The sequence below is a fragment of the Ottowia sp. SB7-C50 genome, from assembly GCF_033110285.1.
Classification (GTDB): Bacteria; Pseudomonadota; Gammaproteobacteria; order Burkholderiales; family Burkholderiaceae_C; genus Ottowia.
Map to the genome: position 1 here is coordinate 283,211 of NZ_CP136995.1, position 110,126 is coordinate 393,336.

Sequence of the window (110,126 nt, forward strand, 5' to 3'; positions counted from 1 at the left end):
ACCGACTGGCCGAGGGCCGGCCCCAGCGCCTGCGCCAGCATGCGCGCCGACAGGTCCGTCGTGCCGCCCGCCGAGGCGGGCACCACGAAGGTGATGGGCTTGGTGGGATAGCCCTGCGCCCACGCGCCGCCCGCGAACAGCGCGGCAGCCAGGGCGATGAAGTGTTTGCGGTGCATGTGCATGGTGTGTCTCCTTGTGCTTTGAATTTAATAGCGTCTGGCGCTTGTCTGGCAAGCGCTAGACGCCCGTTTGTTGTGTGAGCCGTGTGTTCAGTCCACCTTGGCGCCCGTATCGGCCACCACCTGCTTCCACAGGGCCAGGTCGGACTTGACCAGCGCACCCAGCTCGGCGGGCGACCCTTTGAACGGCTCGGCGCCCACGCCGGCCAGCTTGTCGATCACGTCCTTGTCGTCCAGTGCCTTCAGCACCTCGGCCTGCAGGCGCTCGACCACCGCCTTGGGTGTGCCGGCCGGCGCGAACATGCCGTACCACGGCGTCTTGCCAAAGCCCTTGAGGGTTTCGCCAATGGCCGGCGCATCGGGCAGCGCCTTCACGCGCTTTTCATTCACCACGCCCAGCACCTTCAGCTTGCCGCTCTTGATGAACGAAATTGACGACGGCAGCGACTGCACCGACAGCGGCACCTGCCCGCCCACCACGTCGGTGGCGGCAGCGGCCGAGCCCTTGTAGGGGATGTGCGTCAGGTCAATGCCGGCGGCCTTTTCCAGCATGGCGCCGATCAGGTGGTTGAGCGTGCCATTGCCGGCCGAGGCAATGCTGTACTTACCCGGCGCCGCCTTGGCCAGCGCGATCAGTTCCTTCACGTTGTTGGCGGGAAAGCTCGGGTGCGCCACCAGCGCGTAACCCGCATGCGCCAGCGGCGCCACGGGCTCGAAATCCTTCACGGGGTCGAAGCCCGTGTTCTTGTACAGCCACGGGTTGATGACCTGCGCGCTGTCGGCCTGTACCAGCAGCGTGTAGCCATCGGGCTTGGCCTTGCCGACGAAGGCGGTGCCGATGTTGCCGCCCGCGCCGGGGCGGTTGTCGATGATGACGGACTGGCCCAGTTGCTGCGACAGCTTCTGGCCGATGACGCGTGCGATGGCGTCGTTGGCGCCGCCGGCCGCCTGCGGCACCACCAGGGTGATCGGCTTGGACGGAAAGCGCTCCTCGGCTTGCAGCGGCAGCGCGAGGCAGCACGCCGCGAGCAGCAGCGATAGGGTCATGACCCGGCGGTGGGGGTGAAGCTTCAAGATGGGTCTCCTTGGCAATGCGTGACAGTTTTTCAAGCTGTGCGGGCCAGCGCCCGCTCGCGAATGGTGTCGAAATCGGCCGGCACCGGGTGCAGGTCGAGCCGCTGTCCGGCCTTGACGATCTGGCTCGGCACATCGTGGCCGATCAAGTCCGGCAGGCGCTGCGACGCGGCGATGAGCGCGGGCAGATCGACACCGGTGTCGTAACCCATCAGGTCCAACGCGTGCACGATCTCTTCGGTGCACACGTTGCCCGTGGCGCCGGGCGCGTAGGGGCAGCCACCCAGGCCGCCGAGGGAGGTGTCGAAGCGGTCCGCACCCGCGTCGATGCCGGCCAGCACGTTGGCCAGCCCCATGCCGCGCGTGTTGTGGAAGTGCAGCGTCAGTTCCATGCCCGGCCAGCGCTCGCGCGCCGCGCGCGTGATGGCCGCCACCTGCGTCGGGTACGCCATGCCGGTGGTGTCGCACAGCGTCAACCCCTGCACGCCCAGGTCGACAAAGCGCTGCGCCCAGCCGAACACGCCGTCCACCGGCACGTCGCCCTCCATCGGGCAGCCGAACACGCAGGACAGCGACACGTTCACCGGCACGCGCGCTGCCTGCGCCGCGCGCACCACCTGCACCAACCCCGCGAACGACTGCTCGCGCGTCATGCGCAGGTTGGCGAGGTTGTGCGTCTCGCTGGTGGACATCACCAGGTTCAGCTCGTCCGTGCGCGACTCGATGGCGCGCTCGGCGCCGCGCACGTTGGGCACCAGCGCGGTGTAGACCACGCCCGGCGCGCGCTGAATCTCGCGCATCACGATCTCGGCATCGCGCAGCGCGGGAATGGCGGTGGGCGAGGTGAACGAAGTCACCTCGATCTTCGCCAGGCCCGTGGCCGACAGCGCGTCGATGAGCGCAATCTTGTCCTCGGTCGGCACGAACTGCGCCTCCATCTGCAAGCCGTCGCGCGTGCCCACTTCCTGGATGTGGATGCGGCGCGCGGCGCCGTGCCAGAGGCCCGTCATTTCACCAACCCCCCGGTCGGCCAGCCATTGCTGGATGAGCGCGGCCACCTGATCGGAGTTGCGGTCCATCATCATCATGTGGCTGTTGCCCTGGATGCCGCGCTGCGGCAGCACGATCACGTCGCCGCGCCCGCCCGCGTTCACGATGCCTTGCCGGAACGCCTCCTGGCGCTTGAAGATGGCTTGCCAGAACGGGTACTGATCCAGATAGTCGCCCCACACCCACAGCATGGGCACGTTCTTCAGGCGCGCGAAGTCGGCCGTGGCCGGGTCGGGCGAGCCGCTGGTTTCCACCGCCACCAGCGCTTTCACCTTGTCGGGGTATTTCAGCGCCGAGTTGAAGGCGAAGTTGCCGCCCTGGCTGTGCACCACGATCACGCACGGGCAGGCCTGGTTCACGTAGGCGTCGTAAGCGGCCTGCGTGGCGGCGTCGTTGGTGGCCCAGCGCGGAATGCTCTGCTTGGTGAACTGCGCAAAGCTCGCCACCGGAAACTGCGTGCCTTCAAGAGCGACGCGCTTGGCGGGATCGGTGTCGTAGGTCTTGCCAAAGCGGAACAGCTCCCAGGCTTCCTTGCCGGTGCGGAACACCGGTTCGCCCTTGAAGATCTCCGGGTAGCGCGCCCACGAGGCGCGACCGCGCTCCACAGCGTCGCTCACGTACACGTCCCAACCCTGGCGCAGGAAAAACATTTCCCAGCCCGGGCCGCCATCGGGCTTGGTCTCGAAGGTCATGCCGGCCAGGCCGCCGCCGTGCCACAGCTGCAGAGGCACCTTGCCGCGCGGAGCGAGCAGGCGCGTATAGCGCGTGTACATCTGCTCCACCGCGAAGTCGCCATTCGGGTTGAGCCTGACCGGCGGCGAGCCGGGGCTGTAGACGATTTCCTTCTCCGGCAGGCCGCTCAGCGTGACGGCGCGGCCGCCCACGTGGTAGCTGCCCACCTCCTTCACACGCAGGCCGTCGGCGCTGCCGCAGGCGGCCAGCAGGGCGCTGCAGGCGGTGGCGGCCAGCAGCAGGGTGCGGCGAATCGCTGGGATGCGCATGGCTTGTCTCCTTGTGTGGTTGCTCATTGTCAGGCTGCAGCGCCGGCGACGATGCCGCGCTGGCGCAAGGTGGCAATCTGCTCGGCGCTCAAGCCCATCTGGCGCAGCACCGCGTCGGTGTCGTCGCCCACGTGCGGCGCGCTGCTGCGCACGGTGCCGGGCGTGGCCGAGAGCTTGGGCACGATGCCCGGCACTTCCACTGTGTCGCCGTCGCGCGTGGTTTGCTTGAGGATCATGTCGCGCGCGCGGTAGTGCGGGTCTTCGGCGATGTCCTTGGCGGTGTAGACCTTGCCCGCGGGCACGCGCGCGGCGGCCAATGCGTCCATCACCTGTTGCACCGTCTGGCCTTGCGTCCAGGCGCCAATGGCGGCGTCGATCTCGGCCACGCGCGCCACGCGGCCGGCGTTGTCGGCGAGATCCGGCGCTTGCCCCAGATCGTCGCGGCCGATGGTGCTCATCAGCCGCTTGAAGATGCTGTCGCCGTTGCCGGCCACCAGCACCCAGCCGTCCAGGCACGGGTAGGCGTTGCTGGGCGCAATTCCGGGCAGCGCGCTGCCGGCGGCCTCGCGCACGGCGCCGAAGGCGCTGTATTCGGGCAGCAGGCTTTCCATCACGTTGAACACCGCCTCGTGCAGCGCCACGTCGATCACCTGGCCCGCGCCGCCATTCACCTTGCGGTGGTACAGCGCCATCATCACGCCGATGACGCCGTGCAGCGCCGCCAGCGTGTCGCCAATCGACACGCCCACGCGCACCGGCACGCGGCCCGGCTCGGCCGTCAGGTGGCGCAGGCCGCCCATCGCCTCGCCAATCACGCCAAAGCCCGGCAGGTCGCGGTACGGCCCGGTCTGGCCGTAGCCGGAGATGCGCAGGATGACCAGGCCGGGGTTCAGACGGTGCAGTTCATCGGGCGACATGCCCCAGCCTTCCAGCGTGCCGGGGCGGAAGTTCTCGATCAGCACGTCGGCCTCGGCGATCAGGTCGCGTGCCAGTTGCTGCCCTTCGGGCTGGCGCAGGTCAATCGCCACCGATCGCTTGTTGCGCGACTGCACCTGCCACCAGACCGAGGTGCCGTGCTGGATCAGGCGCCAGTTGCGCAGCGGGTCGCCCGCGCCGGGTGGCTCGATCTTCACCACGTCGGCGCCAAACTCGCCCAGCGTCTTGCCGGCAAACGGCCCGGCAATGAGCTGGCCCATCTCGACCACGCGCACGCCGGCCAGGGCCATGGGGGTGGGGGGATTCATGCGGTCTCCTGCGGTGTTGTGGTGGCGGCGCGTGCTGCTGCCCATTGCGCAATCTTGCGTTGGCATGGCAGCTGCTGCAAAGTGGCATTTGGCGAGCTTGCCATCGCATTTGGGCATGGCTGGCGTACCATGCGGCGCATGCGGCTCGACCCCGTCTCCCTGCGCCTGTTCGTTGCCGTGATGGAAACGGGCGCCATTGCCCGCGCCGCCGCGCGCGGGCACATCGTCGCCTCGGCCGCCAGCCGCCGCCTGGCCGAGCTGGAGTCGCAATTGGGCGTGGCCTTGTTCACGCGCGGCAACCGCGGCATGCAGCCCACGCCCGCCGCCTTTGAGCTGCTGCACCTGGCGCGCGGCGTGCTGAACGAGCTGGACGGCATCGCCCAGCAGATGCGTGAGCACGGCGCCGGCCTGCGCGGCCACGTGCGGCTGGCGGCCAATATCTCGGCCATCACGCAATTTCTGCCGGCCGATCTGGCGCGCTTCATGGCGCTGCACCCGCAGGTGGATGTGCGGCTGCAGGAGCTGATCAGCAGCGCGGTGGCGCGCGCCGTGGCCGAGAACGCGGCCGACATCGGCATCCTGAGCGACAGCCACTACGGCGAGCAGCCCACGCCGCTGACGCTGCTGCCGTATCGGCAGGACGAGCTGGTGCTGGTGGTGCCCGCCGGCCACACGCTGGCGCGGCGCCGGCGCGTGCAGCTGCGGGATGCCATGGCGTTCGACCTGATCGGCATGCACCCCGGCAGCGCGATTCACCAACTGCTGCAGCGCGGCGCGGCCGAAGCCGGCCGCCCTCTGCGCCTGCGCATGCACGTGACGGGCTACGACGCACTGTGCCTGATGGTGGCCGCCGGCCTGGGCGTGGGCGTGATGCCGCGCGGCAGCGCCGCGCTGTACGCCCACCTGGCGATCCGCGTGCTGACGCTGGATGAGCCCTGGGCGCAGCGCCGGCTGGCGCTGTGCGTGCGCTCGATGCAGGCGCTGACGCCCGTGGCGCGCCAACTGGTGGCGCACCTGACGAATACCGAGAATCCGAGTCTTTTGGGCCGCCAGCGCTGATCAGACAAGCGCTGGAAGCTATCAAAAGTGAAGTAGAAAGGCGCGGCCGCGCGACCCGCGACAATCGCCGCCATGCGTTTTTTCAGCGATCTGAGTGCCTCGTCCGCCACCGCCGGCGTGGTGGCGGTGCTGGTGGCCTACAGCAGTTCGGTGGCCATCGTGTTCCAGGCGGCGCAGGCCTTTGGCGCCACGCCGGCGCAGGTGGCGTCGTGGATGTGGGCGCTGGGCCTGGGCATGGGGCTGTGCACCGCGCTGCCTTCGCTGGTGCTGCGCCAGCCCGTGATGGTGGCCTGGTCCACGCCCGGCGCGGCGGTGCTGGCCACGGCGGGGGTGGCTGGCGGCTTCTCGATGGGCGAGGCGGTGGGCGCTTTCATGGTGTGCGCCGCGCTGATCATCGTGGCCGGCGCCACCGGCTGGTTCGAGCGCGTGATGAACCGCATCCCCATGGCCATCGCTGCCGCGCTGCTGGCGGGCGTGCTGGCGCGCTTCGGCCTGCAGGCCTTTGGCGCGGCGCAGACGGCGCTGCCGCTGGTGCTGACCATGCTGGGCGTGTACCTGCTCGGCCGGCGGCTGGCGCCGCGCTACGCGGTCATGGCCACGCTGCTGGCCGGCATCGCGGTGGCGGCGCTGGGCGGGCAGATCCAGTCGCCCGGGCTGCACGGCGTGGGCGACGCGTTGGCGCGGCCGGTGTTCATGGCGCCGGTGTTCCACTGGCAGGCGGTGGTCAGCCTGGCGCTGCCGCTGTTCGTGGTGACCATGGCCTCGCAAAACCTGCCTGGCGTGGCCGTGATGCGCGCCACGGGCTACGCGCTGCCGGTGTCGCGGCTGATCACGCTGACCGGCGTGGTCACGCTGCTGCTGGCGCCGTTTGGCGCCTTTGCGCTCAACTTCAGCGCCATCACCGCCGCCATCTGCATGGGCGACGAGGCGCACCCCGACAAGGCGCGCCGCTACACCGCGGCCACGGTGTGCGGGCTGCTGTACCTGCTGCTGGGCGTGTTCGGGGCCGCGATCGCGGCGCTGCTGGCGGCCTTTCCGGCGGCGCTGGTGCTGGCCATCGCCGGGCTGGCGCTGCTGGGCAGCATCGGCAACGGCCTGACGCAGGCGGTGGCCGATGAGGGCACGCGAGAGGCGGCGCTGATCACCTTCCTGGTCACGCTCAGCGGCGTGGTCATCGCCGGCATCGGCTCGGCCTTCTGGGGCGTGGTGGCCGGCAGCGTGGCGCTGTTTGTGCAACAGTACGGGCGCAACAAAAAACCTGCACCATGAAACTGCTGATCGTCGCCGACCCCATCGAGTCCTTCAAGACCTACAAGGACACCACCTACACCATGATGCGCGAGGCCCAGCGACGCGGTCACCGCATCACCGTGTGCGAGCCGCGCCACCTGCGCTGGCAAAGCGGGCAGCAGGTGATGGCGCAGGTGCGCGACATCGCGCTGACCGGCGACGAGAAAGCCTGGTTCACCGAATCCGCCCGGCGCGAGGCCGCGCTGGCCGGTTTCGACGCCGTGCTGATGCGCAAGGACCCGCCCTTCGACGCCGAATTCATCTACGCCACCCACCTGCTGGAGCAGGCCGAGCGCGAAGGCGCGCGCGTCATCAACAAGCCGGCGGCCCTGCGTAACCATCCTGAGAAGCTGGCGGTGATGGAGTTTCCGCAGTTTGTCGGTCCCACCCTGGTCACGCGCTCGCCCGACGACGTCAAGCGCTTTCATGCCGAGCATGGCGATATCGTCTGCAAGCCGCTCGACGGCATGGGCGGCATGGGCATCTTCCGCGTCGGGCCCGATGGGCTCAACCTGGGCAGCATCATCGAGACGCTGAACCACCACGGCGCCACCACCTTCATGGTGCAGAAGTTTCTGCCCGAGATCGTGGCGGGCGACAAGCGCATCATCATCATCGACGGCGAACCCGCGCCCTTCGTGCTGGCGCGCATTCCGCAAGGCACCGAAGTGCGCGGCAACCTGGCCGCGGGCGGCAAGGGTGTGGCGCAGCCCATCACCGACACCGACCGTGCCACCGCCCGCGCCATCGGCCAGGTGTTGGCGCCGCGCGGGCTGCTGCTGATCGGCCTGGACATCATCGGCACCAAGGTGACCGAGATCAACGTCACCAGCCCGACGGGTTTCCGTGAAATCCTCGACCAGACCGGCTGCGATGTGCCCGCCCTGTACGTCGACGCGGTGGAGCGTGCCGTCGGTTCGCCCAAGGGTAAGCATTGATCGGTCGGCCCGGGGGCGGCCGCCGCCCTTCGGTGCGCGCCACCCCAGGCTGCTATATATTTGTTTGCGTTACACATCACTCACGAGGACCGCATGTCGATCAAATCCATCCTGAAAACCGCCGTGGTGACCCTGGCGGTCGCCACCGGTGCATCGGCCTTCGCCCAGGGCACGCCCATCAATGCGGCGGCGTTTGACGCGCTGGTCGCAGCGGGCCCGGTCGCCAGCCCGGCCACCATTGCCTCCAGCACCTGGGCCAGCAAGATCAAGCAGGCCGGCACGCTGCGCCTGGGCGGCACGCAGACCTCGAACCTGTTCTCGCTGCTGAACGAGAAGGACGGCCGTATGCGCGGCTTCGACGCCGGACTGGCCCAGATGCTGGCGCGCTACATCCTGGGCGATGGGGCCAAGATCCAGTTCACGCAGGTGACCTCGTCCACGCGCGAGCAGGTGCTCATCAACGACCAGGCGGACATGGTGCTGGCCACCTATTCCATCACCCCCGCGCGCGCCGAGAAGATCGCGTTCGCCGGCCCTTACTACACGTCGCAGGCCGGGGTGCTGGTCAAGGGCACCAACAAGGCGATCCAGTCGTACAACGACCTGGCGGGCAAGAAGGTCGCCACGCAGGCCGGCTCCACCGGCCCGGCCATCCTGGCGCAGTTCGCGCCCAAGGCCGTCGTGCAGGAATTCCAGACGCACCAGGAAGCCCTTGACGGGCTGCGCCAGGGCCGCGTCGACGCCTACGTGACCGACTACACGCTGCTGCTGAACGCGCTGAGCCTGGGTTCGGGCGACGCCAGGCTGGCCGGCGCACCCTTTGGCGCGCAAGACCCGTACGGCATTGGCCTGCCCAAGGGCTCGGACGGCGTCGCCTTCGTCAACGCCTTCCTGAAGAAGGTGCAGGCCGACGGCACCTGGGCCAAGCTGTGGACCATCTCCATCGGCGAGCGCACCGGCAGCACCGCCGTGCCGACGCCGCCCGCGCTGCCCTGATCCGGCGCGCCGCGGTTTCTTTTCGCTTCGCGGGTCGGGCCCATGGGTGACGTTTCCAGGCTGCTGGCCGACTACGGGCCTGCCTTCGGGCAGGCCCTTTTGCTGACCTGGAAGCTCACCCTGTTTTCGTTCGTGCCCGGCTTCGCGCTGGGCGTTGTGGTGACGGTGCTGCGGCTGCTGCCGCTGCCGCCGCTGCGCTTCGTGCTGACCGGCTACGTCGAGATCTTCCGCAACATCCCCAGCGTGGCGCTGCTGATCTTCATCGTGTTTGCGCTGCCCGACCTGCAGGTGGTGATCGACTATGAGCCCGCCGTGATCCTGACGCTGGCGCTGGTCTGCTCGGCGTTCACGGCCGACTACCTGCGCGCCGGCATCAATACCATCGCCGGCGGCCAGATCGAGGCCGCGCTCAGCCTGGGCCTGCGGCCGCTGCAGGTCATCACCACGGTGGTGCTGCCGCAGGCGCTGCGCTCGGTGGTGCAGCCCATGACCTCGCTGCTGATTGCGCTCATGCTGTCGACCTCGCTGGCCTCGCAGGTGCCGTTTCCGGGGCGCGAACTCACCGCGCTCGTGTCCAAGATCGCGAACGACTCCGCCGCCGGCATTCCCGCCTTCGTGGTGGCCGCGGCGATGTATGTGGCGACCGGCCTGCTCATCGGCTGGGCCGGCGCCCGGCTGGAGAAGAAGCTGAGGATCCTGCGATGAGCCGGCCGCTGGACGACATCCTGTTTGGCGCGCCCAGCCCGCGCACCCAGGCCACCCTGCGGGCGATGAACTGGCTGTCGGCCGCCGCGCTGGCGGTGCTGGCCGCGGGCGTCGTGTACCAGTTCCACACCGCGGGGCAGCTTGAGGCGAAGTTCTGGGAATTCTTTGCCTGGCCGACGACCTGGGCCTTCCTCGCCAAGGGCCTGCTCGGCACCCTGGCGTCGGCGGCGATGGCCGCCGTCATCGCGCTGGCGCTTGGGCTGGTGCTGCTGCTCGGGCGGCTGGCGCCGTCGCGGCTGCTGCGCTGGCCCGCCGTCGCGGCCATCGAATTCTTGCGCGGCACGCCAACGCTGCTGCTCATCTACGTGTGCTTCCTGGTGCTGCCGCAGGTCGGCATCAAGCTCAGCACCTACTGGATGCTGACCCTGCCCGTGGCCCTGAGCACCTCCGCCGTGGTGGCCGAGGTCTACCGTGCCGGCGTGCTGGCCGTGCCGCGCGGCCAGACCGATGCGGCGCGCAGCCTGGGGCTGACCGAAATGCAGGTGTTCTTTTCCATCGTCTTTCCGCAGGCACTGCGCTACATCGTCCCGGCCCTGATCGCGCAGCTGGTCATCGTGGTCAAGGACACCACCTTCGGCTACGTCGTGACCTACGGCGAACTGATGCAGAACGCCAAGGTGCTGATCGCCAACTACCACTCGCTGGTGCCGGTGTACCTCGTCGTCGCGTTGCTGTATTGCCTGGTCAACTACGCCCTGTCGCAGGCCAGCAAGCGGCTCGGCCGGCCGATGCATTGACCATTGCCACGCGCGTCGGGCGTCGATGGTTCAACGCCCGGCCGCCCCGCGCGCCATGGCGGTCTGCTGCATGCCATTCGCGCCATCGGCTGACACGGTGGGCGGCTGCTCCGGTGCACACTGCACACGATGAGTGACACCACCCCCGCGCGCAAGAAGCCTTTTTCCATGATCCGCGAGTTCCACCTCGCGGACTGGTTCACGCTGGGCAACGCCGTGTGCGGGGTGGGGGCGATGTTCGCCATCATCACCTTCATCCAGACCGGCGACGTGCACCACGTGTACTACGCCTGCGCGCTGGTGCTGGCGGCGCTGGTGTTCGACATCTTCGACGGGCGCGTGGCGCGCTGGCGGCAGAAGTCGTCGCTGCTGGGACGCGAACTGGATTCGCTGGCGGACGTCATCTCGTTCGGCGTGGCGCCGGCGCTCATCGCCTACGGCGTGGGCATGCAGGGCCTGTGGGACCGCGTGGTGCTGGCTTTCTTCGTGGCGTGCGGCGTGTCGCGCCTGGCGCGCTTCAACGTCACGGCCGAGGCGATGTCGGCCGGCGGCGACAAGGTCAAGTACTTCGAGGGCACGCCGATCCCCACGTCGATGCTGCTGGTGGCGCTGCTGTGGGCCGCCGCCGCCACGGGCGCCATCGGCGCCCATCTGTGGGGCGGCGCGGTCACGATCGCCGGCTTCACGCTGCACCCGCTGGTGCTGCTGTACCTGCTGTCCGGCTCGCTGATGATCAGCCGGATTCGCATCCCCAAGCTTTGATTTTCAGTTAAAAAATGCCTCCAGCGCTTGACTGGCAAGCGCTGATAGCTATTAATTTAATAGTATATTGCGATCCCCGCGGGGCGCCTATCTGAAGCGCGGCGCGATATTTGAGCGTTGATCGGTGAGATATTTCAAGCTCCAAAGCGTTGCGCTGGCGGTAATGGAATTGCCATCGTAGCAACTCCTTCCCCCTGCGATGCGCTGTCAGGGGGTGAAATTGCAGATGATCAGCTCGCCGGCCCTGACGTTCTTTCGGCCGGCGCCACCGACTGAATAGGCCAGTTCGACGCGCTGCATCGGCAGGCCGTGGAAGGCCTGGCGCATCTCGGGGATGTCGTTGACCGAGACGATCATCTTGCCCTTGATGGTGCGCGCCAGCTCGGCCAGGCGGTCGTATTCAGACAGCGCGAAGGGGACGCCGTAGCCCTCGGTGCCCCAGTACGGCGGGTCGCAGTAGAACAGGGTGTGCGGGCGGTCGTAGCGGGTGATGCAGGCGGCCCACTCCAGGTGCTCGATCACCGTTCCGGCGAGGCGCAGGTGGGCGGCAGACAGGTCTTCTTCCATGCGCAGCAGGTTCAGCCGGGGCGCTGCGGTGGTGGACGTGCCGAAGCTCTGGCCCTCGACTTTGCCGCCGAAGGTGTTGCGCTGCAGGTAATAGAACCGCGCGGCGCGCTGGATATCGGTCAGCGGCTCGGCGGGCGTGATCTGCAGCCACTTGAAGATTTGCCGGCTGCTGAGCGCCCACTTGAACTGGCGTACGAACTCCTCCAGGTGGTGCTTGACGACACGGTAGAGGTTGACCAGCTCGCCGTTGATGTCGTTCAGCACCTCGGCCTTGGCGGCCGGCTTGAGGAAGTACAGCGCTGCCGCGCCGCAGAACGGCTCGACGTAGCAGCCGTGCTCAGGGAATAGGGGTAGCAGATGCTTGGCCAGGCGGCGTTTGCCGCCGATCCAGGGAATGATGGGGGATGCGGTATTGCTCATGCTGCAAGTCAGTTTCTGTGCAAGAAACACTGATAGGCTCGGGCCGCTCTCGCGAGAGTGGCGGTCCCTGGCCGGGCTTGCAGGCTCGATCTGCAGGTTCGGGGCTGGCGGTGGTGCTCGTAACACCCCGCCAGTCGCCCGTCTTTTTTCTCGGCTACAGGCCCAGCCGATAGGCGACGTTGACGCGCCAGATCACCCCGGTCCACACAGGGCAAACGAAGGTGGTGGCGACGCCCGGCGATGTGGCGGCGCCGCCGGCACCGCCAAAGTCAAGCACGCGCTCGACGTCCACGCCGATGCCGCCTGCGTCAGAGCCGAACGTGAGCGCTGGTGTTCCTGGCAGGTTGGTGGTCGTCACGACGACCGGCGTGGCGGAGGCCGTGAGCGCTGCCGTGGCGCTGCGGATCACCGACACACGGTCGATGTAGTGGCGCAGACCCGTCACGGCCGGGATGGTGGCCGTGACGGCCGCGCTGGCAGCACCAGTGGCGGTGACCTGCAGCGTCGCGGCCTTTTGGCTGCGAACATACGGGCTCAGCGACTCACAGGTGTCTGCATTGATCGTGACCAGGGCATTGCCACCGGTGTACGCCGACAACCGCACGCGGATCGAGCGCAGGCCGCCGACAGCGGCGCAAAGCATGCGATCCACCGCGGCCGCGTTCACCGTCTCGGTGTAGATCGGCTGGCCAGGCTGCGGCAGCGTACCGCCGACGCTCGCAGGGGCGTACGGGAAGCAGATGATCGGATACCAGTTCGCGTCATCGGCACGCCCTTCGACGATGTAAGTGCAGTTCAGCGTGCCGGTGCCGTCGATCATGATCGTGGCGCTGTTGTCGCCGTCCAGCGGCAGCTCGACGGAGGCGTTGACGGCGCTCAGGTTGGCTGCGATGCGACGGCTCTCGAAGTGGGGCATGAAGTTGCCCAGTAGGTTGCGAAGCAGGCTCATGGTGGTCAGGCTTTCAGGTAGTGGTAATTGAAGGTGCCACCAATCGGGCCGTTGCGGGCCAGATGCAGGTGGATGGTGCCCGCGCCGGCCTCGGCCACGGTGGTGAACTCGGTCAGTTCTTCGGCGTCCCAGTCGGCGGAGGCCACCAACGCGCCCAGGATGTGGGTGGAAGGCGTGACGGTTGCGTCGGCGATCACCACGTCGGCATAGGCTTGCCGCGCAACCGTGATCGTGAACGTTGCGCCGCTGGCGCCTGGCTCTCCCGGCAGCCCTTGCGGCCCTTGCGGGCCAATCGCGCCGGTATCGCCCTTGACGCCTTGCGGCCCCTGCGGCCCAGCTGGACCAGCTACGCCTTGTGGCCCCTGCGGGCCGGCCGCCCCGGCATCACCTCTCAGGCCTTGGGCACCCTGTGGACCGGCGTCGCCCGTGTCGCCTTTGAGCCCTTGCGGGCCTTGCGCGCCGGTTGCGCCGGTGTCGCCCTTGACGCCTTGCAGCCCCTGCGGTCCGGCCGGGCCGACGTCGCCTTGCGGCCCAGGCGCGCCCTGCGGTCCCTGCGCGCCGTCCGCGCCGGCATCGCCTTTGATGCCCTGCGGCCCTTGCGGGCCGGTGGCTCCCGGGTCGCCTTTGAGGCCTTGCGGACCCGCAGGCCCCGGCTCGCCTTGCAGTCCTTGCGGTCCCTGCGCGCCGTCCGCGCCGGCGGCACCCTGGATGCCCTGCGGCCCTTGCGGGCCGGTCGCACCTGGGTCGCCTTTGATGCCTTGCGGACCCGCAGGCCCCGGCTCGCCTTGCAGTCCTTGCGGTCCCTGCGGCCCGACGACTGGCGTACCATCGCCGCCGCCGGGTGGCCCCGGCGGGCCTGCCGGTCCTGGATCGCCCTTGGCCCACGCCGGGCCCAGCACGCGTACCTCGCTGGTGCCGGCAACGCCGATGCGGGTCGAGCCGATCAGTGGAGTGCTCATGCGGCCTCCCTGGGCGTGATGGCAGCGCCCACGGCCACCATGAAGGTGTCCGTGGCCACGCTGGCGCCGCCTGCCGAATAGCGGATATCGGAAATCAGCTCGCCCACTGGCCAGGTGCGGGTGTCGCCAGAGTCCAGCTCGTACAGGCCGCCCGCTTCGTCGATGCGGTGAACGGTGAATTCGCCCACTGGCTGGCCAGAACGCGTCTTGATCAGCGCGCGAATGGTCAGTGGCGCGATGGATGCGGGCGCGCCGCCGGGTGTGTAGGCGCAGGGCAGCACAAACGTGTCTCCCTGCTTGATCTTGGCCACGATCTCCATGTCGGTCAGACCTCTCCGTTGTTCGCCGGCAGGTTGGGCGCCGGCCCCTCGATCACGCCGTCGCGGACGAATACGCGCTGGCCCACGGCAGCTTCGCCGCGAGCGCGCAGTTCGCCGCCTCCCGGCAGCTCCACGGTGGCCACGCCAACGTCGTAACTGGTGACGGTGCCGGCCAGCAGCGGACCGCCGGCAAACAGCTCGCGCCAGGCCGCAAACAGGTTATTCATGCGCCTGCACCTCCAGCACCTGCTCGATGCGGGCGGGGCCGGCGTTGACCGCCACGCCGCGCACCACGCCTGTGCGCAGCACGTCGGCGTCGTCGGTGTAGCGCAGCAGCTGGCCGGGGCGAATCACGCCGGTCTGCGGCAGCACCGGCAGCGTCAGCTTCTGCGTCACCTGCCGCCCGGTGTCCGACAGATCGGCGATGGCGCGCTGCGCGGCCGCGTCGGCATGGACCAGTAGCGCGTGCACGGCCATTGATGCGAGCTTTTCGCCCGCGGTGCCGGCGCGCTTGCGGTAGTACAGGGCATTGCCCGGCTCACCCTGCATGTACAAGGCGTCGTACACCGGCTTATTGACCCACTCGACCTCTTCCACGGTGGCGATGCCGGGCGGCAGTTCGATGTCAGGCGTGGCGCTGGCCAGCTCCCAAGACCGCACCGGATAGCCCGGCAGCACCCGCAGCACGGCGTCGGTGTCGTGCGGCTGCAAGTAGCCTCCCACGCTGGCGGCAATGTCGGCCAGCGCGCTGATCCACGTGCCGCGGTGTGCCCAGGTGCCTGCGGGCACCGGCCAGTCGGCCAGGCCCCAGTCCACCGCCCAGCCGTTGGAGACACCGTTCACCGTCAGCACATCCAGCGCGATCTGCTGCGCCGTGCGCTCCGTGGGCTGGGTGAAAGTGCGTACGTCGGCGAATGGCGCGTCCAGCAACGCCGCCTTGCCGCGCCCGCCCACCCGCAGCACCGAACGCGGGTGCTGCACCGAGCGCGCGCGCGATTCGGCCAGCATGCGAAACGGCTGACCGTTGACACGCACTTCCAGCTCGCGCGGCAGGCCGTCGGCGTCGGGCTGCAGCAGCGGCAACGCGGCGGCGTGCACGTTGAGGCTGAAACCCCATGTCCACGAACCACGATCCAGCCGCATGCTGAAGCCGTCCACCAGCACCGGCAAGGGCTGGGCCGTGTCGGCGCGCACCACTTCCAGACTGGTCAGCACGATGTAGCTCCTGCGGCGCAGCACCGTGACGGTGGCACGCGGGTGGCCATCATCTGCGTGGTTGCACCAGAACGCCAGCACGCCCGGCGCCGATGTGTCCAGCCCGAATTGCAGTTTGCCGAGGTCGGCGGGGTCGTAGCAAAGGTGCTTGGGCGGCGGCGGAATGACGCGCCAACTGCGGCCGGGGGGCGGCTTGCGCGCGTCCTGCCACCGCGTACTGGCCTGGCGCCGCACGGGCGTGCCGTCACGGCCATCCTCGCGGCGCAGATGGCGGACAGCGGCGCCTTCCTGCCAGCGCTCTGCCAGCGTGCGCCGCAAGCGCTCCATTTCCTGCCACTGGTGCAAGGCAGCGCGCCGAACGGGCGAGCCGTCTTGCCACCGGGGTGCCTGCGCCGCGCGGCGCTGAATGCCGTCCTGCCACGCGCTGCTGGCACGCGCCCGAATCCGGGCGGCGTCTTGCCATGCGGCTGCTGCGTGACCGCGTTCAGGCCGGCTGTCCTGCCAAGCCGCTGCGGCGGCGCTCGGCGACGGGGCGCCGTTTTGCCAGCGGCTGGCCCGCACGACCGCGACGGCTTTCGAATCCTGAAAGTGGGCCTCGGCTGCGTAGACCGCCTCGGTGCCGTCCTGCCACCCGAATCGCGCGCGGTGGGTGAAGCCGCGCGATACCCCGGCATCCCAAAACACCCCGAGTGCGGCGTCCAGCGCGCCGATGTCGCTGTCGATGCTGAACGCACGGCCCCCTCCAAGGGAGAGCAAAGATTCCAGCGCGCCGATGTCGGCGTCAAGGGATACGTCAACCGGGGCGGGGCCGACCGGGCCTGCGCCCTCACCGAACGCGAGCCGGCCACCTGGAAGCGCGCCGAAGTCAAGGGACGTGAGCGACACATTGCTATCCCAGTACAGCCGGTTCGGACAGCCGCAAAATTCCGCCCTGGATCAGCAAGGTGCCGCCTGCGATGCGGAATACCCCCGCCCCTGTGGCATCGGTCACATCGCCGAAGCCAAGCACCGTTCCATCGCCGGACACCCACTCTGCGTAGGTCGCCGACCCGCCTGCAACCACCAAGTCGTCAGCGTCAGCCTGTCGCAGTTCGATGCGGCCCTGCGCGTTGAGCACACCGCAGGGCCGCTTCAAGTTGCGCACCGCCAGCAGCGTGCCGCCGTACTCGGTGAAAAGTTTGATCGCAGGCGCACCGCTGCCGGCATTCGCCAGATCAATGCTCGCCTGATTGCGGGCTGTGCGGTGGACGGTGGTTGGGATCAACGCGCTCATGGCATTGGCACCAAGGGGCCGGCTGCAACGGGCTTGTGCGTGCCGGTGTGGTCGAGCGCGACCGCGATGTACCGCTCGGATGTATCAAGATCAGTGAACGTGTACGCGCCTGTGCCCGCAGCGCTCCATGTTTCCGCGACCAGCCCGCCATCCGACTCGCGCATAGCGCGCACCCGGTAGCTCAGGGCGGGCGGCTGTCCGTTCACCGTCACTACATCGGCGACCGTTCCAACAGCAGAGAATCCCCGCCGCGCGTCGTTAGGTAGGACGATGCCGCCGATGAGTTCGACCACCACGTTAGGCAGATGGGTCATCGCCACGGCCCTGTGATGTCATAAAAGGCCGCTCCGCTGCGGGAAGAAGATCCAAACCAAAGCAGCATTAGTCTGCGGCCTGCAAGCGGGCCTGTGCCGGGTACGGTGCAGCGGGACTGAAACGTGGAATACGACAAAACACTGTTGGTGTGCGGCACGGTGTACACCCCCGGCATGACTGCGCGAGGCGTGCGGTCGGTTGTATTCACACGCAGCAGTGACCTGCTCAAGCGTAGACGCCCATCTATGGCATTAGGGAACACGCCCATCGCATTGTTGTCGGCCCCCGAAATGTTGTTAATGTCCTGCCCTTCCCCTCCCGCGGCGGCCGTCGATGACATGGTTGCCCCGTCGAAGGAGCGCTCAACGTATAGGCCGCCATACGGCCCGCCGATGAAAGTGCCTGCGGGGTTGTTGAATCCGGCCGAGGCGTTGCCTGTGCCTAGCACCGTACACCAGGGGTCGCTGGCGGCCAAGGGCACCGGGGCGCCAAACGGCTTCGCGTAAGACCCTGACACGGCATCGGTACTGCCGTTGGATTTGTAGAAGTGCGCCAAGGCTACGTAAAAAATTCCGCCGTCCCCGATGAGGTCATAGCGCTGTGCCGTGGTGCCCGCCGCCACTACCTTGCTCCAGTACCCCCCGCCATTGATTTGCGCGGCTGTTGGGAAGGGGTTTGCACCAGTGTTGGCGTCCGTCATGGTGTTGTACCCGACGACCCTGGCGTCTGTAGCCGATGAGTCGTCCACGCGCAGGTATCGGCGGCTAGTCCTGATGTCCTGGCTGCGATACACCGCCACGTTGGTGCCCGAGAAAACCTTAATCCACCCACACGGCGCGTACTTGACGGTAATGGCGCCTGTGGCCGGGCCATCCGGCGTGGAGGTCGGGAAAGTCAGCGTCGTGCCGTTGGTGGTGGTGATGCGCTGCTCGCCGTTGAGCGATGCGGGCGTAGCCCCCGACACCACCACAACGCAGTGATCTTCAAAGTCGCTGCCAGCCGGCATAGTGATGGTGGCGACACCGCCCGACACCGTGAGCGAGTTGGCGGTTGCCAAACCCCATCCGTCGACGAGGAAGGTGTCCAGCAACGTGATCAGGGAGCCGGCGACCCCGTTGAACACGGGTGAGCCGCGCATGGAATCGTTGATGCGTTTTACAGAGGTGTCCATGACTTACTGAAAGGGGCTGGAAGGAGGGGTGTCTACGTCGCCTCGCTGCTCCAGCAGGAAGCTGTAGTTGCCGCCGCCGGGGCTGCTCGGCTGAACGCTGCGGATCACGTCAACGGGAAAACTCGCGCCCACCGTGTCGATGAACAGGGTGTTGCCGGCGACCCATCCGTTACCCCAACCCGCCGCGCGCACGGTGAAGTACGGTGCGCCGCTGGCGGGGTTGATGGGGCTGAAATCCGCGTTCTTGGTGCCCGATGCGACTTGGCCGAGATGCTGGCCGATCAGATCGAACGTGGTGGCGTCGGAGCGGAAGCGAAGCGCCCACCGCTCGGTGATGCCGCCGAGGTTGTTGATTTCGATGGGGTTGGCCGCGGTGTTGTAGGTGCCCACGGCCGCGTCGCCGCTCAAGCCATTGGCCCACGTCGTACCGTTCCACGTCTGCTGGTCGTAGACGCGGCTGATGCGGGAGAAAAGGTCGCCTTGGCGCAGGGCGCTGCTGACCACATCGGCGACGCCCAACTCGATCCCGAGCGGCTGCGTCAACCGCACGGTGCCGTCGATACGAACTTCCGCGATGCGTCGGTAGACCTCTTGCCGCGCGTACACCGTCACTTGCGCCGGCCAGCCGGTGATGTTGTCGAACGTCACCGTGCCTGCGTTCAAGTTCACCGAGTAACCGTCCTCGACCGCTACGCCGTCCGGCCCGAGCACGCGCACCAGCGACAGGCGCGTGGTGCCGACGTTGTAGGTTTGCCCCGCGCTGGGCGCGAACGCCGGCCCGCTGATCGTTTTTGCGGCGACCAGCAACTCGCCTGGACGGAACACCACCACCCGGCCATCGGGAGGCAGAGCGGTAGGGTCGATGCCGAGCAACTCGGCGTCGATGGGCAGGTAGACGAACGACACGATGCTGTATCGCAGCGTGGTCGGGTCAACGGGCCACGGACGCCAGATTTTGTTGGCCTGCACCGCGCCCACGTCGGCGGCGCGATACCACCATTCCGTCTTTTCGGCCGCAGTCAGGCTGCTATCCAGCACGAAGTCGCCAAACTGGAGTTCGACACTGCCGGTGGCGAAATGCACAGCCCCTGTCATGTGATCACCGCTGATGGCGCCCTGCGAATTGACGGACGCCGTAAGCACGTTGCCGGCCGCATCAACCACGCTCAACGCGAAGCCGCCAGGGCCGGGGCGCAGTGGGGCAGCGATGGTGTTGAAAAACAGCGACGCGGTTTTCCACTGGCCCTTGCGGGTGTACAGACTTTGCAACGTGAAGTCGGACGGGCCGCTGCCGCCAACCACCCAATCGGTCATGATGGCCTGACCGTTCGCGTAGTCCAACTGGCCGGATACAGTGCCAGGGTTCGTGGCTGTACGACCCCGATAGATCACGCCCTCGAAGTCCTGGTACACCTGCCCCATCCATGCGAACTGCACGCTGCCCGGCACGATTGCGTCTGCGGTGTAGGGGCACAGGTCGATGACCACGCGGTCGGGGGTGTACGTCATGGTTTTGTTGGTGGGCACCGACACCCCGACGCGATAGCGTGCCACCAGCGACGCGGCAGCAAGCAGCTCCTCACTGACGCTTGCGGTGCCGTACTCGCCGCCCCGGCGCTTATCACCGCCGGTTGACCCCGAGCTATCGGTCACCGTGTGGATGAACTCGGCCGCATCCTCATGGTCGGCGCGGTATGCCTCGGTGGTGCGGTCGAGCGCGACCACCCGCAAGGATGCTGTCTTGCTGGCGTAGGAAACGGTGCCGAGGCCGGCGCCCAGATTGCCGGCGCCGTCGTCCGTCACGGTCTTTACCGTGACGATCTTGTTGTCGGATGTGGTGCCGGTTTCCTCGGTCAGCGTGGCGCTGCTGCCGGCCGTCTTGGACACCGTAAACAGCTTGTCAACGAATCGGGTAGCCATTCAAATGCTCCTGTCAGCCAGCGCGCGGCCAGTTGACGCCGGCCCCCGCCGTCGCCGTGGGTTCGTACACTTCCGGCACGCCGCGGACGCTGTAAGTCACGTCGGTGTTCTTGCTGGCGTTGATCGTGGTCAGCGTGCCGCCACTTGTCTTGCTTACGCTGCGCACGACGGCCCATTGCAGTTGCAGCGTGCCGGCTGCGGGCTGTTGGGCAAGGGTGATAGGGATGTAGCCGCCCGCGTCCGGGGATGTGGCCGTCAGGATTTCAGTGACCACGCTATCCAGTTGATAGGCGATGTCGAACTGCGCGCTGGAGTCGGGCATGTACTGCGGCCTCACCAGCACGGTGCGGCTCGGATAGTCGATCACGCCAGTTCCGGCACCCTGCAACTGCCCGGTCGAGTTGTCGGTGATCGTGCGAAGGATGCCGCCGCTGGTGTAGGTCAGGCTCACGCTGCCCGGCACCACGCGCTCCGTGCCGGTGCCGTCGTTGGCCGCGCCGTCCAGCAAGAACGCAAATTCAGGCGCCCGCACCTTGGCGCCCTGTGAGCGGCGGTCGGTGAAGGCGAGGGCTTCACCCCAGGAAATCGAGACAGTGGTTCCGATGTCCGGCATCGCCTTCAACGTGGCCGGCACGATGCCCGTCAGGTAGCTCATCAACCCCGAGCCAGAGCCGGTGAGTTGCCCCGCGCCGTCATCGACCACGGTGTAGCGCTGTCCCATCGACCAGTAGGTGATCACCACCGTGCCGGGCGACGGCAGCGGGCGCAACTGGAACACATACGACTGGCCGACGTTGGCGACGCCGATCTTCACCCGCTGGGTGTGCGGCGTCACACCCACTTCCACGCGCCGCGGCGCATCGGTCAGCAGTACGGTGCGTTGCGACGCGGGCCGCTGGTCAACGCTGATGGCCTCGGTGCGGCTGTTCGGGGACAGGCGCGAATGGATCGTCGCCAGTTGCAGGGTGCTGTCGGTCGCACTGGCCGGCGCCGCCAGCCGCGATGCCCCGTAGAACATGCCGCTGTCCGAATACACCGTTTCGCGGAACACGGTCTTGAGCGGGTCGCGGGCAAAGTAGCGGCTGGCCGACGACCCTGGAAAGGCGAAGCGCAGCGGCTCGAACAACTCAACGGTCGTGAACTGCCCCATGAAATCAATCAGCGCGCCGTTGGTGTTCGCGGACACCATGCGTTGCTGCGTGTCGATGGATTTCACCCGCACGCGCTGGCGTCGCTCGTCAGGCTTGTCCTCGTTGTAGATCAGCAGGTACACCTTGCCGATGCCGGGCGGCTCGGCGCCGGGACGCTGAAAAATTTGCAGGCTGCGTTGGCCGACGCCGTGGTTCTCCAGCAGGTAGCCAGCGAACTCGACGCTGGCGGTCATGCTCCCTTCGATGCGCTCAACGATGTCGGCGCGCGTGGCGAAGGGGTTTTTGGTGGACAGCAGTGTGATGTCCACGTTAGGGTCGTTGGGCAAGTCCGCGAGGATGACGTTGGCGCCGAGCAGCGCCGCCGTATCGGTGTTGCGCAACACCGTATGCACCTGTTTGATTTCGACGCGGCCGGTGGCGCGATCTTCTTCCCGCACGTCAGGGAAGATGGTGTTGCTGGCGCCATCGGGCAGTAGCTGCGCGGACGGCGGCCCGCCGCCTTCCGGCACGTCTGCCATGTTCACGGCACGTGCGAAACGCATGTCGGCTTGTTGCAAGGGCATGGGTCAGACCTCGATGAACTTGAAGGTGGGCCGCATCGGCATGTCGGGCGTCTGCTCGCCGTCGGCCAGGTCCCACAGCGGGCGCGCCTGCACGGCGGCGCCCTGGGTGTGATCGAACAGCACGTCGTAGTCGGTGCCACGGATGTGAAGGGTGAACTGCGCGGCAGGCAAAGCGGCCCAGGCCTTCACGGCTTCAACCTCGGCCAGCGTCATCCACGCCTCGCTGCGCTCACCTTCGAGCGTGATCGGGCGGCCGGCCTGGCGCGCACGTGCCCACACGATCAGGTCTCCGCGCGTGCCGGTGGCGGTCTCCATGGCCACCGGGTGCCAGGTGTGTTCGTCGGCCCAGACCAAGCGGTCGCTGAGCGCCAGCGTGGTGCCGTTGTGGCTGAGGGTGATGGCCATCAGGCGGCCCTCCGCTTGTCGCGGCCAATGTCGCGCAGCAGGTTCTCCAGCGCCGTTTGGCCGCTGGACGTGGTGGTGTCGACGTCGTAGTTTCGGCCGCCGAACTCGATGCGCACCACCTTGGACGGAGCGGTGCTGGATGACGACGTGCCGCTGCCCATGCCACCCTTGCCGCCTTCTCGAATGAGCTTCTCGGCAGCGCGGCGCGCGGCCTCGGTGACGTCAACGGATTCCTTGCCGACAGCGGAGTTTTCGTTCTGCAGCTGCGCCGAGTATTTGCCGTTCGGGTAGGCCTTGTCGGCAATGCCGCGGGCCTGCTCGTCGGTCAGGCCCATGCCCTTGACCTGGTTGTAGATCGAGAGCCAGGACTGCTTGGTCTGGCCGATGGCGTTGCCCTTGGCATCGCTGGCCCAGCCGTCCTTGTTGCGGTAGCCATCCGTGCCCACGCGCTCGACACCATCGCCGAGAGTCTCTTTGTATCGGCGCGCGGAAGCGGTGGCGCCATCCGCGGCTTCCGCCACGTCGTTCCAGCCTTCGCTCGCCTTGTCTGTAGCCGCCTTGCTCTTGTCACCGGCCGCGCCCGCTTCGTTGCCAAAGTTGCGCATGTTGCTGATGGCCATCTCTGTCGACCGCGCGGAATCGCGAATCGCGGCCGACTCCCTGATCTTGGCCTCGGCCACCTTGATGCTGGCCTCGAGCTCGGCGCGCTTGACCGTGTTCAACGGGTCCTTGACACGCAGCTCTTCCATGGCGGCACGCGCCACGGCGATGGACCCTTCGGCTTCGGCGCGCTGAGCGTCTGCCTTGGCCATGGTGATCCTGATCTCGATCTGCAGCTGCTCGATCTTGTAGCGACGGGCCGCTTCCTCGTTGCCCATCAGCCGCGCGACCTGCTCACTGGTCGCCGCCATTTGCTTTTGAGATTCGAGCAGTGTGATGGACGATTCAGCTTGTGCCTTGGCGGCGACGGCATCGGCCCGCTTGGCCGCTACCGTATCGGCGAGTGCGTCGTTGAGATGCGCCTGCGCCAGCGTGAGCTGATCTTTGGCCGCCAGCAGCTTTTCGGCATTGGCTTTATCGTTCTGGTCGAGTTGTGCTGCGGCCAGCATCGCCTTCTGTGCCTGCTGCAGTTCCTTCGTGAATTGGGCGACTTTGCCGGTGTGGTCCTGCTTGGCCTCGGCTGCCGCCAGCGCGGCGACGGACGCGGCCCGCGCCGCGAGCGCAGCTTGATCGGAGGCACCGGCTTCTTCCTTGAGCTTGGCGACCTTGTCGGACAGCGTCTTGATGTCCTCAGCCCGTGCCTTTTGTTCGTCGGCACTGCCGGCAATCAGGTTCTTCTTGGCGGTGAGTTCGGCCTCCGCGATCTCCAGTGCGGTGCTTCTGGCGGTTGCCACGACCCGTAGCGCCTCGGCATTGGCTTGAGCGGCAGCGGCTTCGGCGCCTGCGATTTCGAGATCGTTGCCGCGCACCCGAGCCAGCACCACCATGGCGTCGCTCTCTGCTTTGATGGCCTGCGCTCGCTTTTCCGAGTTCGTCACCTGCTTCGCAGCATCTTCGGCCGCCTTCGCCATCACCATGCCCGTGGCCGTCCAGGTCGCGGCCAGGTTGGACGCCGCTTGCGAAGTCGCGTCGGCCGAGCCCTTCGCGCGGCCCAGGCTGTTGGCCGCGCCGTCGGCACCGGTGGCGACAGCGACGAAGGCGTCCTGCGATGCGCGGATTCGCCCACCCGCGGCCTCGAAGCTCCCGGAGAGATCGTCATTGATCTCGCGCAGCGCGGCGGCCTTCTGGCCCCACGTGGTGCCTTTATCCGTCAGGATCGCGATGGCAGCGGCCGCCGCACCCACGCTGCGCCCCAGGCCGAACAGCACTTCGGCAAAGGCCTGCAGGGGCACCAGCACCAGGCCCAGCAGGCCCGCCAGCACGCGAATGGTGCCGATCAGCACGGTCATGCCACCGCCATCGCCCACGGCAACAAACATCTGGTTGATGGCGTTCTTCAGGCGCTCCCAGCCGGCGGATGCGGTCTGGTTCTCGCCGGCCATGCTCTTGAGTGATTGCGCCAGCGCCGGGAACAGGTCGCGCGCGGCCAGGCCACCGCTTTCGACCAGCTTGATCAGCTCGGTCTCGGTCAGGCCCAGGCCTTTGGCCGCGAGAGACAGCGCGCCGGGCAGCGATTCGCCCAGTTGCCCGCGCAGCTCTTCCATGGAGACCGTGCCCTTGCTGGCCATCTGGCTCAGCGCCAGCAGCGCGCGACCGTTGGCTTCGCTGCTCAGGCCCAGCGCCGAGCCGGCGCGCGTCACCGAGGCGAACAGTTCGTTCTGCACCGACAGCGGGATGTTGGCTGCCGTGGCCGCCGCCGTGAAGCTCGTGTAGTGGCCCGTCAGACCCGAGAACTCGATGCCGGCTTCGTTGGACAACTTGCGCAGCATGTCGATCTGCTGCTGCGCAAGCGCGCCGTCCTTGTAGATCACGGTCAGCGCGCGGCGCGTGGACTCGATCTCGTTGTTGGCCTGGATGAACGAACGGGCGATGTCGGCGGCCCGCCCGACGATGCTGCCCACTGCATTGCCCAGCGCGGTGCCAAGGGCCACCGTGGCGGGCGTGAAGCCGCTGAAGACGTCCTTGACGCGCTGCCAGGCGCCGCCGACGCGGCCTGCAGCGGCGGCCTGCTGTTGCGCCGCGCCACCAACCCGCACGCCTGCTTCCTGGGCGGCATGCCCGACGTCGGCCTGCTTGCCCGCGACAGCATCGAGCGCGCCCTTGACCTCGCCCAGACCTTGCTTGGCCTGGGCGTTGTTGACGCTGATCTTGAGGTCGACGCTCTTATCCGCCATGATCCATGGCCATGAACCGCGCAAGCTCTTCCCCGCCTACGCTGCCTGGCCTTGCCTTCTGGTTGATGGTTTTCGGGGTCTGCGGCGGGCTGTATCGGGGCAGTCCGCTGCTGTTGGCTGCGGGGGTGGTTGTTCCCCCGCTGTTGCTGGCCCTGTGGGTGCTGCGGCGCGTGTAGCGCCGCGCCGTTACGCCACCGTTTGGCGGTAGAACCGGCTGATGCCCACGCCGGTCTTGGTCGGGTCTTTCAGCACCGTGCCGGCAACGTCGAGTTGGCCGAACTTGTCGTTGATCAGCGCCAGCTGCTTCGACACCGACTGGCTGACACGGTAGACGTCGACGACGCACGGGCGGCCACCATCGGCTTCGTTCAGGCCGCCGAAGCTCAGCTCCAGTTCGGCCGCCTTGGTGGTCAGCGCCTCGATCACGGCCTGCTCGCCATAGCTGTAGCTGATCCACCACTTCTCGCCGGCGGCGAGGGTGGCGCCAGGCAGCACGTACACGCCTTCGGCGCGTGCCTCATAGGTGTTGGACGATGCCACCACGGTGGCGCTGGCCGCGTCGGCGCCTTTCTTGACGACGACCGCCGTGGGCGCGATGTGCGCCAGGCGCAGCAGGCCGCCGGCCACGGGCGTGTGCGGCTCGTCGGTCACGGTGCCGGAGTCGATGCCCTGCACGGTGCCCAGCGTGGCGCGCGCCAGGTTGGTGATGTTGAGGTCGGCCAGCTTCATGCTGATCGACACGTCTTCGACGCGGCGCACCTCGGCGTGCGTGCCGCCGCCCAGCACGGTCATGTCGGCCTGCTTGATGACGTTTTCCTTGTGCTCGAGCGTCAGCTCCAGCACGTTGCCGATCTCGGTCAGCGGCGCCGTGCTGCCGTACGGACGCGCGTACACCTGGCCCACGGTCATGCTGGGGCGGTAGGTTTTCTTGATCAGGTCGGCGGCGGTGGTCATGCGGTGCTCCAGTTAGATTTGCTTGCGGAAAACGGTCTCGACCGTCCAGGCCGAGGGCAGATAGAAATAGCCGGCGCTGAAGGTGCCGCGGGGCGCGCGCGCGGCCGTCATCGGCTTGGCGGCGCCGGGCAGCTTTTCTGCCAGCAGCGCCGACATGGCGCGCGCCAGCAGCGGGCCAGCGGCACGGCGCGCGGCGGCGCCCGTGCGCTGGTCAGCCACGTTGCGCACGGCCGCCACCACGTACCAGCGGTGCACCAGGCGCAGCAGTCGCGGGTCGGGTTCAGGCTGCGGGTCGAAGCCATCGGTGATGACGTGGATGGCCGGCACGCGCTGGCCCGCCTCCTTCACGTCGGCCAGCTCGGCCGCCGTCAGCACATGCACCGCGGGCGTCTGCCCGGCAAAGGCGCGCTGCAGCAGCTCGACGATGTGGCCTTCGATGCGGCTGAAGTCGTTGACCTCTTCGATGCTCAGGTCGGCGGCGCTCATCGGTAGCCCCCGTCCACGTCAGCGCCGATCTGGCGCGCTGCAAAGGTGTGCCAGGTCTCGCCCGACGCCGGGCCTTGGTCGGCCAGAGCGCCCGGATCGCCGCCCCAGGGGCACACCAGGCGGGCCTTGCCGTCGGCAATGGCCTGCAGTTCGGTGGTGGCCTGCTTGAAGCGGCGGTAGACCTCGCTTTCGGGCGCCAGGTCGTCGTACAGGTAGTAGCGCGCCACATCGCACACGATGCGCGTGAGCTGGGGCGGCGCGACATAGTCCCAGCCGCCCACGCGCGGCTTGGCGCACCCATCGAGCGGCAGCACATACACCCGGCCCAGGTGGCCGTCGGCCAGGGCGTGCGCATCGTCCAGCTTGAGCTGGATGCGCGCAGCCTTGACTTCGACCTGGTCGGCCGCGTCGGTGAGCTGGATCATCTCCGGCTCGCCAAAGCGGTCGATCATGTCCTGGACCGTGGCGTAGATCATGGCGATCAGGCGTGGCGGTGCGGCAGTATTTGCACTTCGACCAACTGGCCGGCGGCCGTGGCTACGCCCAGGGCGCGGCCGCAGTGGTCGGCCAGCGCGCCGACGGCGGCCTTGCCGGAGCCGTCGGCGGCGGGCTTCACGTAGTCGCCCAGCGCGATGGCGGCGCTGGCTTCGACCAGGTAGGAAAAGTCGGTGACCACGCTGACGGCTTCGCCGACGGCGGCGTTTTCTTCGGCCACACCCAGCGCGTCCTTCAGGCCGGTGCTGGGCAACGTGGGCGTCAGGGTGCCGTCATAGCTGACAAAGCGGTACTTGGTGATGGCGGCCGTCGCCGTCAAGGTGATGGCGTGGCGCTTGTCGAACTGGCGGCCGTAGCCGGGTTGTGCGGGGGGCATGGTTTTCTCCTGTTGAAAGTCGATTGCTGGCTCGGGAACGCCTGGCTTTCACCCAAAAGGCCCACCGGCCGAAGGGCGGGTGGGCGAATGGCACGCCCGAAGGCGGCCAGGAGACAAAGGGGGGGCTCTCAGGTCTTGCGCTTACCCGGCGGTGGCGCGGGTTCCGGCGCCGCGGCACCTGCATCGGCTGCCGCGGTCGCGGTAGCCGCTGGGGCGTCTGCGCTCGGCGCAGCAGCTGCCGTGTCGCGCTCTTCCTCGATTCGGATGGCCTTGGCCTCCAGCAGCGCGGCCTTGTCCGCATCGCTCAGTGGCGGCGCGGGTTTGCCAGGATCGATAACGATGCGCTCACCCTCGCTGTTGATGAAGGCGATGGCCACGAGGGCCGTGATGACGATGCGGGTCTTGCTCATGTCGGTTCTTTCGAGTTGGGGCCTCGAGGCCCCGCCGGACAACGCCGCCGGGGACTGGTCGGCTACTACACGCTCTCAGGGCTTTGCAGTTACGCCGGGTTCTGGAACAGGAAGCCGGCGCTGCCACGCACCAGCGTGGGCTTGCGCTCGAAGGTGGCGCCGTAAATCCAGGACTTGCTTTCGCGCTGGTAGTACGGCGTCTCGACGAATGGGTGACCTTCCATCCAGCTGGTGAAGCCGAAGGCCGGCTCGCCCAGGCTCAGGCCGTTGCCGTCGGCGCCGATGTTGCCGGGCGCAGCTACTACGGCATGGACTTCGCGCGCAACGTCGACCTGTCGGTCATCCTGCCGCTGATCGAAGACCAGCATCTGCACAAGCGCGCGCCGTTCGTGATCGAGATGCGCAACGTGCCGTTCAAGCAGCAAGAACAGGTGCTGTTCTACGTGGTGGATGGGCTGCCCAATTTTTCCTGCGGCGCCAACGATACGCGTGGCAACGGACAGTACCTGGGCGAGGTGGCAGCGCAGCGCTATGGCAGCACGCGCATCCATCGGGTGATGCTGAGTCAGCAGTGGTACATCGACCAGATGCCTCGCTACAAGGCAGCGTTTGAAGACGGCAACATCACGATTCCGCGCGACGATGGGCTGCTGACCGACCACCGGGCGGTGCAGATGATCAAGGGCGTGCCCAAGGTGCCGGACGGCGCCAAGGCCAAGGATGCGGACGGCGGCGAGCGGCACGGCGACAGCGCCGTCGCCGGCGCGCTGGCGTGGTTTGCCACGCAGAACGGCGCCCCTCCCATTGAGTTCATGAGCGACGGGCCAGTGTCCGGCGCCGACGATTACCGGGGCTTTTTATGAGCGACACCCAAGACAGGAAGCCCGAGCTGCCGCCGCTGGACAGCGAGGTGGCGACGCAGGCGAGCGACCCGTTCAGCAGCGTGTTCATGGGGCTGATGCGGACCAACGATCCGCTGCTGGTCGAGCGCGGGCTGCATGGCAGCGAGGCGCATGATCTGTACCGAGACCTTCGTCGCGACGGCAAGGTGTTCAGCGGCCTGCAGAAGCGCAAGCTGGCGGTGGTGGGGCGCGACTGGACGGTGGAGCCGGTGACCGAGAGCAACCAGGGCACGCGCGATGCGGCGCTGCTGGATGACATTCTGGGCGGCTTCAACTTTGACCAGCTGTGCAGCGGGCTGATGGATGCGCTGCTGGTGGGCTGGCAGCCCGCCGAGGTGGTGTGGACGCTGAAGGACATCACACACGACGGCACATCGCGCCAGATGGTGGTGCCGGCGCGCGTGGTGCGCCGGTCGCACCGTCGATTCGTCTTCACGCAGGAGGAAGATCAGGCGCCCGAGCTGCGGCTGCTGACCAAAAGCGACATGCAGCGAGGCGTGCCGGTGCCGGCGCGCAAGTTTATCGTGCACCGTGTGAATGCCGAAGACGACAACCCCTATGGCACGGGACTGGGGCTGCAGCTGTATTGGCCGGTGTTCTTCAAGCGCAAGGGCGTGCTGGCGTGGACGAAGTTTCTTGACCGGTTTGGGCTGCCGATTCCTTGGGGCAAATACCCGACAAGCGCGACGCCCCGCGAGAAGGGCACGCTGTTCGAGGCGCTGCGGGCGGTGAGCAACGACGGCATGATCATGACGCCCGAGGGCACGATGATCGAGCTGCTGGAAAGCAAGATCAACGGATCGGCCACGCCGCACCAGGCGCATGTGGAGTTCATGGACGACTGGATCATGGAGGTGATCCTGGGCCAGTCGCCGCGTGGCCAGAACGGCGGCGCGCTGGCCGCAGCAGCGAAAGAGCGCGAGGACGTTCGGCTGGAGCTGAGCCAGGCCGACAGCGACCTGCTGAGCGAGACGCTCAACGACACGCTGATCAAGTGGATTTGCGAGTACAACGGGCTGCAGCCGTGCCTGGTGTATCGCCGCGTGGAGAAGGAAGAAGACCTGAAGGCGGAGTCGGAGACCGACAAGAACGTGGCTTCGCTGGGCTTCCAGATGACCGAGGAAGGCGCGCAGTCGAAGTATGGGCAGCACTGGGTGCTGAAGTCGGCCCCGAGCCTGCCGCCCACCACCGGCCAAGGCAACCAGCAGCCGGCAGACCCGGCGAGCTTTGCCGAGGGTGGCGCGGCGGCGCCCGATGCCATTGACCACCTGGTGGCGACCGAGCTGGGCCAGTGGCGCCAGGTGGTCGAGCCGATGGCTGCACCGCTGCGCGCGCTGCTGGAGCAGGCGGCTGCCAAGAATTTGACGGCCGGCCAGCTGCTCGAGCAGCTGCCGCAGCTGATGGCGTCGATGGATGACGCGGCGCTGGTGGACGCGCTGACCAACCTGGCGTACACGGGCCGACTGGCGGGCAACGCGGGCGGCGAGCAGGTCTGATGGCGCCCGATGGCCTGACCGCGGCCGAGTTTGCCGAGCTGCGCCGCCTGAAGCCAGCCGATGCGATGCGCTGGATGCAGGAGCGCGAACGCGGTGCGCTGACTTTCAGCTGGCAGGACATGTGGCAGGCTGAGCACAGCCACCATTTCACGGTGTCGCGCCTGGCGCGGCTGGACCTGCTGCAGGCAATTCAGGACAGCCTGAGCCGCAGTGTGTCGGGCGATCTGCAGCGTCGGGACTGGATGCGCGATACCGAGCAGCTGCTGCGTGATGCCGGCTGGTGGGGCGACAAGCAGGTGCTGGACCCTGCCACGGGCAAGATGGTGACGACGCGGTTTGACCCCGCGCGGCTGAAGCTGATCTTCGACACCAACACACGGCAAGCCGCGGCGGCGGGCCAGTGGGAGCGCATTGAGCGCACCAAGCGGTCGCACCCCTACCTGCGGTACATCACCAAGCGCGACGACCGCGTACGCCCGCTGCATGCGGCCTGGGACAACGTGACGCTGCCGGTGGGCGATGCTTTTTGGCAGACGCACTATCCGCCGAACGGCTGGCGCTGCCGATGCCGGGTGGTTTCGGTCAACGAGCGTGAGTACCAGGACGGCAAGACGCCGGGCGGCGGCACGATGATCAAGCAGCCGCCGGACGTGGTGACGACCGAGTTTGTGAATGCGCGAACGGGCGAGGTGTCGCGCGTGCCGGTGGGTGTTGATCCAGGGTTCGGCTACAACCCCGGCGCGGCGCGGCGGCACGAGCTGGACGCGCTGGTGACCGCCAAGATGCGCCAGGCCACGCCCGCGCTGGCCCAGGCGGCGCAGCTGGAGGGGTTGACGCTGGAGGCCGCGGCGGCGACCTATGCTGAAACGGCGAGATTGCAAAAGCAGACCAAGCGGCCGGCGCTTGCCATGGCGCCACTGGCGGACAAGGTCATCAGTCAAATGAACGAGTTGGGGCTGGAGCCGGGTGGGAGGTTGCTTGGGCTGGACCACGACGGTGTGCTGCACACGTTCAAGAATCACGGCGGAAACGCCGAGTTCAAACGCGGCCAAGTGCCGATCACATCAGCGGATGTGGCGGCGTTTCCGGCGATCTTCAATGCCGCTGTGCTGGAGAGAGGTGATCCGGCCTATGCCGGGGATGGCACGCCGCTGGTAGCGGGTGAGGCTGTGTTTGGAGAGTTTCGCTACGGCTTCATCGCCAAGGTTCGGCGAGGGCTGATCACGATCTATTCGCTGTGGAAGCGCAAAGCCAAATGAGAGCCCCGCCAGCCATCATGCTGCCTTGCGGCCCGTGCGGCTTACGTCCAAAACGGTGGCGGGGAAGTCACATGATACAGGGGGCGGAGCGTGCTGACAATTGAGGTTGATGACCGAGCGTTTAGCGCCTATTGGGCGCAGCTGCAGGCGCGCGTGGGCGACCTGAGCCCGGTCTTGGCAGCGATTGGTCAAGAGATGGAAAACCGTATCAGCGGGCGCTTCGAGACCGAAAGCGACCCCAGTGGCGCATCCTGGGCGCCGTGGGCGCCGGCGACTTTGGAAAGCTACCCCAAGGACGGCAATCGGCGACTTCTAGATCGGTACGGGGATTTGATGGGCAGTTTGAACTGGCACGCGGACTCTTCCAGCGTGACGGTGGGTTTTGGACAGCCCTACGCGGCCTATCACGAGTGGGGGACCAAGCGCATGCCTCGACGCGGGCTGATGTTCCAGAACCCCGACGCCGGCACCTTGGCGCCAGCGGACGAACGTGCAGTCATCGACGTGCTGACTGAGTGGCTTGACCTGGCCTGAAATCACGCAAAATTCATCGGCGCCAATTTTTTCCACAGTGGCAACGCCGTTGCAGTGATCGTCCCCCTAAAGCCCCGTACATCCCGGAGAATCCCGGAAATATCGCAGCGCCCGCCCTGTGAATATCTCAGTTCCTTTCACCTATCATCGGTCGCTGATGCCCGATTCAGACCAAGCCCCTTCCACCCCAGCGCCTGACGACGCCGACCTGGGCGCGCTGGCGCCGTTCCAGCATGGCGTGTTCACCATGCTGTGGAGCACGTGGCTGATCGCCAACCTGTGCATGTGGATGAATGACGTGGCGGCGGCGTGGCTGATGACCACGCTCACGTCGACGCCGATCTGGGTGGCGCTGGTGCAGACGGCGGCCACGTTGCCGGTGTTCCTGCTGGGGCTGCCGTCGGGCGCGCTGGCCGACATCCTGAACCGCAAGCGCTTCCTGTTTTTCACGCAGGTGTGGGTGGCGGTGGTGGGCGCGCTGCTGGCGCTGGCGGTGTTCATGGGGGTGGTGACGCCGCCGCTGCTGCTGGTGCTGCTGTTCCTCAATGGCGTGGGGCTGGCGCTGCGCTGGCCGGTGTTTGCCGCCATCGTGCCCGAGCTGGTGCCGCGCGCCAAGCTGCCGGCGGCGCTGGCGCTCAACGGCGTGTCGATGAACGCGTCGCGCATCATGGGGCCGCTGATCGCCGGCGCGGTGATCGCCAGCCTGGGCAGCGCCTGGGTGTTCCTGCTCAACGCCGTGCTGTCGGTGGCGGCGGCGGTGGTCATCACGCGCTGGCAGCGCGTGCACAAGCCGCATCCGCTGGGCCGCGAAAGCCTGCGCGGCGCCATGCGCGTGGGCCTGCAGTACGTGGCGCAGTCGTACCACCTGAAGGGCGTGCTGCTGCGCATCGCCATCTTCTTCTTCCATTCCACCGCGCTGATGGCGTTGCTGCCGTTGGTGGCGCGCCAGATCAAGGGCGGCGACGCGGGCACCTTCACCGTGCTGCTGGCGGCCATGGGTGCGGGCGCCATTGCGTCCACCTTTGCGCTGCCGCGCCTGCGCCAGCTGTATTCGCGCGACCGGCTGGTGCTGCTGGGGGCGGGCGTGCAGACGGCGACGATGGCACTGATGGCCGTCACCACCCACATCTGGCTGGGCGTGTTGGCCATGGCGCTGGGCGGCGCGGCGTGGCTGACCACGGCCAACACGCTCAGCGTGTCGGCACAGATCAGCCTGCCCGACTGGGTGCGCGCGCGCGGCATGTCGATGTACCAGATGGCGATCATGGGCGCGGCCGCGTTGGGCGCGGCCGTGTGGGGCCAGGTGGCCACCTGGAGCAGCGTGCCGCTGGCGCTGGGCCTGGGCGCGGCCAGCGGCATTGCGGCCATGGCCTTTGCCAACTGGCGCTGGCCCGACCGCGGCGTGATCGAAGACCCCACGCCCGCCAGCGCACTGCCGCGCCCCAGCGTGAGCGCGCCGCCCGAGAGCGGGCACGTGATCGTTACGGTTGAATACGTGATCGACCCCGAGGACGGCCCCGCCTTTCGCACGCTGATGGAAGAAAGCCGCCGCTCGCGCCTGCGCCAGGGCGCGGTGGCGTGGGACCTGCTGGCCGACATCCACGAGCCGGGCCGTTACATCGAGGTGATCGAGGACGCGTCGTGGACCGATCACCTGCGCCGCTTCGAACGCGCCAGCGCCGCCGACGTGGCGCTGCGCGAGCGCAAGCTGGCGTTCCACATCGGCGACGAGCCGCCGCGCGTGCGCCGCACGGTGCGCCAGAGCACGGTGCGCGGCACGTGAGGGCGTGGGCCCACGGTTTGGCGTGCAATAGGCCGCCAGCGCTTTTCCCTGCTGCGCAGGAAGCTATCGTATCAATAGCGTCTTGAGGCGCTGGCAGCGCACGGCGCTCACACCGCCAGCGGCGTGCCGTCCACGAAGACCTTCAGCTCGCCCGGCTCGAAATGCGTCCACTGCTCGTCGCGCGTCAGCGGCGTGGTGGCGACCACGGCCACGCGGTCGTCGGGCGTGGTGTGCTCGGCAAAGTTGACCGACAGGTCCTCGTCGGCCAGCCGCGCCGTTGCAAACGGGTGCTGGCGCACGATGTAGCACAGCTTGGTCGAGGCATGCGCCCACAGCGCCTCGCCGTTGGACAGCAGGAAGTTGAACGTGCCGTGCGCGGCCACGCGCGGCACCAGCTCGCGCAGCGTGCGAGTCAGCTCGGCCACCGGCGGCACGCTGGCGTGCGCCTTGGCCAGCTCCTGCATCAGCCAGCAGAAGGCCTGTTCGCTGTCGGTGTCGCCCACCGGCCTGAAGTGGCTGTGCAGGCGCGGCGCGTAGTCCTTCAGGTCGCCGTTGTGCGCAAACACCCAGTAGCGGCCCCACAGCTCGCGCACGAAGGGGTGGCAGTTCTGCAGCATCACCTGGCCCACCGTGGCCTTGCGGATGTGCGAGATGACCAGCCGGCTCTTGATCGGGTAGCGGCGGATCAGCTCGGCCACCGGCGATTCGGCGGCGGCGCCGGGGTCGACGAACAGGCGCACGCCGCGCCCCTCGAAGAAGGCGATGCCCCAGCCGTCGGCGTGGTGGTCGGTGCGGCCGCCGCGCTGCGCGAAACCGGCGAACGAGAACGTCACGTCGGTCGGCGTGTTGCAGTTCATCCCGAGCAGCTGGCACATGGGCTGAATCCTACCCCTGCTGCGGCAGGCGCCCGTGCGTGCCCAGCCCGCGCGCCGCCAGCATGGCCAGCGCGCACAGTGCCGCCAGCATCAAGAACACCTCGTCGAACGCGGCCAGCCGCGCGGCCGGGTGCGCGCCGTCGGTCAGCGACGTGCCGTGCGCGGCCAGGCGCCATTCCAGCGCGATGCCGCACAGGCTGACGCCCGCCGCGCCGCCCAGCATGCGCACGAAGTTGATGGCGCTGGAGGCCTGCGAGATCAGCGCCTTGTCCAGCCCGCGCATCGCGCCCAGGTTGAGCGACGGCAGGATGAAGCCCAGGCCGACGCGGCCGACGATGGTTAGCCCCATCAGCCACCACAGGCTGCCGCCCAGCTGCATCGTCACCATGGCGGCGAACGACAGCGCCAGCAGCGACAGCCCGGTGCTGACCAGGCCACGCGCCGGCATGCGGTCGGCCAGCCGCGCCGCCAGCGGAATCACCACCGCCAGCACCAGCCCGGACGGCAGCAGGATGGCGCCCACGCTGGCCGCCGACAGGCCGAGGCCCATCTGCATGTACACCGGCAGCAGGTAGGTCGAGCCGAACAGCGCCGTGCCGTAGATCAGCGCCACCAGCGCGCCCATGGCAAATGGCCGCCACGCGTACAGCCGCAGGTTCATCAGCGGCGCCTGCCCGGCCGCCATGCGGCGCTTCTGCCACAGCACGAAGCCGGCCCCGCACGCCAGCGCCAGCACCAGCAGGCCCAGCGCCTCGGCGGGCGGCCCACGGCGCAGGGCAACCAGGCCGTTCAGCAGGCTCAGCGTGCCCAGCGTGCCGACCGCCAGGCCGACCCAGTCCAGCGACTCGTCCCGGTTGGCCACGGCGCCGCCCGGCGCCGTGGTCGGCACATAGCGGTGCGCCAGCCACAGCGACACGGCGCAGAACGGCGCCACCATGAAGAAGATCGAGCGCCAGCCGAACGCATCGACCAGCAGCCCGCCAATCGACGGCCCCACCGCCGGCGCCAGCACCACGCCCATGCCGAACAGCCCGCTGGCGCGGCCCTGCTCATGCGGCTCGAAGGCGCGCATGATGACGATGGCCGGAATCGGCTGCACCACACCCGCTGCCAGGCCCTCGGCCACGCGCGCCAGCAGCACCAGCTCGAAGTTCTGCGCCACGCCGCCCAGCAGCCCGCCGGCCAGCAACAGCCACATGCAGCCGGCGTAGGTGGCGCGGTAGCCGTAGCGCGCCAGCAGCCAGGGCGTGACCAGCATCGACACCGTGCTGGCCACCATGAAGCCGCTGGTGACCCACTGCGCGCGTTCCTGCCCCAGCGCGAACTGGTGCGACAGACCGGGAATGGCCACGTTCACCACCGTGGACGACATGATCGACGCCATCACGCCCACCATCAGCGCGGCCAGCAGCAGCCAGCGGTAGCGCTCGCCATAGCGGGCGCGCAAGGCCTCGCCCGACGCGGGGTCGATCGCGGGCGGGGCGGGGGCGGTCATGCGGCGGCGAGCTGAAAAATACGCGGTCGCCCAAAGCATAGCGGCGGCGCCGGGGCTATCATGCCGCCATGAAAAACCTCGTCCGTGCCGCTTGCCTGGTCTTGTGTGTGATCGCGCCCGGTGGCGCTGCGCTGGCGCAGGCGCCAGCACCCGTCGCGGCCCGGCCGGGGGCCAGTCTGGCGGCCGACATGGGCTGCCTGAACTGCCACGGCACGCCGGCGCGCGGCGAGGCGCCCGAGTTTCGACTGCTGCGCGAGCGCGCCGCCAGCCGCGGCAACGACCGCGCCGGCGTGGCGCGCCACTGGGCCGACGAAATGCGCGAAACCAGCAGCGGCTGGCGCGCCATCGTCGGCCACCGGCAGGTCAGCGACGCCACCGTGCAGGCGCTGACCGACTGGCTCACCTCGGCGGACAGCAAGCCCGTCAACTGATCGGCGCGCACTCAGCCGCCGGGCGGCGCCACAAACTGCGCCTGGCAGCGCGCACAGACGCAGGCGCGGCCTTGTGCGGCGGCGGGGATGCGGTCCAGCAGCGCCGGCGCGAAATCCACCTGTGTGCACCAGCACGGCGGCTGCGGCGTGCCGCTGGCGCGTTCGGCCTCCATGGCACAGCGGTTGGGCTGGCTGCACAGCGGGCAGAGGGCGGGGTCTGGGACGGCGGCGGGGGTCATGCGGGTGGTATTCTGCGGGACGAAGCGTCTGGGCGAATGGTCGCCGACGCCAAAGCCATTCAGGAGATCACCATGACCCAGAAACTCACCACCGCCCAGCGCGACGAACTCAAGGCGCTGCTGCTGTCGCGCCGCAAGGAACTGCAGCAGCAGATGGCGCAGAACCTGGAAAACCTGGCCCCGGCCGAAAACAACGCCGGCAGCGTGTCGCAGGACGAAAACGCGCGGCTGAAGAACCAGACGCGCGAAGTCGACGGCGCCCTGACCGCCATGGACGCCGACGAACTGGCGCGCATCGACCGCGCGCTGGAAGCGATGGACGACGGCGAATACGGCCAGTGTGAAGAATGCGGCTGCGCCATCCCGTTCGAGCGCCTGAAGATCGAACCCATGACGCAGCACTGCGTGGCCTGCAAGACCAAGTGGGAGCAGCAGCAGGCGCGCCTCTGAAGCATGCCGCGCGCCATTTGGCGCGACGCCGAAAACTCGGGGTGCAGGCCCCGCGTTTTTGTTTGGAGCTCAGGCAAGTCGACAGTCGTCATTCCCGCGCAGGCGGGAAGCCATGCATCCACCACGCCAGCGGGTTTGCCCAGCGCCGCTGGATTCCCGCCTGCGCGGAAACGACGATGTAAGAAGGCGGTTTCCGGTGGGTGGCTTTGGATGCGGATTTATGCCTTATCGGCCGCTGGCGCTTGCCATAAAAGCGCAGACAGCTATTAATTAAATAGCATCTTCCGGCGTCAACGCCGCGCGCATCGCTTCGCCCCATTCCCAAGGGCCGGTGAGCGTGAAGGTCAACGCAATCCAGTCGCCGTCTTGCGCGGTGTGCACATCGGCGTCCCACGCCCCGCCCTCGTCCAGCGGCGCGCGCGGGCCGGGCGCGTGCGCCTCGGCCCAGTCGATCACGCGCTGCACTTCGGTCCGCACGGCCGGCAGATCGGGCGCACGCACGCTGGCCATCGCTTCCCACGTGCCGGTGCCCGCGCCGTCGTCGCTGGCGTCGAAGATCAGGTAACGCAAGGGCATGGGGCGATTTTGACTGCGCCATGAAAAACGGCGCCGGCGGGCGCCGCTTTCATGTCGCGCGCGGGCGGCCGCGCGTCAGGCGCCGGCCTTCACCTTCTGCCGCCACGCGTGCAGCAGCGGCTCGGTGTAGCCGCTGGGCTGCTCGATGCCCTTGAACACCAGGTCGCACGCGGCCTTGAAGGCGGCGGACTTCTTGAAGTTGCCGTGCATGGGGCGGTAAAGCGGGTCACCGGCGTTCTGCTGGTCGACCAGGGCCGCCATGCGCTCGAGCGTGGCCTGCACCTGGCCCTTGCTGACCACGCGGTGCAGCAGCCAGTTGGCCATGTGCTGGCTGCTGATGCGCAGCGTGGCGCGGTCTTCCATCAGGCCTACGTGGTGGATGTCGGGCACCTTGGAGCAGCCCACGCCCTGGTCGACCCAGCGCACCACGTAGCCCAGGATGCCCTGCGCGTTGTTGTCCAGCTCCTGCTGCTTCTCGGCCGGAGTCCACTTGTCCTCGCCCACCACGGGGATGGTCAGCAGGCCGCTCAGCAGCTCGTCGCGCAGCGCGGCGGGGTCGGCCTTGGTCAGCTCGGCTTCCATCTGCTTTTGCACGTCGCTCACCAGCAGCTGGTGGTAGTGCATGGCGTGCAGCGTGGCGCCGGTGGGGCTGGGCACCCAGGCGGTGTTGGCACCGGCCTTGGGGTGGCCGATCTTCTGCTTCATCATCTCGGCCATCAGGTCGGGCATGGCCCACATGCCCTTGCCGATCTGCGCCTTGCCGCGCAGGCCGCAGGCCAGGCCCGTGAGCACGTTGTTGCGCTCATAGGCCTGGATCCAGGCGCTGGTCTTCATGTCGCCCTTGCGGTACACCGGGCCGGCCTGCATGCAGCTGTGCATCTCATCGCCGGTGCGGTCCAGGAAGCCGGTGTTGATGAAGGCCACGCGGCTCTTGGCGGCGTCGATGCAGGCCTTCAGGTTGACGCTGGTGCGGCGCTCCTCGTCCATGATGCCCAGCTTGACGGTGCTTTCCTTCAGGCCCAGCAGCTTTTCGACGCGGCCGAACAGTTCGCTGGCAAAGGCCACCTCGGTCGGGCCGTGCATCTTGGGCTTGACGATGTAGACGCTGCCGGTGCGCGAGTTGCGCAGGCCGTCGGCGCCCTTGCCCTGCAGGTCGTGCAGGGCAATGGCGGTGGTGATGGCCGCGTCCATGATGCCTTCGGGGATTTCCTTCCACTGGCCTTGCGCGTTCTTCCACAGGATGGCCGGGTTGGTCATCAGGTGGCCGACGTTGCGCACGAACATGAGCGAGCGGCCGTGCAGCGTCACCTCTTTCCCGCCGTCGGGCGCGGTGTAGACGCGGTCGGGGTTCAGCCCACGCGTCATGGTCTTGCCGCCCTTCTCGAAGCTTTCGGTCAGCGTGCCGCGCAGGATGCCCAGCCAGTTGCGATAGCCCAGCACCTTGTCCTGTGCGTCGACGCAGGCCACCGAATCTTCCAGGTCGAGGATGGTGGAGACGGCGGCTTCCACCACCAGGTCGGCCACGCCGGCCGGGTCGGTCTTGCCGATGGGCGACTTGGGATCAATGCGGATGTCGATGTGCAGGCCGTTGTGCACCAGCAGGATCGACGTGGGCGCCTTGGCCGGGCCCTGGTAGCCAACGAACTGGCTGTTGTCGGCCAGCTTGGTCGATTTGCCGCCCTTGAGCTTGACCACCAGCTCGCCATGCTTGTTGACGACGTAGCCCACCGAATCGACGTGCGAGCCTTTCTTGAGTGGCGCGGTGCGGTCCAGCACGTGGCGCGCCCACTCGATGACCTTGGCGCCGCGGCGGGCGTTGTACTTGGCGCCTTTTTCCAGGCCCTTGGTCTCGGCGATCACGTCGGTGCCGTACAGCGCGTCGTACAGGCTGCCCCAGCGCGCGTTGGCGGCGTTCAGCGCGTAGCGCGCGTTCAGGATCGGCACCACCAGCTGCGGGCCGGCCTGCACGGCCAGTTCGTCGTCGACGTTGGCGGTGGTGATCTGCACCTTGGCCGGCTGCGGCACCAGGTAGCCGATGCCTTCCAGGAAGGCGCGGTAGGCGCGCATGTCCTTGATGGGGCCGGGGTTGGCGCGGTGCCAGGTGTCCAGCTCGGCCTGCAGGCGGTCGCGCTCGGCCAGCAGGGCGGCGTTCTTGGGTGCCAGCTCGGTCACCAGCGTCGAAAAGCCCTGCCAGAAGGCGGCCGGCGCCACGCCCACGTCGGGCAGCACTTCGTTGTTGACGAAGTGGTACAGCTCGGTGGCGACCTTCAGGTCGTGAACGGGGGTGCGCTGGGTCATGGCGGGCTTTCCTGGAAAAAAAGAATGAAAAAGGGCGCGCAGGGCGCGTGCCGCATCGATCACTGTATTCGATTTGTTTTAGGCAATAAACAAATCAAAGAATGAAAAACTTTTGACTTTTTTGCAAATATACGGCGCCCGTCGCGCCCGCTTATGCTGGCGGTCGAGGAGGCACCCCCCCATGCACGGATTCGACCCGCAGCAGATTCACCACAGCCCGCACAAGAACAAGATCGTCACCGCCGCCGAGGCGGTGCAGCTGATTCACGACGGCGACACCGTGGCCACCGGCGGCTTTGTCGGCATCGGCTTTGCCGAAGGCGTGGCGGTGGCGCTGGAAGAGCGCTTTGTCGCCTCGCAGCACCCGCGCGACCTCACGCTGGTCTACGCCGCCGGCCAGGGCGACGGCAAGCACCGCGGGCTCAACCACTTCGGCCACGCCGGCCTGCTGAAGCGCGTGGTGGGCGGCCACTGGGGACTGGTGCCCAAGGTGCAGAAGCTGGCCGTGGACAACCTGATCGAAGCCTGGAACCTGCCGCAGGGCGTGATCTGCCACCTGTTCCGCGACATCGCCGCCGGCAAGCCCGGCACGCTGACGCGCGTGGGGCTGGGCACCTTTGTCGATCCCCGCCACGGCGGCGGCAAGCTGAACGCCCGCACCACCGAAGACCTGGTGCAGCTGCTGCCCATCAACGGCGAGGACTTCCTGTTCTACCGCGCGTTCCCGATCCACGTCGGCATCATCCGCGCCACCACGGCCGACCCGGACGGCAACCTGACCATGGAGCGCGAGGCGCTGACGCTGGAGGCGCTGGCCATTGCGATGGCGGCGCGCAACTCGGGCGGCGTCGTCATCGCGCAGGTCGAGCGCCTGGCCGAGCGCGGCAGCCTGCACCCGCGCCAGGTCAAGGTGCCGGGCGTGCTGGTCGATGCCGTGGTGGTGGCCGCCCATCCGTCGCACCATGAGCAGACCTTCGGCGAGCCGTACAACCCCGCCTTTGCGGCCGAAGTGCGCGTGCCCATGGACCGCCTGCCGCCCATGGGCCTGTCGGAGCGCAAGGTCATCGCCCGCCGCGCCGCGCTGGAGCTGCGCCCGCACCAGGTGGTGAACTTAGGGATAGGCATGCCCGAAGGCGTGGCCAACGTCGCCGCCGAAGAAAAGATCATCGACCTGCTGACCCTGACGGCCGAGCCCGGCGTGGTGGGCGGCATGCCGGCCGGCGGGCTGAACTTTGGCGCCGCCGTCAACCCGCAGGCCATCATCGACCAGCCCAACCAGTTCGACTTCTACGACGGCGGTGGCCTGGACATCGCCGTGCTGGGGCTGGCGCAGGCCGACCAGCATGGCAACCTGAACGTCAGCAAGTTCGGCCCGCGCCTGGCCGGTGCGGGCGGCTTCATCAACATCAGCCAGAACGCGCGCACGGTGGTGTTTGTCGGCACCTTCACGGCCGGGCAGCTTGAAGTGCGGCTGGACGGCGGCCGGATGACCATTGCGCGCGAAGGCGGCGCGCGCAAGTTCGTGCGCGAGGTCGAGCACCGGACGTTTTCCGGCGCCGAGGCGGTGCGGCGCGGCCAGCGCGTGCTGTACGTGACCGAGCGCGCCGTGTTCCGCCTGGTGCCGCGCGAAGATGGCGCGGGCGGCGAGCTGGAGCTGTTCGAGATCGCCCCCGGCGTCGACCTGCAGCGCGACGTGCTGGCCCACATGTCGTTCAAGCCGCGCATCGCCGCCGACCTGAAGACCATGGACGAGCGCCTGTTCGTGCCCGAGCCGCTGGGCCTGCGCGGCCAGTTGCTCGAGCGTCCGCTGGCCGAGCGCCTGCACCTGGACCCGGCCGCGCGCGTGCTGCACATCGACTTCTCCGGCTTGCAGGTCAATTCGTCCACCACCATCACCGCCATCGACACCGCAGTGCGCGCGCTGCTGGAGCCGTTTGGCGAACGGGTGGACGTGGTGGTCAACTACGACCACTTCGGCATCGCCCCCGAACTGGTGGACGCCTATGCCGACGTGGTGCACCGCCTGATGGCGCAGCTGTACAAGCGCGTCACGCGCTACGGCACCACGGGTTTCATCAAGTCGCGGCTGAAGGGCGGATCGGGGGACTGATTGCTATGCTAATGGTAGCTGTCTGCGCTTTATGAGCAAGCGCTGGGCGATGTTTTGACTTAAAAAAACGGCGCCGTCGCGGTCGGACCACCTAGAGATTTGGCAGCAGACGCATCCAACACCAGCGCACCACCCTTCCGGCGGTTTCTTTCGCGTCCTTCGCGAAGCCTTCGCGCCCTTCGCGTCCGGTATTCCGTTTCCGGTCTGGCCTATTCCAGCGATTCGCGCACCGCTGGCACCGCCATCCACAGCGCGGCGATCCACAGCGGCGCCGACTGCACCAGCGCCAGGCCCATGCTGCCCCGTGCGGTCTTCCAGGCCCACGCGATGGCCACCAGCAGCAGCACACCGTGCAGCACCAGGGCCCAGCGCCGGCGCTGCATCAGCAGCCAGCCGACCGCGGCCGACCCGAGCCCGCAGCCCGCGTAATACCAGCCGCCGCCGCGCGTGGCCATGATGAGCCCGCCCAGCAGCAGCAGCACGCCCCAGGCCATCAGCACCATGCCCATCAGGCGCGGCGGGCCGTCGGCGCGCGCGCGGGCTTCGTCCTGGCGGGCGATCAGCTCCAGCTGGCGCAGCGCGTCGTCCGACGTCCTCGGCGCCGTCGTGGCAGGTGTCGACGGCATGGCGCGCGCAGGCGGTGCGAGGGGCGCGCGGGGCGCGGCCGGGCGGGCCGCTGCGGCCGCCGGGGGCGGCGCGGGGACAACCGGCTGCCCTTGGGCCGCCGCCGCGCGCATGCGGCCTTCCAACTCGGCGCGGGCGCGTCGGCTGCCGCGCTCGGCCAGCTTCTGCAACTGCGCCAGGCTCAGCGCACGAACGTCCACGCCGGCAGTGCCAGCAGAGGCGGGGGGGCGGTGCGGCGGACATGGATGTAACAAGACGCGACAGAATGGCCATGATCGCACAAGTGCGGGGCGTTGCGGCGCGGCACATGCGCAGGGGTTGGGGCAGTTCGCGGGCGTCGCTTGGCGTGCCGGCCAACAGCGCAGCGGCCTCGCGCCGGCGCGCGCTGCCGATAATTCCCCCATGGACAAGCTCAAGGCGCTGGAGACCTTTGCGTCGGTGGCCACGCGCGGCAGCCTCAGCGCCGCCGCGCGCGCCGAGGGCGTGGCGCCGGCGGTGGTCAGCCGGCGGCTGGACGCGCTGGAAGAACACCTGGGCGTGAAGCTGCTGGTGCGCACCACGCGGCGCATCGCGCTCACGCACGAAGGCACGGCCTTTCTGGACGACTGCCAGCGCGTGCTGGCCGAACTGGCCGCCGCCGAAGCCAGCGTCACCGCCGGCGGGTTGCAGGCCAGCGGGCACCTGCGCATCACGGCGCCCGCGGGCTTTGGGCGCCGGCACGTGGCGCCGCTGCTGCCGGCGTTCCGTGCCGAGCACCCGCGCCTGCGCATTTCGCTCAACCTGTCCGACCGCGTGGTCGACCTGGCGGCCGAAGGCTACGACTGCGCCGTGCGCGTGGGCGACCTGCCCGATTCGTCGCTGGTCAGCATCCGCCTGGCCGACAACCGCCGCCTGTGCGTGGCCGCGCCCGACTACCTGCGCCGCCGCGGCACGCCGCGCCATCCGCGCGACCTGCTGCAGCACGACTGCCTGGTGCTGTCCAGCGACGCCTCGCAGACGAGGGGCTGGGCGTTCCGCGTCCCGCGCAATGCCCAGGGGCCGGACAACGAACGCACCCCTGCCGGCACCGGCACGGACGACAGCGAGCTGATTTACCTGCGCCTCGAAGGCCCGCTGGACTGCTCCGACGGCCAGGTGCTGCACGACTGGTGCCTGGCCGGCGAGGGCCTGGCATGGCGCAGCACGTGGGAGGTAGAACAGCAGATCGCCGATGGCACGCTGGTGCCGGTGCTGGAGGCGTTCGCCGCGCCGCCCAACGGCATCTACGCCGTGCTGCCCCATGCGGTGCGCCACCTGCCACTGCGCGTGCGGCTGTGGGTGGACTACCTGCGCGCGCGCTACGGCGACCCGGCCTTCTGGCGCGGCGCGGCGGCGGGGTAGCATTCGCGCCATGACCGAAGCATGGCTTGCCTTCTTTCACCTCAGCGCGGTGCTGGGCTGGATCGTGTTCGCCTCCGCCCAGGCGGCGCTGTGCCGGCCCGAATGGCTGAACGCCGCCGCGCTGGCGCGCCTGCGCCGCCTCGACACGCTGCTGTGGGTCGCCACCGCCGCCGTGCTCGTCACGGGGCTGCTGCGTATCTACGGCGGCGCCAAGGGCGCGGCCTGGTACTGGGGCAACTGGCTGTTGCACCTGAAGCTGACGCTGTTCATCGTCACCGTCGTCATGATGCCCGGCACCACGCGGCGGCTGTCGCGCTGGGCGGCGCGCCACGCGGCCGACGGCTCGCTGCCCCCTGCGGGCGAAGTCAACGGCGTGCGCCGGCTGGTGATGACCGAAACCCACGTGGTGGCGCTGATCCCGCTGGCGGCGGTGTTTCTGGCGCGCGGCTTTGGCGGGTGACGGGCTGATGCCGGCGGGGCCGGGCGGCAAGCCCATCGTGCTTTGCGCCGACGACTACGCGCAGGACGCTGGCATCAGCGCCGGCATCCGCGCGCTGGCGGCGCAGGGGCGGCTGAGCGCCACCAGCGCCATGGTGCTGTCGCCGCGCTGGCGCGAAGACGCCGCGCCGCTGCGCGAACTGCGCGGCCAAATCGACGTCGGCCTGCACCTGGACTGGACCAGCCCGTTCGCCATCGCCGCCGGCCACGGCCTGCCGCTGGGCGCGGCCATGCGGCGCGCGCTGCTGGGCGGCTTCGACCCCGCCGCGGCGCGCGCCGAGATCGAGCGCCAGCTCGACGCCTTCGAAGCCGCCTGGGGCGCGCCGCCCAACCACGTGGACGGCCACCAGCACGTGCAGCAGTTCGCCGGCATCCGGCAGGCGCTGGTGGGCGCGCTGCAGCAACGCTACGGCGCGCACGCGCTGCGGCCGTGGCTGCGCATCTCGCGTGCGCCGCGCGGCCAGCGCGACCTGAAGGCGCGCGTGATCGCGGCGCTGGGTGCGGATGCTCTTGAAAAGATAGCTGCTGACGCAGGTCTGCCTTGCGCTCCGGGCCTGACAGGCATCTACGGTTTTGACGGCGACACCGCCAGCTACGCGCGCCGCCTGGCGGACTGGCTGGCCGCCGCGCCCGCCGGCACGGTGGTGATGTGCCACCCCGGTCTGGCCGAAGGCGCCGCCGCGGGCGACGACCCCATCGCCGCCGCGCGCCAGCGCGAATGGCACTGCCTGGCGGGCGACGACCTGCCGCGCGCGCTGGCCCAGGCCGGCGCGCAGCTGGCGCGTGGCAGCGCGTTGTACAGTGCGGCGCCCGCCTTGAACCCTTGAACCTGTGCTGCCGATGAGCCGACCCCCCCGATTCCGCACTGCCCCGCTGGCCGCTCGGCCTGCTGGCCTGCTGGGTGCTGCTGGTCTTGCTGGGCGCCGTGCGTCCGCTGGCCCTGCCCGACGAGGGGCGCTATGCCGAAATCAGCCGCTGGATGCTGGTGTCGGGCGACTGGCTGGTGCCGCGCCTGAACGGGCTGCCTTTCTTTCACAAGCCGCCGCTGCTGCACTGGCTGCAGGCCAGCGCCATGGGTGTGCTGGGCGCATACCCGTGGGTGGCGCGGCTGGTGCCGGCCGCGGCGGCGGGCCTGATGCTGGCGGGGCTGTTCGTTGCCACCCGGCGGCTGGTGGGCGAGCCGCTGGCGCGCCGCGCGGCGCTGATGCTGGCGCTCAGCCCCGGCTTTCTGCTGGGCGGGCAGTACATCAACCACGACATGCTGGTGGCGTCGTGGATCGCCAGCGCCATCTGGTGCTTTGCGCTGGCCTTCCTGCTGGCGGCCGACGATGGGCGCCCGCACGCCGGCTGGGCGCGCGCCGGCTTCGCGTGCTGCGCGTTGGGCATGCTGTCCAAGGGGTTGATTGGCGTGGCGCTGCCGGGGCTGGTGCTGTTCGTGTGGCTCAGCCTGGCGCGGCGCTGGCGGCAGGTGCCGCGCCTGCCGTGGCTGAGCGGGCTGGCGCTGTTTGCCGCCATCGCCGTGCCATGGTTCGTGCTGGCGGCGCAGCGCTATCCTGACCTGTGGCGCTACATGTTCGGCGCGCACCAGTTCGGCCGCTACACGGGCGGCGGCTTCAACAACCAGCACCCGTGGTGGTTCTACATCGTGGGGCTGCTGGCGCTGCTGTTCCCATGGCCGATTTTCATGCTGTTTCGGCGCCCGGCGCAGGCGGATGCAGCGCATGACGCTTCCAAAAATATAGCGAAGGACACCTTCCTGCTGGCCTGGGTCTGGCTGCTGGCGATTCTGCTGTTCTTCTCCATCCCGCGTTCCAAGCTGATCGGCTACGTGCTGCCGGTGCTGCCGCCGCTGGCGCTGCTGGCGGCGGCCGGCTGGCAGCGCGCGATGGCCGGCCGGCGCCACGAAGGGCGCTGGTTTGCGGCGCTGGCCGCGCTGCCGCTGCTGGTGGCGCTGGTCATCACGTTCGGCTTCGGGCCGAACCAGCGCCACCGGCTGACCGGTGACCTGGCGCGCGAACTGGCCTGCCGCGCGGCGCCGGGCGAGCCGATCTATCTGGAAGGCAGCGGCAGCTTTCCCTACGACCTGCCCTTCATCGCCGGCCTGACCGCGCCCCTGGTGGTGGCGCAGCACTGGCCGGCCACACGCGATGGCATCGGCGACAGCTGGGAGCGCGAAATGCTGGAGGCGGGTGATTTCGAGCCGGCGCGCGCCGCCCAGCTGATGCGCGCGCCCGATGCGCTGGTCGAGGCTGCCGCGCAGCCGCGGCGCTGGCTGGTGGCGCAGTCGCGCGTGAAGGATCAGGCCGGCGCGCTCATCGACTTCACCCCGCCGCCCGGCTGGCGCCGCGTGGTCGACGGCGACCGCTGGGACCTGTGGCAGTCAGCGCCGGAAGGCCCAGAAGCGGCTCAGCACGAACGTCTGCCCGGCTGCCACGACCAGCGCGGTAATCAGCGCCGGCCATGACGGCCAGCTGAAGACCCGCAGCAGCAGCACGAACACGGCTTCGTTGACGGCAAAGCCCAGTAGCGCCGTGGCGGCAAAGCGCCGCAGGCTCGTCCACAGGCCGGTACCGGCGTCCTGAAAGCTCAGGAAACGGTGGCCGAAAAAGCTGACGAAGAACGCCACCGCAAAGCCGGCGGCGTTGGCCAGCTCGGGCCACAGGGCGGACTGGAGCAGGCCGAACACCGCCGCGTGCGTGAGCGCCGCCGCCACGCCCACCACGCCGAACCACAAGCCGGTGCGTGCCGCGCTCATGCGTGCGGGTCTGCGGGCAGGCCCTGCCCGGTGCGCCGCGCCACCAGGTAGAGCGGGCGGCGCTTGACCTCGTCGTAGATGCGCGCCACGTATTCCGACAGCAGGCCGACGGCCATCAACTGCACGCCGGCCAGAAACATCATGCCCACCACGATGGTGGCGTAGCCCGGCACGGCGATGCCCAGCACGAAGTATTCGCCCACCACCCACAGGCCATAGCCCAGCGCCGCCAGCGCCAGCAGCACGCCGACCAGCCCCATCAGCCGCAGCGGCGCGGCCGAAAACGCCAGCAGGCCGGTGGTGCCCAGGCGGAAGGCGCCGCGCAGCCCGTAGTGGCTGTGGCCCGCCTGGCGCGGCAGCGGCTCGTAGTCCAGCGCCAGGCTGCGAAAACCAACCCAGGCGTACAGCCCCTTCATGAAGCGGTGCTGCTCGGGCAGCTCGCGCAGCGCGCGCACCACGCGCGCGTCCATCAGCCGGAAGTCGCCCGCGTCGGCTGGCACCTTGACGCGCGCGCCCCAGTTGACCAAGCCGTAGAACGCGCCGGCCAGCTTGCGGTGCAGGGCGGTCTGGTCGTCGCGCGTGCGACGCACGGCGTACACCACTTCGGCGCCCTGCTGCCACGCCTGCAGCATGCGCGGCAGCAGCGCCACCGGGTGCTGGCCGTCCGAATCCATGATGAACACGACATCCCCCTGCGCGTGGTCCAGCCCGGCAGACAGCGCGGCTTCCTTGCCGAAGTTGCGCGACAGCTGCAGCAGCACCAGCTGCGGGTGCTGCTGCTGAAGCGCAGTGACGACGGCCACCGTGTCGTCGCGGCTGCCGTCGTCCACCACGATCAGCTCGACGGCGGGTGACAGCGCCTGCAGCGCGGCCAGCACCTCGGGCACCACGCGCGGCAGGCTGGCGGCCTCGTTGTAGGCCGGCATGATGCAGGAAAGCCGTGGCGGGCGGGGGTCGGTCGCGTTCACGGTGCGTATCATGCCGCCATTCGGCGGGCGCGCCGTGGCCGCCCCCGTAGAATTCGCCGATGCAATCCGTGAAGAATGAGTTGCTTGGCGCCCTGGCGACCGAGCTGGACCGAATCTCGCCCGGCGCCGGCGACAAGGCCGCCTTCGAATCGCCCAAGCAGGCGGCGCACGGCGATCTGGCCGTCACCGCCGCCATGCAGCTGGCCAAGCCGCTCAAGACCAACCCGCGCGCGCTGGGTGAACAGCTGAAGGCCGCGCTGGAGGCCACGCCCGCCTTCCAGCGCTGGGCCGACGCCATCGAACTGGCCGGCCCCGGCTTTCTCAACATCCGCCTGAAGCCCGCCGCCAAGCAGCAGACGGTGTGTGAAGTGCTCTCAAAAAAAGAGCTGTATGGGCAGTCTGGACAAGCGCCAGGCCGTGTTTTGGTTGAATTCGTCAGCGCCAACCCAACCGGCCCGCTGCACGTCGGCCACGGCCGCCAGGCGGCGCTGGGCGACGCCATCTGCAACCTGTTCGCCACGCAAGGCTGGCAGGTGCACCGCGAGTTCTATTACAACGACGCCGGGGTGCAGATCGAGACGCTGGCCAACTCGGTGCAATTGCGCGCCAAGGGCCTGAAGCCGGGCGACGCCGGCTGGCCCGAGGCGGCGTACAACGGCGACTACATCGCTGACATCGCGGCAGACTTTCTGGCGAAGAAGACCGTGCAGGCCGACGACCGCCGCTTCACCGCCAGCGGTGACGTCAATGACCTGGACGGCATTCGCCAGTTTGCCGTCGCCTACCTGCGCCACGAGCAGGACAAGGACCTGCACGCCTTTCGCCTGGCCTTTGACGAGTACTACCTGGAATCGAGCCTGTACACCTCGGGCCGCGTCGAGGCGGCGGTGCAGAAGCTCGTCGCCAGCGGCCACACCTACGAGCAGGACGGCGCGCTGTGGCTGCGCAGCACCGACTACGGCGACGACAAGGACCGCGTCATGCGCAAGTCCGAGGGCGGCTACACCTACTTCGTGCCCGACGTCGCCTACCACATCACCAAGTGGGAGCGCGGCTACCCCAAGGTCGTCAACATCCAGGGCACCGACCACCACGGCACCATCGCCCGTGTGCGCGCCGGGCTGCAGGCGGCGGGTGTCGGCATTCCGGCCGGCTACCCCGACTACGTGCTGCACACCATGGTGCGCGTGGTCAAAGGCGGCGAAGAGGTCAAGATCAGCAAGCGCGCCGGCAGCTACGTCACGCTGCGCGACCTGATCGAATGGACCAGCGCGGATGCGGTGCGCTTCTTCTGCTCAGCCGCAAGCCCGACACCGAATACACCTTCGACGTCGACCTGGCGGTGCAGAAGAACAACGACAACCCGGTGTATTACGTGCAGTACGCCCACGCGCGCATCTGCTCGGTGCTGGATGCCTGGGGCGGCGACTTGGGCACGCTGGCCGATGCCGATCTGGCGCCGCTCGACACCCCCGCCGCGCAGGCGCTGATGCTTCAACTGGCCAAATACCCCGAAATGCTGACCGCCGCCGCGCAGGACTTTGCCCCGCACGACGTCACCTTCTACCTGCGCGAGCTGGCCGCCAGCTACCACAGCTACTACGACGCCGAGCGCATCCTGGTCGATGACGACACGGTGAAAAAAGCCCGCCTCGCCTTGGTCGCCGCCACCGCGCAGGTATTGCACAATGGCCTGTCGGTGCTGGGCGTGTCGGCCCCCGCCCGGATGTAACGCGTTATCCCACCATGATTTTTCATTTCCGTCCGCACCGCATGCATGCAGTGAAAGTGAACCGAGTGGCCGCGGAGCAGGCCATGCCAGCGACCGCCGTGGCCGGGCTTGCACCGGCCACTGTCGGTGCCTCCTCTCTGGGGGGAAGGCGCGCAGCAACTCAAGGGGGGAGGCACTTTCCTCGGCGTCATCCTGGGCGTGGTCTTCGGCCTGGCCGTGGCGCTGGGCGTGGCCATCTACGTCGCCAAGGTGCCGGTGCCGTTCGTCAACAAGAACACGTCGCGCACCAGCGGCCAGGACGCGGCCGAAGCCGAGAAGAACCGCGACTGGGACCCCAACGCGCCGCTGCGCAACCGCAATGCGGCCAAGCCCAGCGGCGGCGGCACCGTCAGCAGCGGCACCGTGGCGCCCGCGCCCGAGCCGGCGCCCATTCCGGCGCCGGCCGAAGTGGCGCGCCCCGCGCCCGCCGTGGTCAAGCCGGCAGAGGTCAAGCCCGCCGAGGTGAAATCGGCTGAAACGAAGCCGGCCGAAAGCAAGCCGGCCGAAACGAAGCCGCCGCGCACGGCGGAAAGCAAGCCTGCCACGCGCGCCGCCGACAAGGCGTCCGAGCCGCCCCCCGTGGCCACGCGCCCGCCCCGCCCCACCTCGAACGACCCGCTGGGTGACCTGGCGGCCGCCCGTTCCGGCAACGCGCCCGCCGCGCAGACGGCCGAAGCGTTCACTTACTTCGTGCAGGCCGGCGCGTTCCGCACGTCCGAAGACGCCGACGCGCAGCGCGCCCGCCTGCAGCTGATGGGCGTCGAGGCCCGCGTGACCGAGCGCGAACAGTCCGGCCGCACCGTCTACCGCGTGCGCGTCGGGCCGTTCCAGAACAAGGACGCCGCCGACCGGGTGAAAGACCGCCTGGATGGCAATGGCTTTGACTCGGCGCTGGTGCGGGTGCAGAGGTGATCCCCCAAAAGCTAATCCCCCTGTGGCGCCTGCGGCGCCTTCCCCCCGGTGGGGGACAACGCTGGCGGCCGGGGCAAGCCCGCTCCGCGGCGTTCTCGAATGGCCTGCTCCGCGGCCCGTTTTCAGGGCTTGCTGCGCAGCCCTGGGGTGAGAAGTTGACAAATTCTTCACACGGTGGCGCCGTGGTGAGCGGAACTCGCCGGCAGCGCAGCCACTCTGATGCCTGTTGAAAGAAACGGAATCCTGATCCCATGAAACGTCGTGAATTTGCCCTGGGGGCCACCGCCTTTGCCCTGCCCGGCCTGCTGGCCCTGCCTGCCCATGCCCAGTCCGGTCCGGGCTACGTCACGCTGAAGGAGCGCGCGCCGGTGGAGTCGCCCGCGGGGCAGATCGAGGTGATCGAGTTCTTTTCGTACGGCTGCTCGCACTGCAAGAACTTCGAGCCGATGTTCAGCGCCTGGAAGAAGGCGGCGCCGAAGGACGTGAACGTGCGCCTGGTGCACGTGGGCTTCCAGACCAGCTTCGAGCCGCTGCAGCGCATCTACTACGCGCTGGAGACCATGGGTCCGGCCGCGCTGGAAAAAGTGCACGGCAAGGTGTTCGACGCCCTGCAGACCGAGCGCAAGCGCGTCGACAAGCCCGAGGTGCTGTTCCCCTGGATCGCCGAGCAGGGCGTGGACCGCGCCAAGTTCGAGGAAGCCTACAAGTCCTTCGGCGTGGCCAGCAAGCTGCGCCGCGCGGTGCAGTTGCAGGAGGCCTACAAGGTCGAAGGCACGCCGGCGCTGGGCATTGCGGGCAAGTACTACACCGACGGCTCCATGGCCGGCGGATTCGAGCGCATGATCCAGATCGCCAACAACCTGATCGCACAGGAGCGCAAGCGCTGATCGCGGCGCCGCGCGTGCCCCCCAAAGCCCGCCCTGGCGGGCTTTTTTCATGCGCACGCCGCGGGCCGGCCGGTCGAACCGCCCTACAATGAAACGCATCGATCAAGCAAAAAGCGTGCCTTTGATGAAGCACCCGTTTTTTACCTCTGTAGCTGCGCTGGCGTGGGCGATGGCCTTGGCCCTGGGCGCGACGTCGGCCTGGGCCGAGCGCGCCGACCGCGACAAGCCCATGAACATCGAGTCCGATGCCCTGCGCTATGAGGATCAGAAGCAGCTATCCACCTTCACCGGCCGCGTGGTGGTGACCAAGGGCACCATCGTGATGCGCGGCGCCCGGCTGGAAGTGCGGCAGGACGCCAACGGCAACCAGTTCGGCACCATGTTCGCCGAGCCCGGCAAGCGCGCCTTCTTCCGCCAGAAGCGCGAAGGCGTCGACGAATTCATCGAAGGCGAAGGCGAAACCATCGAATACGACGGCAAGGCCGACACGGTGCGCTTTCTGCGCCGCGCCGAAATGCGCCGGCTGGCCGGCGCCACGCTGCAGGACCAGGTGCTGGGCAGCGTGATCGTCTACAACAACACCACCGAGGTCTACACCGTCGACGGCGCGCCGCGCGCCGATGGTGCGCCTTCGGCCGCGCCGGGCGGCCGCGTGCGCGCCACGCTGGCACCGCGCAACCCCAGCGGTGCCGCGCCCGCCGCGCCGCCGTCGGCGCCCGCTGCCGTGCCGCTGCGCCCGGCCGACCGGCTGCCAGCAGGGGCAGGCGGGTGAAGGTGGCGGTCGCGGAAATGCCGGCGGTCGATGCGGGCCAGAGCCGGCTGGCAGTGCGCGGCCTGCGCAAGAACTACGGCGCGCGCCGCGTGGTGCACGACGTGTCGCTCGACGTCGCCAACGGCGAGGTGGTGGGCCTGCTGGGCCCCAACGGCGCCGGCAAGACCACGTCGTTCTACATGATCGTCGGCCTGGTGCGCGCCGACGCGGGCAGCATCACCATTGATGGCCGGTCGATCGAGCACATGCCGATCCACCAGCGCTCGCGCCTGGGCCTGTCGTATCTGCCGCAGGAAGCGTCGATCTTCCGCAAGCTCACCGTGGCCGAGAACGTGCGTGCCGTGCTCGAATTGCAGGTCGGCCCCGATGGCCGCGCGCTGCCGCGCGCCGAGATCGAGCGCCGCCTGACCGAGCTGCTGGAGCAGCTGCACGTGAATTCGCTGCGCGATTCGCCCGCGCCGGCGCTGTCGGGCGGCGAGCGCCGGCGCGTCGAAATCGCGCGCGCGCTGGCCACGCAGCCGCGCTTCATCCTGCTGGACGAGCCATTCGCGGGCATCGACCCCATCGCCGTGATCGAGATCCAGCGCATCATCGCCTTCCTGAAGGACCGCGGCATCGGCGTGCTGATCACCGACCACAACGTGCGCGAGACGCTGGGCATCTGCGACCACGCGGTCATCATCAGCGAAGGCCGCGTGCTGGCGACCGGCACACCAGCCGACATCGTCGACAACCCCGAGGTGCGGCGCGTCTACCTGGGCGAGCATTTCAGGTTGTGACAGCTCACGCCCCTGAGTCGCTGGCGCGCCTGCCCGCCGCTGCTGCGCGAGGGGGCACAAGGCCGATGCCCGCTGCAAGGACCGCATGAAGCCCGGCCTGTCGCTGCGCGTTTCGCAGCATCTGGCGCTGACGCCGCAACTGCAGCAGTCGATCCGCCTGCTGCAGCTGTCCACGCTGGAACTCGCCAGCGAAGTCGAGCAGATGCTGGACGACAACCCGTTTCTCGAGCGCGAGGACGACGCCGCGCCGCGCGAGGAATTCGGGCTGGCCCGTGCCGACACGCGCGTCAGCGAAGGCGACCGCATCCATGAAGCGGCGTCCACCACAGACGACCCCAGCGCCGCCGGCGACGCCCCCGTCGACAGCCTGTTGCCCGACAGCTGGGACGGCGACGGCAGCGTCGAGGTCACGCCCGACGACAGCGAATGGGGCGGCGATGCCCCGGCGCGCGCCCGCGGGGCGGACGGCGACGACGAACTGGACCCGGGCGAGCGCGGCGGCCCGCACGAGTCGCTGACCGAGCACCTGCACCGCCAGGCGCTGGCATTGCGGCTGTCGCCCGAAGACCGGGCGGCGCTGCACTTTCTCATCGAGTCGCTGAACGACGACGGTTATCTGGAAGACTCGCTCGCCCAGCTGGCCGCCACGCTGACCGACGAGGGCGACGACCTGGAGGAGCTGGAAGAACTGGTGCACCGCTTCAGCCTGGCGCTGAAGCTGCTGCAATCGCTGGAGCCGCCCGGCGTGGGCGCGCGCCACCTGGCCGAATGCCTGACGCTGCAATTGAAAAGCCGCCAGGCCGAGCGCGACGTGCCGGCCAGCGAGCAGGCGGTGATCGCCAGCGCGCTGAAGGTGTGCGCCCAGCCCGGTGTGCTCGACCTGCTGGCGCGGCGCGACGCGAAAAAGCTGGCGCAGCTGACGGGCGACGCCGAAGACGCGGTGCGCGCCGCCATGGCGCTGATCGCGCGGCTCGACCCCAAGCCCGGCCGGCCCTTTGCCGACGTCGAGCGCAACGCCATCGTGCCCGACGTCATCGTCACCGCCAGCGGCGCGGGCGGCGTGCAGCGCTTTCGCGTACAGCTCAACCCTGACGTGATGCCGCGCCTGCGCGTGCACGACCTCTACGCCAGCGCGCTGCGCGGCGGCAAGGGCGGCGAAGGCCACCAGGCGCTGGCCAGCCGGCTGCAGGAAGCGCGCTGGTTCATCAAGAACATCCAGCAGCGCTTCGACACTATCCTGCGCGTGGCCACGGCCATCGTCGAGCGGCAGCGCAACTTCTTCGTGCATGGCGAGGTGGCGATGCGCCCTATGGTGCAGCGCGAACTGGCCGATGAACTGGGCGTGCACGAATCGACCATCTCGCGCGTGACCACCGCCAAGTACATGGCCACGCCGCGCGGCACGTTCGAGCTGAAGTATTTCTTCGGCTCCGCCCTGGCCACCGAAGCCGGCGGCAACGCCAGCAGCACGGCGGTGCGCGCGCTCATCAGGCAACTGATCGCCGCCGAAAATGCCAGCCAGCCGCTGTCCGACAGCAAGATCGCGGACATGCTGAAGGAGCAAGGCATCGACTGCGCGCGCCGCACCGTAGCCAAGTACCGCGAGGCGCTGCGCATTCCGGTGGCGAGCTTGAGGAGGACGGCCCCCCCCCTGAGTCGCCTGCGGCGCCTTCCCCCCAGGGGGACGCCGCTGGTCGCCGGGGGGGGACCCCGGCTTGGGCGGCCCGCGCATGGCCTGCTCCGCGGCCATTTGACATGGCCGCGCGGGGGCGTGTGATCGAGGCTGGCGCATGGGGCATCATTGGCGCTTGCTGGATTCCCACACCTCCATGACATTGCTGACCCTGTTTCTTCCCTGCGCCGGTGGCGTCGAGGGTTTTCTTGCTGATGAGGTGCACGGCCTGAGCGGCCTGGTGGGCCAGGACTTGCTGACGGTGCGCGGCGGTGTGCGCGTGCGGGGTGACTGGGCGTTGATGCAGCGCTTGAACCTGCACAGCCGCCTGGCGCAGCGCGTGCTGATCGAGCTGGCCCATGCGCCGTACCGCGACGAGCAGGACCTGTATGCGCTGGCAGCGGGCGCGGCGTGGGAGGACTGGTTTGCGCCGCAACAGACCTTCCGCGTCGACCTGACGGCGCAGGCGAGTCCGCTCAAGAGCCTCAACTTTGCCACCCTGCGCGTGAAGGACGCGGTAGCCGACCGGTTTCGCGCCCACGCGGGCGGCGTGCGCCCCAGCATCGACACGCACGCGCCGCAGGTGCGCGTCGTCGCGCACCTGGACGCCACGCACGCCACGCTGTACATCGACACCAGCGGCGAGCCGCTGTTCAAGCGCGGCTGGCGGCAGGACAAGGGCGACGCGCCGCTGAAGGAGACGCTGGCCGCCGCCATGCTGGCCGCCAGCGGCTGGTGGCTGCCGGCCGAGCGGCGCGTGGTCGACTCGCCGCTGTACGACCCCTGCTGCGGCAGCGGCACCATCGTCATCGAGGCGGCGCAACTGCGCCTGGGCCTGCCGGCTGGCGGGCAGCGGCGCTTCGGGTTCGAGCGCCTGCGTCCGTTCGACGCGGCGCAGTGGAATGCTATAAAAAAAGAAGCTGCTCACGCTGATCAGGCAAGCGCTGGAGGCGCTTTGGGCTTGAAGGATGGCGCCATTCACGTGTTCGGCAGCGACGTCGCCCACCGCATGGTCGACTTTGCACAGCGCAACGCCGAGCGCGCCGGTGTCGCCCACGCGGTGCAATTGCGCGGCGGCGACGCGCTGCAGCGCATGCCACCCACCGCGCAGCCCGGCGTGCTGCTGATGAACCCGCCGTATGGCGAGCGCATCGCCGCCGCCGGCGTGGCGGGGCAGAAGGGGCACGGGCGCGAAGCCTTTCAGAGCGGCACGTTGGCCCACCAGCGCGGCGCCGACGGCGCGGCCCGCACGGCGGCCGAAGTCAATGCGGGCGATGAGTTCTTCACGCGCCTGGCCGCGCACTGGAAGAGCCACTACGCCGGCTGGACGGCCTGGTTGCTGACGCCCGACCTGAAGCTGCCCGGCCGCCTGCGGCTGAAGGAATCGCGCCGCGTGCCGCTGTGGAACGGCCCCATCGAATGCCGCCTGTTCCGCTTCGACCTCAGCGCGCGCGGCCCGGCGCCGCAGCGGAGCGACCCGTGACCGCGGCGGCGGCCCGCCCCCACGGCTGGCCGACGGCGGACGCCGCCGCCCCTGCGGCCGCGGCCTGCGTGGTGATCGACACCAACCTGGCGCTGGACTTGCTGGTCTTCGACGACCCCGGCGTGGACGCGCTGCGCGCCGCGTTGCAGGCGCAGGCGCTGCGCTGGCTGGCCACCGAGGCCATGCGCGCTGAGCTGGCGCGGGTGCTGGCGTACCCGTTGATCGCGCGGCGGCTGGCGCGCGATCAGCGCCGTGCCGACGCCGTGCTGGCCGCCTACGATGCCGCCGTCTGCACGGTGCCGGCGGTGCCCGTGCCGCAGTGTCCGTGCTGCGACGACCCTGACGACCAGCACTTCATCGAGCTGGCCGTGGCGCACCGCGCGCAGCTGCTCAGCAAGGACCGCGCGATCCTGAGCCTGTCGCGCCGCCTGCTGGCGCATCAGGTGACAGTGGCATCCCATTGGGCGCCAGCGCTTGCCAGTTAATCGCGAGACGCTATCAAATTCATATCATTCAACCAGGAGGCCGACCTATGAGCACGCCATTCAAGCTCACCTACTCGACCATGTTCAATCCGCCGGCCGAGCTGCATGCGCGCTTTGATACGGCACTGGACGACTTCAAGGCGCACGGCCTGGGGCGCGAACACCCGCAGTGGATCGGCGGCCAGGTGGCTGAGGGCGGCGAGCGCTTCGAGGTGCGTTCGCCCATCGACCAGGATTGGATGGTCGGGCGCTTCGTGCAGGGCTCGCCGGCCGACGTGGACCGCGCGGTGCAGGCGGCGCGCGCGGCGTACCCGGCCTGGGCCGCCACGCCGTGGCGCGAGCGCGTGGGGCTGTTGCGGCGCGCGGCGCGGCTGATCGAGGAGCGCGTGTACGCCATCAGCGCCGCGGTGGCGGTGGAAGTGGGCAAGAACCGCATGGAAGCGATTGGCGAAGTGCAGGAAACCGCCGACCTGATCGACTGGTACTGCGACCAGATGGAATCGCACGACGGCTTCGACCGTCCGCTGGCCGATGACCCGCTGCCCCACTTTGCCAGCCACAACCGCACCGTGCTGCGGCCGTACGGTGTGTGGGCGGTGATCGCGCCGTTCAACTTTCCGTTTGCGCTGGCGGGCGGCCCGCTGGGGCCGGCGCTGATCGCCGGCAACACGGCGGTGTTCAAGTGCTCGCCCGAGACCTCGCTGTCGGGCTGGCTGCTGCTGGAGTGCCTGCGCGACGCCGGCCTGCCGCCGGGCGTGATCAACTTCGTCACCGGGGGCGATGACACCGGCCGTGCGCTGGCGCAGCACCCGGCGGTGGCGGGCATCACTTTCACCGGATCGCACGCGGTGGGCATGCAGGTGCTGCGGCAGGCCATGCAAGGGCCTTACCCGAAGCCCTGCATCACCGAGATGGGCGGCAAGAACGCCACCATCGTCAGCCGACATGGCGATGTGGAGCGTGCGGCGCTGGGCATCCTGCGCTCGGCCTTTGGCTTGTCGGGGCAGAAGTGCTCGGCCTGCTCGCGCGTGTACGTCGAGCGCCCGGCGGCGCCCGCGCTGCGTGAGCGGCTGGTGCAGCTCACGCGCGACATCGCGGTGGGCGACCCGACGCAGCAGGCCCACTGGATGGGCCCCGTGATCGACCGCCGTGCCTACGAGCGCTATGCGCGCCTGGCCGGGCACCTGCGCAGCGTTGGCCAGATCGACACCGGCGGCGAATGGCTGACCGGCGGCGATCTGGCGCGCGGCTTCTTCGTCGCGCCGACGGTGGCGCGCGCCCCGCTTCAGGATGCGGCGTGGGTGGACGAGCACTTCCTGCCCGTGGTGCTGGTGGGCGAGGTCGACTCGGTCGACGAAGGCATCGACCGCGCCAACGCCAGCGACTACGGCCTGACGGCGGGCTTCTACGGCACGGCCGACGAGGTGGCGCGTTTCCACGCGCGCATCGAAGCCGGCGTCACCTATGCCAACCGCCCGCAGGGTGCCACCACGGGCGCGTGGCCGGGCTACCAGCCCTTTGGCGGCTGGAAGGGCAGCGGCTCGACCGGCAAGGCCATCGGATCGTTCTACTACCTGCAGCAATACCTGCGCGAGCAGTCGCGCACGGTGGTCGAATAAGCGACTGAAGATTCAAAAATCATAGCTACTGACGCTTGACAGGCAAGCGCCAGAGCGGCATTGGAGGCTAAAAAAACAGAAACGCGGGCCATGGCCCGCGTGTTCTGGGTGCGCGGCGTCGCGCGCTCAGAGCGACTTCTTGAACAGATGCCCGATCTCGCCCACGATGCCGCGGCGGAACAACAGCACGCAGACCACGAAGATCACGCCCTGCACCACCGTCACCCAGGCGCCCAGCTCGGCCAGGTAGTTCTGCATGGTCACCATGACGGCAGCGCCCAGCACCGGGCCGAAGATCGTGCCCAGGCCGCCCACCAGCGTCATCAGCACCACCTCGCCCGACATGCTCCAGTGCACGTCGGTCAGCGAGGCCAGCTGGAACACCAGCGACTTGGTCGAGCCCGCCAGGCCCGACAGCGCGGCCGACAGCACGAAGGCGCGGTGCTTGAACTTGTCGGCGTCGTAGCCCAGCGAAATGGTGCGCGGCTCGTTCTCGCGGATCGCCTTCAGCACCTGGCCATAGGGCGAGTGGATGATGCGGTAGATCAGCAGGAAGCCGCCCAGGAAGATGGCCAGCACGAAGGCGTACATGACGTTGGTGTTCGACAGGTCGATCAGGCCGAACAGCTTGCCGCGCGGAACCGCCTGGATGCCGTCCTCACCGCCGGTGAACGGCGCCTGCAGCGCGAAGAAGAACACCATCTGCGCCAGCGCCAGCGTGATCATGGTGAGGTAAATGCCCTGGCGGCGAATCGCCAGCTTGCCCACCACCCAGCCCAGCGCGGCCGCGCACAGCGTGCCCGCGGCAATCGACAGCTCGGGCGTCAGCCCCCACACCTTGGCGGCGTGCGCGGTCACGTATCCGGCGCTGCCCAGGAACATGGCATGGCCGAACGACAGCAAGCCGCCAAAGCCCAGCAGCAGGTTGAAGGCGCAGGCGAACAGTGCGAAGCACATCACCTTCATCATGAACACCGGGTACACGCCGACCAGCGGCGCGACCATGAACAGGATCGCCATCACGATGAAGGCGTTGCGGTGCGTGCGCGCTACGTCTCCGCCCGCAGAGCGCGCCACTGTAGAAGATGAGTTGGAGAGGGCCGATTCAGTCATTTCAATTGCTTGCCGCGTGGCGTGCTTCGATAGGCCGCGGAGCAGGCCATGCGGGAACGCCGTGGAGCGGGCTTGGCCCGGCCACTGGCGTTGTCCCCCTGGGGGGGAAGGCGCCGCAGGCGACTCAGGGGGGATGTCATTTTTGCGTGCCGAACAGACCAGCTGGACGAATCAGCAGCACGATGGTCATGATGATGAAGATGACGGTGGTCGACGCCTCGGGGTAGAACACCTTGGTCAGGCCTTCGATCAGCCCCAGGCCGAAGCCGGTGACGATGGCGCCCATGATCGAGCCCATGCCGCCGATGACGACCACGGCGAACACTACGATGATGAGGTCAGCGCCCATCTGCGGGCTGACCTGGTAGATGGGCGCGGCCATCACGCCGGCCAGCGCGGCCAGCGCCACGCCGAAGCCGTAGGTCAGCGTGATCATGCGCGGCACGTTGATGCCGAAGGCTTGCACGATCTGCGGGTTTTCGGTGGCGGCGCGCAGGTAGCCGCCCAGTTTGGTGCGCTCGATGACGAACCAGGTCGCCAGGCAGACGATGAGCGAGGCAATGATGACCCAGCCGCGATAAATGGGCAGGAACATGAAGCCCAGGTTGACGCCGCCCTGCAACTGCTCGGGCATCGAGTAGGGCAGGCCGGTCGAGCCGTATTCGTTGCGGAAGAATCCTTGGATGATCAGCGCCAGGCCAAAGGTCAGCAGCAGGCCGTACAGGTGGTCCAGCTTGTACAGCCGCGACAGCATGGTGCGCTCGATGACGACGCCGGTGGCGCCCACGACCAGCGGCACGATGATCAGCGACCACCAGTAGCCGAGCCCCAGCTTGTTGAGCAACAGGTAGGCCCCGAAGGCGCCCAGCATGTACTGGGCGCCGTGGGCAAAGTTGATGATGTTGAGCAGGCCGAAGATGACGGCCAGGCCCAGCGACAGCAGGGCGTAGAACGAGCCATTGATCAGGCCGATGAGCAGCTGGCCCATCATGGCCTGGATCGGGATGCCGAAGATTTCCATGTTTCGTTCGTTTGCCGTGCGGTCGCGTTGCGGGTCAGGCCAGCCTTACTTCTTGGCCACCAGCGGGCAGTTGCCCTGGTCGATCGGGCGGAACGCCTTGTCGGCCGGGATGGTGGCCATCAGCTTGTAGTAGTCGTACGGGCCCTTGGACTCGCTGGGCTTCTTGACTTCAAACAGATAGGCGGGGTGGATCTTGCGGCCATCGGCGCGTACCTGGCCCTTGCCGAACAGCGGATCGTCCGTCGGCAGTTCCTTCATCTTGGCCACCACCTTGGCGCCATCGTCGGTCTTGGCGGCGTCCACGGCCTTCAGGTAGTGCAGCACGCCGGAATAGACACCCGCGTGGTCCATCGACGGGTACTTGCCGCCGTTGGCCGCGGCAAAGCGCTTGGTCCAGGCGCGCGTGCCGTCGTTCAGGTCCCAGTAGAAGGTTTCGGTGATGTTCAGGCCCTGCGCCTTGTCCAGGCCCAGGCCGTGCACGTCGGGCAGGAACACCAGCAGGCCGGCCAGCTTCTGGCCGCCCTTGACGATGCCGAATTCGGACGCCTGCTTGATCGAGTTGATGGTGTCGCCACCGGCGTTGGCCAGGCCGACGATCTTGGCCTTGGACGACTGCGCCTGCAGCAGGAAGGACGAGAAGTCCTGCGTGTTCAGCGGAACCTTCACGGTGCCCAGCACCTTGCCGCCGGCGGCCTTGACCACCTCGGCCGTGTCGCGCTCCAGCGCGTGGCCGAAGGCGTAGTCGGCGGTCAGGAAGTACCAGCTGTCGCCGCCGTTCTTCACCACCGCGCTGCCGGTGCCGTGCGCCAGCATCCAGGTGTCATACAGCCAGTGGACGGTGGTGGGCGAGCAGTCCTTGCCGGTCAGGTCGGACGTGGCCGCACCGGTGTTGACGAAGGCCTTGCCCTTTTCGCGCGAGATCTGGTTGATGGCCAGCGCGACCGACGAGGTCGGCACGTCGGCGATCATGTCCACGCCGTCGGTGTCGTACCACTTGCGGGCAATGCTGGAGCCGACGTCCGGCTTGTTCTGGTGGTCGGCCGACACGACCTCGACCTTCAGCTGCGACTTGCTGGCCTTCAGGTAGTCCTCGACCGCCATCTTGGCGGCCAGCACCGAGCCGGGGCCGCCGATGTCGGCGTACAGGCCCGACATGTCGTTCATCACACCGATCTTGACCACGTTGCCCGAAATCTGGGCCTGCGCCACGCCAGCGGCTGCCAGACCCATGCCGGCGATCAGCGTGCAGAGCAATTTGCGTTTCATCATTACATCTCCTTAGAGGGACTGCCAAAAAAACGGACAGGGAAAACGGGAAAAATCAGACGCCGAGGTACTCGCGCAACATGTCCATGTTGTCCTGCAGCTCGGCCGACGAGAACTCGCGCACGATCAGGCCGCGCTCCATCACGTAGAAGCGGTCGGCCAGCGGCGCGGCAAAGCGGAAGTTCTGCTCGACCATCAGCACCGTGAAGCCGCGCGAGCGCAACTCGCGGATCATGCGCGCCAGCGCCTGCACGATGACGGGCGCCAGGCCTTCCGAAATTTCGTCCAGCAGCAGCGTCTTAGCGCCCGTGCGCAGGATGCGCGCCACCGCCAGCATCTGCTGTTCTCCCCCCGACAGGCGCCCGCCCGGGCTGTTCTTGCGCGCCTTCAGGTTGGGGAACATGTCGTAGATCTCTTCGACGCTCATGCCGCCTTCGGCCACCTTGGGCGGCAGCATCAGGTTTTCCTGACACGTCAGCGAGGTCATGATGGCGCGCTCTTCGGGGCAATAGCCCAGGCCGAGCCGCGCGATCTGGTGCGGCGCCATGCGCACGGTCTCGACGCCATTGACCTGGATCGAGCCGGTGCGCTTGCCGGTCAGGCCCATGATGGCACGCAGCGTGGTGGTACGGCCGGCGCCGTTGCGGCCCAGCAGCGACACGACTTCGCCCGGCATCACGTCGACGTTGACGCCGTGCATGATGTGGGATTCGCCGTACCAGGAGTGGACGTCCTGCAGGCGGATGGCGGGTGCGGTGGCGTTCATGCTCAATGCGCCCCCTGCAGCACTTCGTCGGCGCTGCCCATGTAGGCCTCCAGCACCTGCGGGTTTCTCGACACCTCGGCGTACGGGCCTTCGGCAATCACCTGGCCGAACTGCAGCACCGTGATCTGGTCGGCGATGTTGCCGACCACGCCCATGTTGTGCTCGACCATCAGCACCGTGCGGTTGGCGGCCACTTTCTTGATCAGCTGTGTGACCATGTCCACGTCCTCGTGGCCCATGCCCTGCGTGGGTTCGTCCAGCAGCATCAGCTTGGGGTCCATGGCCAGCGTGGTGGCGATCTCGAGCGCGCGCTTGCGGCCGTACGGCAGTTCGACGGCCTTCAGGTGCGCGTAGTCGGCCAGGCCGACGAAGCCCAGCAGTTCCATGCAGCGGTCGTTCAGCTGGTTCAGCGTGCGCTCCGACTTCCAGAAGCTGAAGGCGGTGCCCAGCGTCTGCTGCAGCGCCACGCGCACGTTTTCCAGCACGCTCATGTTGGGAAAGGTGGACGAGATCTGGAACGAACGCACCACGCCGCGCCGCGCGATGTCGGCCGGCTTTTCGCGCGTGATGTCGTGCCCGTCAAACAGGATCTGGCCGCGCGTGGGCTCCAGAAACTTGGTGAGCAGGTTGAAACAGGTGGTCTTGCCCGCGCCGTTGGGGCCGATCAGGGCATGGATGGTGCCGCGACGCACCTGCAGATTGACGTCGTTGACCGCCACGAAGCCCTTGAACTCTTTGACGAGTCCACGCGTCTCCAAAATGATGTCCGAACTCATGCGGCCCGTCGCGCCTTTACACAATCAAAAACCGGCGGATTATGAGTGACTTGCCGCCGTGGGGGGGCTAGGGGTTTGTACCCGTCGAACAGTGGGTCGGATGTGCTGCAGCCAGGGGCTGAGGCGCTGGTTTTTCAGGCCCGTTTCCGGTGCCGTCCGTGCGCGCCGGGCCCGGCCCGATGCGCCATTCCGGCACGCGTGGCGAAGCGCCGCGAACGGGAATCCCCCATCGTTCACGCGGCATCCTTCTCTTGCGGCGCCCCATCGGCGTCGGCCTCCGAGCTGCGCCAGGTGGGCGGCACTTCGGTGGGCGAGGCGGGCGTGGCAGCGGCCGGATGGGCCTGTTCGGGCACCACGTGGGTCCTGGGCGCGGGCTCGGGCTTGCGGTGCGGCCGCAGTTGATGGGCCACTTCGTGCGCCGATGCCGGGGCGTTGCCCTTGCGCGACGTGGCGGCGCCGCGCAGATCGGGCGGTGATTCGCCCGGCGCGGGGGTGCGGGGCGCAAAGCTGTGCGCGTCGGCCAGCGGCCAGTACAGGCGGAACACGTTGGGCAGCCGCGCCAGGTCGTGCAGGATGGCGCCCGGCGCCACTTCGGGCATCAGCGACGACAGCAGCCGCACCTCGGCGTCGTCGATGCGGCGCACGATGTGGTGCATGGTCACGTCGTCCGGGTGCGTCAGGCCGGCGGCCTGCAGCAGCTCTTTCAGCGCATGCAGCGTATTGGCGTGGAACTGCGCCACGCGCGGCGCCTTGTCGGGCACCACCAGCGCGCGCTGGCGCACCGGGTCCTGCGTGGTTACGCCGGTGGGGCAGCGCCCGGTGTGGCAGGTCTGCGCCTGGATGCAGCCCACGGCCATCATGAAGGCGCGGCCCGAATTGCACCAGTCGGCACCCAGCGCCAGCATGCGGGCGATGTCGAACGCGTTGGTCACCTTGCCGGCGCAGCCCAGCTTGATGCGGTCGCGCAGGCCCACGCCGCACAGCGTGTTGTGCGCCAGGCGCAGCCCCTCCTGCAGCGGCGTGCCGACGTGGTCGGTGAATTCGACCGGCGCGGCGCCGGTGCCGCCCTCGGCGCCGTCGATGACGATGAAGTCGGGCGTGATGCCGGTCGCCAGCATGGCCTTGACCAGCGCAAACCATTCCCACGGGTGGCCGATGCACAGCTTGAAGCCGGTCGGCTTGCCGCCCGACAGGCGGCGCAGTTGCGCAATGAACTGCATCAGCTCGGCCGGCGTCGAAAAGGCGCTGTGCGCCGACGGCGAGATGCAGTCCAGCCCCACCGGCACGCCGCGCGCAGCCGCGATCTCGGGCGTGACCTTAGCGCCCGGCAGCACGCCGCCGTGGCCGGGCTTGGCGCCCTGGCTCAGCTTGATCTCGATCATCTTCACCTGCGGCTGCAGCGCCTGCTCGACAAAGCGCTCGGCGCTGAAGCTGCCGTCGGCATGGCGGCAGCCGAAGTAGCCCGAGCCGATTTCCCAGATCAGGTCGCCGCCGTGTTCGCGGTGGTATTGCGAGATGGAGCCTTCGCCCGTGTCGTGCGCGAAGCCGCCGATCCTGGCGCCCTGGTTCAGCGCCAGCACCGCGTTGGCCGATAGCGCGCCGAAGCTCATGGCCGAGATGTTGAACACGCTGGCGCTGTAGGGCTGCGTGCACGGCTCGGCGCCGGGGTTGGGTGCGCCGGGCTGCCCGCCGATCCAGATACGGAAGTCGTGCGATTCGATCTGTTTGGGGTGCAGCGAGTGGTTGATCCACTCGTAGCCCTCGGCGCCCACGTCCAGCTGCGTGCCGAACGGCCGGTTGTCCGGGTCGCCCTTGGCGCGCTGGTACACCACCGAACGCTGTGCGCGCGAAAACGGCTGCGCCTCGGTATCGCTTTCGATGAAGTACTGGCGAATCTCGGGCCGGATGAATTCAAACGCAAAGCGCAGCCAGCCCAGCACCGGGTAGTTGCGCAGGATGGCGTGGCGCGTCTGCGTCAGGTCGTGCACGCCCAGCGCCAGCAGCGCGCCCGACAGCACGAACCACAGCAGGCCGCGGCCGAACGCGATCATCGAAAACAGGCTCAGCAACAGCAGCACCACGCAAAGCGCCAGGGTGCTGTAGCGCACGGTGCGGGCAAAGGTGAGGGGTGGTGAATTCATGGGCAGGGCAGGACAAAAAGCAGGCGATGCGCCCGCGGCGCGGCCGCCGGGCAGGGTCGCCGACAGCCTACCACCCGTGCGCCCCTGTGCCCAAGGACGCGCGGCCCGGCGCGGACTGATGCAGGCGTTACAAACAAAAAACGGCCGCAGCGCTTGCCTGACAAGCGCATGCAGCTATCGTTTTGGGTGCATCGGGCCAGCCGGGATCAGGGACTTCCCTGTGCTGGCAAGGGGAGTACGGCCTGCATACTGCCGGGTCTTTCATCGACGGAGGATCGACCCCCATGAAAACCCGCACCCTTGCGCTGGCCGCCCTGCTGGCGTGCTGCGCCTTGCCCCTGCACGCCAAGACCTTCAAGTGGACCAGCGCCAGCGACATCCCCACGCTGGACATCCATTCGCAGAACAACGCGCTGGGCAACGGCGTGCACGCGGCGGTGTATGAGTCGCTGGTGTACTACAACAGCAAGACCTTCAAGCTCGAACCGATGCTGGCCACGGCGTGGAAGCAGGTCAGCCCCACGCAGATGCAGTTCACGCTGCGGCAGGGCGTGAAGTTCAGCGACGGCAGCGCCATGACGGCGGAAGACGTCAAGTACTCGCTCGAGCGCGCCATGGCCAAGACGTCCAACTACAGCGTCTACACCCAGGGCATCGACAAGGTGGTGGTGGCCGGCCCCAACACGCTCGACGTCTTCACCAAGGCACCCAACCCCGTGCTGCTGAACCAGCTGACCGAGCTGCGCATCATGAGCAAGGCCTGGGCCGAGAAGAACAAGTCCGTCGAGCCCAAGGACATCAAGACCAAGGACGAAAGCTTTGCCCACCGCAACGCCATGGGCACCGGCCCCTTCATGGTGAAGGAATGGCAGCCCGACCAGAAGCTGGTGATGGTGACCAACCCCCACTGGTGGGGCACGGCGGCCAAGGCGGCCAGCGGTAACGTCACCGAAATCATCTACACCCCCATCAAATCCGACGCCACCCGCATGGCCGCGCTGCTGTCGGGCGAAGTGGACTTCGTGCTGGACCCCACGCCGCAGGACCTGCAGCGCGTGCAGAACAACAACGCCCTGAAGGTGGTGACCGGCCCTGAGAACCGCACCATCTTCTTTGGCATGGACCAGCACCGTGACGAGCTGCCCGGCAGCAACATCAAGGGCAAGAACCCGCTGAAAGACCAGCGCGTGCGCCAGGCGCTGTACCAGGCGATTGACATCGACGCCATCCACAAGGTGGTGATGCGGAACTTAAGCCAGAACACCGGCACGCTGATCGCGCCGCAGGTCAACGGCTACACCAAGCGTGCCGACCAGCGCTACCCCTTCAACGTGGCCGCCGCGCAAAAACTGCTGGCCGACGCCGGCTACAAGGACGGCTTCGAAGTCGACTTTGCCTGCCCCAACAACCGCTACATCGGCGACGAACGCATCTGTCAGGCGGTGGCGGCCATGTGGTCCAAGGTGGGCGTGAAAGCCAAGCTGCGCACGCTGCCGCTGGTCACGTACTTCCCCATGATCCAGCGCTACGAAGCCAGCATCTACATGCTGGGCTGGGGCGTGCCCACGTTCGACGCGCTGTACAGCCTGCAATCGCTCACGCGCAGCGTCGGCGCGGGCGGCGACGGCAACTACAACGTGGGCCGCTACAGCAACCCGCAGATGGACGCGCTGGTCGAGCGCATCAAGGTCGAAGTCGACCAGAAGCGCCGCAGCGAACTGATCGAGCAGGCCCTGCTGCTGGAGCACAAGGACGTCAGCCACCTGCCGCTGCACAACCAGGTCATTCCCTGGGCGATGAAGAAAAACATCGACGTCGTGCACCGCGCCGACAACCGGCTGGACTGGCGGTTGATCGGTGTGAAGTGAGGCTTCCCGGGCGGGACGTCATGCACGCATGGCCTGAAGACCTGAGCGCGGCGCGTGCGCGCTGTGGCTTTGCCGCGCCAGGTGATTGCAGGCCAGCGCGCGGCAGAGTGTGACCGTCTCAGTCTGGGGTGAGCGCCGCGCCTTTCACCGTGCGTTGGCGCCCAAGCCGCATTCAGATCAGGCGCGCCTGCCGAGCCTCGTAGACAGCCTCGTTCTTGGAGTGCACGCCCAGCTTGACGTACAGGCTCTTCACGTGAGCCTGCACGGTCGAGACCGCCACGCCCATCGACTGCGCGGCTTCGGCGTAGCTGCAACCGCGCTCCAGCAGCGACAGCACGTCGCGCTCGCGCGCAGAAATGGTTTCGGCCATCACGGGCACGTTTCGAGGCCGGGAAGAATGCCGTGCCGTCGGCGCGGGGGGCTCAATCAAATCTGCGTGTGACATGCGGCCGATCTTTGACCAACCACCTCATATTGGGTATCACCCGCGCAGGGGTGATCAGGTACTGCTGGCCTGCATCAGCGCCTGTGCCACGCCGTTGCGTTCATGCACGCCCAGTCGCGAGAAAATTTGCTTGACGTAGGACGCAGCGGTGTTGGTTGTGATGCCCATCAACTGCGCGATGTCCTGGTTGCTGTGGCCTTGCGCCATCAAGACGGCAACTTCACGCTGACGCGGCGACAGCCCCTTGGCGGCGGCGCCGGTAGCCAGCCGCACCGGCTCGGCGGCCAGGCGCGACACGATCAGGGCCACCGCGGGCGGCCCGCTGTGCGATGCCATGTCATGCCGTCGAAAAGCGAATTCGCCCCAGGCCGAGTGCACATGGTGCGCCGATTGCGGAGCGCTGGTGAGCGCGGCCAGGATGGCCCTTACGAACTTGGGCACCGACTGGATTTCCTTCTGCGCACCCACAGGCGCGATCACGCTGGCCTGTGCCAGCCGCACGATGCGTTGCCAGCCAGCGTCGGCATACAGCTCTTCGCCGTCATCGTCCAGCACAGCCAAAGCTTCTTCCACCACATGCTTGCGCGGGTCGGCCGTGAGTTGCTGTGCCTGGACCGCCAGTGCTTCGCCCAGGTAATGCAGCACATCCGACAAGGTCTGCTCATTCGCCGCGCCGAAGGGGTCGTCGCGTCCACCCCGGTACAGGCTCAACTGTCCGATGACCTGGCCCCTGTGTCGCAACACGGCGTACAGCATGTGCGCAATGTCCAGCGGAGCCAGCACGTCCTGGTAGTACGGCTCCAACCGCTCAGCCGCGGTCACGCTGTGGCGGCTGGTAGGGCATTCGGCGGCCACACGCTGGATGAACCGTTCGCGAAATCGCTTCTGGTCGTGGCGTTCGTGATAAGCGGCCATGGACCGCGGCGGCAGCATGCGCTCGGCATACAGGTTGGCGATGTGCCCGTGCTCGTCGCAGAAGAAGAAGGCCGCGTGGCTGGCCGGCACCAGCTCGCGCAACACCGGCAGCAACGCCGGCAGCAGCAGTGGCGCTGGCAGGCCCAGACGGCATAACTGGCGCAAGGTGACGCGGGCGGGTGAGCGGCTCATTGATCCGGCCCTTTCTTGGCGCTTGACGGGCGAGGGTTGTCCGGCAGCGGTTTCCCGTTGGCCAGAATCCGGACGCACTGCGGCCCGGCCGAACTGGTGCCCACCAACCGCGCCGTTCCTCCGCTTCGGCTACCGGCGGCGCGCAGCCCCTGAAGCACCGGGCTCTCGTCCGTCACCCGCACGCGGTCGGGGTGGATCTTGAGTGGATTGCCAGGAGCGTTGAACAAGTCGTTCAGTCGTGGGCTATAGGCAGCGGGCTTGTCCCACGGGTTGCGCCCGGAAGGCAGATGCACCCAGCCACCCACTCCCACCCGATGCACGCCGTCCGTGCCCGTTGCCAAGCTGTTGTAGCTACCGCAGCGTCTAATCGGGCTTTGATTGCTGTCGCCGTGCACGGGCATGTCTTCCGACGCGCCAAGGTTGTAGTCCGTGGCCTCGAAGTACGAGGCGCGCGCGCCGGTGAACAAGCCCAACGCCACGTCGTTGCGCTCAATGAACGCGTCCACATACAGCGGCGAGTGAGGGTCAAGAGTGGGTGTGTAGTTCACCTCGATCTTCCAGGCACCGCTGGGCGCGACCGCCGCCCCCGTCAGGCTGGCAGTCGGCGCGACGGCGATCAACAGGCTGCTACCGTTCTCGCCCAGCATGGTTTGGCGGGGGAACACGGCCGTCGCGGTGCCCGCGCTGAGGCGTCGCCACTGGCCCGGCAGAACTGTTGCCGCCGAACCGTCGGGCGGGGTAATTCGAATGCTCAGGCCGTCCAGTGCGACCGCGTGGCCCGACTCGCCGCGAAACCACAGCTCCAGAAAGCTCGGCGTATGCCCGTCGGGCTGGATGCGCCACGAAAGCGCAAGCCCATTCCCACCGTACAGCGCGGCATGCGCATGCGACCGGGCCTGGTAATGATTGCCAGCGGGCACCACGATGAAAAGCCGCCCTTCCAGCCGAGGCGCTGCGCACAACGCCGCCATGGCTTTCTCCAGCACTGACGTCCCGTCGTGCGGTCCGGCCTGTGTGCCCCAGCTCAGGTTCACCACGATGCGCACGTCGTTCGCGCAGCACGACACCACATAGACCAGCGCGTCGAACACGCTCACAGCCATGGCGCGGCCCGAGGTGTCGAGCACGTTGGCCCATTCCAGTTGCACCGCCATCAAGTCGGCGGTGTCGTTGGCCGGGCTGCTGGCCTCGGGCGCGAATGTCGGCGGCGCGTCCTCGGTCGCCAGGCGGTCGGCGTATGGCTGCGTGGCCAGGCTGAACACATGGGTGCCGTGGTGCGCGGCGCTGTCCAGGCTCCACAACTCCAGATCGCGGTACAGCGCATCTTCATCCACCTGCCCGGCGTGGGTGTGCGTATGGATGGCGGCCTGGATAGCCGCTTCATCCAGCTGCAGCCCGTAGCCCATTTGCGCCGGCTTGTTCCAGCCCGCCTGGCTGCTGTGCACACGCGAGGTGCGCGCTACATCGCCCAGGTAGCGGCTGCCGAAGCACTCGTCCTGCCGCCAATAGCGCTTGACACGCGCCTCGCGCCGGCCGCCCACCTGTCGGCAGAACGCAGCGTGGGCGAATGCCAGCCCGCCGTCGATCAAGGCCATGACGGTGCGACCCTTGCCGCCCGTCAGAGGTTGGGCATCGGCCGGCTTGCCGGTGGCGGTCTCGTCGATTGCATGCAGTTCGCGCACGGTGCGCTCGACCGGCAAGCCAAGCTGGTAGCGCAACACACCAGCCCGCGCGCGTGCCACGTCGTCGGTGAAGAACCTCCCCGTCACGCGCGCCGTGCAGTAGCGAAAATCATCGCCCAGCGCATCATGCAGGTACGCGGCGGGCACCTGCAACCAGCTTCGCTGGGTTTCATCCAGCAATCGCGGGATCGGGTTCTTGCCATCGCGGGCAGGCTCCAACTCCAGCAGCACCGACCACCAGCCTTCCGGCGACTTGCCGGGGTTCAGTCGGTAGTCGGCATAAGCCGTGGTATCGGCCCACACGAGATAAGGGTCAACCGGCGGCAGTTTGTCAGCCAGTTGAGTCCAATCGACGCCGGTGGCCATCACACCCACTCCTTGATGGCCGCGTCCCACAGCGATTGCAGCGCAGCCACTTCGGTCGCGGCCGTCAGCGCCAGCGCTGTTTCGGTCGTCCCCTTGCTCGCCAAATCTCCGTTGACGCTGAAGTCCTTGCCCCCAAATGCCTGACTGTTGAAATCCCGCTTGTTGACCGATGTGCCTTTCGCCGCGCAAGCCACCACATAGTCGCCCAGGCTGGTGCCCAGCGCCCAGCCGGCTGCCGTGTCCAGCGGGTAGTGCAGCCCGGCCACCACGCGGTTGGTGGCGATTCGGGTGGCCAGCCGGTTCAGCTGCTGTTGAAGCGGCGCGGCGTCCAATTCGGGGCGGGCGGCCTTGATCAAGGCGCCCAGCAGCGCGGCGGCGGCAAACGACTCGGTGGCATGGCCGCCCGGCCAGGCCGCGTGCATCGGTGTTGCCAGCATCGGCTGCACCTGCGCAGACAACTGCACCGGCCGCGGCGCATTGGCCAGGTGCTTCATGCGTGCCACCACATGCACGGCCAGCGACTGCACGACGGCCATCAGCAACAGCGTGTTCGGGTGTTGGCGCGGCGTGATGCCGAGCACCGCCGACCAATAGTCCACCGGCCACACTTGCTGCGACTGAATCTCGGCAAAGCGGTCGGCGCGCAAATCGGCGTAGGCGATCACCAGCGGGAGTTGCGCATGCAATGTGGTTTGGGTGGGCGGCGTCAGTGCAGCCAGTTCAGCGGCTGGCGGTGCTTCACGGGTCAGCAGCAACCTGAGTGTGCCGTTGCCTTGCCGCACTGCCAGACGCTCCAGCAACTCACCCAGCACGATGGCGACCGCGTGCCCTGTTTCCCATCGCGTAAGCCGCTGCGGGCCTGGCGCATTGTTGCTCAGCATCAGCAACCCAGGTGGGTTAGCGGTGCTCTGGTAGCCATGTTCAAACACGCCCACGACAGCGGCGCGATTGAGAACCAGTCCGCTGCTGACGGATTCGGCGGGCCCTGCCGCTCCACCGCTGGCGCCACCGCTGGCTCCGCCACTGGCGCCGCCGCTGAGCCATGAAGCACCACCGCTCAGATTCGCGCCGCCCGAAAAAGGGCTGAAGTTGAAGAACACCGGATATGGCATGGCGAAGTCTCCTGGTCAATGAGGCGGCAGCCCGAGAGATTGCATGGCACGGGCAACACGGCGACGAAGCGGGCTGTCCTGCGTGGTGCCGAGGTATGAACTCACTGTCAGCTGCGGTGCCAGGCAGCGAATGGTGGCGAGGCTGTCTGCCGCGGCGGCTGCGTTGCCCGATTCAAATTGCGCCAACAGCAGGCCACGCAGCGCCGGCAGGTGCTTGTTGTTTTTCAGGACGGCGGACTGACACATGGGCAGCGCACGCTCCAGGTCACCATGGGCCAGGTACGCGTTGCCCAGCATCATCTCGAAATACGCCAGCTGGGGATCGAGCGGTGACAAGCCGAGCGCGTGCTGCGCGTCTGCCACCGCCAGCGGCCCCTCGCCCCACATCTGGTGCCATACGCTGCGGTACAACCAGGCCATGGGCTCGCTCGGGTTGGCGTCTACGGCGTCGTCCAGCAGGCGGTGCGCCTCGCCGATTCGCACGCCCTGGTGGCACAAGGCATGCCCCTTCACAGAAAGCGCCAGCGCACTGCGGGGCTCCAGGTCCAGCGCGCGGTCGGCCATGTCGATGGCATGGGTGAGTGCGTCGCCTCGCTCGTCCATGCCTTGCACCGCGCTCAGCACATGCCATTTCGCCAACCAGGCTTTGGGCGATGCGATCTGCCGATGGCGCTCGATGACGGCGTGCAGCATGGCTTCGCTGCGCCGCAGGCCGGTCTCGCTGACGAGGTGCATCAAGGTCACCGCACCGGTCATCAGGGCATGGCTGTCCAGCTGCGGCAGCGGCATGGTCAGGGCATCGCGTACCTGGCTTTGCAGCAGGGCAGTCGCGCAACCACGCACCAGGCTGCCTAGCAGGGCGCTCTCGGGCTGAAGCAGATCGGCCAGGTCGCCGCTGACACGTTCGGTCCAGATCAACTCGTCCGACCGGGTATCGAGCAGGTGCATGACCAGGCCCAGGCGTTGCCCCATGAGCCAGGACGACCCTGTGACCAGGTAGCGCACCCCCAGGCGCTGCGCAACGTCTGCCGGCGCCAGCGCGGTCAGCGCCGCGTTGACGGCCGACAGGCGCGACGTGACCAGCAGGCCCGGGTGGCGCGACAGCCCCGCGATCAGCGAGTCCATCAGAAAATCCTGAAGCCCCTGCGGCGCACTGACCAGCCCCTGCATGGAAAACGGCAGCACCGCCAGCCGCGCGCGCCAGTCCGGCTCGCGGACACCGTGCGCCGCTGCGCCCCTGCCACAGGGGGCGGGCAAGCGCCACAGATGCACCGGCTCACGCCAGTGCTTCAGGTGGCACAGGCCCATGTCAAGCGGGGCCAGGCCATGCACCTGCGCGTCTGCCAGCGCCTTCACGTCGGACGTGAACACAATGTCACCCGCCGTGGCCACGGTCAGAAGTCGCGCGGTCAGGTTGACAGCCGCTCCATACACGGCATGGCCGTCGCTCAACAGCGAACCTGAGTGCACCGCCACGCGAAGCCGAATCTCACCCGTCAAATCGGCCGCTGGCATATCGCCCGGGCGGTAGGCCTGCAGGGCCACGGCGCAGCGCAGCGCCGCGCCGGCGTCGGAAAACCGCAGCAACAGCCCGTCGCCCTGGCGTTCCAGCACCTGCCCACCGAACGAGGGAACCAGCGAGCGCGCGATGCCGGCGAGGAAGTGGCGAATGCGTTCGACCATGCCACGCTCGTCGGCCTGGATGAGGCTGACCGAATCGACCACGTCCACAAACACGATGGCCGCCCAGACAGGCTGAAGTGGCCTTTCCTCCGCAAATCGGTCCATAGTGCCCCGCTGCGCCCATTTGCCTTCTCTTGATCGCAAGCATAGGGCAATACGGCCACACTTTGGCCACCGCACTTGCGGCCTGGGCAACCGGCATGGGTCAGTCAAGGACATGCGGTCAGCCTAATGGGCCTACCCCAATTCATTTCACACCCATGCAGGGGGGGAAATGACGCGCTGGCCTCCCATATTCATGGCATGTGCATTGGCCGTAAACCAAAGACATTGATGCCGTAGGGATCAGCCAGCGCACCGATGGTCGGCAAGCGGCACGCACCCTGCCTTGTGTTCAAGAGAAGGAGCGCACCATGTCCAATCGAAAGCAAATGTTCGTGCTGAGCGGCTTGTTCGCCGCTGTAGCCCTGTCTCTGACCGCCTGCGGAGGCGGCGGCGACAGTTCCACCACCCCTGCGCCCGCACCAGGCAGCACGCTCAACCCGGGTACAGGGGTCAGCGATGGTGCAACGCCGACGGCACCGGTGACGCTCAGTGGTCAGGTGACGCGTGCAGGCCCGTTGAAGAATGTCGTCGTTTGCCTAGACCTGAACGCCAACAATGCGTGCGACGCGGGCGAACCCGCTTCTGCTGCCACCGGCGCTGATGGTGCTTACAGCCTGACCTTCGACTCCACCAAGGTCACGGGTGCGGCAGCCGCCTCGCTGATCGCGCCGGTCAAGCCGGGTGCGGTCACTGACCCGGCTACTGTCATCGACATGGGCTACAAACCCGATACTGCAGCCACAACGAATGCCTACGTGCTCAAGCGGGTGGCCGGTTCTGGGGGCGCCATCAACCCACTCACCACACTGGTAGCAGCCGGCGTTGCTGGAGGCATGACCGAAGCGGTGGCGCGGGCCAACGTGGTGACTCAGCTGGCCATCACCGACGCCAAGATCGACAATTATCAGGACGATCCTGCAGCAGACGACAGCAATATTCAGGATACCGCGCGCTTCATGGCGCAGGTCACGTCCCGTGTGCTGCGCGAGGGCGGCACGCTCCACGTGGCGGATCAGGCGGCGGCAATCGCTGCGGCCCCCGGTGCGTTGAACCTGCTCGCATTTACGGACGCAGGAAATTATCGTTACCACACGCTTGACATCCAGGCCAAGCCGGCAGGTACCCTGGGGCGGCTCGTGACCGATGTCCGGTCGGGCAAAACCAATGGGGTGGCAACTGCGAGAACCGTGCTGTACTCCCAAGCCTACCTCTCGCCAAGTGGCTGGGTTCTGTGTGACGATACGGTGCCGATACTCGCCTCGGAAGGCAATCCAAGCCGTAGCCTGTCGTGTAACACCCGACCGCAGGTTGGCTTCAGCACGCCGGACGTCAATGTCGCGGGCAAGGCGATGGCGGATGTGGTCGCTCAGTCGCAATCGGATGCGACGTCGAACCTCATCAACAACGGCACGGGGTCTACGCCAAACTTGCTCGCGGCCTTGGGCAATGCCCAGTTTCCTGCGGGCAGCACCCTCACCAAGCGTACTAACTATGGGTTGGCGCCGTCAATCTATATCAACAACGTATACGGTGACACTTACTCCGTGGACTACGCACGCAAGCTTGAGGATTTGATTGCCAAAGCCGCTGTTGGCAACATCAACCTCGGGACCGGCAACGGTGGTACCTTGAGCTTGGGCCCTGCGGGCGACGGTGGGCAGCGCAACATGCGTGTGGCTTTCATTGCCAGCGCCAGCCCCACATCCGGCACTGCGCAGTTCTATGAATGCACTTACAACGCGGCGCTGACCGACGCATCGAACTGCCAGCCCACGACGCAGGGCACCTACGCCATATCGACCGTGAACGGAGTGCGCATCATGCGTTTTTCGGGCCACCCCGCCGTCACAGCGACCAACTACACCCGGATATTCGCGGAATTCAAGTCCAGCACCACGGGTGACCGCGTCTACTTCGCGCGTGAGCTCAAGACCGACTTGGCGAATGTCCTGAACTATTCCAATCGACTGAATGCCACGGCCTGGGCCGCCATGAAGTCACAGCTGGGCATCTGATCCCCGAGCGCGCGCCTGCCCGCCAGGGCGGGCGCGCCGTCAGACCCAAATCACGGAGGAATGTCATGAAAAATACAACCAGGCTGGCTGCCGTCCTGACGGTGGTTGCATGGCTGGGCGGCTGCGCCAGCACGCCGCCCGCCACCGAGTTTCCTGCTGGCGCCCGCGCGCCGGCGGCGGCGGAGATCGGGCCTTTGCTCAAGGGGCGGTCGTTCAAGCTGGGCAGCGGTGGCGTTCGAGTGGACTATGCGGCGGATTCAGACGGCGTCACGGTCTATTTTTCCGGCAACGTCGACCACGGAACCTGGCGCGCCGAGGATGGGCGTGTGTGTTCCAACTTCAAGAACATTTCGTCCGCGTGCAGCGACCTGAGGGTGGTGGGCAACGAGATCTATCTGAAGCGCAGCAATGGGAGTGTGGTCAAGCTGGAGCCTCGTTCATAGGGCGCCATGGAAGTGAGTTTGGCAGGGAGGAAGCGGGTGAGCGGTGGCGGCCGGTGCGGCTGTCCACGGCTCACCCGCTTGCCATTCAATGCAGCGCTTCCAGCAACCGCCGCAGCCCATGCGCCACGGTCTGCGCGCGCACGGCGGCGCGGTCGCCGGCGAAGTGCTGCACTTCGCTGCGGGTGGCGCCGCCCACGCACCAGCCGAACCAGACGGTGCCGACCGGCTTGTCGGCGCTGCCACCCCCCCGGCCCGGCGACGCCGGTGACGGCCACGCTGGCCTGCGCGTGCGAATGGGCCAGCGCACCTTCGGCCATGGCGCGCGCCACCGGCTCGCTGACGGCGCCGTGCTGCGCGATCAGTTCGGCCGGCACGCCCAGCAGTTCGGTCTTGGCGGCGTTGCTGTAGGTGACGAAGCCGCGCTCGAACCAGTCGCTTGACCCCGCCAGGTCGGTGCAGGCGGCGGCGATCAGGCCGCCGGTGCAGCTTTCGGCGGTGGTCATCGTGCAGCCGCGCGCGCGCAGCTGCCGGGACAGTTCTTGCACGATTTGTGCCGCAGGCGCTTGCCCATCCAGCGCGTGAAGCTCTTTATTTTGTAGCATCGAACATCACCACGCGCGCCACAGCGCGATCACCAGCAGCGTGCAGAAGGCGGCCACCAGGTCGTCCAGCACGACGCCGAAGCCACCGCGCCAGCCGCGCGCGCCGTGCAGCAGGCGGTCGGCCCAGCCGACCGGGCCGGGCTTGACGGCGTCGAAGAAGCGAAACAGCGCGAAGGCTACGGCCTGCGCCCAGAAGCCCGCCGGCAGCAGCAGCCACAGCACGATCCAGAACGCCACCACTTCGTCGATCACGATGGCGCTGGGGTCGGCGGTGCGCAGGTGGCGCGCGGTCACGGTGCTGCTCCACACCGACAGCGGCAGCGCGGCGGCCAGCAGCCAGCCCAGTTGCGCCGGCGTCAGCCACAGCCCCAGCGCCACCCAGGCCAGCCACGCCCACAGCGTGCCGGCGGTGCCGGGCGCGATGGGCGACAGGCCCGAGCCGAAGCCCAGCGCCACCCAGTGCGCGGGGTGGCTGCGCATGAAGCGGGCGTTGGGCCGCACCGCGCCCGCGGGCGGCGGGCCGTCGTGCGGCGCCAGGGGCTCCAGCGGGGTGGGCTGCGCGCCGCCGGCCCGCGGTGCCGCGGCGTCGCTGTCTGCGCGACCGGGCGGCAAGGGCCGCGCCTGCACGTCGGTCACGTCGTCGCGCGGGGCGCGGGCCAGGTCAGCCGGTGGCGTCACTGGCGTTCGCGCAGGCGCGCGTCCTTGGGCCAGGTGATGGTGTGTTCGGCGCTGAAGCGCTGGCTGGCGCCGGCGGCCAGCGGCTGCTGCCACATCACGCTGCCGGGCTGGTTGTTCCAGGCCTTGCTCTGCGGCTCGGGCTGGTAGCGCGAGTCGACGCGCACGTCGTCGTGCTCGGCCACCGGCGCGGCGTCCAGCACCTGCAGGGTGATGGCCTCGCGGTGGCGGTTGTCGACGGTGTACAGGCGGCTGATGCGGCGTTCATTGCGGCTGCCGATGAAGCCGCCCGTGCCCTCGGTCTGCGCGGGCTGCTCGACACGCACGTGGACCAGCTCGTCGCGCCCGAAGGCAAAGCCGGTGCGCGGCAGCGCGGCGGCGTCGAAGCGGCTGTTGCCCACGTAGGCGCCGTCGCGGTACAGGTTGACGGGCCCGGCCGGCCACACGCCTGGCGGCGCGGCCAGATCGGCGATGAGGTAGGCCGCTGCGTCCAGCGCCGGCGTGGTGCGCACGACCAAGCGCGCGTCGGCCACGTGCTCGCCCAGCGACAGCGTGACGCGCTGCCCGCTGGACGGCACGGTGATGCGCTGCGGCACTGCAAATTCGGTAGCAAAACTGCCCTGGAGCACGCTGACGTCGAACGACGGCGCGGCTTCTTCGGCGCCCGCGCTGGCCGGCGCCGCGCGCGACATCATCGCTGCCGCCGGCACCGGCATGGCTGGGGCGGCCGGCGGCGCGGGCGGCTGGATGCCGACGCGCCACGGGCGCGGCAGCGGCCCCTGCGTGGCGGCGCCGGGCTGGCCGGTGGACAGGGTCAACTGCACGCCGCTCCAGTCCTCGCCGGTGTTCTGCGCCACCAGGGCCTGGCGCTCCAGCCGCACCTTTTGGTTGGCGCTGTCGAGCGTGGCGCGGTAGCTGGGCTGCCAGCCGGGGCCGCGCACCTGGTACGACAGCTTCACCTCGCCGCCCTGCGGCGCGGCCAGCGTCACCTGCACCGTGCTGACCATCGCGTCGCGCGCGCCGGCGCGGTCGCGCTCGGCCAGCAGCGGCTTCAGTTCGCGCTCCAGCGCTTCCTGCTGGCGCTTGATCTGGTGCTGCCGCGTCAGCGCGTCGCGCGCCGACTGGCGCAGCGCCTGCGCCGTGGCGCCGATCTGCGCCGGCAGCGCGGCGCGCGCGTCGGCACCGTTGGAGGCGTTCTCGAAGCTCTTGAAATAACCCGTGGCGTAGCCGATGCCCGCGCTTTCGGCCTGCAGCGCGGCGACCTGGTCTTCCAGCGCGCGCACGCGCTCGTCCAGTGGGCTGGCGCAGGCGTTGCCCAGCAGCTCGCGCGGCTGCTGGCGCACGGCCAGTTCGCCCACGCGCACGCCGGCATCGCCGCTGACCTGCAGGCTGGCCGCGTCCAGCACCGCCGGCAGGCAGGCAAACACCGCCTGCCGCGCGCCCGGCCCCACGCGCAGCGCGCGCTCGACGGTGGCGCTGCCCGGATAGACCTTGACGCGTACCACGCGCGAGGCGGTGTCAACGCGCCCCTCTGCGGCGGACGACTGCGCACCGGCAGGCGCCACCCCCACCCAGGGCAGCAGCGCCAGAAGGCCCCACCGGGCGAGGCGGCGGGTGGGCAAATCATTCATCGCAGGGCTCCAGAACGCGCATGCCGCCAATGCTAGCAGCCGCCTGCGCCGGGCCGGTACTGCGCGCTTACCCATCAAAAAGCCCGCTTGCGCTGATGGATTCAGCGCAAGTCGCTATCAATGTTGAAGTGATGGCGCTGTCACGCCCGCCCTCAGGCGCCCGCCGCCGCCTTCTGCTGCGCCAGCGCCTGATCGTCGATCTGCGCCGCGCGCCGCGCCGCCGGCCGCTGCGCATGCAGCGCGGCAAAGCGCTCGAAGGCCGGCCGCGCGGGCAGCAGCTTGAACTGCAGGTACCAGCCCACGTAGGCCGACACCAGCAGGTCGGCCGCGGTGAAGCGGTCGCCCGCCAGATGGTCGCGGCCCTGCAGGGCGGCCTCCAGCGTGTTCAGCAGGTCGTACTCGGTGCCGAAGCCGGCCATGCCGGGTTCGGGCAGCGTCGCGCCGCTGGCCTTGGCGGTCATCAGCTGCTCCAGCGGGCCCATGAAGCTGATCCAGCGGTAATACGGCCCGCGCGCCGCGCTGCCCACGGGCGGCGCCAGGTGCTGATCGGGCACCAGGTCGGCCAGGTACAGGCAGATGGCCGCGTTCTCGGTTACCACCGTGTCGACGTGCCGGATCGCCGGCACCTTGCCCATGGGGTTGATGGCGCGGTATTCCGGTGCCTTCATCGTGGTGCCGTAGTCGAGCAGCACGGTGTCGTAGGGCAGGCCGGTTTCTTCCAGCATCCAGCGCGCGACGCGGCCGCGCGACATGGGGTGGGTGTAAAAGGTCAGGGGCAGTGTCATGGGTGTTCGTGCAGTGGGTGCGGGTCGGCCGCACACTTTACGCCGGCGGGGCGGCTTCTGCCTCGCGCCGCAGCGCGGCCAGCACTGTCGGAAAGTCGGCGGCAATGCCGGGGCCGACGTTCTCCGCGCCCGGCCCGTCCACCTGGATGCGGTAAACCACGCGGACACCGCCCTCTTCGCGCGCGGTGATCTCATGCGCCACCTGCACCCGAACGCCGGCGAATTCGGTGACGTTGACGAAGCCCTGGAGCGGCCGAACGTCGGTCAAGGTGCTGTGCAGCACCGGGCCGCCGTCAGGCAACTGCATCTCAAAGCGAGTGCCATCGGCAAAAGGGCCGTGCAGGCGCATACCCGCTACGCCGATGTTCCATCGCGGCCAGCCCGCGACATCGGTGAACAGGTGCCACACGCGCTCGGCGGGGGCGGCGATGGGGGTGCTGTGTTCGGCGGTCCACATGGTGAAGGCTCCTCGTGTCAACAAGAAGCCAGTGTGGGCCGGGCGGCTGTCAGCGGTTGTCAGCAGTCGGGGCCTGCCGGATCGATGCCTTGCTGCGCACGCCAGCGGCGCATCAAGGCGTGGCGCCGGTCGGGGTAGCGATGTCCGCTGGCGGCCAGCGCCAGAACACGGTCGGCGCGAAAGTGGCGAAAGTCTTGACGCAATTCGCACCACGCGGCGATGACGTGTGCCTCGTCGAAGAATGCCATCGCAAAGGGCCAGATGCGCCGCTGTGTCGCCGCGCCGCTTTCGTCGCGGTAGTCGATCTGCAGCGCGTGTTCGTCGCGGATCGCGCGGCGCAGCACGGGCAGCCAGGGCGCAGGCGGTGGCGGCCTGCCGTGCGCGGGCACGAACAGGCTGTTGGTTTCGATGGCCAGCCTCAGCCCGGCGGGCAGCACGGCGCTGACGCGCTGCATCGCAGCCTGCGCTGCCCGCGCCAGTTCCGAATCGGCCGTGTGACCCGCGACCCAGCGCGCGCCCAGCACCAGCGCCTCCAACTCGTCGGCCGAAAACATCAGCGGCGGCAGCGTGAAGCCGGGCCGCAGCACGTAGCCGACGCCCGGATCGCGCTCGATCTGCGCGCCCTGCTCACGCAGCGTGGCGATGTCGCGGTACAGCGTGCGCAGGCTGACGCTCAGTTCCCCGGCCAGCACCGCGCCCGCCACCGGCTGGCGCCGCGTGCGCAGGCGCTCCAGCAGTTGCAGCAAGCGGGCGGCGCGGCCGGGCACGGCGGGTGGCGTCAGGCGAAGTGGTCGAAGGCGCGCGCCGCCAGTGGCGTGGTGCGGCCGTCGGCGCCGGTCAGGCGCAGGCCGGGCGCGGCTTCGATGCGGCCTATGCGGGTGACGGGCGTGGCGGCGCGTTCGGCGGCGGCCTGCACGGCGGCGCGGGCGACGGGCGGGGCGGTGAAGACCAGCTCGTAGTCGTCGCCGCCGGTGAGCGCCATGCGCCACCGCCGATCTGCATCGAATGGGCCACCAGCGCTGGATGGCAAAGCGTATTCAGCTATCAAAAATGAAACATCCGCGCTGTCGAGCACGGCGCCGACACGGCTTGCCTGCAGGATGTGCCCGAGGTCGCCCGCCAGCCCGTCGCTGACATCGGCCGCCGCGCTGGCGATTCCGCGCAGCGCCAGCCCCAGTGCGAGGCGCGGCGTGGGGCGCTCCAGCCGCTGGCGGGCAGCGGCCAGCACGGCGGGCGGCAGCGTCCATTCGCCGCGCAGCGCGCCCAGCGCCAGCCGCGCGTCGCCCAAGGTGCCGCTGACCCAGATGTCGTCGCCCACGCGCGCGCCATCGCGCCGCAGCGCCTGGCCCGCCGGCACCTGGCCGAACACGGTGATGCACAGGTTGAGCGGCCCGGCGGTGGTGTCGCCGCCGATCAGCGGGCAGGCGTGCGCGTCGGCCAGCGCGAACAGGCCGCGCGCGAAGGCGCCCAGCCAGGCTTCGTCGCGCGCGCGCTCGGGCGGCAGCGCCAGCGCCAGGGTGAAGGCCAGTGGCGCGGCCCCCATGGCGGCCAGGTCGCTCAGGTTGACGGCCAGCGCCTTGTGGCCCAGCGCGTCGGGGTCGACGTCGGCAAAGAAATGGCGGCCTTCGACCAGCATGTCGGTGCTGATGGCCAGTTGCTGGCCGGGCGCGAGCTGCAGCAGGGCGCAGTCGTCGCCGATGCCGAGCGCTATTGTTTGAGTAGCGTTATCCGCTTGCGGGGCGGGCGGTGGTGGCGACTTTCGCTTGAAGAAGCGATCGATCAGTTCGAATTCACCCATGGCCATCGCGTCCGCCGCTGGCGCGTCACCGGATTCTGTCGCGCACACGCGCCACGCTGCGGGCCAGCCGGCGCACGTTGCCGGCGCGGCGCAGCGCCGCCTTGAGGAAGTCCATCATCAGCGGGCCGCTGTCCAGCACGGTGTCGGCGGCGTCGAAGCCCAGGCCGTGGAATTCGGGGTGCCACTGCACGCCCATGACGAAGCGGTGGCCGGGGTGGCGAATGCCTTCGGGCACCAGGTCGATGGGGCTGCGCGCTTCCAGCACCAGGCCCTGGCCAAGCTGGTCGACGCACTGGTGGTGGATGCTGGTGACGCGCCGCGGCGCGTAGCCGTAGATGTCGGACAGGCGCGAGCCGGGCATGAAGTGCACTTCGTGGATCAGGCGGTCGTAGCGCTCGGTGTCGTTGTGCAGGATGGCGCCGGGCCACTGGGTGGGAATGTCCTGCACCAGCGTGCCGCCGAAGTACACGTTGAGCAGCTGGCAGCCGCGGCAGATGCCCAGCACGGGCTTGTCGGCCTGGATGAAGCCGCGCAGCAGGTCCAGCTCGTATTCGTCGCGGATCGGGTCGTATTCGGCCTTGTCGATCCACGGCGTCTGGCCGTAGGTGGCGGGGCTGATGTCGATGCCGCCCTGCAGCACCAGCCCGTCCAGGTGATCGACCAGGTCGTGGATGGGCGGGCGTTTGCGCAGCGTGGGCCCCTGGTTGTCGATGAACGGAATCATCAGCGCCACCACGCCGTGGCCCATGATCCAGTGCGCCATGTTGCTCTCAAGGTACTGCAGCCGCTTGAGCGGCAGCCCGATACCGGGCGGGGGCTGGTGCAACAGGCGGGCGGAGATGCCGATGCGCAGGGTCATGAGCGGTGTGGGAGATAGCGAAGCTGTCATTGTGACGCGCCTGCCGCCCTTCCACATCAACAGGCCGCGGAGCAGGCCATGTGGGAACGCCATGCCCGGGCTTGCACCGGGCGTTGGCGTTGCCCCCCCCTGAGGGGGGATGGCGCCGAAGGCGACTCAGGGGGCTCTGAATTTCAGTGCGGCCTGCCGGATGACTTCGCCCAGCAGGCGCGCCTGCGCCTGGCGCTCGCGCAGCCAGCGGGCGTCGTTGCGACCTTTCTGCACTTCGGCGCGCAGCAGGGCCAGTGCGCCGCCGGCGTCCAGCGCGCTGGCGTGCGGCGCCAGTTGCTCGAAGGTGGCCAGCAGGTGGTCGCGCAGCGGCATGTGCTGGCCGCTGGCCGGGTCGACATAGACCGCCTCCAGCCCGAAGCGGCAGGCCTGGAAGCGGTTGTAGCTGTAGACGAGGTAGTCGTCCTCGCAGGGGATGAAGGGCCGGTCGTTCTGGAACCACGCCGCCAGCGACTGCACGAAGCCGGCCAGCGCGGCGGCGCGCTGCACCGTCAGCGGGGTGTCGAACACGCGCACTTCGATGGTGCCGTATTCGGGCTTGGGGCGGATGTCCCAGTAGAAGTCCTTCATCGACTTGACCACGCCGGTGCGCGTCATCTTGTCGAAGTAGGTGCCGAACTCGTCCCACGTCAGCACGCAGGGCGCGCGGCCCGACAGCGGAAACGCGAACACCGAGTTGAGCCGCGCCGAGTCGAACGCCGTGTCCTGCCCCTGCACGTAGGGGCTGCTGGCCGCCAGCGCGATGAAGTGCGGGATGTAGCGGCTCATGCAGTGCAGCGTGTAGAGCGCCGTGTCGGCGTCGGGGCAGCCGACGTGCACGTGCTGTCCGAAGATGGTGAACTGCTTGGTCAGGTAGCCGTACAGCTGCGACAGCTGGTGAAAGCGCGGCCGGTCGTAGATGCGCTGCTGGTGCCACTGCTGGAACGGGTGCGTGCCGCCGCCCACCACGGCGATGTTGAGCTTGTCGGCGCATTGCACCAGCGCATCGCGGATCTGCGACAGCTCGGCCAGCGCCTGCTGCCAGCTGCCGCACACGCCGGTCGATATCTCGATCATGCCGGCGGTCATCTCGGGCACCACGCTGCCGGGCAGCTTGTGGCGCGCCATCAGGCGCAGCATGTCGTCGGCGTAGTGCGTCAGGTCGTAGTCGTTGGTGTTGACCAGCTGCAGTTCCAGCTCGACGCCCAGCGTCAGCGGCTGCGAGGGGCCGAAGGCTTCCAGGCTCATGGCGTGCGCCCTCCGTCATCGGTCGTCAGGTCGCCGCGCTGGCGGGACGGCCGTTCTGCCTCGCGCACATGCACCAGCGCGCCGCCCACCAGCACCGCGCCCAGCAGCTCGGTCAGCAGGATCACCGGCAGCGCGATGGCCGCCACCTGCGCGCCCACCGTCGGCGAGGCCACCACGAACTGCGAGGTCAGCAGCAGCGCCACGGCCGACATCGGGAACATCGCCACGCCCACCCACAGCGACTGCCGCAGCGACAGGCTGCTGGCCGGTCCGGTGACCAGCAGCGTCACCACCTTGGCCGCCAGCCGCGTGCCCAGCAGGGCCAGCGCGGCCCAGGTGATGGCGCCGCCCCAGTTGGCCTGCGCCGCCATGGACGACACCAGCACGAACATCAGGATCGTCAGCATCGACGAGGCCGTACCCAGCTGGCGTGGCCACACCCACGGGCGCGGGTGGAACTGCTTGAGCACAATGCCCGCCAGCAGCGTGGCCAGCGGCGCCGAGCCGCCCAGCGACGAGGTCACCGCCGCGCAGGCGCCGATCAGCGCCAGGATGACGATGGCCGTGTCCTGGCTGGTCGGCTGCAGCAGGCGGAAGGCGCCGGCCAGCAGCGCCGCCAGCAGCACGCCCACCAGCAGCGACACGCCCAGCACCGCCGCCGTCGAGGCCAGCGACGCCACCAGACTGGTGTCGCCGCGGGCGATGGTGCGCAGCATGGCGGTGCCCAGCGTCAGCGCGTACAGCGTGTTGAGCGTGGCCAGCGCGATGGCGCGGTCGGTCACCGGGCCGCTGGCGCGCAGGTCGGACACCACCCGCGTCAGCACCGCCGGCGACGCGGCCACCGCCACCATCGACAGCGCGCGCGCCACTGGCAGGTCGACGCCCAGCGCGCGCAGCGCCAGGTACGCGGCGGCAAACGTCAGCGTCGACTCGACCAGGCTTTGCACCAGCACCATCGGGTTGTGGCGGAACCAGCGCAGCGACAGCCGCGCGCCGGCCTCGAACAGCAGGATGGCGATGCCCAGCTCCAGCAGGTACAGGCCCACGCCGCGCAAGGGCCAGGCGGCGCCGGCAAAGCCCACGGTGCCGGCCAGCGCACCCACCACGGCGTAGCCGATCAGCTTGGGCAGGCCGGTGAAATGCTGCACCAGGTGGCCGGTCAGCGCGGCCACGGCCAGCACCAGCGCCCATTCCAGCGTCAGCGGCCCGGGCCCGGCCTGCAGCGCCTCGCTCCAGGGGGCGATCAAGGGGTCAATCAAAACGGGAGAATCCTTTCTGGGGTCGGCGTAAAGGCGACGCTGAATAAGTCGCCGCGGATGCTGGCGCTGTGGTTTGGGATGGGATGCAAGGCGCAAACCGCAGCCATAGCGTGGGCTATGGCGAGGATTTGCAACGCCGCAGACCGCCCAAATCCACAGATGCCGGCGCCGCGAGGGGCTTGTTCCAGCGTTGCCTTAATCCTAACCCGGGCGCTGTGGCGCCCTTTTCAGTGCGCCGCGTCTGCGCATATTTGCTTCCAAAGTAATAGCTGAATGCGCTTGCCAGACAAGCGCTGGCGGTCGATTTAATTAAAAAAACGGCGTGCTGGCGCCCGCCCGCAAGGCTAGGAGTCTGCGCGGTAGAAGGCGTCGAAGCGAAACGCGCGAAAAACGAGGACAGCTTTGGTGTACCGACAAGCCCATAGCCGGGCTATGGGCGCCGGAGGTAGCGCCGCGATGGACCGTTTTCTCGCGCGTTGCAGCCGACGCTCCTTCTGCCGCGCAGACTCCTAGGGCGCCGGGTCGGGCGAGCCCGCGCCGTGCAGGCGCAGCGGCAGCAGGAAGCTGAGCGGCCGGCGCAGCGCGCGCTGGCCCAGCGCGGCGTACAGGCGGCGGCGGTCCAGCGCCGGCACGTTCTGCGCCGTCAGTGCCAGCCGGAAGGCCAGCGTGAAGCTGAACGCCAGGTTCATCAGCCCGGTGATGACGATGCCGCCCGCCGCCCAGGCCAGCGCCGGCTGGTGCAGCGCGCCGGCGCCCAGCTCGTGCACGGCAGCGGCGATCTGGCCCGCCACCAGCGTGACGTGGCGCACGTCGAACGGGATGCCGAAGAAGCGCAGCACCGGCGGCACCAGCCCCAGCATCAGCCCAAGCGAGATGTTGGCCGTCCAGCTGGAGATGTTCTGCCGCCAGTACGCGGCCCAGCGCGCGGCGCGTTCGCGGCCCAGCGCGGCGGTGGCGCGCGGGTGGTGCGCCACCGCCGAATCCAGCCGGTTGAAGACGAACCAGTTCTCGACCCATCCGGCGATCAGGCTGGACGCGAACAGCAGCACGCCGGTGGCGGCGGCGAACAGCGCCGTGGGCCCCAGCACGTTGTGCTGCGCCAGGATGTACTGCGCGTGGAACGGGTCCATGATGCGCTGCGCCCAGCCCAGCCGGTGCAGCCCCATCGACAACAGCACCACCACCGGCATCACCAGGCCCACGTTGCCCAGGATGGCGGCGAACTGCGAGCGCAGCAGGTACACCACCTCGTCGACGAAGCGCTCCACCGCGCCCGGCGTGGCCATGTCCTTCAGCCGCGCGGCCATGGCCGGTGCCGTCATGGCGGGCTGCTTGGTGGCCACCGTCCAGTGCAGCAGCATGATCAGCACGAACGACAGCGCGTAGTTCACGCCCGCCCACCAGCCACCCCAGAACGACGACAGCCCCAGCGCGCCGATGGCCAGCTTGGCCCACGTGGTGCCCGCCAGCAGTGCCCCTCCGCCCGCCGCGCGCGCCAGCATGGCGCCGTATTCGGCCGCGTTGCGGGTGATGTAGTGCTGGCCGGTTTCGGCGTTGCGCTCGGTCACCTTGGCCGCCAGCAGCTCGGTGCTGGACGACCACAGCGCGCGCATGCTGGCACTGTCCTGGCTGACCTTGACCAGGTGCGACAGCAGCTGCGCCGTGGCCTGCGCGGGCGCGTCGGTCTCCAGGCACAGCAGCAGCGCCTTCACGCGCAGGATGCGCTGGCGCAACTGGCGCAGCTGGAATTCGATGTTGACCGAGATGCCATGCTCTTCCAGGTGCGAATACACGCTGGACGCCGCGGCGCGGCAGGCGTCCAGCTGCTCGCGCAGCTGCACCGCGGCGATCTGCGCCGGCGCGCTCAGGCGCCCGTCCTGCAGCACGGCGCGGCGCAGCGTCTCGAAGACGATCGGCAACTCGGCAAACGGGCGCGCCGCCTTGGCTTCGTCGGACATGCGCAGCCGCACGTCGGCCGACTGGCCGGCGGCGCTGATCTGGCTGGTGGCGTAGGCCAGCGCGTCCATCAGCGTGCGCAGCACGTAGTCGGGCACGCGCGAGGGTGTGGCCGTTTCGGCGTGGAACAGGATCACCCGCAGGCGCCGCAGCGTGCGCGCGTCCAGCGCGCGCAGCCAGCGGGCGTCGAAGTCGGTCGGAAACAGCAGCTCGAACAGCTCGCTCAGGTCGGTCGTCTCGGGCGACACCGGCAGCAGCCGGCGGCGCAAGCGGCGCGCCAGCTCGCTCGCCAGCGAACCCTGCGACGAAAAACCCAGGTCGGCCAGCAGCGGCGTGGCGTCCACCGAGGTCAGGAATTCTTCCCACCACAAATGCCACAGCTTCAGGAAGTCGGGTCGCACCTCGGCCGCGTCGATCAGCATGCGCACGCGCGCCACGGCCACGTCGGGGTTGCCGGTGTCGCCGCGCACCCAGTCCAGCAGGCGGATCAGCCACAGGTGCCGCTCGGCCAGCGGCGCCTGCGGATCGATCGCGCGCAGCAGGCCGATCAGGTCCAGCTGGGGCGTGGCCATGTCAGCAGCGCGGCGTGTGGATCAGTGCAGCACCCGCGCGCCGCCGCCACCCGTGCCGCTGGCGTCCAGCACGAACATGGGGATCGGGGCCTCGAAGCGCTCGCCGTCCTCGGCCACGCAGAAATACGTGCCGTGCATGGTGCCTGTGGGCGTGCGCAGGCGCGCGCCGCTGGTGTACTGGAAGGCCTCGCCCGGCTTGAGCAGCGGCTGCTGGCCCACCACGCCCAGGCCCTTGACTTCTTCGACGTGGCCGCGCGCGTCGGTGATCAGCCAGTGCCGCGAAATCAGCTGCGCCGGCACCTCACCCGTGTTGTGCACGGTGATGGTGTAGGCAAAGCCGTACTTCCCGCCCGCCGGATCGGATTGATCGGGCAGGTACTGGGGCTCGACGTCGACGCTGAATTGGTACTTCGGCATGCGGCGATGGTAAATGAGCGCCCGCCACGCCGCCGCTGCGACAATCCACGCCCATGAGCCAACGCACCTACCGCATCGCCCCGTCCATTCTCTCGGCCGACTTCGCGCGGCTGGGCGACGAAGTGAAGCACGTCATCGCCGCCGGCGCCGACTGGATTCACTTCGACGTGATGGACAACCATTACGTGCCCAACCTCACCTTCGGTCCCATGATCTGCCAGGCCATCAAGCCGCACGCCGTGCGCGCCGACGGCACGCCGGTGCCGATGGACGTGCACATGATGGTGCAGCCGGTGGACGCGCTGGCGCAGGCGTTTGCGCAGGCGGGGGCCGACTGCATCAGCTTTCACCCCGACGCCACGCCGCACCCGCACCGCAGCGTGCAGGCCATCCGTGCGGCGGGCGCGCGGCCGGGGCTGGTGTTCAACCCCGCCGCGCCGCTGGATGTGCTGGACTGGCTGATCGACGACATCGACCTGATCCTGATCATGAGCGTCAACCCGGGCTTTGGCGGCCAGTCCTTTATTGATAGCGCCTTGCGCAAGGTGGAGGCGGCGCGGCGGCGCATTGACGCGTCGGGCAAGGACATCCGCCTGGAGGTGGACGGTGGCATCAAGGCGGGCAACATCCGCCAGGTGGCCGATGCCGGCGCCGACACCTTCGTGGCCGGCAGTGCCATCTTCGGCCAGCCGGACTATGCGCGGGTGATCGGCGCCATGCGCGAAGAGCTACAAAAGTAATAGCTGCTTGCGCTTATGCAGCAAGCGCTGGGCGCCGAATCAAGGTTTGAGATAGGCAAACCCCTCGCGCTGCTGTAGCTGCGTGACGCGCGCCACGCCCGAGGGCACGAACTCGGCGTCCATGGTGAACTGGTCCTTCTTCAGGTTGTTGCCGCGCAGCGTGATCTCGCACACCTCGAAGCGCACGCCGCGCGCCTTCAGGGCGCTGACCAGGGCGCCGTAGTCGATGTCGGCGTTCTTCTTGTCCTTGGCGCCTTCCAGCAAGAATTGCACGCCATCGGCGTGCGTGACCACGACGATCTTGGTGGTGGGCGCCACGTCCAGGTGGTTGCGGATGTTGCGCAGCCCCTTGGTGGCCTGCGCCTCGGTGTTGTCTATGTGGTACACCACCTTGTCCTGCGCCCACGCGGTGGCGCTGCAAAAGACGGACATCAGCGCGATGGCGCACAACTGGGTTCGCAGGCTGGGGCGCGGCATGGCAAGTCTCCGGTGAAGGTAAAGCGGCAACGCTATCACAGCGCGCCGGGCGTCGCTGCGCGGGTCGGCGCCCAGAGCCGGCGCCTGGCAGCGCCGTCGCGCGCCCCAAAAACGCGTTGACGCTGCCCCCGGCGCGTGGCTACGATGTCATGAAAATGACATGAAAAAGCCACAATGGCTGGAGGCAAGCGAGATGATGACGCAAGGGGCGCGCCACCCGCGCGAGCGCGGCGCAGCGGCGGCGCAACCAGAAGCCGACGACGCGCAGCCCAGTGCCAAAGGCAAGTCTTCACGCGCCAAAGACGGGCGGCGTGCCGCACGGGCGCACGACGAAGCCACGCCGTCGGGTCACGCAGCGCAGCCGCATGGCGCGTTCGAACGCGCGGCCATTCAGGAGCGTATCTCGGCGCGGCTGGAAGAAATGGCCGAGGCCCTGCGCTACGCCGCCACGCATGGCGCGCCGGGCAAGCGTCAGGCCACCCACATGCTGCGCGAGGCGCTGAACGGCGTGGCGCCCGATGATGCGCGCCTGTTGCGGCACGCGCTCAAGAGCCACCACCCGACAACGGCCGGCGGCAGCGACCCGGACCTTGAACTGCTGCCCGGCGTGGCGCCCGGCAGCTTTCCGTACCGCAATCGCCTGTCGAGCCAGGCCTACGAAGCGCAGAAATACCACCTGCAGATCGAACTGCTGAAGCTGGCGCGCTGGGTCAAGGACAGCGGCGAACGCGTGGTGATCCTGTTCGAAGGGCGCGATGCCGCCGGCAAGGGCGGCACCATCAAGCGCTTCATGGAACACCTGAACCCGCGCGGCGCCCGCGTGGTCGCGCTCGACAAGCCGAGCGAGCTGGAACACGGCCAGTGGTACTTCCAGCGCTATGTGCAGCATCTGCCCACGGCGGGCGAGATCGTGCTGTTCGACCGCAGCTGGTACAACCGCGCCGGCGTCGAGCATGTGCTGGGCTTCTGCACGCCGGAGGAATACGCGCTGTTCATGCACGAGGCGCCGGTGTTCGAGCGCCACCTGGTGGACTGCGGCGTGCACGTCATCAAGTTCTGGTTCTCGGTCAGCCGCGAGGAGCAGCTGCGCCGCTTCCGGCGGCGCGAAAAAGACCCGCTGAAGCAATGGAAGCTGAGCCCGGTCGACCAGGCCTCGAGGGACAAGTGGGACGACTACACGCGCGCCAAGGAGGCGATGTTCGAGGCCACCGACACCTGTTACGCGCCCTGGATCGTCATCAACTCGGACTGCAAGAAGCGCGCGCGGCTGAACGCCATGCGCTACGTGCTGTCCGTGCTGCCGTACGCCGACCGCGATGCGGACAACACGGGCCAGGTCGATCCGCTCATTCTGGGCCGGGCGCGCAGCTTCTACGGCCGCGTCACGGTGCCGGGCACGGCCAAGCGCGCCAAGCCGCACTGACGCCGCGGCGTCAGGCGTTCTCGATCAGGATTTCCTCAATCGTGCGGGCGGCGCGCTTGCAGCCGTCGAGCACCGCCTCCTGCGCAAAGTAAAAGCGCCGCAGCTTCATGGCCTGCCACGCGGCCTGCTCGTCGCCTTCCTGCGCGAACAGGCGCGTCACGCCTTCGCGCATGGCGACGCTGGCACGGGATTCAAGTTCCTCCACCTCGCGGCAGTAGCGCTCGATCTCGGGGCCGCGGTTGCGCTCGCCCAGCGCCAGTACGGCGCGGTTGAGGATCAGGCAGGCATCAGCGGCCAGCGAGGCCATGGCGCGCGCTTCCGGCGTGGAGCGGCTGATGTTGTACATGTGGATGGCATTTGCGACCGTCTGCAAGGCGTCCAGCACGCGGTCCAGGTCGAGGATCAGCGTGTGCAGCTGTTCGCGGCTGATGGGCGTCGTGAACGACTCGTACAACAGCCGAATGAAGTCGGCCTTGATGGTGTCGGCGCTGGTCTCGTTGAGGTTGACTTCTTCGATCATCGAGCCGCGCTGCTCGCTCGGGTTGCCCAGGCTGGTGACCAGCCGCAGCGTGGCGTTGGCGCCGGCCACCAGGCGGTCGGTGTGCGAGCCCAGCAACTGGAAGAAGGTGGCCCGCTTGGGCATGACGTTGTTCAGCATGTGCTTGGCTCCTAGAGGAAGCTGCGGCCGACATACCAGAACAGCGCCGCGATCAGCCCCGAGGCCGGAATGGTCAGCACCCAGGCGATCAGCAGGTTGAAGGTGACCGCCCAGCGCACGGCCTTGACGTCCTGCGCCGTGCCGACGCCCACGATGGAGCCGGTGATGGTGTGGGTGGTCGACACCGGAATGCCCCCCCAGGGTCGCCAGGCCCAGGCTGATGGCCCCGCCCATCGACGCGCAGGAGCCGCTGACGGAGTTCAGCCGCGTGATCTTGCTGCCCATGGTCTTGACGATGCGCCAGCCTCCCAGGTAGGTGCCCCAGGCAATGGCGCCATAGCAGGCGTAGATGACCCAGTGCGGCAGCGTGGAAACCTCGGACGTGGACACGCCGGCGGTGATCAGCAGCAGCCAGATGATGCCGATGGTCTTTTGCGCGTCGTTGCCGCCGTGGCCCAGGCTGTAGGCGCCGGCGGCAAACAACTGGCCGTAGCGGAACAGCCCGCTGACCTGGTGGGGCGTCTTGTTGCGAAACGCCCAGGCCACCAGCACCATCAGCATGCCGCCGATGAAAAAGCCCACCAGCGGCGAGATGACGATGAAGGCCAGGATCTTGCCGAAGCCGCTCCACACGATGGGCGACAGTGCCCCTGCTTTCGCCACGGTGGCGCCCACCAGCCCGCCCACCAGCGCGTGCGAGGACGACGAGGGAATGCCGTAGTACCAGGTGATGATGTTCCACGCCAGCGCCCCCATGAGCGCGCCGAAGATCACGTAGTGGTCGACGAAGGCCGGATCCACCGTGCCCTTGCCAATGGTGGCCGCCACCTTGAGCTGGAACACCCAGATGGCCAGGAAGTTGAACGCGGCGGCAAACAACACCGCCTGCTTGGGCGTGAGCGCGCCTGTGGCGACGATGGTGGAGATAGCGTTGGCGCCGTCGTGGAAGCCGTTCATGAAGTCGAACGCCAGTGCAACGGCGATGAGAAGCCCCAGCACCCAGAGGCTCAAGGTCACGTGATCCATGGTGTGTGCGTCCGGGTTCAGGAGTTGTCGATCAGGATTTCTTCAATCGTCTTGGCCGCGTCCTCACAGCGGTCCAGCACTTCTTCCTGCAGTGCGTAGAACTCGCGCATTCGGATGGCGTTCCAGATCGAGCTGCCTTCGGCAAACAGGCCCGTGATGGCCTTGCGCTGCACGCGGTCGGCCTGCGACTCCATGCCGTCGATTTCCTTGCACAGGTCGCTGGTTTCCTGCTTGCGGTTCTTGTCGCCCAGCGCCACCACGGCGCGATTGAGCTTGGCCGCCGCGTCGGCCGCCAGCGCCGCCATCTCGCGCGCCTCCGGCGTCGATTCCTTGATGTTGTACATGCCCACTGCGTTGGCCACGTCCTGCAATGCGTTCAGCACGTTGTCCAGCTCGATGGTCAGCGTGTGGATCTGGTCGCGGTTGATCGGCGTGGTGAACGAGCGGTGCAGCAAGGTGATGAGTTCGGCCTTGATCTTGTCGGCGCTCTGCTCGTTCATGTTGACTTCGGCCACCAGGACGGGAATGTCCTCGGTGCCGGCGCCCAGACCGTTGAGCAGGCGCAAGGTGGCGTTGGCGCCAGCGACCACGCGGTCGGAGTGCGCCGCCAGCAGTTCAAAGAACTCCTTGCGCTGGGGCATCAGGCTGCTGAACATGGGGGCTCCTGGGTGGGTGTATTGAAAGATCGCTCAGACCATCTTGACGACGATGTCGTGCAAGGTGCTGGCGCAATGGGCCATGCGCTCGGCGGCGTTGGTCAGGTGGCGGTAGATCTCGCGCTTCTTGAACATCTGGATGTAGTTGTCGCCCTGGAACAGGTCGGCCAGCGCCACGCGGTACAGCTTCTCGACCTGGCGCGTGGCCTTGCGCGCGCCCTCGGCGTCCAGCGCGGCATCGCCCGTGTTGTGGCCCAGCTTGCTGAAGCCGTTGCGCAGCGCGGTGGCGCCGATCAGCAGCTGCTTCGACATCTCCAGCGTGTGGCCATCGGGCTGCAGGGTCAGCGCGTCCATCTCGTTGACGGTGTCCTTGCAGAAGTTGACGATGTCGTCCAGGTTGACGATGGCGCGGTAAATGTCCTCGCGGTCGATCGGCGTCGAGAACGCCTCGTTCAGCGTGTGGATGTTGGCCACCTTCACCTGGTCGGCGGCGTGCTCGTCGTTGTGGATCTCGGCGCTGATGTCGGCGCGGCCGGTTTCCATGAAGCGCACCAGCAGCTCCACGGTACGTTCCACGGCACGCGACTGCGCGGCCAGCAGGCCGAAGAAATCGGGCGCGGTGGGCAGCACGCGGTCGAACAGCCGCGCCAGCAGGGAGTTGCCTTGGTTGTGGGCCATGCGGTGCTTGCTCCTAGAGACTCTTGTAGACGTTGCCCGCCGCCAGCGAAAGCGCGTAGAACAGCATGCCCATCAGCGCGCCGGCGGGAATGGTGACGACCCAGGTGGTGGCGATCTCGCCGGCCTTGGACCAGCGCACCGCCTTGGGCCGCTCGGCATAACCGATGCCCATGATCGACGTGGCCACCACGTGCGTGGTGGAGACCGGCGCGCCCATGGCCGACGCGCCCAGGATCACCATGGCCGAGGTCAGCTGTGAATCCAGCGCGTGCAGCGGGCGCACCTTGTAGATGGCAAAGCCCAGCGTGCGCACGATGCGCCAGCCACCCGACAGGATGCCCAGCGTGATGGCGGTGGCGCAGGCCAGCATGACCCAGAACGGCACTTTGAACTCGTGGATGAAGCCGCCCAGCAGCAGCACCAGCGTGAGGATGCCCATGCTTTTCTGCGCATCGTTGGCGCCGTGCGAAAACGCCAGCCCGGCTGCCGTGATGAACTGTGCGCGGCGCAGGTCGCGCGCCACCCTGGGCCGCGCCCCGGCCAGCAGGCGCGACATCAGCTTGTGCACCGCAAACGCCACCCAGAAGCCCAGCAGCGGCGACACGATCAGCGCCAGCAGCACCTTGGTCACGCCCGCCACGTGGCCGTGCGCAAGTTCACCCACCCCCCCACACCACGCGGTCCATGCCGGCCGACACCACCACGGCGCCGATCAGCCCGCCCACCAGCGCGTGCGACGACGACGAGGGAATGCCCTTCCACCAGGTGATCAGGTTCCAGGTGATGGCGCCCAGCAGCCCGCACAGCAGGATGGTGAGCGCGGCGGTCGGCGCAATGCCGTCCAGGCGCACGAAGCCACCGATGGTGTTGGCCACCGCCGTGCCGCCCAGCAGCGGGCCGAGGAATTCGAAGAAGCCCACTACCAGGACTGCCTGCGCAGGCGTCATCGCGCGCGAGGCGATCACGGTGGCGACGATGTTGGCGGCGTCGTGAAAGCCGTTGGTGTAATCGAAGATCAGCACCACGGCCACGGCAGCCACGGCCAGGGCGAGCAAGGCGGTCAAGGGGAATCCATCTCCTGGCCCGCACGCTGACATCGCGCCGTAGCCGATTTGTTATGGTGACGTCACAGAAACGTCATGGATGAATCCTGCGCCTTCGCGCGCGCGATGAATTGACGTACATCAAAATCATGGGGGAGCGCGCCGGCTGTCGGCGCCACGCCCTGGACGAATCGGTAAACCCATGTCTTTAAACCCATGTGAACGCGGCGCCGTGCCCCCCGAGGCTGTGGCGCGCGAGCCACTGCGCGGCGTGCGCGCGTGCATGATCGATCTCGACGGCACGCTGGTCGATACGCTGGGCGATTTCGAGGCCGCGCTGGCCGGCATGCTGGCCGCGCTGGGGCGCCCGCCGGTCACCCGCGCGCAGATCGAGCGGCTGGTCGGCAAGGGCTCCGAGCACCTGATCCGCTCGGTGCTGGCGCTGACGCAGCCTGCGTCGGATGCTATGAATAGCGAAGCGGACGAGGCGCTGCAGCAGGCGGCCTGGCAGCATTACCAAAGCGCCTACCTGCGCATCAACGGCCAGCACAGCCACGTCTACCCCGGCGTGGTCGAAGGGCTGCGCGCGCTGCGCGCCGCCGGGCTGCCGCTGGCCTGCCTGACCAACAAGCCGCTGGACTTTGCCCGCCCGCTGCTGGCGGCCAAGGGGCTGGACGGATTCTTCGACCACGTGTTCGGCGGCGACAGCTTCGCCCGCAAGAAGCCCGACCCGCTGCCCCTGCTCGAAACCTGCCGCGCGCTGGGCACCGTGCCTGCGCAGACGCTGATGGTGGGCGATTCGCAGAACGATGCCGCCGCTGCGCGCGCCGCCGGTTGCCCGGTGGCGCTGATGACCTACGGCTACAACCACGGCGAGCCGATCACGGCCGTAGACGCCGACGCGCACCTGGACACGCTGGCCGCGCTGGCGGCAGGGTTGCCGGCGGTGGGCCAGAATCGCGCCTCCAAGGAGAGTTGACCCCGTGAGCGCGTTACACGAACTGCTGCGGCGCGCCGTTGCGCAACCCGACACGCTGCACTGGCAAAGCTGGGCCGCGCTGGCGCCTGGCCCGTCGCTGGTGGTGATGGGCGCCGTGCACGGCAACGAGGTGTGCGGCGCACACGCCATCGTGCGCGCCATCGACGCGCTGGCGCAGGGCCGGCTGCAATTGCTGCGCGGGCGGCTGACGCTGGTGCCGGTGGCCAACCCGCTCGCCTTTGCGCAGAACACGCGCGAGGGCGAACGCAACCTCAACCGCCGCTTCCTGCCCCAGCCCGCCCCGCAGGACTACGAAGACCGCATCACCCACCAGCTGGCGCCGCTGCTGGCGCAGCACGACGTGCTGCTGGACCTGCATTCGTTTCACACGCCGGGCGAGCCCTTCGCCATGGTCGGGCCGCGCAACAACAGCGGCGCGCGCGAGCCCTTTGCCCGCGCCGCCGAAGAGATGGCGCTGGCGCGCGCGCTGGGCGCGCCGCAGGTGGTTGAAGGCTGGCTGGAGGTGTACGACCGCGCGGCGCTGGCGCGCGGCGCGGTGCCCGACGACGACGGCATCGGCACCAACGAATACATGCGCAGCCAGGGCGGCTACGCCGTCACGCTGGAATGCGGTCAGCACGAAGACCCGGCGGCCATCGACGTGGCCGAGCACGCCTTGCACGGCGCGCTGGCGCTGCTGGGCATGGCCCAGGTGCCCGCGCCGGCGCGCTTTGACGGCCCCGCGGCCCGACTGGACGACGTGGTGCTGCGCCAGTCGCCCGACGACCGGCTGGTGCGCGACTGGCACAGCTTCGACACCGTGCAGGCGGGCGATGTGGTCGGCGTGCGCGCCGACGGCACGCCCGTGCGCGCGGCGCGCGACGGCTGCGTGCTGTTCCCGCACCCGGAAGCCGACGTGGGGCAGGAGTGGTTCTACCTGGCGGTGCCGGAGCAGGCCTGAGGCCTGTGCCCGCTCGGCACTTCAAGGATCGTCATGGCCGCGTGCCTGCATCCGAGGAAAAGGGTTTTGGCGCTTGTCCGTGCTGCGCTGGAAGCTATAAAAACAGTAGCTTCCGACGCGGGCTTCACGCGCTGGCCAGCAGCGCTTCCGGCGCGTCCTGCAATTCATCGGTGACCACGTCGAAGCGGTTCAGCTGGTGCCAGCCAAACACCATGGCGATCGGCACATCGGTCGCGTCGCGGCCGTGCGCCATCACCACGCGGCCGATGCGGCGCGCGTTGTGGCGCGCGTCGAAGGTGTGCCACGCGCCGCCCAGGTACACCTCGAACCACGCCGAAAAATCCATCGGGCACGGCACCGGCGGCACGCCGATGTCGCCCAGGTAGCCGGTGACGTAGCGCGCCGGAATATTCATGCAGCGGCACAGCGTGACGGCCAGGTGCGCGTAGTCGCGGCACACGCCCACGCCTTCCTGCCAGCCCTGCAGTGCGGTGCGGTTGGCGCGCGCCTGCAGGTAGTCGAAGCGGATGTGCTGGTGCGTGTAGTCGCAGATGGCCTGCACGCGCGCCCAGCCTTCGGGCGTGGCGCCAAACTGGTTCCACGCGAAGCCCATCAGTTCGCTGTCCACCTCGCAATAGCGGCTGGGCAGCAGAAAACGGAACACGTCCAGCGGCAGCTCGTGCAGCGGGTGCTGGCGCGCGTCGGGCACCACGGGGTCGGGCACGCCGGGGTCGGCCACCACGGCGTGGTTGGTGAAGCGCACGCTGCCCACGCCGGCCGGCACGTCGACGCGCACGATGGTGTTGTCGAACACGTCCTGGTAGGTGGTGAAGGGCAGCGCGGGCTCGACCGCGAACTGCTCCGGCGCCTGCAGATCGTGCGCCCGCGAAGGGTGCACGTGCAGCGCGCCCAGCACGGTGGTGGGCGCGTTCACCGCCATTTCGATGTCATAGCCGATCTTGATCAACATACAAAGCCTTTCGCACGATGGCCATGGCAAACGGTGGAAGAAAAAAGCCGGGCGGCCCGCGGCCGCCTGTGATTGATTGGGCCCGCCGCGCAGGCAGATGTATGCAAGACAAATGCCACCACCTGCGTCGGTGCGGGCGCGGACACGGACTTGCCCACGGGCGCGGCAAGCCTTTGCTACACTAGGCCGCATGTGTTCTTCCCGCAATGTCATTTCACCGCTGGGCGCCGCCGCCCAGGGGGCGTGGCCTTGGCGTAAGCCAGCACGTTGACTTGTGAGCCGCGCCCGCAACGGGCGCACCAGGGGCATCCGGCCGACGACGGGTGCCGCATCAGGAAGACCGCAGCCCCCGCGCCGCATCCCGCTGAGAGACCCCGGCGTGCGCGAGCTGCCGCAGCATGGAAGCCCACTTCGCCATGATCACGGAACTCGAATTCAAGAGCCTGTCCGCCCAAGGCTACAACCGCATCCCCTTGATGGCCGAGGCGTTTGCCGACCTCGAAACGCCGCTGTCGCTGTACCTCAAACTGGCCGCTGGCGCAGGCGGGACGGGCGGCGGGCGCTATAGTTTTTTACTGGAATCGGTGATTGGCGGCGAGCGCTTTGGCCGCTACAGCTTCATCGGTCTGCCGGCGCGCACGGTGTTGCGAGCGAGCGGTTTTGGCGCCGATGCGCGCACCGAAGTGGTGACGGACGGGAAGGTGGTCGAAACGGCCCAAGGCAACCCGCTCGACTTCATCGCCGATTACCAAAAGCGCTTCAAGGTCGCGCTGCGGCCCGGCCTGCCGCGCTTTTGTGGCGGCCTGGCCGGCTATTTCGGCTACGACACCGTGCGCCACATCGAGAAAAAGCTGGAGAAATCCTGCCCGCCCGATCCGCTGGGCCTGCCCGACATTTTGCTGATGCACAGCGAAGAGGTGGCGGTGATCGACAACTTGTCGGGCAAGCTCTACCTTATCGTCTACGCCGACCCGGCGCAGCCCGAGGCTTACAGCAACGCCAAGAAGCGCCTGAAAACCCTGCGCGAGCAGCTGCGCTATTCGGTCAGCGTGCCGCAGGTGCGGGCCACGCAGGGCTTTCCGGCCGAGCGCGAATTTGCCAAGGCCGACTACCTGAAGGCGGTGGAGCGCGCCAAGGAACTGATCGCCGCCGGCGACTTCATGCAGGTGCAGGTGGGCCAGCGCATCAAGAAGCGCTTTACCGAATCGCCGCTTAGCCTGTACCGCGCGCTGCGCTCGCTGAACCCGTCGCCGTACATGATTTACTACGACTTCGGCGACTTCCAGGTTGTCAGCGCCAGCCCCGAAATCCTGGTGCGGCAAGAAAGCACGCCCGAAGGCGAGAAAGTCACCATCCGCCCCCTGGCCGGCACCCGCCCACGCGGCGCCACGCCCGAGCTGGACAAGGCGACCGAAACCGAGCTGGTGAACGACCCCAAGGAGCGCGCCGAGCACGTCATGCTGATCGACCTGGCGCGCAACGACATTGGCCGCATCGCCAAGACCGGCAGCGTGAAGGTGACCGAAGCCTTTGCCGTAGAGCGCTACAGCCACGTGATGCACATCGTCAGCAACGTCGAGGGCATCCTGAAAGACGGCATGAGCAACATGGACGTGCTGAAAGCCACCTTCCCCGCCGGCACGCTGACCGGCGCGCCCAAGGTGCACGCGATGGAGTTGATCGATCAGCTGGAGCCGACCAAGCGCGGCATCTATGGCGGGGCCTGCGGTTATCTCAGCTACGCCGGCGACATGGACGTGGCGATTGCCATCCGCACCGCCATCGTCAAGGACCAGACTTTGCACGTGCAGGCGGCGGCGGGGGTGGTGGCAGATTCGGTGCCCGAGATGGAGTGGAAAGAGACCGAGCACAAGGCGCGGGCCATCTTGCGGGCGAGCGAGTTGGTCGAGGAAGGGCTGGAGTGATGGACGAGTCTTTTTTGAACGCAGAGGGCGCAAAGGACTCGCAAAAATCGCTAAAACGGGAAGATGGAATTTCTCACGCAGTGATTGGTGCGGCGGTTGAGGTACAGCGCGTGCTCGGGACGGGACTTCTGGAGAGCGCCTATGCCGCTGCGTTGGCGGTCGAGTTGCGCGAGCGCGGTCTGTCGTTTGAACGAGAGGTGCCCGTGCCCGCGAGCTACAAGGGGCAAATGCTGGGCGTTGCTTTTCGTGCTGATTTCTTGGTCGAGCGTTGTGTGTTGCTGGAGCTGAAAGCCGTCGAGTTGCTGACTGAACTGCACCGGGCGCAATTGCTGTCTTATTTGCGCGTATCGGATTTGCGCTTGGGATTGCTCATCAACTTTCACACTTTTCCTGTCGTCAAAGGCGTCAAGCGCGTGGTGAATCAGCTATGAAAAACTTCTGCGTCTTTTGCGAAGCTTTTGCGCCTTTTGCGTTCAAAGATTTTCCGGAGTTCAAGGCATGAAGCTCCTCATGATCGACAACTACGACAGCTTCACCTACAACATCGTGCAGTACTTCGGTGAACTGGGCGCGGACGTGACCGTGCTGCGCAACGACGAGGTGACGCTGGAAGAGCTCGACGCCATGTTCACGCGCGGCGAGTTCGACCGCCTGTGCATCAGCCCGGGCCCGTGTTCGCCCAACGAGGCCGGCGTGTCGGTCGCCGCCATCCGCCATTTCGCCGGCAAGCTGCCCATCCTTGGCGTGTGCCTCGGCCACCAGGCCATCGGCGCGGCGTTTGGCGGCAATATCGTGCGCGCCAAGGTGCAGATGCACGGCAAGACCAGCGTCATCACGACCACGCAGCAGGGCGTATTTGCCCACTTGCCCGCGCAGTTCACCGTCAACCGTTACCACTCGTTGGTCATCGAGAAGGACAGCTGCCCGCCAGAATTGGAAATCACCGCCACCAGCGACGACGACGGCGAAATCCAGGGCGTGCGCCACACTGGCTTTGCCCACGACGTGCGCATCGAAGGCGTGCAGTTCCACCCGGAGAGCATCCTGACGGAGCATGGGCACGCGATGCTGGCGAACTTTCTGCGCTGAACGGCCATGCCCGACGCCCACCACCTGCTGCTGTTCATCGCTGCCGGCGTGTTGCTCAATCTCACGCCCGGACCGGATGTGATGTTCATCGTTGCCAACGCCGTGCGCGCGGGCGCGCGGGCAGGCGTGGCGGCGGCGCTGGGGATTGCGGCCGGCTGTCTGGTGCACGTGGCCGCGGCGGCACTGGGTGTGTCGGCGCTGCTGGCGGCCAGCAGTGCGGCGTTTGGCGTGCTGAAGTGGGCGGGCGCGATTTATCTGGTGTGGGTGGGCGTGCAGATGCTGCGCTCGGCATTGCGCCATGATGCTTCAATAAACATAGCTGCTCGCGCTGATAAGGTAAGCGCTGGCGGCCGATTTGATGCTCAAACGCCGCTGGCCGCCGTGTTCCGCCGCGGCTTTCTGACCAACGTGCTCAACCCCAAGGTGGCGCTGTTCTTCTTGGCCTTTGTGCCGCAGTTCATCGCGCCCGGCACCGCGCGGCCGGCGTGGGTGTTTCTGGCGCTGGGGCTGCTGTTCACCGTCAACGGCCTGCTGGTGTGCGTTGGCTGGGCGCTGGCGGCGGCCTGGGCGGCGCGGCGCGCGGGAGCGCTGCAACGCGCGACACGTTGGCTGGACGGCGTGGCGGGCGGGCTGTTCGTCGTCTTCGGGGTCAAGCTGGCATTGACCGACGCGCCAGGCGCGCGCTGAACAAACCATCCAACGATTTGATTGCAAGGATTCCCACCATGACCATCACCGCCCAGGAAGCGCTGCAGCGCACCATCGAACACCGCGAGATCTTTCACGACGAAATGCTGCACCTGATGCGGATGATCATGCAGGGCGAGCTGTCGCCGCTGATGATCGCCGCCATCACCACCGGCCTGCGCGTCAAGAAGGAGACCATTGGCGAGATCACCGCCGCCGCGCAGGTGATGCGCGAGCTGTCGACCAAGGTGCACGTGGCCGACCGCACGCATCTGGTGGACGTGGTGGGCACGGGCGGCGATGGCTCGCACACCTTCAACATCAGCACCTGCAGCATGTTCGTGGCCGCCGCCGCCGGCGCGCGCGTGGCCAAGCACGGTGGGCGCAGCGTGTCGTCCAAGTCGGGCAGCGCGGATGTGATCGAGGCGCTGGGCATTGCGCTGAACCTGTCGCCGGATCAGATCGCGCAGAGCATCGCCGAAACGGGCGTGGGCTTCATGTTCGCGCCCAACCACCACCCGGCCATGAAGAACGTGGCGCCGGTGCGCAAGGAGATGGGCGTCAAGACCTTCTTCAACATCCTGGGGCCGCTGACCAACCCCGCAGGCGCGCCCAACATCGTGATGGGCGTGTTCCACCCCGACCTGGTGGGCATCCAGGTGCGCGCGCTGCAACGGCTGGGCGCCGAGCACGCCGTGGTCGTCTACGGCCGCGACGGCATGGACGAGGTCAGCCTGGGCGCCGCGACGATGGTCGGCGAATTGAAAGACGGCCAGATCAGCGAATACGACATCCACCCCGAGGATTTCGGCATGCCCATGATGAGCAACCGCGCCATCAAGGTTGAGACGCCCGAGCAGTCGCTGGCCATGCTGCGTGGCGTGCTGGCGGGCCACGAAGGGCCGGCCAAGGACATCGTGGTGCTGAACGCCGGCGTGGTGCTGTACGCGGCGGGCGTGGCGCCCACCATGAAGGCCGGCATCGACCGCGCGCGCGAAGCCATCGAAAGCGGCGCGGCACAGGCCAAGCTGCAGCAGGTGCTGGCGTTCACGCAGGCGCTGGCGTCGCCCAAGGCGGCATGATGTGGCGCGACGAAGGGGTGTGGATCGCCTTGGGCGTAACGCTGATCACGCTGGTGGCGGCCTTCGTCATGCACCAAATTTTCGTCAAGATACTGAAGCAGCCGGCACCGGACCAGCGCGAGGAGCTATCAAAAAATGAGTGATATCCTGGACAAGATCGTCGCCGTCAAGCGCGAGGAAGTCGCCGCGGGGCTGAAGAAGAAGTCGCTGGCCGCCATGCGCGAAGACGCCGAAAGCCGCGTGCTGACGCGCGACTTCGAGGGCGCGCTGCGCCGCAAGATTGCCCAAGGCCAGGCGGCGGTGATCGCCGAGATCAAGAAGGCCAGCCCCAGCAAGGGCGTGATCCGCGCCGACTTCGAGCCAGCCGACATTGCGCAGAGCTACGCCGTCGGCAACACCGACGCGGGCGGCAAGGTCAGCGCGGCCTGCCTGTCGGTGCTGACGGATCGGCAGTTCTTCCAGGGCAGCATCGACTACCTGAAGCAGGCGCGCGCCAGTTGCGAACTGCCCGTGCTGCGCAAGGATTTCATGATCGACCCGTACCAGGTGTACGAGGCGCGCGCCATCGGTGCCGACTGCATCCTGCTGATCGCCGCCTGTCTGGGTGACGGGCAGATGCAGGAGCTGGAGGCGGTGGCGCGCGCGCTCGACATGGCGGTGCTGGTCGAGGTGCACGACGGGGCCGAACTGGAGCGCGCCCTGCGCCTGAAGACGCCGCTGGTCGGTATCAACAACCGCAACCTGCGCACCTTCGACGTCAGCCTGGACACCACGCTGGGGTTGATCCAGGACGTGCCGGCCGACCGCCTGTTGATCACCGAAAGCGGCATCCACACCCGCGACGACGTGCGCCGCATGCGCGACGCCGGCATCCACGCCTTCCTGGTGGGCGAGGCCTTCATGCGCGCCGAGGAGCCAGGGGATGCGTTGGCGCAGTTGTTTGCCTGATTGCTATTCAGTTGATAGCTGGATAGGCGTACTGGACAAGCGGCGGACGCAATTTCCATGACGGAGTTCTCGCCCGAAGGTGCGGGCGCCGACGCGCCTGCCCTGGCGCACTGGCCGCCCGACGTCGACGCGCTGGCCGAGGGATGGCGGGATGAATGGCGTGCCTTTCTGCACAGCGCGCCCGGCCAGCGCCTGAGTCACGCGCTGCAGTCGCAGCTGGCGGCGGGCGCGACCATTTATCCGCCGCAGCCGCTGCGCGCCCTGCAACTGACGCCTCTTGAATCGGTGCGCGTCGTCATTCTGGGCCAGGACCCATACCACGGGCCGGGTCAGGCCAACGGCCTGGCCTTTTCGGTGGCGCCCGGCCTGCGCCTGCCCCCCAGCCTGCGCAACATATACAAGGAACTGCAACGCGAATACGGCCGCGCGCCCCAGCCAGAAGGCTTGCTGGACCATTGGGCGCGCCAGGGCGTGTTGCTGCTGAACACCAGCCTGACCGTGCAGGCGGGCCAGGCGGGCAGCCATGCCCGGCTGGGCTGGCAGGCATTCACCTCCCGTGTTTTTGAGCGCCTGGTTGAAAGTGAGCGTCCGCTCACTTTCTTGCTGTGGGGCGCCCATGCGCAATCGATGCGGCCGGCCGGGGCGGCCGCCGGCCCGCACCTGTGGCTGGCGGCCAACCACCCGTCGCCCCTGTCGGCGCTGCGGCCGCCTGTGCCGTTCATCGGCTGCGGTCACTTCGGGCAGGTCGATGCCTTCGTGCGGCAGCGGGGCGAGCCGGCCATCGACTGGCTGGGCGCGGCGCCGTCAGCGGCCGGCACGGCTTGATCGGCTCGAACAATTAGTGGCATAATCCATGGTTCCCTGCCGGAGAGGTGGCCGAGTGGTTAATGGCAGCAGACTGTAAATCTGCCCTCTTACGAGTACGCTGGTTCGAATCCAGCCCTCTCCACCAGCAGGCTAGGCCGGCATGCGCGGCCGACACGATGAGCGTTCAGGATGGGCGGTTGCCTGGCGAAAGCCGGGGCATGGCTCACGCAAGGTCAAGGCGTCCTTCGGGGTGCATCTTTGCGGGAGTAGTTCAATGGTAGAACCTTAGCCTTCCAAGCTAATGACGCGGGTTCGATTCCCGTCTCCCGCTCCACTCGGTCGGTCTTGGTGTGTTGCGTCTGGCTCAGGTTTTCGCCCTTGTGGCTCAGTGGTAGAGCACTCCCTTGGTAAGGGAGAGGTCGTGGGTCCGATTCCCACCAAGGGCACCAGACATGCGGCGGCGCTTTCCGGGGCGTCGCCGCTACCGTTGTGTTGTGTTTGAGTTGATTTTTTCGGAGTCGAAGAAATGGCAAAAGAGAAATTCGAGCGGACCAAGCCGCACGTGAACGTAGGCACCATTGGTCACGTGGACCATGGCAAGACCACCCTGACGGCGGCCATTGCCACCGTGCTGGCCAAGAAGTTTGGCGGCGAAGCCAAGGGTTACGACCAGATCGACAACGCCCCGGAAGAAAAAGCCCGCGGCATCACCATCAACACCTCGCACGTCGAATACGAAACGGCCAACCGCCACTACGCCCACGTCGACTGCCCCGGCCACGCCGACTATGTGAAGAACATGATCACCGGCGCCGCCCAGATGGACGGCGCCATCCTCGTCTGCTCCGCCGCCGACGGCCCCATGCCCCAGACCCGCGAGCACATCCTGCTGTCGCGTCAGGTCGGCGTGCCCTACATCATTGTCTTCCTGAACAAGGCCGACATGGTCGACGACGCCGAACTGCTCGAACTCGTCGAAATGGAAGTGCGCGAACTCCTGTCCAAGTACGAATTCCCCGGCGACGACACCCCCATCATCAAGGGCAGCGCCAAGCTGGCCCTCGAAGGCGACGCAGGCGAGCTGGGCGAGCAGGCCATCATGAAGCTGGCCGAAGCCCTCGACACCTACATCCCCACCCCTGAGCGTGCTGTGGACGGCGCCTTCCTCATGCCCGTCGAAGACGTCTTCTCCATCTCCGGTCGCGGCACCGTCGTCACCGGCCGTATCGAGCGCGGCATCATCAAGGTCGGCGAAGAAATCGAAATCGTCGGCATCAAGGCCACGCAGAAAACCACCTGCACCGGCGTCGAAATGTTCCGCAAGCTGCTCGACCAGGGCCAGGCGGGCGACAACGTCGGCATCCTGCTGCGCGGCACCAAGCGTGAAGACGTCGAGCGCGGCCAGGTGCTGTGCAAGCCCGGCAGCATCAAGCCCCACACCGAATTCGTCGGTGAAGTCTACGTGCTGAGCAAGGACGAAGGCGGCCGCCACACCCCCTTCTTCAACAACTACCGTCCGCAGTTCTACTTCCGCACCACCGACGTGACCGGAAGCATCGAGCTGCCCAAGGACAAGGAAATGGTCATGCCTGGCGACAACGTCAGCATCACCGTCAAGCTGATCGCCCCCATCGCCATGGAAGAGGGTCTGCGCTTCGCCATTCGCGAAGGCGGCCGCACGGTGGGCGCGGGCGTGGTGGCCAAGATCATCGCGTAAGGGTTCGTGTAGGGGTATAGCTCAATTGGCAGAGCGTCGGTCTCCAAAACCGAAGGTTGTAGGTTCGATTCCTACTGCCCCTGCCACTTGAAAGTGGCGCTCCGAAGCCCGCCAAGCACTTGGCGGGCTTGTGTGTCTGATGGATGGCTGTTCGATTCGTGCTCTTTGTGCGCGTCGGGCGCCTCGAGAAACTGAAATCTGGCCAACATGGCAAGCACTCCAATTGAGACCGTGAGTACCGGCGCCGACAAGGCGCGGCTGGCAGCGGCTGCCCTGCTGGTGGTCGGCGCGCTGGCGGCGTTCTACTTGCTGCGCAGCCAGGGTGCTGTCGCGCAGTGGGGTGGCCTGATCGCCGGGCTGGTGCTGGCGGTGGTGGTGTTCTTCACCTCCGACTCCGGCAAGCGCCTGATCGCGTTTGGCCGCGACTCCGGTCGTGAAATCAAGAAAGTCGTCTGGCCAACCCGCAAGGAAACGCTGCAGACGACCGCCTTCGTGTTCGCTTTCGCCGTCGTGATGGCGTTGTTCCTGTGGTTGACCGACAAGACCCTGGAGTGGGCGCTGTATGACCTGATCCTGGGCTGGAGACGCTGATGAACGACGTGGTGGACAAGGTCGAGCCGTCGACCAACCCGGACCTGAAGTGGTATGTCGTTCATGCCTATTCGGGCATGGAAAAGGCGGTCGAGCGCAACATCGTCGAGCGCATCAACCGCGCGGGCATGCAGTCGAAGTTCGGCCGCATCCTGGTGCCGACCGAAGAAGTGGTCGAGATGAAGAACGGCGTCCGTCGCACGACCGAGCGCAAGTTCTTCCCTGGCTACGTGCTGGTCGAAATGGTGATGGACGACGACACCTGGCATCTGGTGAAGCACACCAACAAGGTGACGGGCTTCGTCGGCGGCGCGAAGAACCGGCCCGCGCCCATCTCGGAAGACGATGTCATGAAGATCGTCAACCAGATGCAGGAAGGCACGGACAAGCCGCGCCACAAGGTGGAGTTCGAGGTGGGCGAATACATCCGCGTCAAGGAAGGCCCGTTCACCGACTTCAATGGCACCGTCGAGGAAGTCAACTACGAGAAGAGCAAGGTGCGGGTGTCCGTCACGATCTTCGGCCGCGCGACGCCGGTCGAACTGGAATTCAGCCAGGTCGAAAAGGCCTGACTATCATTTTTGTAGCTGCTGGCGCTTTCCGACTCTGCGCTGGCGGCTGTTTTCGATAAGAGTCGACAACCCCCGGGGAGTCTGGCCGACGTGCCAGGCGCATGTACCCGCAAGGAGTAAAGCATGGCGAAGAAAATCGTCGGCTTCATCAAGCTGCAAGTGCCAGCTGGTAAGGCCAACCCGTCGCCGCCCATCGGCCCTGCACTGGGTCAGCGCGGTCTGAACATCATGGAATTCTGCAAGGCGTTCAACGCCCAGACCCAGGGCATGGAGCCCGGTCTGCCGTTGCCGGTGGTGATCACCGCCTTTGCGGACAAGAGCTTCACCTTCATCATCAAGACGCCGCCTGCGGCCGTTCTGATCAAGAAGGCCATCAAGCTGGACAAGGGCTCCGCCAAGCCGGCAACCGACAAGGTCGGCAAGATCACTCGCGCCCAGCTCGAGGAAATCGCCAAGACCAAGATGAAGGACATGACGGCGGCCGATCTGGACGCCGCTGTGCGCACCATCGCCGGCTCGGCCCGTTCGATGGGCGTGACCGTGGAGGGCGTGTGACATGGCCAAGCTGACCAAGAAGCAAAAAGCCCAGCAGGGCGCTGTTGAAACCACCAAGCTGTACGCGCTGAATGAAGCGATCGAGCTGGTGAAAAAGCACGCCACCGCCAAGTTCGACGAATCGATCGACGTGGCGGTGCAACTGGGCGTGGACGCCAAGAAGTCCGACCAGGTGGTGCGTGGTGCCGTCGTGATGCCCAACGGCACCGGCAAGACCAAGCGCGTGGCCGTGTTCGCCCAAGGCGCGAAAGCCGAAGAAGCCAAGGCCGCCGGCGCCGACGTGGTCGGCATGGACGACCTGGCCGCCGAAGTGAAGGCGGGCAACATGCCCTTCGACGTGGTGATCGCCGCCCCCGACGCGATGCGTGTGGTGGGTACGCTGGGCCAGATCCTCGGCCCGCGCGGCCTGATGCCGAACCCCAAGGTCGGCACCGTGACGCCCGACGTCGCCACGGCGGTGAAGAACGCCAAGGCCGGTCAGGTGCAGTTCCGCGTCGACAAGGCCGGCATCATCCACGGCACCATCGGCCGTCGCTCGTTCGACACCGATAAGCTGCAGGGCAACCTGGCCGCGCTGATCGACGCGCTGAACAAGGCCAAGCCCGCCACCAGCAAGGGCGTGTACCTGCGCAAGGTGGCGGTGTCGAGCACGATGGGTGTGGGCGTTCGCGTCGACACGCAAACCATCACCGCTTGACGTGTAGAGGATTCGGGCGCCAGCCGATGAGGCCGGCGCCTGATGTGGTGGGCCGGATGGGCCGCAAGGCGCATCCGGGTCATCCAAGACCGTTGGCACAGGGCCTGCCCTGTTTAATTGCTCTTGATTCGAGAGCGGCCAGCGCAGATGGCGTACCCGCTGCGAAGGATTTTTCCTTGAAAGCAGTAGGTCGCTGCAAGAAGGCGCGCTGCCAGATCGAACGGCCATCCGGCCCGCATCGAACGGCGCATTTTGAAGGAGTAGACCTTGAGTCTGAATCGCAGTGAGAAAGAAGCGGTCATCAAAGAAGTGACCGGCCTCGCCGCTAAAGCTCAAACGCTCGTGATGGCGGAATACCGCGGCGTCACGGTCGCCGACATGACCAAACTGCGCAGCGATGCGCGCAGCAAGGGCGTCAGCCTGAGCGTGTTGAAGAACACGCTGGCCCGCCGTGCTGTCGCAGGCAGCAGTTTCGAAGTGGCGGTGGACCAGATGACCGGTCCGCTGATCTATGGCTTCTCCGAAGACGCAGTGGCCGCCGCCAAGGTGGTGGCCGACTTCGCGAAGACCAACGACAAGTTGGTGATTCGCGCGGGCGTCTACGGTGGCAAGTCCCTGGATGCGAACGGCGTGAAGGCACTGGCCAGCATTCCCACCAAGGAAGTGCTGCTGGCCCAGTTGTGCGGCTTGCTCATGTCGCCGATGTCCCGCACCGCCGT

General features: G+C 68.0%; 107 protein-coding genes, 4 tRNA genes and 5 pseudogenes (2 of these 116 running past the window's edge). 53 read left to right on the plus strand and 63 right to left on the minus strand.

Annotated elements, in window-relative coordinates:
- The 5 genes and pseudogenes from R0D99_RS01320 to R0D99_RS01335 all read right to left on the minus strand — a co-directional run.
- Nucleotides 1-182, minus strand: the beginning of a protein-coding gene (locus R0D99_RS01320; protein ID WP_317749627.1) for a tripartite tricarboxylate transporter substrate binding protein. 784 nt of this gene lie to the left of the window's left edge; only the first 182 of its 966 coding nucleotides appear in the window; the start codon lies at nt 180-182; its stop codon lies off the left edge, out of view.
- Between the two features lie 87 nt (nt 183-269).
- Nucleotides 270-1,226: a tripartite tricarboxylate transporter substrate binding protein gene (locus tag R0D99_RS01325; RefSeq protein ID WP_317751172.1), complete on the minus strand. Its 957-nt coding sequence runs from the start codon at nt 1,224-1,226 to the stop codon at nt 270-272.
- A 59-nt stretch (nt 1,227-1,285) separates the two neighbouring features.
- On the minus strand, nt 1,286-2,263 hold the full coding sequence (locus R0D99_RS01330; RefSeq protein WP_317751173.1) for a hydroxymethylglutaryl-CoA lyase: 978 nt from the start codon (nt 2,261-2,263) through the stop codon (nt 1,286-1,288).
- 246 nt (nt 2,264-2,509) lie between these two features.
- Nucleotides 2,510-3,331: pseudogene (locus tag R0D99_RS17225) on the minus strand (alpha/beta fold hydrolase); the annotation flags it as partial.
- Between the two features lie 2 nt (nt 3,332-3,333).
- Nucleotides 3,334-4,548: a CoA transferase gene (locus R0D99_RS01335; protein WP_317749628.1), complete on the minus strand. Its 1,215-nt coding sequence runs from the start codon at nt 4,546-4,548 to the stop codon at nt 3,334-3,336.
- A gap of 138 nt (nt 4,549-4,686) precedes the next feature.
- Between R0D99_RS01335 and R0D99_RS01340 the strand changes: the two genes are divergently transcribed.
- The 7 genes from R0D99_RS01340 to pssA all read left to right on the plus strand — a co-directional run bounded on the left by R0D99_RS01340 (nt 4,687) and on the right by pssA (nt 11,095).
- The gene (locus R0D99_RS01340) at nt 4,687-5,607 is read left to right on the plus strand and encodes a LysR family transcriptional regulator (protein ID WP_317749629.1); all 921 of its coding nucleotides are present in this window, start codon (nt 4,687-4,689) and stop codon (nt 5,605-5,607) included.
- 72 nt (nt 5,608-5,679) lie between these two features.
- Complete coding sequence (locus tag R0D99_RS01345) at nt 5,680-6,876, plus strand: benzoate/H(+) symporter BenE family transporter (protein ID WP_317749630.1); 1,197 nt, start codon at nt 5,680-5,682, stop codon at nt 6,874-6,876.
- On the plus strand, nt 6,873-7,835 hold the full coding sequence (gene gshB, locus R0D99_RS01350; RefSeq protein WP_317749631.1) for a glutathione synthase: 963 nt from the start codon (nt 6,873-6,875) through the stop codon (nt 7,833-7,835). The genes R0D99_RS01345 and gshB overlap by 4 nt, the downstream gene beginning before the upstream one ends.
- Before the next feature lie 93 nt (nt 7,836-7,928).
- A complete protein-coding gene (locus R0D99_RS01355; protein WP_317749632.1) occupies nt 7,929-8,831 on the plus strand; it encodes a glutamate ABC transporter substrate-binding protein in 903 nt (300 codons plus the stop codon).
- 42 nt (nt 8,832-8,873) lie between these two features.
- Entirely contained in the window at nt 8,874-9,536 is a 663-nt protein-coding gene (locus R0D99_RS01360; RefSeq protein WP_317749633.1) for an ABC transporter permease subunit, read from the plus strand.
- Complete coding sequence (locus tag R0D99_RS01365; RefSeq protein ID WP_317749634.1) at nt 9,533-10,333, plus strand: amino acid ABC transporter permease; 801 nt, start codon at nt 9,533-9,535, stop codon at nt 10,331-10,333. The genes R0D99_RS01360 and R0D99_RS01365 overlap by 4 nt, the downstream gene beginning before the upstream one ends.
- A 129-nt stretch (nt 10,334-10,462) precedes the next feature.
- A complete protein-coding gene (pssA, locus tag R0D99_RS01370; RefSeq protein WP_317749635.1) occupies nt 10,463-11,095 on the plus strand; it encodes a CDP-diacylglycerol--serine O-phosphatidyltransferase in 633 nt (210 codons plus the stop codon).
- A 207-nt stretch (nt 11,096-11,302) separates the two neighbouring features.
- Here pssA and R0D99_RS01375 read toward each other — a convergent pair whose 3' ends face one another.
- The 19 genes from R0D99_RS01375 to R0D99_RS01465 all read right to left on the minus strand — a co-directional run bounded on the left by R0D99_RS01375 (nt 11,303) and on the right by R0D99_RS01465 (nt 28,246).
- Nucleotides 11,303-12,082, minus strand: a complete 780-nt coding sequence (locus R0D99_RS01375) for a DNA adenine methylase (protein ID WP_317749636.1) — start codon at nt 12,080-12,082, stop codon at nt 11,303-11,305.
- A gap of 154 nt (nt 12,083-12,236) precedes the next feature.
- Nucleotides 12,237-13,031 (minus strand): hypothetical protein, encoded by a 795-nt coding sequence (locus tag R0D99_RS01380; protein ID WP_317749637.1) that lies wholly within the window; start codon nt 13,029-13,031, stop codon nt 12,237-12,239.
- 5 nt (nt 13,032-13,036) lie between these two features.
- Nucleotides 13,037-13,990 (minus strand): hypothetical protein, encoded by a 954-nt coding sequence (locus tag R0D99_RS01385; protein WP_317749638.1) that lies wholly within the window; start codon nt 13,988-13,990, stop codon nt 13,037-13,039.
- On the minus strand, nt 13,987-14,310 hold the full coding sequence (locus R0D99_RS01390) for a hypothetical protein (RefSeq protein WP_317749639.1): 324 nt from the start codon (nt 14,308-14,310) through the stop codon (nt 13,987-13,989). The genes R0D99_RS01385 and R0D99_RS01390 overlap by 4 nt, the downstream gene beginning before the upstream one ends.
- Nucleotides 14,311-14,315: 5 nt before the next feature.
- Entirely contained in the window at nt 14,316-14,537 is a 222-nt protein-coding gene (locus R0D99_RS01395; RefSeq protein ID WP_317749640.1) for a hypothetical protein, read from the minus strand.
- Nucleotides 14,530-16,410: a hypothetical protein gene (locus tag R0D99_RS01400; RefSeq protein ID WP_317749641.1), complete on the minus strand. Its 1,881-nt coding sequence runs from the start codon at nt 16,408-16,410 to the stop codon at nt 14,530-14,532. Before R0D99_RS01400 ends, R0D99_RS01395 begins: the two co-directional genes overlap by 8 nt.
- A 4-nt stretch (nt 16,411-16,414) precedes the next feature.
- Nucleotides 16,415-16,798, minus strand: coding sequence for a hypothetical protein (locus R0D99_RS01405; RefSeq protein ID WP_317749642.1), 384 nt, complete (start codon nt 16,796-16,798; stop codon nt 16,415-16,417).
- On the minus strand, nt 16,795-17,112 hold the full coding sequence (locus R0D99_RS01410) for a hypothetical protein (RefSeq protein WP_317749643.1): 318 nt from the start codon (nt 17,110-17,112) through the stop codon (nt 16,795-16,797). Before R0D99_RS01410 ends, R0D99_RS01405 begins: the two co-directional genes overlap by 4 nt.
- Nucleotides 17,109-18,284, minus strand: a complete 1,176-nt coding sequence (locus R0D99_RS01415; protein WP_317749644.1) for a hypothetical protein — start codon at nt 18,282-18,284, stop codon at nt 17,109-17,111. Before R0D99_RS01415 ends, R0D99_RS01410 begins: the two co-directional genes overlap by 4 nt.
- 3 nt (nt 18,285-18,287) lie before the next feature.
- On the minus strand, nt 18,288-20,204 hold the full coding sequence (locus tag R0D99_RS01420; protein WP_317749645.1) for a hypothetical protein: 1,917 nt from the start codon (nt 20,202-20,204) through the stop codon (nt 18,288-18,290).
- 13 nt (nt 20,205-20,217) lie between these two features.
- Nucleotides 20,218-21,918 carry a hypothetical protein gene (locus R0D99_RS01425; RefSeq protein WP_317749646.1) on the minus strand — a complete coding sequence of 567 codons (1,701 nt, stop codon included), beginning with the start codon at nt 21,916-21,918 and terminating at the stop codon, nt 20,218-20,220.
- Nucleotides 21,919-21,921: 3 nt separating this feature from the next.
- Nucleotides 21,922-22,323, minus strand: coding sequence for a hypothetical protein (locus R0D99_RS01430; protein WP_317749647.1), 402 nt, complete (start codon nt 22,321-22,323; stop codon nt 21,922-21,924).
- The gene (locus tag R0D99_RS01435) at nt 22,323-25,157 is read right to left on the minus strand and encodes a tape measure protein (RefSeq protein ID WP_317749648.1); all 2,835 of its coding nucleotides are present in this window, start codon (nt 25,155-25,157) and stop codon (nt 22,323-22,325) included. Before R0D99_RS01435 ends, R0D99_RS01430 begins: the two co-directional genes overlap by 1 nt.
- Nucleotides 25,158-25,343: 186 nt before the next feature.
- On the minus strand, nt 25,344-26,111 hold the full coding sequence (locus tag R0D99_RS01440) for a hypothetical protein (protein ID WP_317749649.1): 768 nt from the start codon (nt 26,109-26,111) through the stop codon (nt 25,344-25,346).
- Between the two features lie 12 nt (nt 26,112-26,123).
- A complete protein-coding gene (locus R0D99_RS01445) occupies nt 26,124-26,597 on the minus strand; it encodes a hypothetical protein (RefSeq protein ID WP_317749650.1) in 474 nt (157 codons plus the stop codon).
- Nucleotides 26,594-27,073 (minus strand): DUF1320 domain-containing protein, encoded by a 480-nt coding sequence (locus tag R0D99_RS01450; protein WP_317749651.1) that lies wholly within the window; start codon nt 27,071-27,073, stop codon nt 26,594-26,596. Before R0D99_RS01450 ends, R0D99_RS01445 begins: the two co-directional genes overlap by 4 nt.
- Nucleotides 27,074-27,078: 5 nt before the next feature.
- Nucleotides 27,079-27,468: a DUF2190 family protein gene (locus R0D99_RS01455; protein WP_317749652.1), complete on the minus strand. Its 390-nt coding sequence runs from the start codon at nt 27,466-27,468 to the stop codon at nt 27,079-27,081.
- A gap of 128 nt (nt 27,469-27,596) precedes the next feature.
- Nucleotides 27,597-27,878 (minus strand): hypothetical protein, encoded by a 282-nt coding sequence (locus R0D99_RS01460; protein ID WP_317749653.1) that lies wholly within the window; start codon nt 27,876-27,878, stop codon nt 27,597-27,599.
- 89 nt (nt 27,879-27,967) lie between these two features.
- The gene (locus R0D99_RS01465) at nt 27,968-28,246 is read right to left on the minus strand and encodes a hypothetical protein (protein ID WP_317749654.1); all 279 of its coding nucleotides are present in this window, start codon (nt 28,244-28,246) and stop codon (nt 27,968-27,970) included.
- Between R0D99_RS01465 and R0D99_RS01470 the strand changes: the two genes are divergently transcribed.
- The 5 genes from R0D99_RS01470 (at nt 28,187) to R0D99_RS01490 (ending at nt 33,852) form a co-directional block, all read left to right on the plus strand.
- The gene (locus R0D99_RS01470) at nt 28,187-28,741 is read left to right on the plus strand and encodes a hypothetical protein (RefSeq protein WP_317749655.1); all 555 of its coding nucleotides are present in this window, start codon (nt 28,187-28,189) and stop codon (nt 28,739-28,741) included. The two genes, R0D99_RS01465 and R0D99_RS01470, sit on opposite strands and share 60 nt — an antisense overlap.
- Nucleotides 28,738-30,276: a DUF935 domain-containing protein gene (locus R0D99_RS01475; protein ID WP_317749656.1), complete on the plus strand. Its 1,539-nt coding sequence runs from the start codon at nt 28,738-28,740 to the stop codon at nt 30,274-30,276. The genes R0D99_RS01470 and R0D99_RS01475 overlap by 4 nt, the downstream gene beginning before the upstream one ends.
- Complete coding sequence (locus R0D99_RS01480) at nt 30,276-31,535, plus strand: phage minor head protein (protein WP_317749657.1); 1,260 nt, start codon at nt 30,276-30,278, stop codon at nt 31,533-31,535. The genes R0D99_RS01475 and R0D99_RS01480 overlap by 1 nt, the downstream gene beginning before the upstream one ends.
- A gap of 90 nt (nt 31,536-31,625) precedes the next feature.
- On the plus strand, nt 31,626-32,069 hold the full coding sequence (locus R0D99_RS01485) for a phage virion morphogenesis protein (protein ID WP_317749658.1): 444 nt from the start codon (nt 31,626-31,628) through the stop codon (nt 32,067-32,069).
- A gap of 157 nt (nt 32,070-32,226) precedes the next feature.
- Nucleotides 32,227-33,852, plus strand: coding sequence for an MFS transporter (locus R0D99_RS01490; protein ID WP_317749659.1), 1,626 nt, complete (start codon nt 32,227-32,229; stop codon nt 33,850-33,852).
- Nucleotides 33,853-33,959: 107 nt separating this feature from the next.
- On the opposite strand, the gene R0D99_RS01495 is transcribed toward R0D99_RS01490, so the two are convergent.
- Nucleotides 33,960-34,727 (minus strand): class II glutamine amidotransferase, encoded by a 768-nt coding sequence (locus tag R0D99_RS01495; protein WP_317749660.1) that lies wholly within the window; start codon nt 34,725-34,727, stop codon nt 33,960-33,962.
- Nucleotides 34,728-34,737: 10 nt separating this feature from the next.
- Nucleotides 34,738-36,222, minus strand: a complete 1,485-nt coding sequence (locus tag R0D99_RS01500) for a DHA2 family efflux MFS transporter permease subunit (protein WP_317749661.1) — start codon at nt 36,220-36,222, stop codon at nt 34,738-34,740.
- Between the two features lie 68 nt (nt 36,223-36,290).
- On the opposite strand from R0D99_RS01500, the gene R0D99_RS01505 reads away from it, so the two are divergent.
- Nucleotides 36,291-36,653 carry a hypothetical protein gene (locus tag R0D99_RS01505; protein WP_317749662.1) on the plus strand — a complete coding sequence of 121 codons (363 nt, stop codon included), beginning with the start codon at nt 36,291-36,293 and terminating at the stop codon, nt 36,651-36,653.
- A gap of 11 nt (nt 36,654-36,664) precedes the next feature.
- Here R0D99_RS01505 and R0D99_RS01510 read toward each other — a convergent pair whose 3' ends face one another.
- Nucleotides 36,665-36,892 carry a cysteine-rich CWC family protein gene (locus tag R0D99_RS01510; protein WP_317749663.1) on the minus strand — a complete coding sequence of 76 codons (228 nt, stop codon included), beginning with the start codon at nt 36,890-36,892 and terminating at the stop codon, nt 36,665-36,667.
- A gap of 72 nt (nt 36,893-36,964) precedes the next feature.
- On the opposite strand from R0D99_RS01510, the gene R0D99_RS01515 reads away from it, so the two are divergent.
- The gene (locus R0D99_RS01515; RefSeq protein ID WP_317749664.1) at nt 36,965-37,342 is read left to right on the plus strand and encodes a TraR/DksA family transcriptional regulator; all 378 of its coding nucleotides are present in this window, start codon (nt 36,965-36,967) and stop codon (nt 37,340-37,342) included.
- A gap of 270 nt (nt 37,343-37,612) precedes the next feature.
- Here R0D99_RS01515 and R0D99_RS01520 read toward each other — a convergent pair whose 3' ends face one another.
- Nucleotides 37,613-37,918 carry a hypothetical protein gene (locus R0D99_RS01520; RefSeq protein ID WP_317749665.1) on the minus strand — a complete coding sequence of 102 codons (306 nt, stop codon included), beginning with the start codon at nt 37,916-37,918 and terminating at the stop codon, nt 37,613-37,615.
- 75 nt (nt 37,919-37,993) lie between these two features.
- Nucleotides 37,994-40,216 (minus strand): malate synthase G, encoded by a 2,223-nt coding sequence (locus tag R0D99_RS01525; protein WP_317749666.1) that lies wholly within the window; start codon nt 40,214-40,216, stop codon nt 37,994-37,996.
- A 181-nt stretch (nt 40,217-40,397) separates the two neighbouring features.
- Between R0D99_RS01525 and R0D99_RS01530 the strand changes: the two genes are divergently transcribed.
- A complete protein-coding gene (locus R0D99_RS01530) occupies nt 40,398-42,326 on the plus strand; it encodes an acyl CoA:acetate/3-ketoacid CoA transferase (protein WP_317749667.1) in 1,929 nt (642 codons plus the stop codon).
- A gap of 209 nt (nt 42,327-42,535) precedes the next feature.
- Here R0D99_RS01530 and R0D99_RS01535 read toward each other — a convergent pair whose 3' ends face one another.
- Entirely contained in the window at nt 42,536-43,150 is a 615-nt protein-coding gene (locus R0D99_RS01535) for a hypothetical protein (protein ID WP_317749668.1), read from the minus strand.
- A 202-nt stretch (nt 43,151-43,352) separates the two neighbouring features.
- Between R0D99_RS01535 and R0D99_RS01540 the strand changes: the two genes are divergently transcribed.
- The 4 genes from R0D99_RS01540 to R0D99_RS01555 all read left to right on the plus strand — a co-directional run bounded on the left by R0D99_RS01540 (nt 43,353) and on the right by R0D99_RS01555 (nt 47,292).
- Nucleotides 43,353-44,330, plus strand: a complete 978-nt coding sequence (locus R0D99_RS01540; protein WP_317749669.1) for a LysR family transcriptional regulator — start codon at nt 43,353-43,355, stop codon at nt 44,328-44,330.
- A gap of 10 nt (nt 44,331-44,340) precedes the next feature.
- Nucleotides 44,341-44,790, plus strand: coding sequence for a DUF2214 family protein (locus R0D99_RS01545; protein ID WP_317749670.1), 450 nt, complete (start codon nt 44,341-44,343; stop codon nt 44,788-44,790).
- A 7-nt stretch (nt 44,791-44,797) separates the two neighbouring features.
- Nucleotides 44,798-45,655, plus strand: a complete 858-nt coding sequence (locus tag R0D99_RS01550; protein ID WP_317749671.1) for a ChbG/HpnK family deacetylase — start codon at nt 44,798-44,800, stop codon at nt 45,653-45,655.
- Nucleotides 45,656-45,729: 74 nt separating this feature from the next.
- Entirely contained in the window at nt 45,730-47,292 is a 1,563-nt protein-coding gene (locus R0D99_RS01555; RefSeq protein WP_317749672.1) for a glycosyltransferase family 39 protein, read from the plus strand.
- On the opposite strand, the gene R0D99_RS01560 is transcribed toward R0D99_RS01555, so the two are convergent.
- Both R0D99_RS01560 and R0D99_RS01565 read right to left on the minus strand, forming a co-directional pair.
- On the minus strand, nt 47,209-47,583 hold the full coding sequence (locus R0D99_RS01560; protein WP_317749673.1) for a GtrA family protein: 375 nt from the start codon (nt 47,581-47,583) through the stop codon (nt 47,209-47,211). The genes R0D99_RS01555 and R0D99_RS01560 overlap by 84 nt on opposite strands.
- Nucleotides 47,580-48,509, minus strand: coding sequence for a glycosyltransferase family 2 protein (locus tag R0D99_RS01565; RefSeq protein ID WP_317749674.1), 930 nt, complete (start codon nt 48,507-48,509; stop codon nt 47,580-47,582). Before R0D99_RS01565 ends, R0D99_RS01560 begins: the two co-directional genes overlap by 4 nt.
- Before the next feature lie 101 nt (nt 48,510-48,610).
- On the opposite strand from R0D99_RS01565, the pseudogene argS reads away from it, so the two are divergent.
- From argS to R0D99_RS01610, 9 genes and pseudogenes are all read left to right on the plus strand, one after another.
- A pseudogene (gene argS, locus R0D99_RS01570) lies at nt 48,611-50,283 on the plus strand (arginine--tRNA ligase).
- A 126-nt stretch (nt 50,284-50,409) separates the two neighbouring features.
- On the plus strand, nt 50,410-51,234 hold the full coding sequence (locus R0D99_RS01575) for an SPOR domain-containing protein (RefSeq protein ID WP_317749675.1): 825 nt from the start codon (nt 50,410-50,412) through the stop codon (nt 51,232-51,234).
- 251 nt (nt 51,235-51,485) lie between these two features.
- Nucleotides 51,486-52,121: a thiol:disulfide interchange protein DsbA/DsbL gene (locus tag R0D99_RS01580; protein ID WP_317749676.1), complete on the plus strand. Its 636-nt coding sequence runs from the start codon at nt 51,486-51,488 to the stop codon at nt 52,119-52,121.
- 124 nt (nt 52,122-52,245) lie between these two features.
- Nucleotides 52,246-52,893: a lipopolysaccharide transport periplasmic protein LptA gene (gene lptA / locus R0D99_RS01585; RefSeq protein ID WP_317749677.1), complete on the plus strand. Its 648-nt coding sequence runs from the start codon at nt 52,246-52,248 to the stop codon at nt 52,891-52,893.
- 17 nt (nt 52,894-52,910) lie between these two features.
- Nucleotides 52,911-53,672, plus strand: a complete 762-nt coding sequence (gene lptB, locus R0D99_RS01590; protein ID WP_317751174.1) for an LPS export ABC transporter ATP-binding protein — start codon at nt 52,911-52,913, stop codon at nt 53,670-53,672.
- An 85-nt stretch (nt 53,673-53,757) separates the two neighbouring features.
- Nucleotides 53,758-55,449, plus strand: a complete 1,692-nt coding sequence (rpoN, locus tag R0D99_RS01595; protein WP_317749678.1) for an RNA polymerase factor sigma-54 — start codon at nt 53,758-53,760, stop codon at nt 55,447-55,449.
- A gap of 52 nt (nt 55,450-55,501) precedes the next feature.
- The gene (locus R0D99_RS01600; protein WP_317749679.1) at nt 55,502-56,827 is read left to right on the plus strand and encodes a THUMP domain-containing class I SAM-dependent RNA methyltransferase; all 1,326 of its coding nucleotides are present in this window, start codon (nt 55,502-55,504) and stop codon (nt 56,825-56,827) included.
- On the plus strand, nt 56,824-57,312 hold the full coding sequence (locus R0D99_RS01605) for a putative toxin-antitoxin system toxin component, PIN family (RefSeq protein ID WP_317749680.1): 489 nt from the start codon (nt 56,824-56,826) through the stop codon (nt 57,310-57,312). The genes R0D99_RS01600 and R0D99_RS01605 overlap by 4 nt, the downstream gene beginning before the upstream one ends.
- A gap of 47 nt (nt 57,313-57,359) precedes the next feature.
- On the plus strand, nt 57,360-58,931 hold the full coding sequence (locus tag R0D99_RS01610) for an aldehyde dehydrogenase family protein (protein WP_317749681.1): 1,572 nt from the start codon (nt 57,360-57,362) through the stop codon (nt 58,929-58,931).
- Nucleotides 58,932-59,057: 126 nt separating this feature from the next.
- Here the strand turns inward: R0D99_RS01610 and R0D99_RS01615 are convergent, their stop codons facing one another.
- The 6 genes and pseudogenes from R0D99_RS01615 to R0D99_RS01640 all read right to left on the minus strand — a co-directional run.
- The gene (locus R0D99_RS01615) at nt 59,058-60,044 is read right to left on the minus strand and encodes a branched-chain amino acid ABC transporter permease (protein ID WP_416365955.1); all 987 of its coding nucleotides are present in this window, start codon (nt 60,042-60,044) and stop codon (nt 59,058-59,060) included.
- Between the two features lie 136 nt (nt 60,045-60,180).
- The gene (locus R0D99_RS01620; RefSeq protein ID WP_317749682.1) at nt 60,181-61,065 is read right to left on the minus strand and encodes a branched-chain amino acid ABC transporter permease; all 885 of its coding nucleotides are present in this window, start codon (nt 61,063-61,065) and stop codon (nt 60,181-60,183) included.
- A 45-nt stretch (nt 61,066-61,110) separates the two neighbouring features.
- Complete coding sequence (locus R0D99_RS01625; protein WP_317749683.1) at nt 61,111-62,331, minus strand: ABC transporter substrate-binding protein; 1,221 nt, start codon at nt 62,329-62,331, stop codon at nt 61,111-61,113.
- Between the two features lie 55 nt (nt 62,332-62,386).
- Nucleotides 62,387-63,097: an ABC transporter ATP-binding protein gene (locus tag R0D99_RS01630; RefSeq protein WP_317749684.1), complete on the minus strand. Its 711-nt coding sequence runs from the start codon at nt 63,095-63,097 to the stop codon at nt 62,387-62,389.
- Nucleotides 63,098-63,099: 2 nt separating this feature from the next.
- Nucleotides 63,100-63,873 (minus strand): ABC transporter ATP-binding protein, encoded by a 774-nt coding sequence (locus R0D99_RS01635; protein ID WP_317749685.1) that lies wholly within the window; start codon nt 63,871-63,873, stop codon nt 63,100-63,102.
- A gap of 416 nt (nt 63,874-64,289) precedes the next feature.
- Nucleotides 64,290-66,014, minus strand: a pseudogene (locus R0D99_RS01640) (FMN-binding glutamate synthase family protein); the annotation flags it as partial.
- Between the two features lie 284 nt (nt 66,015-66,298).
- Between R0D99_RS01640 and R0D99_RS01645 the strand changes: the two are divergent.
- Nucleotides 66,299-67,882 carry an ABC transporter substrate-binding protein gene (locus tag R0D99_RS01645; protein ID WP_317749686.1) on the plus strand — a complete coding sequence of 528 codons (1,584 nt, stop codon included), beginning with the start codon at nt 66,299-66,301 and terminating at the stop codon, nt 67,880-67,882.
- A gap of 172 nt (nt 67,883-68,054) precedes the next feature.
- Here the strand turns inward: R0D99_RS01645 and R0D99_RS01650 are convergent, their stop codons facing one another.
- The 5 genes from R0D99_RS01650 to R0D99_RS01670 form a co-directional block, all read right to left on the minus strand.
- The gene (locus tag R0D99_RS01650; RefSeq protein WP_317749687.1) at nt 68,055-68,252 is read right to left on the minus strand and encodes a helix-turn-helix transcriptional regulator; all 198 of its coding nucleotides are present in this window, start codon (nt 68,250-68,252) and stop codon (nt 68,055-68,057) included.
- 129 nt (nt 68,253-68,381) lie between these two features.
- Nucleotides 68,382-69,434, minus strand: a complete 1,053-nt coding sequence (locus R0D99_RS01655; RefSeq protein ID WP_317749688.1) for a helix-turn-helix transcriptional regulator — start codon at nt 69,432-69,434, stop codon at nt 68,382-68,384.
- The gene (locus R0D99_RS01660; protein ID WP_317749689.1) at nt 69,431-71,482 is read right to left on the minus strand and encodes a hypothetical protein; all 2,052 of its coding nucleotides are present in this window, start codon (nt 71,480-71,482) and stop codon (nt 69,431-69,433) included. Before R0D99_RS01660 ends, R0D99_RS01655 begins: the two co-directional genes overlap by 4 nt.
- Nucleotides 71,482-72,363 (minus strand): phosphatase PAP2 family protein, encoded by an 882-nt coding sequence (locus R0D99_RS01665; protein ID WP_317749690.1) that lies wholly within the window; start codon nt 72,361-72,363, stop codon nt 71,482-71,484. Before R0D99_RS01665 ends, R0D99_RS01660 begins: the two co-directional genes overlap by 1 nt.
- A gap of 246 nt (nt 72,364-72,609) precedes the next feature.
- A complete protein-coding gene (locus R0D99_RS01670; protein WP_317749691.1) occupies nt 72,610-74,382 on the minus strand; it encodes a hypothetical protein in 1,773 nt (590 codons plus the stop codon).
- Between the two features lie 308 nt (nt 74,383-74,690).
- Between R0D99_RS01670 and R0D99_RS01675 the strand changes: the two genes are divergently transcribed.
- Nucleotides 74,691-76,397 (plus strand): hypothetical protein, encoded by a 1,707-nt coding sequence (locus R0D99_RS01675; RefSeq protein WP_317749692.1) that lies wholly within the window; start codon nt 74,691-74,693, stop codon nt 76,395-76,397.
- A 65-nt stretch (nt 76,398-76,462) separates the two neighbouring features.
- On the plus strand, nt 76,463-76,840 hold the full coding sequence (locus R0D99_RS01680; protein WP_317749693.1) for a hypothetical protein: 378 nt from the start codon (nt 76,463-76,465) through the stop codon (nt 76,838-76,840).
- A gap of 85 nt (nt 76,841-76,925) precedes the next feature.
- Here R0D99_RS01680 and R0D99_RS01685 read toward each other — a convergent pair.
- The 12 genes and pseudogenes from R0D99_RS01685 to apaG all read right to left on the minus strand — a co-directional run bounded on the left by R0D99_RS01685 (nt 76,926) and on the right by apaG (nt 89,126).
- Nucleotides 76,926-77,343 (minus strand): annotated as a pseudogene (locus R0D99_RS01685) (CinA family protein).
- A gap of 105 nt (nt 77,344-77,448) precedes the next feature.
- On the minus strand, nt 77,449-77,922 hold the full coding sequence (locus R0D99_RS01690) for a phosphatidylglycerophosphatase A (protein WP_317751177.1): 474 nt from the start codon (nt 77,920-77,922) through the stop codon (nt 77,449-77,451).
- A 194-nt stretch (nt 77,923-78,116) separates the two neighbouring features.
- Nucleotides 78,117-79,748, minus strand: coding sequence for a DUF4139 domain-containing protein (locus R0D99_RS01695; protein WP_317749694.1), 1,632 nt, complete (start codon nt 79,746-79,748; stop codon nt 78,117-78,119).
- Nucleotides 79,749-79,900: 152 nt separating this feature from the next.
- Nucleotides 79,901-80,533: a glutathione S-transferase family protein gene (locus tag R0D99_RS01700; protein ID WP_317749695.1), complete on the minus strand. Its 633-nt coding sequence runs from the start codon at nt 80,531-80,533 to the stop codon at nt 79,901-79,903.
- A 37-nt stretch (nt 80,534-80,570) separates the two neighbouring features.
- Nucleotides 80,571-80,990, minus strand: a complete 420-nt coding sequence (locus R0D99_RS01705) for an SRPBCC family protein (RefSeq protein WP_317749696.1) — start codon at nt 80,988-80,990, stop codon at nt 80,571-80,573.
- Between the two features lie 59 nt (nt 80,991-81,049).
- On the minus strand, nt 81,050-81,757 hold the full coding sequence (locus tag R0D99_RS01710; protein WP_317749697.1) for a YafY family protein: 708 nt from the start codon (nt 81,755-81,757) through the stop codon (nt 81,050-81,052).
- An 11-nt stretch (nt 81,758-81,768) separates the two neighbouring features.
- The gene (gene thiL, locus R0D99_RS01715) at nt 81,769-82,788 is read right to left on the minus strand and encodes a thiamine-phosphate kinase (RefSeq protein WP_317749698.1); all 1,020 of its coding nucleotides are present in this window, start codon (nt 82,786-82,788) and stop codon (nt 81,769-81,771) included.
- 25 nt (nt 82,789-82,813) lie between these two features.
- Nucleotides 82,814-83,647: a gamma-glutamyl-gamma-aminobutyrate hydrolase family protein gene (locus R0D99_RS01720; protein ID WP_317749699.1), complete on the minus strand. Its 834-nt coding sequence runs from the start codon at nt 83,645-83,647 to the stop codon at nt 82,814-82,816.
- Nucleotides 83,648-83,803: 156 nt separating this feature from the next.
- Nucleotides 83,804-84,922 (minus strand): YbdK family carboxylate-amine ligase, encoded by a 1,119-nt coding sequence (locus R0D99_RS01725; protein ID WP_317749700.1) that lies wholly within the window; start codon nt 84,920-84,922, stop codon nt 83,804-83,806.
- Nucleotides 84,919-86,178, minus strand: a complete 1,260-nt coding sequence (locus R0D99_RS01730; RefSeq protein WP_416366012.1) for a cation:proton antiporter — start codon at nt 86,176-86,178, stop codon at nt 84,919-84,921. Before R0D99_RS01730 ends, R0D99_RS01725 begins: the two co-directional genes overlap by 4 nt.
- Before the next feature lie 512 nt (nt 86,179-86,690).
- Complete coding sequence (locus tag R0D99_RS01735) at nt 86,691-88,709, minus strand: recombinase (protein ID WP_317749702.1); 2,019 nt, start codon at nt 88,707-88,709, stop codon at nt 86,691-86,693.
- A 21-nt stretch (nt 88,710-88,730) separates the two neighbouring features.
- Complete coding sequence (apaG, locus tag R0D99_RS01740; RefSeq protein ID WP_317749703.1) at nt 88,731-89,126, minus strand: Co2+/Mg2+ efflux protein ApaG; 396 nt, start codon at nt 89,124-89,126, stop codon at nt 88,731-88,733.
- A 53-nt stretch (nt 89,127-89,179) separates the two neighbouring features.
- Between apaG and rpe the strand changes: the two genes are divergently transcribed.
- On the plus strand, nt 89,180-89,866 hold the full coding sequence (gene rpe / locus R0D99_RS01745) for a ribulose-phosphate 3-epimerase (protein ID WP_317749704.1): 687 nt from the start codon (nt 89,180-89,182) through the stop codon (nt 89,864-89,866).
- A gap of 39 nt (nt 89,867-89,905) precedes the next feature.
- On the opposite strand, the gene R0D99_RS01750 is transcribed toward rpe, so the two are convergent.
- Nucleotides 89,906-90,343, minus strand: coding sequence for a DsrE family protein (locus R0D99_RS01750; protein WP_416365956.1), 438 nt, complete (start codon nt 90,341-90,343; stop codon nt 89,906-89,908).
- Between the two features lie 160 nt (nt 90,344-90,503).
- Between R0D99_RS01750 and ppk2 the strand changes: the two genes are divergently transcribed.
- Nucleotides 90,504-91,766 carry a polyphosphate kinase 2 gene (ppk2, locus tag R0D99_RS01755; protein ID WP_317749705.1) on the plus strand — a complete coding sequence of 421 codons (1,263 nt, stop codon included), beginning with the start codon at nt 90,504-90,506 and terminating at the stop codon, nt 91,764-91,766.
- A gap of 10 nt (nt 91,767-91,776) precedes the next feature.
- Here ppk2 and R0D99_RS01760 read toward each other — a convergent pair whose 3' ends face one another.
- The 6 genes and pseudogenes from R0D99_RS01760 to R0D99_RS01785 form a co-directional block, all read right to left on the minus strand.
- Complete coding sequence (locus R0D99_RS01760; RefSeq protein ID WP_317749706.1) at nt 91,777-92,424, minus strand: DUF47 domain-containing protein; 648 nt, start codon at nt 92,422-92,424, stop codon at nt 91,777-91,779.
- Between the two features lie 11 nt (nt 92,425-92,435).
- Nucleotides 92,436-93,450 (minus strand): annotated as a pseudogene (locus R0D99_RS01765) (inorganic phosphate transporter).
- Between the two features lie 17 nt (nt 93,451-93,467).
- Nucleotides 93,468-94,106: a DUF47 domain-containing protein gene (locus R0D99_RS01770; protein ID WP_317749707.1), complete on the minus strand. Its 639-nt coding sequence runs from the start codon at nt 94,104-94,106 to the stop codon at nt 93,468-93,470.
- 33 nt (nt 94,107-94,139) lie between these two features.
- Nucleotides 94,140-94,784, minus strand: coding sequence for a DUF47 domain-containing protein (locus R0D99_RS01775; protein ID WP_317749708.1), 645 nt, complete (start codon nt 94,782-94,784; stop codon nt 94,140-94,142).
- Between the two features lie 13 nt (nt 94,785-94,797).
- Nucleotides 94,798-95,448 carry an inorganic phosphate transporter gene (locus R0D99_RS01780; protein WP_317749709.1) on the minus strand — a complete coding sequence of 217 codons (651 nt, stop codon included), beginning with the start codon at nt 95,446-95,448 and terminating at the stop codon, nt 94,798-94,800.
- Nucleotides 95,441-95,848, minus strand: a complete 408-nt coding sequence (locus R0D99_RS01785) for an inorganic phosphate transporter (protein WP_317749710.1) — start codon at nt 95,846-95,848, stop codon at nt 95,441-95,443. Before R0D99_RS01785 ends, R0D99_RS01780 begins: the two co-directional genes overlap by 8 nt.
- A 262-nt stretch (nt 95,849-96,110) precedes the next feature.
- Between R0D99_RS01785 and R0D99_RS01790 the strand changes: the two genes are divergently transcribed.
- Together R0D99_RS01790 and R0D99_RS01795 are read left to right on the plus strand one after the other, a co-directional pair.
- Nucleotides 96,111-96,806 (plus strand): phosphoglycolate phosphatase, encoded by a 696-nt coding sequence (locus tag R0D99_RS01790; RefSeq protein ID WP_317751179.1) that lies wholly within the window; start codon nt 96,111-96,113, stop codon nt 96,804-96,806.
- 4 nt (nt 96,807-96,810) lie between these two features.
- Nucleotides 96,811-97,767 (plus strand): succinylglutamate desuccinylase/aspartoacylase family protein, encoded by a 957-nt coding sequence (locus R0D99_RS01795; protein ID WP_416365957.1) that lies wholly within the window; start codon nt 96,811-96,813, stop codon nt 97,765-97,767.
- Nucleotides 97,768-97,891: 124 nt separating this feature from the next.
- Here R0D99_RS01795 and R0D99_RS01800 read toward each other — a convergent pair whose 3' ends face one another.
- Nucleotides 97,892-98,737 carry a transglutaminase family protein gene (locus R0D99_RS01800; protein ID WP_317749711.1) on the minus strand — a complete coding sequence of 282 codons (846 nt, stop codon included), beginning with the start codon at nt 98,735-98,737 and terminating at the stop codon, nt 97,892-97,894.
- A 416-nt stretch (nt 98,738-99,153) separates the two neighbouring features.
- On the opposite strand from R0D99_RS01800, the gene trpE reads away from it, so the two are divergent.
- The 18 genes from trpE to rplJ all read left to right on the plus strand — a co-directional run.
- Complete coding sequence (gene trpE, locus R0D99_RS01805; RefSeq protein ID WP_317749712.1) at nt 99,154-100,662, plus strand: anthranilate synthase component I; 1,509 nt, start codon at nt 99,154-99,156, stop codon at nt 100,660-100,662.
- A complete protein-coding gene (locus R0D99_RS01810; protein ID WP_317749713.1) occupies nt 100,662-101,093 on the plus strand; it encodes a GxxExxY protein in 432 nt (143 codons plus the stop codon). The genes trpE and R0D99_RS01810 overlap by 1 nt, the downstream gene beginning before the upstream one ends.
- A 67-nt stretch (nt 101,094-101,160) precedes the next feature.
- Nucleotides 101,161-101,751 carry an aminodeoxychorismate/anthranilate synthase component II gene (locus R0D99_RS01815; RefSeq protein ID WP_317749714.1) on the plus strand — a complete coding sequence of 197 codons (591 nt, stop codon included), beginning with the start codon at nt 101,161-101,163 and terminating at the stop codon, nt 101,749-101,751.
- 6 nt (nt 101,752-101,757) lie between these two features.
- Entirely contained in the window at nt 101,758-102,438 is a 681-nt protein-coding gene (locus tag R0D99_RS01820; RefSeq protein WP_317749715.1) for a LysE family translocator, read from the plus strand.
- A gap of 38 nt (nt 102,439-102,476) precedes the next feature.
- A complete protein-coding gene (gene trpD / locus R0D99_RS01825) occupies nt 102,477-103,520 on the plus strand; it encodes an anthranilate phosphoribosyltransferase (RefSeq protein ID WP_317749716.1) in 1,044 nt (347 codons plus the stop codon).
- On the plus strand, nt 103,517-103,663 hold the full coding sequence (locus R0D99_RS01830; RefSeq protein ID WP_317749717.1) for a hypothetical protein: 147 nt from the start codon (nt 103,517-103,519) through the stop codon (nt 103,661-103,663). Before trpD ends, R0D99_RS01830 begins: the two co-directional genes overlap by 4 nt.
- Nucleotides 103,656-104,468 carry an indole-3-glycerol phosphate synthase TrpC gene (gene trpC, locus R0D99_RS01835; protein WP_317749718.1) on the plus strand — a complete coding sequence of 271 codons (813 nt, stop codon included), beginning with the start codon at nt 103,656-103,658 and terminating at the stop codon, nt 104,466-104,468. The genes R0D99_RS01830 and trpC overlap by 8 nt, the downstream gene beginning before the upstream one ends.
- 57 nt (nt 104,469-104,525) lie before the next feature.
- Nucleotides 104,526-105,293, plus strand: a complete 768-nt coding sequence (locus tag R0D99_RS01840) for a uracil-DNA glycosylase (protein WP_317749719.1) — start codon at nt 104,526-104,528, stop codon at nt 105,291-105,293.
- A 41-nt stretch (nt 105,294-105,334) separates the two neighbouring features.
- A tRNA-Tyr gene (locus R0D99_RS01845) sits at nt 105,335-105,420 on the plus strand.
- A 115-nt stretch (nt 105,421-105,535) separates the two neighbouring features.
- Nucleotides 105,536-105,609: transfer RNA gene (locus R0D99_RS01850), tRNA-Gly, on the plus strand.
- Between the two features lie 40 nt (nt 105,610-105,649).
- Nucleotides 105,650-105,724 (plus strand) — tRNA-Thr (locus R0D99_RS01855).
- Nucleotides 105,725-105,801: 77 nt separating this feature from the next.
- Nucleotides 105,802-106,992 (plus strand): elongation factor Tu, encoded by a 1,191-nt coding sequence (gene tuf, locus R0D99_RS01860; protein WP_317749720.1) that lies wholly within the window; start codon nt 105,802-105,804, stop codon nt 106,990-106,992.
- A gap of 10 nt (nt 106,993-107,002) precedes the next feature.
- A tRNA-Trp gene (locus R0D99_RS01865) sits at nt 107,003-107,078 on the plus strand.
- Nucleotides 107,079-107,199: 121 nt separating this feature from the next.
- Nucleotides 107,200-107,583, plus strand: a complete 384-nt coding sequence (gene secE / locus R0D99_RS01870; protein WP_317749721.1) for a preprotein translocase subunit SecE — start codon at nt 107,200-107,202, stop codon at nt 107,581-107,583.
- Nucleotides 107,583-108,155, plus strand: a complete 573-nt coding sequence (nusG, locus tag R0D99_RS01875; RefSeq protein ID WP_317749722.1) for a transcription termination/antitermination protein NusG — start codon at nt 107,583-107,585, stop codon at nt 108,153-108,155. The genes secE and nusG overlap by 1 nt, the downstream gene beginning before the upstream one ends.
- A gap of 123 nt (nt 108,156-108,278) precedes the next feature.
- Entirely contained in the window at nt 108,279-108,710 is a 432-nt protein-coding gene (gene rplK, locus R0D99_RS01880) for a 50S ribosomal protein L11 (protein WP_317749723.1), read from the plus strand.
- 1 nt (nt 108,711) lies between these two features.
- Complete coding sequence (gene rplA, locus R0D99_RS01885) at nt 108,712-109,407, plus strand: 50S ribosomal protein L1 (protein WP_317749724.1); 696 nt, start codon at nt 108,712-108,714, stop codon at nt 109,405-109,407.
- 267 nt (nt 109,408-109,674) lie between these two features.
- Nucleotides 109,675-110,126: the 5' portion of a 50S ribosomal protein L10 gene (rplJ, locus tag R0D99_RS01890; protein ID WP_317749725.1), read on the plus strand. 55 nt of this gene lie beyond the right edge of the window; only the first 452 of its 507 coding nucleotides appear in the window; it begins with the start codon at nt 109,675-109,677; the stop codon falls past the right edge of the window.

What these genes read in the sequence shown, in the direction of transcription:
- R0D99_RS01700 (WP_317749695.1), bottom strand. Translation starts at nt 80,533, where the DNA reads ATGACACTGCCCCTGACCTTTTACACCCACCCCATGTCGCGCGGCCGC.
- R0D99_RS01820 (WP_317749715.1), top strand. Translation starts at nt 101,758, where the DNA reads ATGCCCGACGCCCACCACCTGCTGCTGTTCATCGCTGCCGGCGTGTTG.
- lptB (WP_317751174.1), top strand. Translation starts at nt 52,911, where the DNA reads ATGCCGGCGGTCGATGCGGGCCAGAGCCGGCTGGCAGTGCGCGGCCTG.
- R0D99_RS01510 (WP_317749663.1), bottom strand. Translation starts at nt 36,892, where the DNA reads ATGACCCCCGCCGCCGTCCCAGACCCCGCCCTCTGCCCGCTGTGCAGC.
- rplA (WP_317749724.1), top strand. Translation starts at nt 108,712, where the DNA reads ATGGCCAAGCTGACCAAGAAGCAAAAAGCCCAGCAGGGCGCTGTTGAA.
- R0D99_RS01610 (WP_317749681.1), top strand. Translation starts at nt 57,360, where the DNA reads ATGAGCACGCCATTCAAGCTCACCTACTCGACCATGTTCAATCCGCCG.
- R0D99_RS01775 (WP_317749708.1), bottom strand. Translation starts at nt 94,784, where the DNA reads ATGGCCCACAACCAAGGCAACTCCCTGCTGGCGCGGCTGTTCGACCGC.
- R0D99_RS01725 (WP_317749700.1), bottom strand. Translation starts at nt 84,922, where the DNA reads ATGAGCCTGGAAGCCTTCGGCCCCTCGCAGCCGCTGACGCTGGGCGTC.
- R0D99_RS01365 (WP_317749634.1), top strand. Translation starts at nt 9,533, where the DNA reads ATGAGCCGGCCGCTGGACGACATCCTGTTTGGCGCGCCCAGCCCGCGC.
- rpe (WP_317749704.1), top strand. Translation starts at nt 89,180, where the DNA reads ATGAGCCAACGCACCTACCGCATCGCCCCGTCCATTCTCTCGGCCGAC.
- R0D99_RS01790 (WP_317751179.1), top strand. Translation starts at nt 96,111, where the DNA reads ATGATCGATCTCGACGGCACGCTGGTCGATACGCTGGGCGATTTCGAG.
- R0D99_RS01450 (WP_317749651.1), bottom strand. Translation starts at nt 27,073, where the DNA reads ATGATCTACGCCACGGTCCAGGACATGATCGACCGCTTTGGCGAGCCG.
- trpE (WP_317749712.1), top strand. Translation starts at nt 99,154, where the DNA reads ATGATCACGGAACTCGAATTCAAGAGCCTGTCCGCCCAAGGCTACAAC.
- ppk2 (WP_317749705.1), top strand. Translation starts at nt 90,504, where the DNA reads ATGAAAAAGCCACAATGGCTGGAGGCAAGCGAGATGATGACGCAAGGG.
- R0D99_RS01690 (WP_317751177.1), bottom strand. Translation starts at nt 77,922, where the DNA reads ATGCGCAGCCACCCCGCGCACTGGGTGGCGCTGGGCTTCGGCTCGGGC.
- R0D99_RS01345 (WP_317749630.1), top strand. Translation starts at nt 5,680, where the DNA reads ATGCGTTTTTTCAGCGATCTGAGTGCCTCGTCCGCCACCGCCGGCGTG.
- R0D99_RS01495 (WP_317749660.1), bottom strand. Translation starts at nt 34,727, where the DNA reads ATGTGCCAGCTGCTCGGGATGAACTGCAACACGCCGACCGACGTGACG.
- R0D99_RS01335 (WP_317749628.1), bottom strand. Translation starts at nt 4,548, where the DNA reads ATGAATCCCCCCACCCCCATGGCCCTGGCCGGCGTGCGCGTGGTCGAG.
- R0D99_RS01800 (WP_317749711.1), bottom strand. Translation starts at nt 98,737, where the DNA reads ATGTTGATCAAGATCGGCTATGACATCGAAATGGCGGTGAACGCGCCC.
- R0D99_RS01650 (WP_317749687.1), bottom strand. Translation starts at nt 68,252, where the DNA reads ATGGCCGAAACCATTTCTGCGCGCGAGCGCGACGTGCTGTCGCTGCTG.
- R0D99_RS01360 (WP_317749633.1), top strand. Translation starts at nt 8,874, where the DNA reads ATGGGTGACGTTTCCAGGCTGCTGGCCGACTACGGGCCTGCCTTCGGG.
- R0D99_RS01410 (WP_317749643.1), bottom strand. Translation starts at nt 17,112, where the DNA reads ATGACCCATCTGCCTAACGTGGTGGTCGAACTCATCGGCGGCATCGTC.
- R0D99_RS01630 (WP_317749684.1), bottom strand. Translation starts at nt 63,097, where the DNA reads ATGAACGCCACCGCACCCGCCATCCGCCTGCAGGACGTCCACTCCTGG.
- R0D99_RS01665 (WP_317749690.1), bottom strand. Translation starts at nt 72,363, where the DNA reads ATGCTGAGCAACAATGCGCCAGGCCCGCAGCGGCTTACGCGATGGGAA.
- R0D99_RS01560 (WP_317749673.1), bottom strand. Translation starts at nt 47,583, where the DNA reads ATGAGCGCGGCACGCACCGGCTTGTGGTTCGGCGTGGTGGGCGTGGCG.
- R0D99_RS01390 (WP_317749639.1), bottom strand. Translation starts at nt 14,310, where the DNA reads ATGGAGATCGTGGCCAAGATCAAGCAGGGAGACACGTTTGTGCTGCCC.
- secE (WP_317749721.1), top strand. Translation starts at nt 107,200, where the DNA reads ATGGCAAGCACTCCAATTGAGACCGTGAGTACCGGCGCCGACAAGGCG.
- R0D99_RS01520 (WP_317749665.1), bottom strand. Translation starts at nt 37,918, where the DNA reads ATGCCCTTGCGTTACCTGATCTTCGACGCCAGCGACGACGGCGCGGGC.
- lptA (WP_317749677.1), top strand. Translation starts at nt 52,246, where the DNA reads ATGAAGCACCCGTTTTTTACCTCTGTAGCTGCGCTGGCGTGGGCGATG.
- rpoN (WP_317749678.1), top strand. Translation starts at nt 53,758, where the DNA reads ATGAAGCCCGGCCTGTCGCTGCGCGTTTCGCAGCATCTGGCGCTGACG.
- R0D99_RS01470 (WP_317749655.1), top strand. Translation starts at nt 28,187, where the DNA reads ATGGACTTCGCGCGCAACGTCGACCTGTCGGTCATCCTGCCGCTGATC.
- R0D99_RS01615 (WP_416365955.1), bottom strand. Translation starts at nt 60,044, where the DNA reads ATGACTGAATCGGCCCTCTCCAACTCATCTTCTACAGTGGCGCGCTCT.
- R0D99_RS01430 (WP_317749647.1), bottom strand. Translation starts at nt 22,323, where the DNA reads ATGGCCATCACCCTCAGCCACAACGGCACCACGCTGGCGCTCAGCGAC.
- R0D99_RS01505 (WP_317749662.1), top strand. Translation starts at nt 36,291, where the DNA reads ATGAAAAACCTCGTCCGTGCCGCTTGCCTGGTCTTGTGTGTGATCGCG.
- trpC (WP_317749718.1), top strand. Translation starts at nt 103,656, where the DNA reads ATGAGTGATATCCTGGACAAGATCGTCGCCGTCAAGCGCGAGGAAGTC.
- R0D99_RS01545 (WP_317749670.1), top strand. Translation starts at nt 44,341, where the DNA reads ATGACCGAAGCATGGCTTGCCTTCTTTCACCTCAGCGCGGTGCTGGGC.
- R0D99_RS01465 (WP_317749654.1), bottom strand. Translation starts at nt 28,246, where the DNA reads ATGCTGGTCTTCGATCAGCGGCAGGATGACCGACAGGTCGACGTTGCG.
- R0D99_RS01420 (WP_317749645.1), bottom strand. Translation starts at nt 20,204, where the DNA reads ATGGCTACCCGATTCGTTGACAAGCTGTTTACGGTGTCCAAGACGGCC.
- R0D99_RS01810 (WP_317749713.1), top strand. Translation starts at nt 100,662, where the DNA reads ATGGACGAGTCTTTTTTGAACGCAGAGGGCGCAAAGGACTCGCAAAAA.
- R0D99_RS01620 (WP_317749682.1), bottom strand. Translation starts at nt 61,065, where the DNA reads ATGGAAATCTTCGGCATCCCGATCCAGGCCATGATGGGCCAGCTGCTC.
- R0D99_RS01380 (WP_317749637.1), bottom strand. Translation starts at nt 13,031, where the DNA reads ATGAGCCTGCTTCGCAACCTACTGGGCAACTTCATGCCCCACTTCGAG.
- R0D99_RS01815 (WP_317749714.1), top strand. Translation starts at nt 101,161, where the DNA reads ATGAAGCTCCTCATGATCGACAACTACGACAGCTTCACCTACAACATC.
- R0D99_RS01435 (WP_317749648.1), bottom strand. Translation starts at nt 25,157, where the DNA reads ATGGCGGATAAGAGCGTCGACCTCAAGATCAGCGTCAACAACGCCCAG.
- R0D99_RS01325 (WP_317751172.1), bottom strand. Translation starts at nt 1,226, where the DNA reads ATGACCCTATCGCTGCTGCTCGCGGCGTGCTGCCTCGCGCTGCCGCTG.
- R0D99_RS01735 (WP_317749702.1), bottom strand. Translation starts at nt 88,709, where the DNA reads ATGGCCACGCCCCAGCTGGACCTGATCGGCCTGCTGCGCGCGATCGAT.
- R0D99_RS01475 (WP_317749656.1), top strand. Translation starts at nt 28,738, where the DNA reads ATGAGCGACACCCAAGACAGGAAGCCCGAGCTGCCGCCGCTGGACAGC.
- apaG (WP_317749703.1), bottom strand. Translation starts at nt 89,126, where the DNA reads ATGCCGAAGTACCAATTCAGCGTCGACGTCGAGCCCCAGTACCTGCCC.
- R0D99_RS01425 (WP_317749646.1), bottom strand. Translation starts at nt 21,918, where the DNA reads ATGCCCTTGCAACAAGCCGACATGCGTTTCGCACGTGCCGTGAACATG.
- R0D99_RS01695 (WP_317749694.1), bottom strand. Translation starts at nt 79,748, where the DNA reads ATGAATGATTTGCCCACCCGCCGCCTCGCCCGGTGGGGCCTTCTGGCG.
- R0D99_RS01395 (WP_317749640.1), bottom strand. Translation starts at nt 14,537, where the DNA reads ATGAATAACCTGTTTGCGGCCTGGCGCGAGCTGTTTGCCGGCGGTCCG.
- R0D99_RS01720 (WP_317749699.1), bottom strand. Translation starts at nt 83,647, where the DNA reads ATGACCCTGCGCATCGGCATCTCCGCCCGCCTGTTGCACCAGCCCCCG.
- R0D99_RS01500 (WP_317749661.1), bottom strand. Translation starts at nt 36,222, where the DNA reads ATGACCGCCCCCGCCCCGCCCGCGATCGACCCCGCGTCGGGCGAGGCC.
- pssA (WP_317749635.1), top strand. Translation starts at nt 10,463, where the DNA reads ATGAGTGACACCACCCCCGCGCGCAAGAAGCCTTTTTCCATGATCCGC.
- R0D99_RS01530 (WP_317749667.1), top strand. Translation starts at nt 40,398, where the DNA reads ATGCACGGATTCGACCCGCAGCAGATTCACCACAGCCCGCACAAGAAC.
- R0D99_RS01385 (WP_317749638.1), bottom strand. Translation starts at nt 13,990, where the DNA reads ATGAGCACTCCACTGATCGGCTCGACCCGCATCGGCGTTGCCGGCACC.
- R0D99_RS01455 (WP_317749652.1), bottom strand. Translation starts at nt 27,468, where the DNA reads ATGCCCCCCGCACAACCCGGCTACGGCCGCCAGTTCGACAAGCGCCAC.
- nusG (WP_317749722.1), top strand. Translation starts at nt 107,583, where the DNA reads ATGAACGACGTGGTGGACAAGGTCGAGCCGTCGACCAACCCGGACCTG.
- R0D99_RS01355 (WP_317749632.1), top strand. Translation starts at nt 7,929, where the DNA reads ATGTCGATCAAATCCATCCTGAAAACCGCCGTGGTGACCCTGGCGGTC.
- R0D99_RS01550 (WP_317749671.1), top strand. Translation starts at nt 44,798, where the DNA reads ATGCCGGCGGGGCCGGGCGGCAAGCCCATCGTGCTTTGCGCCGACGAC.
- R0D99_RS01540 (WP_317749669.1), top strand. Translation starts at nt 43,353, where the DNA reads ATGGACAAGCTCAAGGCGCTGGAGACCTTTGCGTCGGTGGCCACGCGC.
- R0D99_RS01405 (WP_317749642.1), bottom strand. Translation starts at nt 16,798, where the DNA reads ATGAGCGCGTTGATCCCAACCACCGTCCACCGCACAGCCCGCAATCAG.
- R0D99_RS01840 (WP_317749719.1), top strand. Translation starts at nt 104,526, where the DNA reads ATGACGGAGTTCTCGCCCGAAGGTGCGGGCGCCGACGCGCCTGCCCTG.
- R0D99_RS01680 (WP_317749693.1), top strand. Translation starts at nt 76,463, where the DNA reads ATGAAAAATACAACCAGGCTGGCTGCCGTCCTGACGGTGGTTGCATGG.
- R0D99_RS01760 (WP_317749706.1), bottom strand. Translation starts at nt 92,424, where the DNA reads ATGCTGAACAACGTCATGCCCAAGCGGGCCACCTTCTTCCAGTTGCTG.
- R0D99_RS01675 (WP_317749692.1), top strand. Translation starts at nt 74,691, where the DNA reads ATGTCCAATCGAAAGCAAATGTTCGTGCTGAGCGGCTTGTTCGCCGCT.
- R0D99_RS01830 (WP_317749717.1), top strand. Translation starts at nt 103,517, where the DNA reads ATGATGTGGCGCGACGAAGGGGTGTGGATCGCCTTGGGCGTAACGCTG.
- R0D99_RS01445 (WP_317749650.1), bottom strand. Translation starts at nt 26,597, where the DNA reads ATGAGCGCCGCCGACCTGAGCATCGAAGAGGTCAACGACTTCAGCCGC.
- R0D99_RS01440 (WP_317749649.1), bottom strand. Translation starts at nt 26,111, where the DNA reads ATGACCACCGCCGCCGACCTGATCAAGAAAACCTACCGCCCCAGCATG.
- gshB (WP_317749631.1), top strand. Translation starts at nt 6,873, where the DNA reads ATGAAACTGCTGATCGTCGCCGACCCCATCGAGTCCTTCAAGACCTAC.
- R0D99_RS01330 (WP_317751173.1), bottom strand. Translation starts at nt 2,263, where the DNA reads ATGACGGGCCTCTGGCACGGCGCCGCGCGCCGCATCCACATCCAGGAA.
- R0D99_RS01340 (WP_317749629.1), top strand. Translation starts at nt 4,687, where the DNA reads ATGCGGCTCGACCCCGTCTCCCTGCGCCTGTTCGTTGCCGTGATGGAA.
- R0D99_RS01375 (WP_317749636.1), bottom strand. Translation starts at nt 12,082, where the DNA reads ATGAGCAATACCGCATCCCCCATCATTCCCTGGATCGGCGGCAAACGC.
- R0D99_RS01635 (WP_317749685.1), bottom strand. Translation starts at nt 63,873, where the DNA reads ATGAGTTCGGACATCATTTTGGAGACGCGTGGACTCGTCAAAGAGTTC.
- R0D99_RS01770 (WP_317749707.1), bottom strand. Translation starts at nt 94,106, where the DNA reads ATGTTCAGCAGCCTGATGCCCCAGCGCAAGGAGTTCTTTGAACTGCTG.
- R0D99_RS01705 (WP_317749696.1), bottom strand. Translation starts at nt 80,990, where the DNA reads ATGTGGACCGCCGAACACAGCACCCCCATCGCCGCCCCCGCCGAGCGC.
- R0D99_RS01645 (WP_317749686.1), top strand. Translation starts at nt 66,299, where the DNA reads ATGAAAACCCGCACCCTTGCGCTGGCCGCCCTGCTGGCGTGCTGCGCC.
- trpD (WP_317749716.1), top strand. Translation starts at nt 102,477, where the DNA reads ATGACCATCACCGCCCAGGAAGCGCTGCAGCGCACCATCGAACACCGC.
- R0D99_RS01460 (WP_317749653.1), bottom strand. Translation starts at nt 27,878, where the DNA reads ATGAGCAAGACCCGCATCGTCATCACGGCCCTCGTGGCCATCGCCTTC.
- R0D99_RS01670 (WP_317749691.1), bottom strand. Translation starts at nt 74,382, where the DNA reads ATGGACCGATTTGCGGAGGAAAGGCCACTTCAGCCTGTCTGGGCGGCC.
- R0D99_RS01655 (WP_317749688.1), bottom strand. Translation starts at nt 69,434, where the DNA reads ATGAGCCGCTCACCCGCCCGCGTCACCTTGCGCCAGTTATGCCGTCTG.
- R0D99_RS01480 (WP_317749657.1), top strand. Translation starts at nt 30,276, where the DNA reads ATGGCGCCCGATGGCCTGACCGCGGCCGAGTTTGCCGAGCTGCGCCGC.
- R0D99_RS01660 (WP_317749689.1), bottom strand. Translation starts at nt 71,482, where the DNA reads ATGGCCACCGGCGTCGATTGGACTCAACTGGCTGACAAACTGCCGCCG.
- R0D99_RS01415 (WP_317749644.1), bottom strand. Translation starts at nt 18,284, where the DNA reads ATGGACACCTCTGTAAAACGCATCAACGATTCCATGCGCGGCTCACCC.
- R0D99_RS01625 (WP_317749683.1), bottom strand. Translation starts at nt 62,331, where the DNA reads ATGAAACGCAAATTGCTCTGCACGCTGATCGCCGGCATGGGTCTGGCA.
- R0D99_RS01600 (WP_317749679.1), top strand. Translation starts at nt 55,502, where the DNA reads ATGACATTGCTGACCCTGTTTCTTCCCTGCGCCGGTGGCGTCGAGGGT.
- thiL (WP_317749698.1), bottom strand. Translation starts at nt 82,788, where the DNA reads ATGGGTGAATTCGAACTGATCGATCGCTTCTTCAAGCGAAAGTCGCCA.
- R0D99_RS01490 (WP_317749659.1), top strand. Translation starts at nt 32,227, where the DNA reads ATGCCCGATTCAGACCAAGCCCCTTCCACCCCAGCGCCTGACGACGCC.
- R0D99_RS01565 (WP_317749674.1), bottom strand. Translation starts at nt 48,509, where the DNA reads ATGCCGGCCTACAACGAGGCCGCCAGCCTGCCGCGCGTGGTGCCCGAG.
- tuf (WP_317749720.1), top strand. Translation starts at nt 105,802, where the DNA reads ATGGCAAAAGAGAAATTCGAGCGGACCAAGCCGCACGTGAACGTAGGC.
- R0D99_RS01580 (WP_317749676.1), top strand. Translation starts at nt 51,486, where the DNA reads ATGAAACGTCGTGAATTTGCCCTGGGGGCCACCGCCTTTGCCCTGCCC.
- R0D99_RS01525 (WP_317749666.1), bottom strand. Translation starts at nt 40,216, where the DNA reads ATGACCCAGCGCACCCCCGTTCACGACCTGAAGGTCGCCACCGAGCTG.
- R0D99_RS01515 (WP_317749664.1), top strand. Translation starts at nt 36,965, where the DNA reads ATGACCCAGAAACTCACCACCGCCCAGCGCGACGAACTCAAGGCGCTG.
- rplK (WP_317749723.1), top strand. Translation starts at nt 108,279, where the DNA reads ATGGCGAAGAAAATCGTCGGCTTCATCAAGCTGCAAGTGCCAGCTGGT.
- R0D99_RS01750 (WP_416365956.1), bottom strand. Translation starts at nt 90,343, where the DNA reads ATGCCGCGCCCCAGCCTGCGAACCCAGTTGTGCGCCATCGCGCTGATG.